This window comes from Erythrobacter sp. SD-21 (assembly GCF_000181515.1).
In the GTDB taxonomy this organism is placed as follows: domain Bacteria; phylum Pseudomonadota; class Alphaproteobacteria; order Sphingomonadales; family Sphingomonadaceae; genus Qipengyuania.
Genome location: NZ_ABCG01000001.1, coordinates 112,098 through 225,401 on the forward strand (window position 1 = coordinate 112,098; position 113,304 = coordinate 225,401).

At 62.6% G+C, this 113,304-nt stretch carries 114 protein-coding genes, 1 pseudogene and 1 riboswitch (2 of these 116 running past the window's edge); of the genes and pseudogenes, 70 read left to right on the forward strand and 45 right to left on the reverse strand.

The genetic code is table 11. The features are described from left to right. A protein-coding gene (gene folE, locus ED21_RS00570; RefSeq protein ID WP_006831849.1) for a GTP cyclohydrolase I FolE crosses the window boundary here: on the forward strand, positions 1 to 178 show its end. It extends 434 nt beyond the left edge of the window; only the last 178 of its 612 coding nucleotides appear in the window; the start codon falls outside the window, past its left edge; it ends in the stop codon at positions 176 to 178. 58 nt (positions 179 to 236) lie between these two features. Here folE and ED21_RS00575 read toward each other — a convergent pair whose 3' ends face one another. From ED21_RS00575 to ED21_RS00585, 3 genes are all read right to left on the reverse strand, one after another. Next, complete coding sequence (locus tag ED21_RS00575) at positions 237 to 1,373, reverse strand: PAS domain-containing sensor histidine kinase (RefSeq protein ID WP_034920877.1); 1,137 nt, start codon at positions 1,371 to 1,373, stop codon at positions 237 to 239. Continuing rightward, positions 1,366 to 2,130 carry an alpha/beta fold hydrolase gene (locus ED21_RS00580; RefSeq protein WP_006831851.1) on the reverse strand — a complete coding sequence of 255 codons (765 nt, stop codon included), beginning with the start codon at positions 2,128 to 2,130 and terminating at the stop codon, positions 1,366 to 1,368. Before ED21_RS00580 ends, ED21_RS00575 begins: the two co-directional genes overlap by 8 nt. Before the next feature lie 210 nt (positions 2,131 to 2,340). Next, positions 2,341 to 2,820: a peroxiredoxin gene (locus tag ED21_RS00585; RefSeq protein WP_006831852.1), complete on the reverse strand. Its 480-nt coding sequence runs from the start codon at positions 2,818 to 2,820 to the stop codon at positions 2,341 to 2,343. A gap of 179 nt (positions 2,821 to 2,999) precedes the next feature. Here ED21_RS00585 and ED21_RS00590 point away from each other — a divergent pair, with 179 nt between their 5' ends. The 11 genes from ED21_RS00590 to ED21_RS00640 all read left to right on the forward strand — a co-directional run bounded on the left by ED21_RS00590 (position 3,000) and on the right by ED21_RS00640 (position 17,855). Continuing rightward, on the forward strand, positions 3,000 to 3,455 hold the full coding sequence (locus ED21_RS00590) for a hypothetical protein (protein WP_006831853.1): 456 nt from the start codon (positions 3,000 to 3,002) through the stop codon (positions 3,453 to 3,455). Positions 3,456 to 3,554: 99 nt separating this feature from the next. Further along, a complete protein-coding gene (ahcY, locus tag ED21_RS00595) occupies positions 3,555 to 5,018 on the forward strand; it encodes an adenosylhomocysteinase (RefSeq protein ID WP_083800343.1) in 1,464 nt (487 codons plus the stop codon). A 91-nt stretch (positions 5,019 to 5,109) separates the two neighbouring features. After that, on the forward strand, positions 5,110 to 7,452 hold the full coding sequence (locus ED21_RS00600; RefSeq protein WP_006831855.1) for a PAS domain-containing sensor histidine kinase: 2,343 nt from the start codon (positions 5,110 to 5,112) through the stop codon (positions 7,450 to 7,452). Then, on the forward strand, positions 7,449 to 7,898 hold the full coding sequence (gene tsaE / locus ED21_RS00605; protein WP_006831856.1) for a tRNA (adenosine(37)-N6)-threonylcarbamoyltransferase complex ATPase subunit type 1 TsaE: 450 nt from the start codon (positions 7,449 to 7,451) through the stop codon (positions 7,896 to 7,898). The genes ED21_RS00600 and tsaE overlap by 4 nt, the downstream gene beginning before the upstream one ends. Continuing rightward, positions 7,895 to 8,884, forward strand: coding sequence for an aminoglycoside phosphotransferase family protein (locus ED21_RS00610; protein ID WP_006831857.1), 990 nt, complete (start codon positions 7,895 to 7,897; stop codon positions 8,882 to 8,884). The genes tsaE and ED21_RS00610 overlap by 4 nt, the downstream gene beginning before the upstream one ends. Beyond that, positions 8,881 to 9,603, forward strand: a complete 723-nt coding sequence (locus ED21_RS00615) for a nucleotidyltransferase family protein (RefSeq protein ID WP_006831858.1) — start codon at positions 8,881 to 8,883, stop codon at positions 9,601 to 9,603. The genes ED21_RS00610 and ED21_RS00615 overlap by 4 nt, the downstream gene beginning before the upstream one ends. Continuing rightward, positions 9,596 to 12,625 carry a double-strand break repair protein AddB gene (gene addB / locus ED21_RS00620; protein ID WP_006831859.1) on the forward strand — a complete coding sequence of 1,010 codons (3,030 nt, stop codon included), beginning with the start codon at positions 9,596 to 9,598 and terminating at the stop codon, positions 12,623 to 12,625. Before ED21_RS00615 ends, addB begins: the two co-directional genes overlap by 8 nt. Next, positions 12,622 to 16,101, forward strand: a complete 3,480-nt coding sequence (gene addA / locus ED21_RS00625) for a double-strand break repair helicase AddA (protein WP_006831860.1) — start codon at positions 12,622 to 12,624, stop codon at positions 16,099 to 16,101. The genes addB and addA overlap by 4 nt, the downstream gene beginning before the upstream one ends. 54 nt (positions 16,102 to 16,155) lie before the next feature. Then, positions 16,156 to 16,476 carry a thioredoxin gene (gene trxA / locus ED21_RS00630; RefSeq protein ID WP_006831861.1) on the forward strand — a complete coding sequence of 107 codons (321 nt, stop codon included), beginning with the start codon at positions 16,156 to 16,158 and terminating at the stop codon, positions 16,474 to 16,476. Between the two features lie 69 nt (positions 16,477 to 16,545). Next, positions 16,546 to 17,331 carry a LysR substrate-binding domain-containing protein gene (locus tag ED21_RS00635; RefSeq protein WP_006831862.1) on the forward strand — a complete coding sequence of 262 codons (786 nt, stop codon included), beginning with the start codon at positions 16,546 to 16,548 and terminating at the stop codon, positions 17,329 to 17,331. Continuing rightward, positions 17,331 to 17,855, forward strand: a complete 525-nt coding sequence (locus ED21_RS00640) for a GNAT family N-acetyltransferase (protein WP_034920889.1) — start codon at positions 17,331 to 17,333, stop codon at positions 17,853 to 17,855. The genes ED21_RS00635 and ED21_RS00640 overlap by 1 nt, the downstream gene beginning before the upstream one ends. On the opposite strand, the gene ED21_RS00645 is transcribed toward ED21_RS00640, so the two are convergent. From ED21_RS00645 to ED21_RS14960, 4 genes are all read right to left on the reverse strand, one after another. Then, the gene (locus ED21_RS00645; protein ID WP_083800344.1) at positions 17,852 to 18,577 is read right to left on the reverse strand and encodes an autoinducer binding domain-containing protein; all 726 of its coding nucleotides are present in this window, start codon (positions 18,575 to 18,577) and stop codon (positions 17,852 to 17,854) included. The two genes, ED21_RS00640 and ED21_RS00645, sit on opposite strands and share 4 nt — an antisense overlap. Before the next feature lie 36 nt (positions 18,578 to 18,613). Then, entirely contained in the window at positions 18,614 to 19,243 is a 630-nt protein-coding gene (locus ED21_RS00650; protein ID WP_233995682.1) for a GNAT family N-acetyltransferase, read from the reverse strand. A gap of 338 nt (positions 19,244 to 19,581) precedes the next feature. Next, positions 19,582 to 19,839, reverse strand: coding sequence for a hypothetical protein (locus ED21_RS00655; RefSeq protein WP_006831866.1), 258 nt, complete (start codon positions 19,837 to 19,839; stop codon positions 19,582 to 19,584). Positions 19,840 to 20,007: 168 nt separating this feature from the next. Next, entirely contained in the window at positions 20,008 to 20,649 is a 642-nt protein-coding gene (locus ED21_RS14960; protein ID WP_006831867.1) for a hypothetical protein, read from the reverse strand. A gap of 257 nt (positions 20,650 to 20,906) precedes the next feature. Between ED21_RS14960 and ED21_RS14965 the strand changes: the two genes are divergently transcribed. Beyond that, on the forward strand, positions 20,907 to 21,395 hold the full coding sequence (locus tag ED21_RS14965; protein WP_083800360.1) for a GNAT family N-acetyltransferase: 489 nt from the start codon (positions 20,907 to 20,909) through the stop codon (positions 21,393 to 21,395). A 166-nt stretch (positions 21,396 to 21,561) separates the two neighbouring features. On the opposite strand, the gene ED21_RS00670 is transcribed toward ED21_RS14965, so the two are convergent. Further along, positions 21,562 to 21,945, reverse strand: a complete 384-nt coding sequence (locus ED21_RS00670; protein WP_006831869.1) for a hypothetical protein — start codon at positions 21,943 to 21,945, stop codon at positions 21,562 to 21,564. 347 nt (positions 21,946 to 22,292) lie between these two features. Between ED21_RS00670 and ED21_RS14970 the strand changes: the two genes are divergently transcribed. From ED21_RS14970 to ED21_RS00865, 39 genes are all read left to right on the forward strand, one after another. After that, on the forward strand, positions 22,293 to 22,883 hold the full coding sequence (locus ED21_RS14970; RefSeq protein WP_083800345.1) for a PilZ domain-containing protein: 591 nt from the start codon (positions 22,293 to 22,295) through the stop codon (positions 22,881 to 22,883). 374 nt (positions 22,884 to 23,257) lie between these two features. Further along, positions 23,258 to 23,515, forward strand: a complete 258-nt coding sequence (locus ED21_RS00680) for a cold-shock protein (protein WP_006831871.1) — start codon at positions 23,258 to 23,260, stop codon at positions 23,513 to 23,515. A 97-nt stretch (positions 23,516 to 23,612) separates the two neighbouring features. After that, on the forward strand, positions 23,613 to 24,032 hold the full coding sequence (locus ED21_RS00685) for a hypothetical protein (protein ID WP_006831872.1): 420 nt from the start codon (positions 23,613 to 23,615) through the stop codon (positions 24,030 to 24,032). 341 nt (positions 24,033 to 24,373) lie between these two features. Next, complete coding sequence (rpsL, locus tag ED21_RS00690; RefSeq protein WP_006831873.1) at positions 24,374 to 24,745, forward strand: 30S ribosomal protein S12; 372 nt, start codon at positions 24,374 to 24,376, stop codon at positions 24,743 to 24,745. Positions 24,746 to 24,882: 137 nt separating this feature from the next. Beyond that, positions 24,883 to 25,353, forward strand: coding sequence for a 30S ribosomal protein S7 (gene rpsG, locus ED21_RS00695; RefSeq protein ID WP_006831874.1), 471 nt, complete (start codon positions 24,883 to 24,885; stop codon positions 25,351 to 25,353). A 107-nt stretch (positions 25,354 to 25,460) separates the two neighbouring features. Further along, positions 25,461 to 27,554: an elongation factor G gene (fusA, locus tag ED21_RS00700; RefSeq protein ID WP_006831875.1), complete on the forward strand. Its 2,094-nt coding sequence runs from the start codon at positions 25,461 to 25,463 to the stop codon at positions 27,552 to 27,554. A gap of 91 nt (positions 27,555 to 27,645) precedes the next feature. Beyond that, a complete protein-coding gene (tuf, locus tag ED21_RS00705) occupies positions 27,646 to 28,821 on the forward strand; it encodes an elongation factor Tu (RefSeq protein ID WP_006831876.1) in 1,176 nt (391 codons plus the stop codon). 337 nt (positions 28,822 to 29,158) lie between these two features. Further along, positions 29,159 to 29,470, forward strand: coding sequence for a 30S ribosomal protein S10 (rpsJ, locus tag ED21_RS00710; RefSeq protein ID WP_006831877.1), 312 nt, complete (start codon positions 29,159 to 29,161; stop codon positions 29,468 to 29,470). Positions 29,471 to 29,714: 244 nt separating this feature from the next. Then, positions 29,715 to 30,572, forward strand: a complete 858-nt coding sequence (gene rplC, locus ED21_RS00715; protein ID WP_006831878.1) for a 50S ribosomal protein L3 — start codon at positions 29,715 to 29,717, stop codon at positions 30,570 to 30,572. A gap of 2 nt (positions 30,573 to 30,574) precedes the next feature. Continuing rightward, entirely contained in the window at positions 30,575 to 31,198 is a 624-nt protein-coding gene (gene rplD, locus ED21_RS00720) for a 50S ribosomal protein L4 (RefSeq protein WP_006831879.1), read from the forward strand. Further along, entirely contained in the window at positions 31,191 to 31,511 is a 321-nt protein-coding gene (locus tag ED21_RS00725; protein WP_006831880.1) for a 50S ribosomal protein L23, read from the forward strand. The genes rplD and ED21_RS00725 overlap by 8 nt, the downstream gene beginning before the upstream one ends. Continuing rightward, entirely contained in the window at positions 31,511 to 32,347 is an 837-nt protein-coding gene (gene rplB, locus ED21_RS00730; protein ID WP_006831881.1) for a 50S ribosomal protein L2, read from the forward strand. Before ED21_RS00725 ends, rplB begins: the two co-directional genes overlap by 1 nt. 6 nt (positions 32,348 to 32,353) lie before the next feature. Beyond that, the gene (gene rpsS, locus ED21_RS00735; RefSeq protein WP_006831882.1) at positions 32,354 to 32,629 is read left to right on the forward strand and encodes a 30S ribosomal protein S19; all 276 of its coding nucleotides are present in this window, start codon (positions 32,354 to 32,356) and stop codon (positions 32,627 to 32,629) included. Next, on the forward strand, positions 32,629 to 33,006 hold the full coding sequence (gene rplV, locus ED21_RS00740) for a 50S ribosomal protein L22 (RefSeq protein ID WP_006831883.1): 378 nt from the start codon (positions 32,629 to 32,631) through the stop codon (positions 33,004 to 33,006). Before rpsS ends, rplV begins: the two co-directional genes overlap by 1 nt. Position 33,007: 1 nt before the next feature. Then, positions 33,008 to 33,703 carry a 30S ribosomal protein S3 gene (gene rpsC / locus ED21_RS00745; protein WP_006831884.1) on the forward strand — a complete coding sequence of 232 codons (696 nt, stop codon included), beginning with the start codon at positions 33,008 to 33,010 and terminating at the stop codon, positions 33,701 to 33,703. Positions 33,704 to 33,724: 21 nt separating this feature from the next. Beyond that, complete coding sequence (gene rplP / locus ED21_RS00750; RefSeq protein WP_006831885.1) at positions 33,725 to 34,159, forward strand: 50S ribosomal protein L16; 435 nt, start codon at positions 33,725 to 33,727, stop codon at positions 34,157 to 34,159. Beyond that, positions 34,159 to 34,368, forward strand: coding sequence for a 50S ribosomal protein L29 (gene rpmC / locus ED21_RS00755; protein WP_006831886.1), 210 nt, complete (start codon positions 34,159 to 34,161; stop codon positions 34,366 to 34,368). The genes rplP and rpmC overlap by 1 nt, the downstream gene beginning before the upstream one ends. A gap of 10 nt (positions 34,369 to 34,378) precedes the next feature. Then, a complete protein-coding gene (gene rpsQ / locus ED21_RS00760; RefSeq protein WP_006831887.1) occupies positions 34,379 to 34,669 on the forward strand; it encodes a 30S ribosomal protein S17 in 291 nt (96 codons plus the stop codon). Between the two features lie 68 nt (positions 34,670 to 34,737). Continuing rightward, positions 34,738 to 35,106 carry a 50S ribosomal protein L14 gene (gene rplN / locus ED21_RS00765; RefSeq protein WP_006831888.1) on the forward strand — a complete coding sequence of 123 codons (369 nt, stop codon included), beginning with the start codon at positions 34,738 to 34,740 and terminating at the stop codon, positions 35,104 to 35,106. Further along, positions 35,106 to 35,426: a 50S ribosomal protein L24 gene (gene rplX / locus ED21_RS00770; protein WP_006831889.1), complete on the forward strand. Its 321-nt coding sequence runs from the start codon at positions 35,106 to 35,108 to the stop codon at positions 35,424 to 35,426. The genes rplN and rplX overlap by 1 nt, the downstream gene beginning before the upstream one ends. Beyond that, positions 35,419 to 35,997 carry a 50S ribosomal protein L5 gene (gene rplE, locus ED21_RS00775; protein WP_034920903.1) on the forward strand — a complete coding sequence of 193 codons (579 nt, stop codon included), beginning with the start codon at positions 35,419 to 35,421 and terminating at the stop codon, positions 35,995 to 35,997. The genes rplX and rplE overlap by 8 nt, the downstream gene beginning before the upstream one ends. A 41-nt stretch (positions 35,998 to 36,038) precedes the next feature. Beyond that, positions 36,039 to 36,344 (forward strand): 30S ribosomal protein S14, encoded by a 306-nt coding sequence (gene rpsN, locus ED21_RS00780; protein ID WP_006831891.1) that lies wholly within the window; start codon positions 36,039 to 36,041, stop codon positions 36,342 to 36,344. 11 nt (positions 36,345 to 36,355) lie between these two features. After that, on the forward strand, positions 36,356 to 36,751 hold the full coding sequence (gene rpsH / locus ED21_RS00785; RefSeq protein WP_006831892.1) for a 30S ribosomal protein S8: 396 nt from the start codon (positions 36,356 to 36,358) through the stop codon (positions 36,749 to 36,751). Beyond that, on the forward strand, positions 36,751 to 37,284 hold the full coding sequence (gene rplF, locus ED21_RS00790) for a 50S ribosomal protein L6 (RefSeq protein WP_006831893.1): 534 nt from the start codon (positions 36,751 to 36,753) through the stop codon (positions 37,282 to 37,284). The genes rpsH and rplF overlap by 1 nt, the downstream gene beginning before the upstream one ends. A 1-nt stretch (position 37,285) precedes the next feature. Next, positions 37,286 to 37,630 (forward strand): 50S ribosomal protein L18, encoded by a 345-nt coding sequence (gene rplR, locus ED21_RS00795; RefSeq protein WP_006831894.1) that lies wholly within the window; start codon positions 37,286 to 37,288, stop codon positions 37,628 to 37,630. After that, on the forward strand, positions 37,630 to 38,436 hold the full coding sequence (gene rpsE / locus ED21_RS00800) for a 30S ribosomal protein S5 (RefSeq protein ID WP_006831895.1): 807 nt from the start codon (positions 37,630 to 37,632) through the stop codon (positions 38,434 to 38,436). Before rplR ends, rpsE begins: the two co-directional genes overlap by 1 nt. A gap of 5 nt (positions 38,437 to 38,441) precedes the next feature. Then, positions 38,442 to 38,630 carry a 50S ribosomal protein L30 gene (gene rpmD, locus ED21_RS00805; RefSeq protein ID WP_006831896.1) on the forward strand — a complete coding sequence of 63 codons (189 nt, stop codon included), beginning with the start codon at positions 38,442 to 38,444 and terminating at the stop codon, positions 38,628 to 38,630. A gap of 96 nt (positions 38,631 to 38,726) precedes the next feature. Then, a complete protein-coding gene (rplO, locus tag ED21_RS00810; protein ID WP_006831897.1) occupies positions 38,727 to 39,251 on the forward strand; it encodes a 50S ribosomal protein L15 in 525 nt (174 codons plus the stop codon). A gap of 104 nt (positions 39,252 to 39,355) precedes the next feature. Then, positions 39,356 to 40,720: a preprotein translocase subunit SecY gene (gene secY, locus ED21_RS00815; protein WP_006831898.1), complete on the forward strand. Its 1,365-nt coding sequence runs from the start codon at positions 39,356 to 39,358 to the stop codon at positions 40,718 to 40,720. Between the two features lie 33 nt (positions 40,721 to 40,753). Further along, entirely contained in the window at positions 40,754 to 41,398 is a 645-nt protein-coding gene (locus tag ED21_RS00820; RefSeq protein ID WP_006831899.1) for an adenylate kinase, read from the forward strand. A 57-nt stretch (positions 41,399 to 41,455) separates the two neighbouring features. Beyond that, positions 41,456 to 42,010: an SRPBCC family protein gene (locus tag ED21_RS00825; protein ID WP_034921116.1), complete on the forward strand. Its 555-nt coding sequence runs from the start codon at positions 41,456 to 41,458 to the stop codon at positions 42,008 to 42,010. Positions 42,011 to 42,198: 188 nt separating this feature from the next. After that, positions 42,199 to 43,515: an NADP-specific glutamate dehydrogenase gene (gene gdhA / locus ED21_RS00830; RefSeq protein ID WP_006831901.1), complete on the forward strand. Its 1,317-nt coding sequence runs from the start codon at positions 42,199 to 42,201 to the stop codon at positions 43,513 to 43,515. 288 nt (positions 43,516 to 43,803) lie between these two features. Beyond that, positions 43,804 to 44,172: a 30S ribosomal protein S13 gene (rpsM, locus tag ED21_RS00835; protein ID WP_006831903.1), complete on the forward strand. Its 369-nt coding sequence runs from the start codon at positions 43,804 to 43,806 to the stop codon at positions 44,170 to 44,172. Between the two features lie 56 nt (positions 44,173 to 44,228). After that, a complete protein-coding gene (rpsK, locus tag ED21_RS00840) occupies positions 44,229 to 44,618 on the forward strand; it encodes a 30S ribosomal protein S11 (RefSeq protein ID WP_006831904.1) in 390 nt (129 codons plus the stop codon). 107 nt (positions 44,619 to 44,725) lie between these two features. After that, the gene (locus ED21_RS00845; RefSeq protein WP_006831905.1) at positions 44,726 to 45,781 is read left to right on the forward strand and encodes a DNA-directed RNA polymerase subunit alpha; all 1,056 of its coding nucleotides are present in this window, start codon (positions 44,726 to 44,728) and stop codon (positions 45,779 to 45,781) included. 90 nt (positions 45,782 to 45,871) lie between these two features. After that, on the forward strand, positions 45,872 to 46,291 hold the full coding sequence (gene rplQ, locus ED21_RS00850; protein WP_006831906.1) for a 50S ribosomal protein L17: 420 nt from the start codon (positions 45,872 to 45,874) through the stop codon (positions 46,289 to 46,291). A 93-nt stretch (positions 46,292 to 46,384) separates the two neighbouring features. Further along, complete coding sequence (locus tag ED21_RS00855) at positions 46,385 to 47,764, forward strand: serine hydrolase (protein ID WP_006831907.1); 1,380 nt, start codon at positions 46,385 to 46,387, stop codon at positions 47,762 to 47,764. A 130-nt stretch (positions 47,765 to 47,894) separates the two neighbouring features. Then, positions 47,895 to 48,485, forward strand: a complete 591-nt coding sequence (locus tag ED21_RS00860; protein WP_006831908.1) for a hypothetical protein — start codon at positions 47,895 to 47,897, stop codon at positions 48,483 to 48,485. A 155-nt stretch (positions 48,486 to 48,640) separates the two neighbouring features. Continuing rightward, complete coding sequence (locus ED21_RS00865; RefSeq protein WP_006831909.1) at positions 48,641 to 49,429, forward strand: hypothetical protein; 789 nt, start codon at positions 48,641 to 48,643, stop codon at positions 49,427 to 49,429. On the opposite strand, the gene ED21_RS00870 is transcribed toward ED21_RS00865, so the two are convergent. The 12 genes from ED21_RS00870 to ED21_RS00925 all read right to left on the reverse strand — a co-directional run bounded on the left by ED21_RS00870 (position 49,426) and on the right by ED21_RS00925 (position 62,220). After that, positions 49,426 to 50,061, reverse strand: a complete 636-nt coding sequence (locus ED21_RS00870) for a trimeric intracellular cation channel family protein (RefSeq protein ID WP_006831910.1) — start codon at positions 50,059 to 50,061, stop codon at positions 49,426 to 49,428. The two genes, ED21_RS00865 and ED21_RS00870, sit on opposite strands and share 4 nt — an antisense overlap. After that, a complete protein-coding gene (locus tag ED21_RS00875) occupies positions 50,058 to 50,762 on the reverse strand; it encodes a PepSY domain-containing protein (protein ID WP_006831911.1) in 705 nt (234 codons plus the stop codon). Before ED21_RS00875 ends, ED21_RS00870 begins: the two co-directional genes overlap by 4 nt. 43 nt (positions 50,763 to 50,805) lie before the next feature. Next, the gene (locus ED21_RS00880) at positions 50,806 to 52,140 is read right to left on the reverse strand and encodes an amidase family protein (RefSeq protein WP_006831912.1); all 1,335 of its coding nucleotides are present in this window, start codon (positions 52,138 to 52,140) and stop codon (positions 50,806 to 50,808) included. 57 nt (positions 52,141 to 52,197) lie between these two features. Continuing rightward, on the reverse strand, positions 52,198 to 52,572 hold the full coding sequence (locus ED21_RS00885; RefSeq protein ID WP_006831913.1) for a DUF3471 domain-containing protein: 375 nt from the start codon (positions 52,570 to 52,572) through the stop codon (positions 52,198 to 52,200). A 139-nt stretch (positions 52,573 to 52,711) separates the two neighbouring features. Then, a complete protein-coding gene (gene lpdA / locus ED21_RS00890; protein ID WP_006831914.1) occupies positions 52,712 to 54,124 on the reverse strand; it encodes a dihydrolipoyl dehydrogenase in 1,413 nt (470 codons plus the stop codon). A gap of 10 nt (positions 54,125 to 54,134) precedes the next feature. Continuing rightward, entirely contained in the window at positions 54,135 to 55,370 is a 1,236-nt protein-coding gene (gene odhB, locus ED21_RS00895; protein WP_006831915.1) for a 2-oxoglutarate dehydrogenase complex dihydrolipoyllysine-residue succinyltransferase, read from the reverse strand. Between the two features lie 28 nt (positions 55,371 to 55,398). Further along, positions 55,399 to 58,233, reverse strand: a complete 2,835-nt coding sequence (locus ED21_RS00900) for a 2-oxoglutarate dehydrogenase E1 component (protein ID WP_006831916.1) — start codon at positions 58,231 to 58,233, stop codon at positions 55,399 to 55,401. A gap of 33 nt (positions 58,234 to 58,266) precedes the next feature. Beyond that, a complete protein-coding gene (sucD, locus tag ED21_RS00905) occupies positions 58,267 to 59,157 on the reverse strand; it encodes a succinate--CoA ligase subunit alpha (RefSeq protein WP_006831917.1) in 891 nt (296 codons plus the stop codon). Next, positions 59,154 to 60,068 carry a hypothetical protein gene (locus ED21_RS00910; RefSeq protein ID WP_156787194.1) on the reverse strand — a complete coding sequence of 305 codons (915 nt, stop codon included), beginning with the start codon at positions 60,066 to 60,068 and terminating at the stop codon, positions 59,154 to 59,156. Before ED21_RS00910 ends, sucD begins: the two co-directional genes overlap by 4 nt. Positions 60,069 to 60,178: 110 nt before the next feature. Further along, entirely contained in the window at positions 60,179 to 60,637 is a 459-nt protein-coding gene (locus tag ED21_RS00915; protein ID WP_156787196.1) for a hypothetical protein, read from the reverse strand. Next, the gene (gene mdh, locus ED21_RS00920) at positions 60,634 to 61,596 is read right to left on the reverse strand and encodes a malate dehydrogenase (protein WP_006831921.1); all 963 of its coding nucleotides are present in this window, start codon (positions 61,594 to 61,596) and stop codon (positions 60,634 to 60,636) included. Before mdh ends, ED21_RS00915 begins: the two co-directional genes overlap by 4 nt. Positions 61,597 to 61,893: 297 nt before the next feature. Further along, positions 61,894 to 62,220: a hypothetical protein gene (locus tag ED21_RS00925; RefSeq protein WP_006831922.1), complete on the reverse strand. Its 327-nt coding sequence runs from the start codon at positions 62,218 to 62,220 to the stop codon at positions 61,894 to 61,896. Positions 62,221 to 62,389: 169 nt separating this feature from the next. Next, positions 62,390 to 62,570, forward strand: a riboswitch (cobalamin riboswitch). Positions 62,571 to 62,660: 90 nt separating this feature from the next. Here ED21_RS00925 and ED21_RS00930 point away from each other — a divergent pair. From ED21_RS00930 to ED21_RS00950, 5 genes are read left to right on the forward strand one after another with little or no spacing between them, the layout of a single operon-like run. After that, positions 62,661 to 64,583 carry a TonB-dependent siderophore receptor gene (locus tag ED21_RS00930; RefSeq protein ID WP_198005790.1) on the forward strand — a complete coding sequence of 641 codons (1,923 nt, stop codon included), beginning with the start codon at positions 62,661 to 62,663 and terminating at the stop codon, positions 64,581 to 64,583. Next, positions 64,580 to 65,389 (forward strand): ABC transporter substrate-binding protein, encoded by an 810-nt coding sequence (locus ED21_RS00935; RefSeq protein WP_006831924.1) that lies wholly within the window; start codon positions 64,580 to 64,582, stop codon positions 65,387 to 65,389. The genes ED21_RS00930 and ED21_RS00935 overlap by 4 nt, the downstream gene beginning before the upstream one ends. Next, positions 65,386 to 66,339, forward strand: coding sequence for an iron ABC transporter permease (locus tag ED21_RS00940; RefSeq protein WP_006831925.1), 954 nt, complete (start codon positions 65,386 to 65,388; stop codon positions 66,337 to 66,339). Before ED21_RS00935 ends, ED21_RS00940 begins: the two co-directional genes overlap by 4 nt. After that, the gene (locus tag ED21_RS00945; protein WP_006831926.1) at positions 66,336 to 67,058 is read left to right on the forward strand and encodes an ABC transporter ATP-binding protein; all 723 of its coding nucleotides are present in this window, start codon (positions 66,336 to 66,338) and stop codon (positions 67,056 to 67,058) included. Before ED21_RS00940 ends, ED21_RS00945 begins: the two co-directional genes overlap by 4 nt. Positions 67,059 to 67,072: 14 nt before the next feature. Beyond that, entirely contained in the window at positions 67,073 to 67,363 is a 291-nt protein-coding gene (locus tag ED21_RS00950) for a hypothetical protein (RefSeq protein WP_006831927.1), read from the forward strand. Positions 67,364 to 67,422: 59 nt separating this feature from the next. Here ED21_RS00950 and ED21_RS00955 read toward each other — a convergent pair whose 3' ends face one another. The 8 genes and pseudogenes from ED21_RS00955 to ED21_RS00990 form a co-directional block, all read right to left on the reverse strand. Further along, positions 67,423 to 69,669 carry a M3 family metallopeptidase gene (locus ED21_RS00955; protein ID WP_083800347.1) on the reverse strand — a complete coding sequence of 749 codons (2,247 nt, stop codon included), beginning with the start codon at positions 69,667 to 69,669 and terminating at the stop codon, positions 67,423 to 67,425. Positions 69,670 to 69,814: 145 nt separating this feature from the next. After that, positions 69,815 to 70,468 (reverse strand): hypothetical protein, encoded by a 654-nt coding sequence (locus ED21_RS00960; protein WP_006831929.1) that lies wholly within the window; start codon positions 70,466 to 70,468, stop codon positions 69,815 to 69,817. Beyond that, positions 70,465 to 71,007: an RNA 2',3'-cyclic phosphodiesterase gene (gene thpR, locus ED21_RS00965; RefSeq protein WP_006831930.1), complete on the reverse strand. Its 543-nt coding sequence runs from the start codon at positions 71,005 to 71,007 to the stop codon at positions 70,465 to 70,467. Before thpR ends, ED21_RS00960 begins: the two co-directional genes overlap by 4 nt. A gap of 207 nt (positions 71,008 to 71,214) precedes the next feature. Then, on the reverse strand, positions 71,215 to 72,117 hold the full coding sequence (locus ED21_RS00970) for a lysozyme (RefSeq protein ID WP_198005791.1): 903 nt from the start codon (positions 72,115 to 72,117) through the stop codon (positions 71,215 to 71,217). A 221-nt stretch (positions 72,118 to 72,338) separates the two neighbouring features. Next, positions 72,339 to 73,427, reverse strand: coding sequence for a diguanylate cyclase (locus tag ED21_RS14975; protein WP_198005792.1), 1,089 nt, complete (start codon positions 73,425 to 73,427; stop codon positions 72,339 to 72,341). A gap of 201 nt (positions 73,428 to 73,628) precedes the next feature. Further along, complete coding sequence (locus tag ED21_RS00980) at positions 73,629 to 76,157, reverse strand: calcium-binding protein (RefSeq protein WP_369765481.1); 2,529 nt, start codon at positions 76,155 to 76,157, stop codon at positions 73,629 to 73,631. Further along, positions 76,155 to 77,366 (reverse strand): annotated as a pseudogene (locus ED21_RS00985) (sulfatase-like hydrolase/transferase); the annotation flags it as partial. The gene ED21_RS00980 and the pseudogene ED21_RS00985, both read right to left, overlap by 3 nt. A gap of 298 nt (positions 77,367 to 77,664) precedes the next feature. Beyond that, positions 77,665 to 81,027 carry a type I secretion target repeat protein gene (locus ED21_RS00990; protein ID WP_006831935.1) on the reverse strand — a complete coding sequence of 1,121 codons (3,363 nt, stop codon included), beginning with the start codon at positions 81,025 to 81,027 and terminating at the stop codon, positions 77,665 to 77,667. Positions 81,028 to 81,231: 204 nt separating this feature from the next. Here ED21_RS00990 and uvrA point away from each other — a divergent pair, with 204 nt between their 5' ends. Continuing rightward, on the forward strand, positions 81,232 to 84,159 hold the full coding sequence (uvrA, locus tag ED21_RS00995) for an excinuclease ABC subunit UvrA (protein ID WP_006831936.1): 2,928 nt from the start codon (positions 81,232 to 81,234) through the stop codon (positions 84,157 to 84,159). A gap of 28 nt (positions 84,160 to 84,187) precedes the next feature. Here the strand turns inward: uvrA and ED21_RS01000 are convergent, their stop codons facing one another. Beyond that, a complete protein-coding gene (locus tag ED21_RS01000) occupies positions 84,188 to 85,903 on the reverse strand; it encodes an AIPR family protein (protein WP_006831937.1) in 1,716 nt (571 codons plus the stop codon). A gap of 120 nt (positions 85,904 to 86,023) precedes the next feature. On the opposite strand from ED21_RS01000, the gene ED21_RS15895 reads away from it, so the two are divergent. Beyond that, positions 86,024 to 86,155, forward strand: coding sequence for a hypothetical protein (locus ED21_RS15895; protein WP_006831938.1), 132 nt, complete (start codon positions 86,024 to 86,026; stop codon positions 86,153 to 86,155). 454 nt (positions 86,156 to 86,609) lie between these two features. Beyond that, complete coding sequence (locus tag ED21_RS14570) at positions 86,610 to 87,524, forward strand: hypothetical protein (RefSeq protein ID WP_050784689.1); 915 nt, start codon at positions 86,610 to 86,612, stop codon at positions 87,522 to 87,524. Positions 87,525 to 87,556: 32 nt separating this feature from the next. Here the strand turns inward: ED21_RS14570 and ED21_RS01010 are convergent, their stop codons facing one another. The 3 genes from ED21_RS01010 to ED21_RS01020 all read right to left on the reverse strand — a co-directional run bounded on the left by ED21_RS01010 (position 87,557) and on the right by ED21_RS01020 (position 91,069). Beyond that, positions 87,557 to 88,069: a septal ring lytic transglycosylase RlpA family protein gene (locus ED21_RS01010; protein ID WP_006831941.1), complete on the reverse strand. Its 513-nt coding sequence runs from the start codon at positions 88,067 to 88,069 to the stop codon at positions 87,557 to 87,559. Positions 88,070 to 89,013: 944 nt separating this feature from the next. Continuing rightward, entirely contained in the window at positions 89,014 to 90,228 is a 1,215-nt protein-coding gene (locus ED21_RS01015) for an argininosuccinate synthase (RefSeq protein ID WP_006831942.1), read from the reverse strand. A 79-nt stretch (positions 90,229 to 90,307) separates the two neighbouring features. Beyond that, positions 90,308 to 91,069, reverse strand: coding sequence for a GGDEF domain-containing protein (locus tag ED21_RS01020; RefSeq protein ID WP_083800349.1), 762 nt, complete (start codon positions 91,067 to 91,069; stop codon positions 90,308 to 90,310). A 118-nt stretch (positions 91,070 to 91,187) separates the two neighbouring features. Between ED21_RS01020 and ED21_RS01025 the strand changes: the two genes are divergently transcribed. After that, a complete protein-coding gene (locus ED21_RS01025) occupies positions 91,188 to 92,507 on the forward strand; it encodes an acyltransferase (protein ID WP_006831944.1) in 1,320 nt (439 codons plus the stop codon). A gap of 72 nt (positions 92,508 to 92,579) precedes the next feature. Further along, positions 92,580 to 93,431 (forward strand): hypothetical protein, encoded by an 852-nt coding sequence (locus tag ED21_RS01030; RefSeq protein ID WP_006831945.1) that lies wholly within the window; start codon positions 92,580 to 92,582, stop codon positions 93,429 to 93,431. 212 nt (positions 93,432 to 93,643) lie between these two features. Here ED21_RS01030 and ED21_RS01035 read toward each other — a convergent pair whose 3' ends face one another. Then, positions 93,644 to 94,984 (reverse strand): cyclopropane-fatty-acyl-phospholipid synthase family protein, encoded by a 1,341-nt coding sequence (locus ED21_RS01035; protein WP_233995683.1) that lies wholly within the window; start codon positions 94,982 to 94,984, stop codon positions 93,644 to 93,646. Between the two features lie 29 nt (positions 94,985 to 95,013). On the opposite strand from ED21_RS01035, the gene ED21_RS01040 reads away from it, so the two are divergent. After that, positions 95,014 to 95,451 (forward strand): DUF1801 domain-containing protein, encoded by a 438-nt coding sequence (locus ED21_RS01040; protein ID WP_006831947.1) that lies wholly within the window; start codon positions 95,014 to 95,016, stop codon positions 95,449 to 95,451. A 3-nt stretch (positions 95,452 to 95,454) separates the two neighbouring features. Here ED21_RS01040 and ED21_RS01045 read toward each other — a convergent pair whose 3' ends face one another. From ED21_RS01045 to rlmN, 7 genes are all read right to left on the reverse strand, one after another. Then, the gene (locus ED21_RS01045; protein ID WP_006831948.1) at positions 95,455 to 96,195 is read right to left on the reverse strand and encodes a molybdopterin-binding protein; all 741 of its coding nucleotides are present in this window, start codon (positions 96,193 to 96,195) and stop codon (positions 95,455 to 95,457) included. Continuing rightward, on the reverse strand, positions 96,185 to 96,856 hold the full coding sequence (locus ED21_RS01050) for a cytochrome b/b6 domain-containing protein (RefSeq protein ID WP_006831949.1): 672 nt from the start codon (positions 96,854 to 96,856) through the stop codon (positions 96,185 to 96,187). The genes ED21_RS01045 and ED21_RS01050 overlap by 11 nt, the downstream gene beginning before the upstream one ends. Further along, positions 96,853 to 97,620 (reverse strand): SDR family oxidoreductase, encoded by a 768-nt coding sequence (locus ED21_RS01055; RefSeq protein ID WP_034921138.1) that lies wholly within the window; start codon positions 97,618 to 97,620, stop codon positions 96,853 to 96,855. Before ED21_RS01055 ends, ED21_RS01050 begins: the two co-directional genes overlap by 4 nt. A gap of 104 nt (positions 97,621 to 97,724) precedes the next feature. Beyond that, entirely contained in the window at positions 97,725 to 98,123 is a 399-nt protein-coding gene (locus ED21_RS01060) for a glycine zipper 2TM domain-containing protein (RefSeq protein ID WP_006831951.1), read from the reverse strand. A gap of 138 nt (positions 98,124 to 98,261) precedes the next feature. Continuing rightward, complete coding sequence (locus ED21_RS01065) at positions 98,262 to 98,906, reverse strand: MOSC domain-containing protein (RefSeq protein WP_034920913.1); 645 nt, start codon at positions 98,904 to 98,906, stop codon at positions 98,262 to 98,264. 166 nt (positions 98,907 to 99,072) lie between these two features. After that, complete coding sequence (locus tag ED21_RS01070; protein WP_006831953.1) at positions 99,073 to 99,672, reverse strand: bifunctional 2-polyprenyl-6-hydroxyphenol methylase/3-demethylubiquinol 3-O-methyltransferase UbiG; 600 nt, start codon at positions 99,670 to 99,672, stop codon at positions 99,073 to 99,075. Beyond that, the gene (gene rlmN, locus ED21_RS01075; protein WP_006831954.1) at positions 99,669 to 100,934 is read right to left on the reverse strand and encodes a 23S rRNA (adenine(2503)-C(2))-methyltransferase RlmN; all 1,266 of its coding nucleotides are present in this window, start codon (positions 100,932 to 100,934) and stop codon (positions 99,669 to 99,671) included. Before rlmN ends, ED21_RS01070 begins: the two co-directional genes overlap by 4 nt. Before the next feature lie 297 nt (positions 100,935 to 101,231). Here rlmN and ED21_RS01080 point away from each other — a divergent pair, with 297 nt between their 5' ends. After that, positions 101,232 to 101,894 carry an outer membrane protein gene (locus ED21_RS01080; RefSeq protein WP_034920915.1) on the forward strand — a complete coding sequence of 221 codons (663 nt, stop codon included), beginning with the start codon at positions 101,232 to 101,234 and terminating at the stop codon, positions 101,892 to 101,894. Between the two features lie 60 nt (positions 101,895 to 101,954). On the opposite strand, the gene ED21_RS01085 is transcribed toward ED21_RS01080, so the two are convergent. The 3 genes from ED21_RS01085 to ED21_RS01095 are packed head-to-tail and all read right to left on the reverse strand — an operon-like array spanning position 101,955 to position 104,888. Beyond that, entirely contained in the window at positions 101,955 to 102,443 is a 489-nt protein-coding gene (locus tag ED21_RS01085) for a hypothetical protein (protein WP_006831956.1), read from the reverse strand. Beyond that, the gene (gene greB, locus ED21_RS01090; protein WP_006831957.1) at positions 102,436 to 102,915 is read right to left on the reverse strand and encodes a transcription elongation factor GreB; all 480 of its coding nucleotides are present in this window, start codon (positions 102,913 to 102,915) and stop codon (positions 102,436 to 102,438) included. The genes ED21_RS01085 and greB overlap by 8 nt, the downstream gene beginning before the upstream one ends. Before the next feature lie 23 nt (positions 102,916 to 102,938). After that, positions 102,939 to 104,888 (reverse strand): lytic transglycosylase domain-containing protein, encoded by a 1,950-nt coding sequence (locus ED21_RS01095; protein ID WP_369765360.1) that lies wholly within the window; start codon positions 104,886 to 104,888, stop codon positions 102,939 to 102,941. A gap of 104 nt (positions 104,889 to 104,992) precedes the next feature. On the opposite strand from ED21_RS01095, the gene dapA reads away from it, so the two are divergent. Further along, positions 104,993 to 105,874, forward strand: coding sequence for a 4-hydroxy-tetrahydrodipicolinate synthase (dapA, locus tag ED21_RS01100; RefSeq protein WP_006831959.1), 882 nt, complete (start codon positions 104,993 to 104,995; stop codon positions 105,872 to 105,874). 20 nt (positions 105,875 to 105,894) lie between these two features. On the opposite strand, the gene ED21_RS01105 is transcribed toward dapA, so the two are convergent. Next, the gene (locus ED21_RS01105) at positions 105,895 to 107,196 is read right to left on the reverse strand and encodes a S9 family peptidase (protein ID WP_233995684.1); all 1,302 of its coding nucleotides are present in this window, start codon (positions 107,194 to 107,196) and stop codon (positions 105,895 to 105,897) included. Positions 107,197 to 107,327: 131 nt separating this feature from the next. Beyond that, positions 107,328 to 107,849 (reverse strand): hypothetical protein, encoded by a 522-nt coding sequence (locus tag ED21_RS15720; protein ID WP_233995685.1) that lies wholly within the window; start codon positions 107,847 to 107,849, stop codon positions 107,328 to 107,330. A 109-nt stretch (positions 107,850 to 107,958) separates the two neighbouring features. Between ED21_RS15720 and smpB the strand changes: the two genes are divergently transcribed. The 5 genes from smpB to ED21_RS01130 form a co-directional block, all read left to right on the forward strand. After that, on the forward strand, positions 107,959 to 108,441 hold the full coding sequence (smpB, locus tag ED21_RS01110; RefSeq protein ID WP_006831961.1) for an SsrA-binding protein SmpB: 483 nt from the start codon (positions 107,959 to 107,961) through the stop codon (positions 108,439 to 108,441). 181 nt (positions 108,442 to 108,622) lie between these two features. Further along, the gene (locus tag ED21_RS01115) at positions 108,623 to 109,156 is read left to right on the forward strand and encodes a DUF2062 domain-containing protein (protein WP_034921140.1); all 534 of its coding nucleotides are present in this window, start codon (positions 108,623 to 108,625) and stop codon (positions 109,154 to 109,156) included. Further along, on the forward strand, positions 109,153 to 111,636 hold the full coding sequence (locus ED21_RS01120; protein WP_006831963.1) for a response regulator: 2,484 nt from the start codon (positions 109,153 to 109,155) through the stop codon (positions 111,634 to 111,636). The genes ED21_RS01115 and ED21_RS01120 overlap by 4 nt, the downstream gene beginning before the upstream one ends. Before the next feature lie 148 nt (positions 111,637 to 111,784). Then, a complete protein-coding gene (gene recA / locus ED21_RS01125) occupies positions 111,785 to 112,846 on the forward strand; it encodes a recombinase RecA (protein WP_034920919.1) in 1,062 nt (353 codons plus the stop codon). 235 nt (positions 112,847 to 113,081) lie between these two features. Next, on the forward strand, positions 113,082 to 113,304 hold the beginning of the coding sequence (locus ED21_RS01130) for a glutathione S-transferase family protein (protein WP_006831965.1). 404 nt of this gene lie beyond the right edge of the window; 223 of the gene's 627 nt are visible here — the first part of the coding sequence; it begins with the start codon at positions 113,082 to 113,084; its stop codon lies beyond the right edge, outside the window.

Genomic DNA, 113,304 nt, shown 5'->3' on the forward strand with positions numbered 1-113,304 from the left:
CTGGGAAAACCTCCAGCCGCAGGGCGTCGCCGTGGTGATCGACGCCCAGCATGCCTGCATGACCGCCCGCGGCGTGCGCACACCGGGCGTCGGCATGGTCACCAGCCGCATGATGGGCACCTTCCTCGAAGACCAGCGCAGCCGCAAGGAAGTTCTGAGCTTGATGGGCTATGGCTGAATAGAGGCGATAAGCGCCGAAACGCGGTTATTCCGCTAGAGCGTAGCTTGCGATACTATCAGCTTGCGGCAGCGTCCATCGGCCCGTTAGTCAGCGGCATCCTAAAGGTGAACCGCGTCTCCCTATCCGTTGAACTGACGTCGATTGTACCGTCATGGGCTTTGGCGACCTCGGAAACGATAAAAAGTCCAAGGCCCAACCCGTTTCGGCTGGGCCGGGTTTCCGCACGGAAAAACGGCTGAAAAAGCCGGTCGAGAGCCTTCTGGGGAATCGCCTCCCCGGCATTTGAAACCGACAATACAAATTCCGAATTTTCTGTTCTGGCTTCAAATCGAACCGGTTGCTCTATGGACCCATGGGTCACCGCATTGGAAAGAAGATTTGAGGCGAGTTGCGCGATCCTGCGTCGATCGCAGGACACGGAACCTTCGATTTCGATGATTGCGTCGACAGGTTGTTCCGGCGAAATCGCACGGATTTCCGCAATGACTTGTTCCAATACCGGCAAAAGGTTTGCCTCAGGATCCCGCTCTAGCACCAACCCGCCTCCGAGAGTTCCGCGCGCCAAATCGAGCGTATCGTCGACCAGCGCGGACGCCCGCTCCACACTCATTTCTATTTCCGAAAGAACAAGCTCACCTCGTTCACTAAGCTCCTCACTACGCCGCAGCATTCTTCCACCGGCAGCTATCGCTGCCAGCGGATTACGAAGATCGTGTCCCAGCACGGCGATGAACTGCTCTCGAACCACAGCAGCCTCTTGTTGAGCCTTGCTTTCTGCCTCTGCTCTCAGCTGCGCTTCGAGCAGGCTGCGCTCATACGTACGCCGGTCGACCGCCTTGAACATGGTTAGTCTTGTGAAGTGATGCTTTCCATCACTGCCGCGCTTCTCGGCGGCATTCGCAATGGTTGGAATCTTGTCGCCCTTCGCGGTCACTAAATCCAAAGCGATTTCGTGCACATGCCCCTGCATTCGGAGCAAGGGGGCAATATGGGTTTCCAAAGCGATGCGACCGCCGAAACCCAAAATATCGTGAATGGATTGTCCATGTAGATCTTGTGTGTCCGACCCGATCCATTCGGCAAGCGTGCGATTTACTCTAACGATCGTGCCATCGGGCGACATGGAGAGGTAGCCGCAGGGAGCGGTCTCATAGAGATCTTCCAAATCTTCTGCTGGCAGATATTCAGACAAAGCTGCGGATCGCAGCGATTACTTCATCCGGTGCGCTGAGATGGGGGCAGTGACCAGTGGCTTCGAGCAAACGATACTCGCTGTTTGCCAGACCGGCATGGACATATTCGCCGACTTCGACCGGTGCGATGATGTCGTCGCTGCACTGAAGCACGAGAGTGCGGACGGAAACGGCCGCGAGGTCGTCGCGGTTGTCGGAGAGAAAGGTAACGCGCGCAAAATCTCGCGCAATTTCCGGGTCGGTCCGGCAAAAGCTGTTCTCCAGCCGCTTACCCAATTCCGGCCGATCCGGGTTACCCATGATTGGAGCCGCCATCGCAGCCGACCAACCGAGGTGATTATCGGCGAGAAATTCGAGCAGTTCATCGATTTGTGCCCTCGAAAAACCACCGCGATAGCCTTCCGCATCAATATAGCGGGGCGAAGGGCCGACCATTACGAGGTCCGAGAACATGCCGGGGGCCTTGGATGAGGCGAGAGCTCCGATCATCCCGCTTACCGAATGTCCGACGAATACGGCATCTCGCAGACCCAGAGCCTGCCCAATTTCCACAACGTCATCGGCGTAATTTGATAGGCTCGAATAGCGCTCAGCCGAGTAGGCCGTGAGATCGGACTGTCCGTGTCCGACATAGTCGAACAGGACGACGCGGAAATCCTGCTCGAAAGTACGAGCCACCAATTCCCACATCGTGTGATCACAGCCAAATCCATGCGCGAACATCATCGTCCGTTGGCCGGCGCCGGTCACCACCACATTGTTTCGCCGGAAAATCGATTTAGCAGAGGGCCCCATACGCTAAGCTTAGCCGAACGAGGCCCGCCAGGGAAGCGCGACATTCGATTTGGCGCTTGACTGCGTTCTGCCAGGATGACGTCCCCTAGTGCGACGAACGCCGACAAGAAACGCCCCGCCGTGCCTGTTGGCAGGGCGGGGCGCTTATTCATCCATCAGGACGTGTGCGGCCTACATCTGGCCGAGCATGTGTTCCGCGCTCGAGACCGAGAAATCGCCCGGGGCTTCGACGTTGAGCTGCTTTACCACGCCGTCTTCGACCAGCATCGAATAGCGCTGGCTTCGGTGGCCCATGCCGAAGCCGGTAAAATCGGCATCGAGGCCGGTTTCCTTGGCGAATTCGCCATTGCCGTCGGCCAGCATGGTGATGTCGTCGCTGCCCGCGCTCTGCTTCCACGCGCCCATGACGAAAGCGTCGTTGACCGAGGTCGCGACGATCTCGTCCACGCCCTTGGCTTTGAGTTCGTCGGCCTTGTCGACAAAGCCGGGCAGGTGCTTGGCGGAGCAGGTGGGAGTGAAGGCGCCGGGAACGGCGAAGAGCGCCACGGTCTTGCCGGCGAAATAATCGGATGACTGCACCTGCTCGGGGCCTTCGGCAGTCGCCTTGACCAGCTTCACGTCGGGCAGGCGGTCGCCTACAGCGATTGTCATATGTTAAAACTCCTGTGTCTTTCCGTCCACACCCAGCATCTAGTGAGATGGGCCGTGCATGCAAGGGCGGCGGATGGTTAACCGCGGTTTACTTTGCAGGTTTAAATTTTCGTAAATCCTTTGCACCCACACTCTCCTCAACAGGCACGGGACGCCTGTCAGACGGGAGTACATGGGACATGTTCAAGAAGACGATTGCAGCCGCCGCGACGGCCGCTGCCCTTATGATGACGCCGACCACCGCTGCTGCTGCGAGCCAGGACGAACAGGTCCGCAAGCTCGACATCATGCTGATGGTCACCTCGCTTCGCTGCCGCATGGGCTCGGACGATTTCCAGCCGCAGTACCGCAAGTTCTCGGCCAGCCACATTACGGCTCTGAACGCGGCCGCACGCCGCCTCGAGAGCGGTCTTGTCGCTCGACACGGGAAGAAGGGTGCCAAGCGCGCTCTCGACCGCATCAGCGTCGGCATGGCCAACCAGTATGGCCAGGGCCACCCCTGGCTCGGCTGCGCCGAACTGAAGGAAATCACCACCGACCTGGCGCAGACCAAGGATTCGGCGGTACTCGCCCAGGCAGCCGGCGAGCTGCTGGGAACGGCGCCGCGCAGCGGGGGGCGCTGGGCACGGCGTTAAGGCCTTTCGGGATCGTATGACCGGGAGGGCTTGGGGCTAGCTTGCCCTGTCGGTGACGAAAGGCTAGGGGCGGCGCCAGATTGGTGCCGCCCTTTACGCATGCGCGGTCCATTTTCTCGAACGTGTAATTCTATCAAAAACAAAGGACCAACCGTGGCCCAGTTCAACGACTACGTCATCAAGGACATTTCGCTTGCCGATTACGGCCGCGAGGAAATCCGTATCGCCGAAACGGAAATGCCGGGCCTGATGGCCACGCGCGAGGAATATGGCGACGCGCAGCCGCTCAAGGGCGCCCGCATTGTCGGCTCGCTGCACATGACGATCCAGACCGCGGTGCTGATCGAAACGCTGGTCGCACTGGGCGCCGAAGTGCGCTGGGCGACCTGCAACATCTACTCGACGCAGGATCATGCGGCTGCCGCGATTGCCGCGCAGGACATCCCCGTTTTCGCCGTGAAGGGCGAGAGCCTGGCCGATTACTGGGACTACGTCGGCAAGATCTTCGACTGGTCGAGCGAGGCCGATGAAGACCTCACCGCCAACCTGATCCTCGACGACGGCGGCGACGCCACTGCGTTCGCCCTGTGGGGTGCGCGTATCGAGGCGGGCGAGGAAATGCCCGCCCCGACCAACGCCGAAGAAATCGAGATGCAGCGCGCGCTGAAGGACTTCCTCAAGCGCAAGCCGGGCTACCTCACCCAGTCGGTGAAGGCGATCAAGGGTGTTTCGGAAGAAACCACCACGGGCGTCCACCGCCTCTACCATCTCGCCAAGGCCGGCAAGCTGCCGTTCCCCGCAATCAACGTGAACGACAGCGTCACCAAGTCGAAGTTCGACAACCTCTATGGCTGCCGCGAATCGCTGGTCGACGCCATCCGCCGCGCCACCGACGTCATGCTTTCGGGCAAGGTCGCCCTGGTCGCCGGCTTCGGCGATGTCGGCAAGGGCTCGGCCCAGTCGCTGCGCAACGGCGGCGCACGCGTTCTAGTGACCGAAATCGATCCGATCTGCGCCCTGCAGGCCGCAATGGACGGCTTCGAGGTCGTGACCATGGAAGAAGGCGTGAAGCGCGCCGACATCTTCGTCACCACCACCGGTAACGAAGACGTGATCACCGCCGAGCACATGAAGGCGATGAAGCCGATGGCGATCGTCTGCAACATCGGCCACTTCGACAGCGAGATCCAGATTTCGGCGCTCGACAATTACGAGTGGACCGAGCTGAAGCCCGGCACCGACCTGGTGAAATTCCCCGACGGCAAGGAAATCATCGTGCTGGCCAAGGGCCGCCTGGTGAACCTCGCCTGCGCCACCGGTCACCCCAGCTTCGTGATGAGCTGCTCTTTCACCAACCAGGTGCTAGCGCAGATCGAACTGTGGAAGAACACCGACAGCTACCAGAACGACGTCTACGTCCTGCCCAAGAAGCTCGACGAGAAGGTTGCCGCTCTTCACCTCGACAAGCTCGGCGTCCAGCTGACCAAGCTTTCGCAGAGTCAGGCCGACTACATCGGCGTGCCGGTCGAAGGCCCGTTCAAGCCGGAACACTACCGCTACTAGGCGAAGCTACCGGGCGCGCGCGAGGGATTTCCCCCGTGCGCGCCCAATCTACACGTTGCATCCTTCCCGCTAGCCGAATAGCTGGCAGGTAATGGAATTCTCGCCCGTACTCCTGGTCGTTCTCTGCGTGCTGTTCGCGCTGTGGACCGGCGGGGCCTTGTGGCTGATGTTCAAGGCTGCGCGCGATACGCAGAAAGCCAAGGCCCACCGCACGATCGCGCGCCGGCTATCGCGTATGGTGGAGGAAGGCCCCGCGATCCCGCTGCTCGTCCGCGTCGACGGGCGGATCGAGGCACCCGACCGCTTCGCTCGCTGGGTCGGGCTGGACAAGGTCCCCGAATATCTCACCGAACTTGCGGGGCGCGAAGGGCAGGGTCTGTCCGAAGAGCAGGTCGAGCGGCTCTCCGCCCATGTGCGGCGCACGCAGAAGAGCGCGAAGCCCTTCAAGATGGCGCTGCGTCCCCCCGGCTCGCGTAAGTCACTGGCGCTGCGCGGGGCGCTGGCCGATCCCGCGGTCTCGCCGAGCGGGGCCGCGCTGATCTGGGTTTTCGACTTCACCGAGACCGAGGACGAACTGGCCCGCCTCGGCGAGGAAGCCGCCCGTGCTCGTGACGATTTCGGCGCGCTGGTCGGCCTGATCGAGGCCGCTCCCATGCCGATGTGGTTCCGCGGCGCGGACATGCAGCTGCGCCTCGTCAACAAGGCTTATGTCGAGGCCGTCGGGGCCAACAGCGCCGACCAGGTCGTTGCCGAGCAGATCGAGCTGGTCGAGGCTGTGGGTGGACGCAGCGCCGCGCAGGTCGCACAACAGGCGGCCGACCGTCGCCAGCCCATCGAGCGCATCCTGACGGCTACGATCGACAACGCGCGGCGCACCGTGCGGGTCACCGACCTCCCGCTGGTGGGCGAAGGCATCGCGGGCTACGCCATCGACATCGAGGAAATGGAAGAGCAGGCGCGCGAATTCAGGGCTTTTCGCGAAGCGCAGCGTTCGATGCTCGACCAGCTATCCATCGGCGTGGCGCAGTTCGATGCGCAGCACCGGATGACCTTCGCCAACCAGCCGTTCCACCGCGTCTTCGCGCTGCCGCCGGGCGTGGTGAGCGAGCGCATCCGCTTCGACCAGATGCTGATGATCGCGCGCGAGAACGGCCGCATTCCGGAGGTCCGCGACTTCCCGACCTGGCGCAAGGAACTGGCCGAATGGTTCCTCAAGGACGAGCCCGAAGAGCACCAGTGGCCGCTTCCCGACAGCACGCACCTGCGCCTCGTCTCGCAGCCACTGCCCGATGGCGGGCTGGTGCTAATCGCGGAGGACCGCACTGAACAGCTGGCGCTCTCCGCCACGCGGGATACGCTGCTGCGCACCCGGACCGCCACTTTCGACAGCCTGTTCGAAGCGCTCGCGGTGTTCGCCCCCGACGGGCACCTGGAACTGTGGAACCGTGGCTTCCCGATTGCCTGGGGCCTCGAAAGCGAAGTGCTCGACGGACACCCGCAGGCCGAACAATTGCTCGAGGCGATCGGCAAGCAGCTGGCCGAACCCAAGGAAATCTCGCAGATCGGGCAGACGATCCGCGCCGCGACGCTCGACCGCAAGCCGCGCGACGGGCGCATCCAGCTCGCCGACGGGCGCACGCTGACCTACGCCGGCGTGCCGCTGCCCGACGGCAACGGCCTCCTGACCGTGCTCGACGTGACCGCCTCGCAAAAGGCGGAAGAGGCCTTGCGCGAACGCAACCGCGCGCTGGAGGAAGCCGATGCGGTGATGACCCGTTTCCTCGCCAACATGTCCTACGAATTCCGTACCCCGCTGACCTCGATCGGCGGATTCGCCGAATTGCTCTCCCAGGGCATTGCGGGCGAGCTGACCCCGCAGGCGCGGGAATATATCCAGGCGATCAGCCTCTCGGTCGGCAAGCTGACCGAGCAGGTCGAGAACGTGCTCGACCTGTCGCAGTCGGAGGCCGGGCTCATGCCGCTGCGCAAGGCCAAGGTCGAGCTGCTTCCCTTCATCGAACAGATCGTGCGCAAGCGCGAGGAGGCGATCCTCGGCGCAGGCCTGACGCTCGACCTCAAGGGCAATGCGAACAAGGTCGTCGAGGCCGATCCGCAGCAATTGCAGCGCGCGCTGGGGCAATTGATCGACAACGCGATCGCCCACACGCCGCGCGGCGGGCGCATCCTCATCGATATCGCCACGCGCCGCGGATTGAACCGCATAGCAATCTCCGACAACGGTGAAGGCATGAGCCAGCACGAACTCGCCCGCGCGCTCGAGGGCATCCGCATGAGCGAGGACGGTAAGGGTATCGAACGGCGGCAGGGCCTTGGCATCCCGCTCGCCCGCCAGCTGGTAGAGGCGCATGGCGGCACGCTCGAATTTCAGACCCGCAAGAACGCCGGCACCACGGCAACGGTGACGCTGCCGTGACGGAAAGCCTTCCCGACCTTGCCGCAATGGAAGCCTTCGGACAGCGGATCGCTGCGCGCCTCCAGCCGGGCGACGTGGTGGCGCTTTCCGGCGGGCTGGGCGCGGGCAAAACCACTCTCGCGCGGGCAATCATCGCCGCAATGGGCCACACGGGCGAGGTCCCGTCGCCGACCTTCACTATCATCGAAACCTACGACCATCTACGTCTGCCGCTGGTCCATGCCGACTTCTACCGGCTTGAAGACCCGTCCGAAACGCAGGAAATAGGCCTCGACGATTATCGCGAGGGCGCCGCGCTGATCGCCGAATGGCCCGATCATGCGGGCGGGTTCGAGCATGAGCCGACCTGCCTTGCAATTTCGCTCGAAACGCCAGGGGAAAATGGGGGCACAGGTCGAGAGGCCATTGTGAAGGGAGGCAAGGCTTGGCAAAGCCGCATGCCATGAGCGACGCGATCTTCGAAGACATCCAGAGCTTCCTCGGTGCCACCCGCTGGGAGGGCGCCGAAATCGCACCACTGGTGGGCGACGCCAGCTTCCGCCGCTATTTCCGCATCCGCCGCGGCGGGCAAAGCGCGATGCTGATGCACGCGCCGCCCCCTCACGAGGACCCGAAGCCGTTCCTCCACGTCGCCCAATGGCTCAACTCCAACGGCATGCGCGGCCCGGAAATCTATCGCGAGGACGCGGGGCAGGGCTGGGTGCTGACCGAAGATTTCGGCGACACGCGGATGAAGGAATGGATCGACGATCATCCGGGCGACGAACACGATATCTACGCCAAGGCGATCGACACGCTGGTACAGTTGCACAAGCTATCGCCGGGGCCGTTCGAACCCTATGACATGGCCGTCTACCAGCGCGAAGCCGCGCTTTTTACCGAATGGTACTGCCCCGCCGCGGGCCTGAAGGTCGATGAAGCGGGTTGGACCGCCGCGTGGGACGAGGCGCTTTCCCCGATGCTGGAGCGGCAAGACCCCGGCGTCACCGTGCTGCGCGATTACCACGCCGAGAACATCATGCTGCTCGAAAAGGGTAAGCTGGCGGGCGAACAGGGTCTGATCGATTTCCAGGATGCGCTGGTCGGCCACCCGGCCTACGATCTCGTCAGCCTGTTGCAGGACGCACGTCGCGACGTATCGGAACAACTCGAACACGACATGCTCTGCCGCTATCGCGCCGCCGCCGATCCGGGCGAGCATTTCGAAGCCGATTACGCCCGCCTCGGCGCGCAGCGCAACACCAAGATCGTCGGCATCTTCGCCCGTCTCTACAAGCGCGATGGCAAGCCGCGCTATCTCGGCATGATTCCGCGCGTCTGGAAGGCAATGGAGCGCGACCTTGCGCATGAGGCCATGGCGCCCGTCGCCGCGTGGTTCGAGTCAAACATCCCGCAGGAACTGCGCGACAGCCACGGTGGGGAGATCGCGTGAGCGCGCTCGTTTCCGACACCGCCATGCTGATGGCGGCGGGCCTGGGCAAGCGCATGCGCCCGCTCACCGCAACCATGCCCAAGCCCATGGTCCGCGTCGCCGGCAAGCCGTTGATCGATCGAGCGCTCGACCGGCTGGAAGACGCTGGCGTGGAGAAGGCGGTGGTCAACGTCCACTACCTCGCGGAATCGATCGAAGCGCATATCGGGCCGCGGCAGGCCCCTGCCATTACCTTCTCCGACGAGCGCGAGGAATTGCTCGAAACCGGCGGCGGCATGGCCAAGGCGCATGGGGCCGGATTGCTGCCCGATCCCTTCTTCGCCTGTAACGCCGACAGCATCTGGCTCGACGGGCCGCGCAACGCTTTCGGCGATCTGTCCGACGCCTGGGACCCGGAGCGGATGGACGCGCTGCTGCTGGTCGTGACGCACGCGCGCGCCCGCAATTTCGACGGGACGGGCGATTTCTACATGGACGGCGCAGGCCGCCTCAGCCGAAAGCGGCCCGACCGCATCGCGCCCTTCATTTACACCGGCATCCAGCTGGTTTCGCACCGCCTCCTGCGCGAGGCACCCGAAGGCAAATTCTCGACCAACATTCTGTGGGATCGCGCGATCGAGGAAGACCGCCTGTTCGGCGTCGCCTTCACCGGCATGTGGTACGAAGTCGGCACGCCGCAGCATATCCGTCCCACCGAGGAGGCGTTGACGGGTGGCTGACGCGAAGGGCGGGCCGAACGTCTACTCCATTGCCGCGCATCGCGGATTTGCCGATGCCCTCGTGGCCGGACTCGTGCCGCGTTACGCCGATGACGAGCTTGGTCTCGCCCGCCTGACCCTGCTGCTGCCGAGCGCGCGTGCGCGCCGCACCGTGTCCGAGGCCTTCATCCGCCACGCGGGCGAAAGCGGACGTGCAGGCCTCCTGATGCCGCGCATGGCCGTTGTGGGCGATCTCGATCTCGACGAAGCGCTGGGGCCGCTGCTCGATCCCTTGGGGGCAAGCGACATTCCGCCCGCCATCGATCCCCAGCGCCGGATGTTCGCGCTGGCCCGCCTGATCGCCGAGGAAATGGGCGAGGAGGCTCCAAAAGGCGCGACCCTGCTGCGCCTCGCCCGCGAAACCGGCGCGACCATGGACCGCCTGCTGGTGGAGGATGTCGGGCCGGAAAAACTGGTCGACGAGAAGGTGGTCGACATCTTCCCCGACCTGTCGAAACATTGGCAGGAATCGATCCGCCTCTTCGCCAATGTGCAGGCCAAATGGCTCGCGTGGCTGAACGCGCAAGGCATGCTGGACGCTGCCGCGCGCCGCAACCGCCTGTTCGACAAGGCCCGGCACGCGTGGAAGGCCCAGCCGCCCGCGACCCCGATTGTCGCCGCCGGTGTGACCAGTGCCGCACCGGCGCTGGCGAAGCTGTTGCGGGTTGTCAGCGAGCTTCCGCAAGGCGCTGTGCTCCTGCCAGATTTCGACCTGACCATGGACGAGGGCGTGTGGGACGAGCTTGGCCGCGCCGGCGCCGCGCCCACGCCCGGGGACACGGTCTTCGCGCGCGAGGACGCGGTCACTCATCCGCAATACCATCTGAAGCTGCTGCTGAACCGGATGGGCGTGGCGCGCGAGGAAGTGCAGCCGTGGCACCGCAAGGGCATGACCGCCGCGCCGCCAGAACGGAGCCACGCGATCTCGGCACTGTTCCTGCCGCCCGAAGCGAGCAAGGTCTGGGTCGATCTCCCGTCCGAGAAACGCCGCCTTTCGGGTGTGCGAATCATGGAGGCTGCCAATCCCGAAGAAGAGGCTCAGGCCATCGCCCTGATGGTGCGCGAGGCGCTGGAGCAGCCGGATCGGCGCGTGGCCGTCGTCACGCCTGACAGGCCGCTGGCTCGCCGCGTGGTGCATCATCTGGCACGCTGGAACATCGTGGCCGACGATTCCGCCGGTCGCCCGCTGTCGCACACGGCGGCGGGTCGGGCCTTCCTGCTCGCCGCCGAAGTGATGGCGGAAGGGGCGAGGGCGGTTCCGCTGATGGCGCTGCTCGGCCACCCTTTGGTCGACGGCGGGATGGAGCGCGGCGCATGGCTGCGGCGGCTGCGGCGGCTGGAGCGTGCCTTGCGCGGTCCGCGCCTCGCGTCCGGTCTCGAACCCGCACAGGCGGAAGTGGCGCGGCTGGCGGAAAAACGCCCCGAGATAGCCGAGTGGTGGGCGCTTGCCGAAGCGCAGCTTGCCCCACTGGTGGAGCGCGACCGCGACACTCCGGAAAGCCTGGCCGATCTCATCGACACGCTTGCCGCCAGTGCCGAGGCGCTGTGCGGCGAGAAGCTGTGGGCGCAGGAGGACGGGCGCACGCTGGCCGCATTTGTCGAGGAATTCCGCCTCCACGCGCGCGAAGCCGGCTTCGAGACCGCCCCGCGCGATGTGGCCAAGGTGCTTTCCGACGCGATGGAGGAGCGCGCCGTGCGCCCACCCTATGGCGGCCATGCGCGGGTGCAGGTTCTGGGCCTGCTCGAAGCGCGCCTGAACCGCGCCGATTTGGTCATCTGCGCAGGCCTCAACGAGGGTAGCTGGCCTGCGCGCGGCAGTATCGACGCGCTGCTCGCCCCGCCGGTACTGCGCGCGCTCGGCGTGCCGGGCGGCGATTTTCGTATCGGCCTTTCGGCGCACGACCTTGCCGGGGCCATGGGTGCGCCCGAAGTGGTGCTGAGCCGGTCAGGGCGCGACGAGGGCGGGCCGGCTATTCCCAGCCGTTTCCTGCTTCGCGTGCAGGCGCTTCTCGGCGAGCTGCTGCCGCGGCACGAGGAGCGGGCGGCCATCGAACTCGCCCGCGCGATGACTCGCGCCGAACCGGCCCCCGAATATTCGCGCCCCATGCCGAAACCTTCACCGCAACAGCGCGATGTCGACATTTCGGCCACCGCGCTCGACCGGCTGCTGGGCGATCCCTACCAGTTCTTCGCGCAGAAGATCATGGGCCTTTCGGACCTCGACGCGCTCGATGCCGACCCCAATCCGCTGTGGCAGGGCAATATCGCGCACACCATCCTCGAACGCTGGCATATTGCGCGTCGGACCGATCCGGATGTGCGGATTGCCCCGATCATGGAAGAGGTGCTGGAGGAGGAAAACGCCGATCCGCTGGTTCGCGGCCTGTGGCAGCCGCGCCTCTTGAAAGGCCTCGAATGGATCGAGGAGACATTGGGCAGCTACACCGAACGGGAAGTGCTGGCGGTCGAGGCGAAGGGCTCCATGCATGTCGAAGATGTCTTCGTCCATGGCCGCGCCGACCGGATCGATCGGCTGGAGGACGGCACGCTCGCCATCATCGATTACAAGACCGGCAAACCGCCTACCGCCGCCCAGGTGGAGCAGGGCTATGCGCTTCAGCTGGGCATTCTCGGACTGATTGCCCAGGACGGTGGATTCGAGGGGCTGACAGGCGATCCGGGCGGCTACGAATACTGGTCGCTGGGCCGCGCGAAAGACGATAATCCGCATGGCTTCGGCTATGTCGAGGTGCCGCTGAAAGTCGGCAACAAGCGCAGCGGTGTGGAGCTGGAGGAATTCCTCCCGCTGACACGCAAGAAGCTGGGCGAAGCCATCGGCAAATACATCAAGGGCACCGACCCCTTCACCGCGCGCGAGAACCCGGATTACCCGGCCTATGACACCTACGACCAGCTGATGCGGCTCGAGGAATGGCTGCCGCGCCAAGCTGACGATTTGTCGGACGGGGAGGACCGGGCATGAGCGGCAAGGTCTACCCCCTGAAGGACGCACAGGGTCTCAGCGTTAATCCGGAGGAGAGCGTGTGGCTGTCAGCCAGCGCGGGCACGGGCAAGACGCAGGTGCTCTCCGCGCGTGTGCTACGTTTGCTGCTGCAACCGGGGGCCGATCCGTCGCAGATCCTGTGCCTCACCTTCACCAAGGCGGGCGCAGCGGAAATGGCGGTGCGCGTCAACGCGGTGCTCGCCCGCTGGGTGCGGATGGATGCCGCGCAGCTGGCCAAGGAATTGGGCTATCTCGGCGCGTCCATCGATCCCGAGACCCAGTCGCGTGCCCGTTCGCTCTTCGCCCGCGTGCTCGACTGCCCCGGCGGCGGCCTCAGGATCGATACAATCCACGCCTTCGCGCAATATCTTCTCGGCGCCTTCCCGAGCGAGGCGGGTGTGCTCCCCGGCAGCCAGCCGATGGAGGACCGCGACCGCGACCTCCTGAGCCGCGATGTCCTCTCCGACCTACTCTCCGAAGGCGACCCGCACATCCGCGAAGCCGTGGCCGAGATGAGCCGCCGCAAGGGCCCCGATGCCGTGCTCGGGTGGCTGATGCGCTGCGCCCGGCACAAGGACTTGTGGGACCAGCCCGGCTGGCAGCACGGCTTGGACCAGCCAGTGCGCCGCCTGCTCGGCATTCCGGTCGATGCGGACGAGCATTGGGTGGCCGAGGCTTGTTCGGACCGGCATTTCCCGGTCGATACCTTGCGCGCCATGCTGCCAGCGTTCGATGGGTGGAACACCAAGAGTGCAGAGACGAGCAGGGGCTTCATCCAGCACTGGTTGGCGATCGAGCCGGAAGCCCGGCTCGCCGAGATCGACGGATTCCGTCAACGCAACTGCATCCTCAAGAAAGATGGCGACCCGACCTCGATGAAGGGTGCCGAGAAGAACGACCCCTCATTCGGCGATAAGCAGCAAGTGATTGCCGACGCAGTACGGGAAGTGGCGGAACGCGCGGCCCTGCTCGGCCTCGCTGCCTTCGTCGCGCCGCAACTCGAAGCGGGCCGCGCTTTTGCCAAACGCTGGGAAGAGGCCAAGGCGCGCGAGGGGTTGGTCGATTTCGACGATCTCATCCACCGCGCCGCTCGGCTGCTGTCTTCCAGCCAGATGGCCGACTGGATCCGCTACAAGCTCGACCGCAGCTTCGACCACATCCTCGTCGACGAGGCGCAGGATACGAATAAGGCGCAATGGGCCATCGTGAAGGCGCTGACCGACGATTATTTTGACGGCCTGGGCGCGCGCGGCGACGCGGTGCGCACGATCTTCACCGTGGGCGATTACAAGCAGGCGATCTTCGGCTTCCAAGGCACCAGTCCGGAAAACTTCCGCGAGGCGCGCGATTATTTCCGTGACAAGATGGACCGCGCCGCCGTAGCGGCCGAGGAAGCGCGCGCCAACGCCAACACGGGCCGCCTCCAAGAATTCGACCTCGAACGCAGCTATCGTACCAACCAGACCGTACTCAGCTTCGTCGACGACGCAATCCGCGCCATCGGTCCCGAAGGACTCGGCCTCGACAAGAGCGATGGCGAACACCGCGGCAGCGACACGCCAGGCATGGTCACGCTGTGGAAGGAAATCCGCATTGCCGAAGGCGGCGACGATGCGGATGAGGAAAAGGGCTGGCTCGCCCGCCACGACCGCAAGCTGGCCGACAACATCGCGCGGCAGGTCGCCGATTGGTTCGATACCAAGGGCGAGGGCTTCACGCTGGTGAAGGGCGAGACGCGGCGTGCTCAGGCCGGCGATGTCATGGTGCTGGTGCAGAAGCGCCGCGAGCTGGCCTCGCTGATCGTCGCGCGGCTCTACGCGCACGGCGTCCCCGTGGCCGGGGTCGACCGCCTGCGTCTCGGCAATCCACTGGCGGTGAAGGATTTGATGGCGGCGATCCGCTTCGCCGCGCAGCCGCTCGACGATCTGACATTGGCCAACCTCCTCGTCTCGCCGCTGATCGGCTGGAGCCAGGAGGATTTGCTGGTCTTCGGCTATCGCACCAAGGGCGTGCGCCTGTGGGAGCACTTGCGCAGCTCGGACGAGCCCCGCGTGGCGCAGACCGTCCATACCTTGCGCGAGATCCTGCGCCGCGCCGATTTCGACAGCCCGCAGCAATTGCTGCACTGGATCCTCGTCGGGCCGATGGACGGACGCCGCGCACTTGTCGCCCGGCTGGGGCGCGAGGCTAACGACCCGATCGACGAACTGCTCAACGCCGCCAACGCTTTTGCCGCCAGCCATGTAGCCAGCCTGCAAGGGTTCATCCGCTGGTTCGACGCGGGCGATGGCGAGTTGAAGCGCGAAGCGGGCGAGGGCGGGGACCAGGTCCGCGTGATGACCGTCCACGGCTCCAAGGGTCTGCAGGCGCCCATCGTGATCCTTGCTGACAGCGCGATCCGCCCAGATGCCTCGGGCGAATTGACGCTCGAGGAACAGGTTCTGGGCGCCGAAGAAACCAACACCGTTCCGCTACCCGCCCTGACAAGCGACGAGAAGGTCGGCCCGGTGCGCGCGGTGGAGGAGGTGGACGCCGCCCGCTCGATGCAGGAACACTGGCGGCTGCTCTATGTCGCCATGACCCGCGCGGAAGAGGCGCTGTTCATCGGCGGCTCGCTCGGTCCGCGCGACGCGAAGAACGGTCCGCACGAGGACAGCTGGTATGCACGGCTCGCGGCGCTGTTCGATACCGACACGGCGCTGGACGATCCGATCTGGGGTGCGCGCTGGGAGGTCGGGGAACGCGCTCCGTCCGTGCCGCCTGTCGAGACAACCGTCCCCGAACCAGTGTGCGAGTTGCCCCTATGGGCGAAGCAACCCGTCGGTCCCGAACCGCGCCCGCCGCGTCCGCTGGCTCCCTCGGGGCTGGGCGAGGCCGAGGGAAGCGATCCGCCGCTGCCGCCCGAGGTCGCTGCCGGTGCGGCAAGGCGCGGCGTGCTGATCCACGCGCTTCTCGAACGCCTGCCCGAAGTGCCACGCGATCACCGCGCAGACCGGGCGCGCAGCTGGCTGGCGCAGCAGGCGCCCGACCTGGACAATACCGAGCGCGAGGAAATGCTCGCCCGCGCGCTCGCCGTGCTGGAGGAACCGGGCTTTGCCGATATTTTCGGCGCGCAGGCACTTGCCGAAATCCCGCTTGCCGCCACGGTGGAGGGGCAGGTCGTGATGGGCACCGCCGACCGGCTGCTGGTGACGCCAGAGAAAATCACCGTGGTCGATTTCAAGACCGCGCGTCGTCCGCCCGCTTCGCAAGGCGCCATTCCGGACAGCACCCTGCGCCAGATGGCCGCCTATGTCGCGGCGTTGGAGGCGATCTACCCGGGCCGCACGGTGGAGGCCGCCGTGCTCTATACCCAGACGCCGCAGCTCATCGCCTTGCCCGGCGAGCGCCTCGCTGCCTACAAGGCCGCGTTTGCGGATCGGCAGGAAAGCTTTGGCCTGCCACCCGTTGAGTAATCGAACCCCGCGCCCATATGGGCGGGCAAGACATCAGATATCAGGAGTATTCCCATGGCCACCATCAACGTCACCGACGACGGTTTCCAGAAAGACGTTCTCGACAGCGACAAGCCCGTGCTCGTCGATTTCTGGGCCGATTGGTGCGGGCCGTGCAAGATGATCGCCCCGGCACTGGAAGAGCTGTCGGACGAGCTGGGCGACAAGGTCACCATCGCCAAGATGGACATCATGGAAAACACCGGCGTGCCCGGCGCGATGGGCGTGCAGTCGATCCCCTATCTCGTCCTGTTCAAGAACGGCGAGCCGGCGGCCCACATGCGCGGTGCCGCGCCAAAGGGCCAGCTCAAGCAGTGGCTCGAAGGCGAACTCTAAAACGCCCTTCCGGACCCTTTCGCGCCGCATTCTTGTTTTGCGGCGCAACATTGCTAAACGCGTGAGACCATGAAGCGCACGCACCTGCCTCTCAATGCCTTACGCGTCTATGACGCGGCGGCCCGTCACCTGAGCTTTACCCGCGCTGCGGACGAGCTGGCGGTGACACCGGCCGCCGTTGGCCAGCAGATCCGTGCGCTGGAAGACCATCTCGGCACCGTCCTGTTCCGCCGCACCAGCAAGGGGCTGGAGCTGACGCAGGAAGGCTCGGCCGGTCTCCACGCTTTACGCGAAGGGTTCCTGAAGTTCGAGGAAAGTGTTTCCGCAATGCAGGCGGGGCAGGCTTCGGACAGCTATACCATCGCCTGCCCGCGCGAATTCTACGCGCAATGGCTGGCGCCGCGGTTGGCAGAGTTCACCAAGGAAACGCCGGACGTCAAGTTCACCTTCGTCGCCGATGAGAACGCCGATTTTACCGAGGCGAACCTCGATTGCGCGATCCGGCTGGTCGATGGGCCGGGCGATCTGCAAGGCGTCGAACTTGCCGCTGCGCGCCGGGTGACCGTGGCTGCACCCGGCGCTCCCGACCGGTGGATCGACTGGGGCCTGCCTCTGCAGGACGGGGTTCAGGCGCATGTCACCGTGAGCAACGCCGGTCAGGCACTCTCGGGCGCCATGGCGGGACTGGGCAAGGCGATCCTGCCCGAATTGCTCGCCAAGGAAGCGGTCGAGGCAGGCCGTCTGGAAGTGCTCGATGGCCCCGAGACGGGGACGCGCGCTTACTGGCTGGTCGCCCCGACGCCGCAATGGCGGACGAAGAAAGTGAAAGCGCTGGTTGCGTTCTTGGCGGGGTAATGACCCCCGTTCCTACTCTCAAGACAGAACGCTTTACTCTGCGACCCTTGCGGCGCGATGATACGGCCGCGCTGTTTCCCACCCTCGCGGACGAGGGGCAGAGCCTCTACCTTTCGCGCCCTGCTTTCGAGAGCGAGGAGGAACTGGCCGGCTGGCTATTCGATCCCGACTGGAACGGGCGTACCTGGATTGCCGAGGATGCCGAGGGCCGGGTCGCGGGACGCTTCGTCGCCGTGCCGGGTCTCGACAAGGGCGTGGCCGAGATCGGTTATGTCGTTTGCATGGACCGTCAACGTGAAGGCGTGGCGCATAAATGCACCGCGGCGCTGGTCCGTCACTTGATCGAAGGCGAGGGGCTACGCAAGCTTACCGCCGAGGTGGACATCGAAAACGTGCCATCGGTCCGCTTACTCGAACGGCTCGGTTTCACGCGCGAGGCGTTGTTCCGGCAGCACGAGATATCGCAAAAGGGGCTGTGCGATGTGGCGGTCTATGGCCTGCTCGCCACCGACCCGCTGCCCTAGACCGTAATCAGTTTCAGCTTGAGCGCCTTGACCGTTGCGCCCACCCGGTCGCTCACGCCGAGCTTGGCGTAGAGGCGCTTCACATAGGTCCCGACCGTATCGGCCGAAATCTCCAGCAACTGCGCGATGACCGGCTTCGACTTGCCGTGTGCGATTAGGCGCAGGACCTCCAGTTCGCGTTGCGAGAGGCTGATTTCGCCCTCTTCGATCGTGACAAGCTGGCAGACGCGGTCATGCGCCGTACGGGCGACCATGGTGAGGGCGACGATCTGCTCTTCGGTCGGAGTGACCTCGGCCGGGAAGCCGAAGGCGGCGTAAGCGTCGCGATTGTCGGGGCCGTAAAGGGGAACGCCGAAGCCATTGGCGATACCGTATTCGCGCAGCGCGGCGATAAACCGTTCGACCTCCGGCGTGTGTTCGGCCCGGTCCAGGGCCTCTTCCCACGAGATCGTGTGCCCTGCGCGCATGACCTCGTCGGGGATCGGGTCGCACTGGCGGAAGTCGGCGCTATCGTAGAGGTCGAGCCAGTCCATCGAGAAGCCGCGCGCCACCACCTGCGTCTCCCGCGAGACCTGCGAGCCGAAGACCGGGGTGAAGTGGTAACTGAACTTGTCCGCCCCGAAACGGTCCACCGACCGGCGGACATTTTGCCAGAGGGTGGTGACGCAAGGGCTGCAGGCTATCTCTACAAAGAGGGTATCCATCAAACCAAATGATACCATGCGGGCCCGCAACAAGCCAGAGCAGCGGGCCCGATGTCACACAGCCCCGAACGCTTCGAATACGTGCGCGATGCCGGGCGGATCGTCGGCCTCGCGCAGGCGCTCCAGCGCTTCGTCCACCGTAAGCTCGTATGTCACCACCGTTCCGTCGGAGCCGGTGCGCTGGCCGCCGAGCAGCCGCGCGAAGGCGATGGCGCTGCGGTTTTCGGCCAGCGTGTTCATGGCGAACCGCGCGATCCCCTCGGACTGCGCTTCCAGCAGCAGGGTCGCGGTGAGGATCTTGCCGAGGCCGAGCCCGTGCCAGTCGTCCAAGATCGCGACCGAGAATTCGGCCAGCTCGCGGTCCTCCTCCTCGCGGAAGGCGTGAACCGCACCGATCGCGGGGTGTTCGTTCCGAGACATGTCGATCGCGCCCCAGGCGAGATGCTTGTCCCCATCGGCGTCGAGCAGTCGGTCGATCACCCAGTCGGGCGGGGTCGTCGCGCCGGAGAAGAAGCGCATGTAGCGCGAGTGTGGGCTCATCCGCGCGATGCCTTCGCGAATGCGCTGCTCGTCCCCGCGGTCCACGCGGCGCAGGCAGACAGGCGTGCCGTTTTCCAAGCGGGTTTCGATAACGCCGGGCGCATCGGCGGGGGAAGGGGCAGGACGGATCGCAAACCTCCTCATTTCGTGAGGCTGCATAGCATAGCGCAGCCTTCGCCGCGCGGACAGCGTTGCGGACCAAAAAAAACCCCGCCAGTGAAGGCGGGGTTTGTGAGTTGAGAACCGGATGTTGGACAGTCCGGCCCTTCGGGTCGCAAGGGCCAGCATAGGGAGACATTGGGTCATCGCGATGACATAAGTTATGCGCGCGAAATTTTTTCGCAGGCGGCGCGGCTAGGACCACACTTCTTTCCGGCGCTGCGTCCGGCCCTGACCGAGGCCCACACAGCAAAAGGCGGCGCCCGTCGCTAAACGGACACCGCCTCTGTCATGGTCAGGCCGCGAGGGCCGGACCGTGTGGCTTACATGCCTTCGTCGACCTGATCTTCGGCCGCGTCGCCACCTTCGCCCAGGGCGTCGGCCTGCGCGTCGAGAGCTTCTTCGGTCGCTTCATCGCCCTGTGCTTCGGCGAGGTCGGCCTGCTCTTCAAGCAGGTCTTCCTGCGATTCAGCCTGCTGCTCGACCAGGTCTTCCTGGGCTTCCTGCTCGCTTTCCGCGCAAGCGGCGAGCGAAAGAGCGGCGGCCGAAACGGCGACGAGTGCTGCAGTGTTGAACTTCATGGTATTTTCCCCTTCTTGGTGGATCTTGAACGCGGCAAACCCGCGCTTTCGGAGGATCTACACCTCGCAGCCCCATTTGTGCCACAATTTTTTCGATTTCGCCTTTTTTTCGCCAAAAATGCGACGAACCGTTGCGGCTAGCCCTCGGTGTCCGGACCCGGAAGGGCTTCATCCTCGCCGTAATCCTCGGGGTCGTAGCCATAGAGTTCGAGCGCCCGCGCGCGCCGCCGGGCCTCCCGGTCGAGCACGGGGTCGGCGGGGGCAGGGGGCTTCGCGCGCTCCTCGGCCAGCACTTCGGCGCGGATGCTCTCGTAGAGCGGATGGCCCGTTTCGACGCGCTGGACGCCGTATCGGGCGGCGAGGCGATGCTAGAGGAGGAAATTTGAGGAGGTTGTTGTCGGGCTTGTCCCACACGCCCAGCAGTTTGCCGGCCGAGACGATCGGCGTCGGCGTGCCCTTCAGCGCGCGTTCGAGCGCGCAATCCTCCAGCCGCTGCACCCCGCCGTCGACCGCCGCGTCCCAGGCGGCCGCAAACCCTTCCGCCCCGGGCCGCGCCCGCAGCTTGTAGAGCGCCTCCATGCTTTTGCCGATGGACCGCGCGGCCTGCACGACGATGCCGGTAGCCGCGAGCGTGCTGACGAAGCGGCGCTGGAGGTCTGGCGTAATCGAATTGCGGCGCGGCGCCGCGTGGAGATAGGGCGCAAAGGCGAGGAGCGGATCGCCCTCCTCGAGCAAAGGCGCGACATGCGCGGTGGCAGAGGTGGCCTGGCGGGGAGTTGCGCGGGTGGGGGTGGGGTGGTCTGCACTCATGGCCCACCCCAAAATGCACATTCCCGCGAAGTAGGGAAACGGTTTCTAGCGGGCGCTTATGCCAGCGAATTGGAGCGAAGCGGACGTGGGCGATAAGGGGCGCGGAAGCGCTAGGACCTGTGGTCGAGAGACCAATACCGGACGCTACAAAGGGGACGGACAGCTAACGACCCGATTGCCGACGTTTAATTTTCTATGCGATGCTCGGCCTGTCAGATGGCTAGAGAGGATATCACGTAGTGGACGATGGGATAAAGGTGAGCCGTCTCGGTCCCGAACATGCTCTCCTATACAGGGAACTTCGTCATTCAGATCTTCGGTCACATCCCGAATATTTTGGCGCGTCTCTAGACGAAGAAGCCAGCCTTTCCGAAAGCGCTGTGGCCGACCGCCTTTCCCACGGGGTAGTATTCGGTGCCTGGCTAAATGGGCAACTGGTCGGTTGCGCCGGCTTGGCTTCTCGGGAGAAAGTGAAGCTTCGGCACAAGGCAATTTTATGGGGAATGTTTGTGAGGCCCGATGCGCGTGGAGTCGGCCTTGGCAAGCTCCTGCTCGACGCAGTGATCGGACATGCGCGACCCATGTATGAAGAAGTTTTGTTGACGGTTGTCGAGGGAAACGAAACTGCTGCGAGCCTATATGCCGCCGCTGGCTTCGAGGAGTATGGCCGGGAACTTGGCGCCATCAAGATCGGCGACAGTTATTTCGGCGAGATTCTGATGCGGCTGCCCTTGGCGCATCGCTGATTGCCGGAGGTGATACTGAAAAGAGACTCAGTCAGAAAGCTATGGCCGATTTCCACCCCAATATCGGACAATCAGCCGCATGGTCCATCACACCAGAAGCAGACCGGCCGCTAAGCTCGCAATTCAGACAAAAGCGGAAATTCTGCTAACGACCCAATAGCCGCCGTTAAGGCGAAGCCTCCGTTTCTTTTTCGACGGGCCGCAACTCGACAATCAGGATAGATGCGACCCAGAAACAGATTGTAATGAAAATGTGTGGAGGAGGGCGGATGCCCTCGAACACGGTCTCTCCTATCCCGTGAATAAGAAGCAGATACAGACTGCCCACCAGCGCCAGTAAGGTGGCTACGGCCGAGAACCGACGCCGGGCCACGGGTGCGAGATATAGATACAAAACAATGGTGCAGACGACCGCAATTATTAGCGCGTAGTCGCGAAGCGGCAAGTTCGTCGTCATGCCAAGATTGGCCCCTATGAGGGCGCCAAAGAACAGGGAAACGCCGTTTAGGGCGGCCCGCTTTTCGGCAATTGTCTGTACGTCAAAACCCATTAGTCGCCGCCAGTGCATAGCAACTCCTTTGGGCAGCGAAGGTGCAGCAATACTGCCGAACAAGTCAACGACCGCGTCCCCCACTCAACAATCAGAATTTCGCTGCCCTTGATCTTGCAAACCTGACCGTCCGCTTCCCACCCCGATCAGACATTCAGTCGGATTGTTCATGGCACCAATAGCGGACTGGCAGCTAAACTCGCGGCTTAGAAGAAAGCGGCCATTTCGCCAACGACCCGTGTGTGAATGATTAGCCATTCTGTCTCGTAGCGAGACTAAGCATTTTTTCGTAGAGCCAGCGAAGAATTATTATAGCCACAATCTGCGACAACGCTCGCTACCGCACCATGGACAAACTCGATATTTCTCCCGAATTGCCCCGAGCATCAAGGCGTTCACACGGACGCACGCGGATGTTTATAACCGCGAGCCTTTCGTCAGCGGCCACAACCGGCAGCGTGCGTGTGCGCGATCTCTCGGTAGCCGGAGCATTACTGGAATCAGATGATTTGCCTGCGGTTGGAATGCGGGTGAAACTACGCAGAGGCGATTTGAGCGCCACGGGCAAAATAGTTCGCTTAGACGGAAAGTTGGCGGGAGTTCAGTTTGAACGCCTAATCAACCCAATTGATTGGCTGCCCAATAAAGCGCAGTCGCAACTGATGGTCGACACCGCCTTTCAGACGATAAAACCGCTTTTCGAGGGGGGGCCGCCCAAAGAAAGCACGCGAGTTAATGCGCGTGCCGAGGCAAGAGCTTTGCCTTCCAGCCAGACGTCTCGTGACGAACTCGAAGGGATAGCCGACATGCTCGATGCACTTGCGGATCAGATGAGCGAAGATCCTGCCATCATCGCGAGTTATCTGGACAAGCTGCAAGTGCTGGATGTTGCGTCGCAAAAGCTGCGTAAGGTGGGACGCAGCCTGCCGATTCTGTAAGGCGCGAAGCAGGCTTGCCCTTTCCTCATCCCGGCCAGCCCACTTGATTAATGTTAGTGCACACGGTCCAACGGCCAGCGCGCGACTATCCGCATCGACCGATGATGTCCGTCTTCCACCCCACTCATGACATTTACGGGCCGAATGGGATAGCGCCGAAAGCAAACGTTTGATCGGGTCTCTCTCGTTTGACCCATCACCCACGCACCCCCCCCTTGTAACCCACCGTCCTACCCTCATATAACACTTAGCTACCAGTCGCGATCGACGGTCCCGAGGGCCAGTTGCCCTCCTTTCTTTCCATTTCGCCTTCTAGCCCGCGTGCACAAGCGGTCGCTATTGAGCGCCTGCGCGAAATCGAAGGATGTATTCCCATGACACATTTTGGCACGATCAAGCGCTATGACAGCAGCACCGGCAACGGTTCGATCGCCCCTGAAAAGGGTGGCAACGTGCTCGACTTCGGCAAGGCCGATTTGCAGCAGGAAGCTTCCGAACCCGAGTCAGGCCAGCGTTTCAGCTATGAAACGAAGCAGGCCGACGGCGGCAAGCAGCGCGCCGTGAACCTGCAGCAGCAGGAACAGGGCCATTCCGAAAAGCAGGGCAGCCAGGCCAAGCAACAGCAGGGCTGATAACGCCTGAACCCTTCCGGGTGCGTCCTTAGCCGGATGCGCCCGGGATTTTGCCTGCACGCGTTTCCTTCCACCCGATTTGCGACTGGATTTCCCCATGGACCTCAATGAACTGCTTCACGCCCACCAGGTTGCCGTCATGCAGGCCAGCGCCCGCGGTGACGATGCCGACAAGGAGGGTCACTTTGCCAAGGTGGCGGAATATGCCGAACAAGTGCGCCGCCTGCGCGTGATGCGCGAAAACGGGGAGAAGCCAGCCGCCGTTGATGGCCCGCCGACCATCATCTATGGCACCTATGCCGGTGATGCAGGCAAGCCTTCCGCGGCCACACCGGAGGCATCGTGGGAAGACGAGGGCGGGGCAGTGATACCCTCTGCCGACGAGCCGCATGCCGAGCGGCAGGCCGGGGCGGACCGCGAATATAACGTCGGGGGCAAGACCTTCGGCGATTTGAACGATGCCGTGACAGAGCATTTGCGCCAGATGTCGGGCGGGGCAGACACGCCCGCGACTTGACCCATCCCCCCTCGCACACTATGTGCGCGGCCATCCGGTGAGGGAATCGCCTCGCGCGTATCCGACGCCGGCCAGATAGAGCTGAACATTGCCGGTCATGTCCCGGGGGCCTGTCGCTATCGCGACGAGGCTCTTTTCTATTGCAGCAGGATAACCTGTTCGGGGCAGCCGTCAAAGTAACCCGGTGGCCGTGTGGGCCGATGGGTGGAGCGTTTCAGGCTCGTGCGAACAGACCGCCCCGGTGCTTGCCAGCGCCGCGTGCGCCCTGAGAACACGAACCCGATACACCACCGATCATCCCGCTAGTCGCCGCCATCACACGGTGAAGAGAAAGAACTCACATGCCGACTATTAACCAGCTGGTCCGCAAGGGCCGCGTTCCGCAGAAGGCCAAGAGCAAGGTCCCTGCGATGGAGCAGAACCCGCAGAAGCGCGGCGTTTGCACCCGCGTCTACACGACGACCCCGAAGAAGCCGAACTCGGCTCTGCGCAAGGTTGCCAAGGTCCGCCTGACCAACCAGCGCGAAGTCATCTCCTACATCCCGGGCGAAGGCCACAACCTGCAGGAGCACAGCGTCGTGCTCATCCGCGGCGGCCGTGTTCGCGACCTTCCCGGCGTTCGCTACCACGTCCTTCGCGGCGTGCTCGATACGCAGGGCGTGAAGGACCGCAAGCAGTCGCGCTCGAAGTACGGCGCCAAGCGTCCGAAGTAAGGTCTTAGCGCGGTAGCGGCCCGCACCCCCACCCGGTTACCCCTACGAGGGTAGAATTTGGGTGGCCGGGTGGGGGAGCGGGCTGGTGCCGCAAGGCAGCACGGATGTGCTGCCGCTCTCCGAAGGAGTTAGCAAACATGTCACGTCGTCGTCGTCCCGAGAAGCGGGAAATCCTGCCTGATCCGAAATTCAACGATCAGGTCCTCTCGAAATTCATGAACAACCTGATGTATGATGGCCGCAAGGCCGTTGCCGAAGGTATCGTCTACACCGCGCTCGACACGGTCGAAGCCAAGGCCAAGGCGAACCCGGTCGAGGTGTTCCACAGCGCGCTCGAGAACATCAAGCCGCAGGTCGAAGTTCGCAGCCGCCGTGTCGGTGGTGCGACTTACCAGGTGCCGGTTGAAGTGCGTCCCGAGCGTGCCCAGGCACTCGCCATCCGCTGGCTGATCGGCGCGGCGCGCGGCCGTCCTGAAACGACCATGGCTGCCCGTCTCTCGGGCGAGTTGATGGATGCGTCGAACAACCGCGGCAACGCCGTCAAGAAGCGCGAAGATACGCACCGCATGGCGGACGCGAACCGCGCCTTCTCGCATTACCGCTGGTAAGGCTCGGGTGGTGGCCGGTTTCGCCTTGCGGCGGAACGGTCACCACGCGGTCACATTGACAAACAAAGGGGTGGCGGATCGTCACTCCACCTCACGAGGAATTCCACATGGCACGCGAATATCCGCTCGAGCGGTACCGCAACATCGGCATCATGGCCCACATCGATGCCGGCAAGACCACCACGACCGAACGTATCCTCTACTACACCGGCAAGTCCTACAAGATCGGCGAAGTCCACGACGGCGCCGCCACCATGGACTGGATGGAGCAGGAGCAGGAACGCGGCATCACCATTACCTCCGCTGCGACGACCACCTTCTGGTCGGCCGAAGACGGTGAAGGTCCCAAGCACCGCATCAACATCATCGACACCCCCGGCCACGTCGACTTCACCATCGAAGTCGAACGCAGCTTGCGCGTCCTCGACGGTGCGGTTGCCGTTTTCGACGGCGTCGCCGGCGTTGAGCCGCAGTCCGAAACCGTTTGGCGCCAGGCCGACAAGTACGGTGTCCCTCGGATGTGCTTCGTCAACAAGCTCGACCGTACCGGCGCAGACTTCTATTACTGCGTCCAGTCGATCATCGACCGTCTCGGCGCAAACCCGCTGGTCCTCTATCTCCCGATCGGCGCAGAAAGCGACCTTGAAGGCGTGGTCGATCTCGTCAACAATCGCGGCATCGTCTGGGAAAATGACGGCCTGGGCGCGACGTTCAACTACGTCGACATCCCAGCCGACCTCGCCGACAAGGCTGCCGAATACCGTGAGAAGCTGATCGAGACCGCCGTCGAACAGGACGACGATGTCATGGAAGCCTACCTCGAAGGTAACGAGCCCGACGCGGCGACGCTCAAGCGTCTGATCCGCAAGGGCACCATGGCGCGCGACTTCGTTCCCGTGCTGTGCGGTTCGGCGTTCAAGAACAAGGGCGTCCAGCCCCTGCTCGACGCGGTCGTCGACTACATGCCGTCGCCGCTCGACGTTCCGGCCATCAAGGGCGTCCTGCCCGACAGCGACAAGGAAGACACCCGTCCGTCGTCGGACGAAGCTCCCTTCGCTGCACTGGCCTTCAAGATCATGAATGACCCGTTCGTCGGCTCGCTCACCTTCACCCGCATCTACTCGGGTCACCTCACCAAGGGTTCGGTCCTGAACTCGGTGAAGGACAAGAAGGAAAAGATCGGTCGCATGCTGCTGATGCACTCGAATAACCGCGAGGACATCGATGAGGCGTTCGCTGGCGACATCGTCGCTATCGCAGGCCTCAAGGAAACCACCACCGGCGACACCCTGTGTGCGTCGAGCGCACCGATCATTCTCGAGCGCATGGAATTCCCCGAGCCGGTGATCGAGCTGTCGGTCGAACCGAAGACCAAAGCCGACCAGGAAAAGATGGGCGTGGCCCTCAACCGCCTGGCCGCCGAGGATCCGAGCTTCCGCGTCACCACCGACCACGAGTCGGGTCAGACGATCATCAAGGGCATGGGCGAGCTTCACCTCGACATCCTCGTCGATCGCATGAAGCGCGAGTTCAAGGTCGAAGCAAACGTCGGCGCACCGCAGGTCGCGTATCGCGAATACCTCGGCAAGCCGGTGGACGTCGATTACACCCACAAGAAGCAGTCGGGTGGTTCGGGTCAGTTCGGCCGCGTCAAGGTCAAGGTCAGCCCGGGTGAGCGCGGCCAGGGCTTCGTGTTCGAAGACAGCATCAAGGGCGGTAACATTCCGAAGGAATACATCCCCGCGATTGAAAAGGGCTTCCGTGAGCAGGCCGAAAGCGGCCATCTCGTCGGCTTCCCGATCATCGACTTCACGGTCGAGCTTTACGACGGTGCGTACCATGACGTCGACTCGAGCGCGATCGCGTTCGAAATCGCCGGTCGCGGTGCAATGCGCGAAGTTGCCGAGCGTTCGGGCATCAAGCTGCTCGAGCCGATCATGAAGGTCGAGGTCGTGACGCCTGAGGATTACCTCGGCGACGTCATCGGCGACCTCAACTCGCGTCGTGGCCAGATCCAGGGCACCGATAGCCGCGGTAACGCACAGGCTGTCGAAGCCAACGTGCCGCTCGCGAACATGTTCGGTTACGTGAACGAGCTGCGCTCGTTCACCCAGGGCCGCGCTCAGTACTCGATGCAGTTCAGCCACTACGACGAAGTTCCGGCGAACGTGGCTCAGGAAGTCAAGGAGAAGCTTGCGTAAGCGAGGCTTCCAGTCTAGGGGCGGCGCCTGATTCCGCGGGCGCCGTTTCCAACCCGCAGAAATTCACTTTCAGATTAGAGGTTATTGGAAAATGGCGAAGGAAAAATTCGAGCGTAACAAGCCGCACGTCAACGTTGGCACCATCGGCCACGTCGACCACGGCAAGACCACGCTGACCGCAGCAATCACCAAGGTTCTCGGCTCGGCCGTCGATTTCGCAAACATCGACAAGGCTCCCGAAGAGCGTGAGCGCGGCATCACCATCTCGACCGCGCACGTCGAATACGAAACCGACGCGCGTCACTACGCACACGTCGACTGCCCGGGTCACGCCGACTACGTGAAGAACATGATCACCGGTGCAGCCCAGATGGACGGCGCCATCCTGGTCGTGAACGCAGCTGACGGCCCGATGCCGCAGACCCGCGAGCACATCCTGCTTGCCCGCCAGGTCGGCGTTCCGGCTCTGGTCGTGTACATGAACAAGGTCGACCAGGTCGACGACGAGGAGATCCTCGAGCTCGTCGAACTCGAAGTTCGTGAACTCCTCAGCTCGTACGACTTCGACGGCGACAACATCGCCATCGTCAAGGGTTCGGCTCTGGCCGCTCTCGAAGGTCGTGATCCGGAAATCGGCGAAAACTCGATCAAGGAACTGATGGACGCCGTTGACGCGAACATCCCGACCCCCGACCGTCCGGTCGACAAGGACTTCCTGATGCCGATCGAAGACGTGTTCTCGATCTCGGGTCGCGGTACGGTTGTCACCGGCCGCGTCGAAACCGGCGTTGTGAACGTTGGCGACGAAGTCGAAATCGTCGGCATCAAGGACACCACCAAGACGACCGTCACCGGCGTCGAAATGTTCCGCAAGCTGCTTGACCGCGGTGAAGCTGGCGACAACATCGGTGCCCTGATCCGCGGCGTTGGCCGTGAAGAAGTCGAGCGTGGCCAGGTTCTCGCGAAGCCGGGTTCGGTTACGCCGCACACCGAGTTCAGCGCAGAAGTCTACGTCCTTTCGAAGGACGAAGGTGGCCGTCACACGCCGTTCTTCGCGAACTACCGTCCGCAGTTCTACTTCCGCACCACCGACGTCACCGGCGAAGTGATCCTTCCCGAAGGCACCGAAATGGTGATGCCGGGCGACAACGTGACGATCGACGTCAAGCTGATCGCTCCGATCGCCATGGACCAGGGCCTGCGCTTCGCAATTCGCGAAGGCGGCGGTACGGTCGGCTCGGGCGTCGTTGGCTCGATCAAGAAGTAAGCTTCGCTCGTCGAAGTCAGCTTCTGCCGAAGTAGCGGGGCCCGCCTTCCTTCAAGGGGAGGGCGGGCCCTTCGCTTTTTGTGTGAGCGATGGAAACGGCAGAAATGCACGCTTCGCCGCACGCGATGGACGGCAGTTCGTTCTGTTGGAAATCGGGGGTTGTCAGATCGGGGTCTCCCCCGTATATGCGCGCCCACAGACAGGGATTCGTCCCTATCGATAGAATTCACGGAAGGTCGCCCGCAACCGGGAAACCGGGCTCACAGTGGGGCTGACCTTTCTTTTTGTTTGCGGGCCACCCGCTGGTCCGCTTGGCTCTTTCGCATCGGTGTAGGTAATGGAAGCACAGAATATCCGCATTCGCCTCAAGGCGTTCGATCATCGCGTTCTCGACCAGGCAACTGGCGAAATCGCAGACACCGCGCGTCGCACGGGTGCCCTTATTCGTGGTCCCATTCCCATGCCGACGCGTATCGAGAAGTTCACCGTGAACCGCGGCCCGCACATCGACAAGAAGTCGCGCGAGCAGTTCGAGGTGCGCACCTACAAGCGTCTGCTCGACATCGTGCAGCCCAACGCCCAGACCGTCGACGCGCTGATGAAGCTCGACCTCGCTGCTGGCGTGAACGTCGAAATCAAGCTCGCCTAAGCAAGCTCGATTGGTCTTCCTGCCGGACTTGAAAAGGCAGGGAAGTTTCAGGGGCGCTCGATAGCCCCGCCGGTTCGCAAGAGCAGGCAAGACATCGGGATACCGCCGGATTTCATCCGGGACTGCGTCCCCCGTCTGCTTCCCTCGGGAAGCAATCAGCCCGGACGGGGGCACGCATCGCACAATCGGGCTGGCACGCACCCTGGGGATGAGCTCCTTGGTGCCTCTGTTGAGGAGTTTGACGATGCGCACAGGCGTTATCGCAAAGAAAGTCGGGATGACCCGCCTCTTCCAGGAGGACGGACGGCACGTACCCGTGACCGTTCTTTCGCTGGAAGATTGCCAGGTCACCGCACATCGCACCGAAGACCGTGACGGCTACTACGGCGTCCAGGTCGGTTCGGGCGAAGCGAAGCAGAAGAACGTGAACAAGCCGCAGCGCGAAGCTTTTGCCAAGGCAGAAGTCGCGCTGAAGATGAAGGTCGGTGAATTCCGCGTGGACAGCGAGGAAGCCCTGCTTCCGGTCGGCGCCCGCATATCGGCCGAACACTTCGTCGCAGGCCAGAAGGTCGACATCACGGGTCACACCCAGGGTAAGGGCTTTGCCGGCGCCATGAAGCGTTGGGGCTTCGGTGGTCTGCGCGCCACCCACGGTGTCTCGATCTCGCACCGCTCGCACGGTTCGACGGGTAACCGTCAGGACCCGGGCCGCGTATTCAAGGGCAAGAAGATGGCCGGTCACATGGGTGACCGCCAGCGTACGCAGCAGAACCTCGAGATCGTGCGCACCGACGCCGATCGCGGCCTCCTCTTCGTTAAGGGCTCGGTCCCGGGCGCGAAGAATGGCTGGCTGATGGTTCGCGACGCTGTGAAGGTTCGCATGCCCGACGATCTGCCGTTCCCTGGCGTGATGCGTCGCAACGAAGACGAGTTCAAATCGGAAGAAGCCGATGCGGGCCTGATCGAAAGCGCAGCAGAACACGAAGTCGGCACGGAAGTTTCCGCTGAACAGCAGGAAAAGCTGATGCAGCAGCAGGAATCGGGTGCAGACGCCGAAACCACGACCGACGGCGATGCCGGCGGTGAGAGCAAGGAGTCCTGATCGTGAAGGTCAAGGTCCAGAAAATCGACGGCAAGGCGTCGGGCGACATCGAGCTGAACGATGACGTGTTCGGGGTCGAGCCGCGTGCCGACATCCTGCACCGCGTTGTCACCTGGCAGCTCGAGAACCGGCGCGGCACCGCACGTCCCACGCGTGAGCGTTCGGACGTTGCCCGCACTGGCAAGAAGTTCGGTCGTCAAAAGGGTGGTGGTACCGCCCGTCACGGCGACCGCGGCGCTCCGATCTTCATTGGCGGCGGCAAGGCTCACGGCGCGCGCAAGCGTGACTTCGAGCAGTCGCTCAACAAGAAGATCCGCGCGCTCGGCCTGAAGATGGCTCTTTCGAGCAAGGCTAAGGACGGCCTCGTCGTCGTCGACAGCCTTGAGCTCAAGGACGCCAAGACCAAGGCGCTTAAGGGTCACTTCGACAAGAATGGCTGGAGCGGCAAGGTCCTCATCATCGACGGCGAAAGCGTCAACGACGGCTTCAAGAAGGCTGCCGGCAACCTGCCGGGCGTCAACGTGCTGCCGGCCATGGGCGCCAACGTCTACGACATCCTGAAGCACGACACGCTTGTCCTCACCAAGGACGCGGTCGAGAAGCTGGAGGGCCGTTTCAATGGCTAAGAAGCAGGCAATCGACGCGCGTCACTACGACGTGATCCTTGCTCCGCACATCACCGAGAAGTCGACGCTTGCGTCGGAAAACAACGCGGTGGTGTTCAAGGTCGCAGGCGATGCGACCAAGCCGCAGATCAAGGAAGCCGTGGAAGCGATCTATGCCGATCAGAAGGCAAAGGTCGTCGCGGTCAACACGATCAACGTGAAGGGCAAGACCAAGCGCTGGAAGGGCAAGCCCTACAAGCGCAACGACGTGAAGAAGGCGATCGTCACTCTCGCTGAGGGTGCCATGATCGACATCACGGAAGGTGTGAGCTGATGGCACTCAAGAACTACAAACCGACGAGCCCCGCACGCCGCGGCCTCATCCTCGTCGACAAGTCGGGACTGTACAAAGGCAAGCCCGTCAAGTCGCTGACGGAAGGCAAGCGCAAGACCGGTGGCCGGAACAACAAGGGCCATGTCACCTCGCGTGGCATCGGTGGCGGTCACAAGCAGAAGTACCGCTTCATCGACTTCAAGCGTCGCAAGTGGGACGTTGAAGGCACCGTGGAACGGATCGAATACGATCCCAACCGCACCGCTTTCATCGCACTCGTGAAGTACGAAGACGGCGAGCAGGCCTACATCCTCGCTCCGCAGCGTCTCGCTGTCGGCGACAAGGTGATCGCGGCTGAAAAGACCGACACCAAGCCCGGCAACGCCATGCTGCTCGGCCAGATGCCGGTCGGCACCATTTGCCACAACGTCGAAATGAAGCCCGGCAAGGGCGGTCAGATCGCACGTTCGGCCGGTGCCTACGTCCAGCTGGTCGGTCGTGACCGCGGCATGGTCATCGTCAGGCTCAATTCAGGCGAGCAGCGCTATCTGCGTGCCGACTGCATGGGCACCGTCGGCGCCGTGTCGAACCCGGACAACCAGAACCAGAACCTGGGCAAGGCCGGTCGTCGTCGCTGGATGGGCATCAAGCCGCTGACCCGCGGTGTCGCCAAGAACCCGGTCGACCACCCGCATGGCGGTGGTGAAGGCCGGACCTCGGGCGGCCGCCACCCGGTCACTCCGTGGGGCAAGCCGACCAAGGGCGCCCGTACTCGCAAGAACAAGCAGACGGACAAGATGATCATCCGTTCGCGCCACGCGAAGAAGAAGAGGTAATCCGACATGGCTCGTTCCGTCTGGAAAGGTCCGTTCGTCGAACTCAGCCTTCTTAAGAAGGCAGAAGAGGCGCAGGAAGCAAGCAACGCCAAGCCGATCAAGACCTGGTCGCGCCGCAGCACCATCCTGCCCCAGTTCGTCGGTCTCACGTTCAACGTGTACAACGGCCACAAGTTCATCCCCGTATCCGTTTCGGAAGAAATGGTCGGCCACAAGCTCGGTGAATTCGCGCCCACGCGCACCTTCCCGGGTCACGCTGCCGACAAGAAGGGCAAGCGCTGATGAGCAAGCAGAAAGCACCCCGTCGCGTCGCCGACAACGAGGCTCTGGCCGTAGGCACCACCATCCGTGGTTCCGCGCAGAAGCTGAACCTCGTTGCCGAGCTCATCCGCGGCAAGAAGGCCGAAGAGGCCCTCAACATCCTGGCCTTCTCGAAGAAGTCGATGGCCAAGGATGCCACGAAGGTTCTCGCCTCGGCGATCGCCAACGCGGAAAACAACCACAACCTCGATGTCGACTCGCTGGTCGTCGCTGAGGCTTCGGTGGGCAAGTCGATCACGATGAAGCGCTTCCACACCCGTGGTCGCGGCAAGTCGACGCGCATCCTGAAGCCGTTCAGCCGCCTTCGGATCGTCGTCCGCGAGCAGGAAGAGGCGTAAGATGGGCCATAAGAGCAATCCGATCGGTCTGCGCCTGCAGATCAACCGCACCTGGGACAGCCGCTGGTACGCCGAAGGGCGCGACTACGCCAAGCTGCTGGCCGAGGACATCGAGATCCGCAAGTACATCCTCGAGAAGGCTGCTCAGGCCGCTATCTCGAAGGTTGTGATCGAGCGTCCGGCGAAGCTTTGCCGTATCTCGATCTACGCTGCGCGTCCCGGTGTCATCATCGGCAAGAAGGGCGCGGACATCGAGAAGCTGCGCGCCAAGCTGTCGCAGATGACCGAAAGCGAAGTGAAGCTGAACATCGTCGAAATCCGCAAGCCGGAAGTCGATGCCAAGCTCGTCGCCCAGGGCATCGCCGACCAGCTGATCCGCCGTGTGGCTTTCCGCCGTGCGATGAAGCGCGCCATGCAGTCGGCCATGCGCCTTGGTGCCGAAGGCATCAAGATCATGTGTGGCGGCCGTCTCGGCGGTGCGGAAATCGCTCGCGTCGAACAGTATCGCGAAGGCCGCGTGCCGCTGCACACGCTGCGCGCCAACATCGATTACGCTGAAGCCGAAGCGCTGACCGCTTACGGCATCATCGGCATCAAGGTGTGGGTCTTCAAGGGTGAGATCCTCGGCCACGACCCGACCGCGCAGGACCGTCTCATGATGGAATCGCAGACGTCCGGCGTCCGTCCGGCTCGCTGATTGCAGGTATAGGAAAGAACCATGCTGCAACCGAAGAAAACCAAGTACCGCAAGGCGTTCAAGGGCAAGATCCATGGCAAAGCCAAGGGCGGCACGACGCTCAACTTCGGCTCTTACGGGCTGAAGGCTCTCGAGCCCGAGCGTATCACTGCGCGCCAGATCGAAGCGGCTCGCCGCGCGATCACGCGTCACATCAAGCGCCAGGGCCGTCTCTGGATCCGCGTCTTCCCGGACGTGCCGGTTTCGAAGAAGCCTGCCGAAGTCCGTCAGGGTAAGGGCAAGGGTTCGGTCGAATACTGGGCCGCTCGCGTGAAGCCGGGCCGCATCCTGTTCGAACTCGACGGCGTTGCCGGCCCGCTGGCCGCCGAAGCGTTCAGCCGCGCAGCCATGAAGCTGCCGGTCAAGACCAAGGTCGTGGCCCGCCTGGGCGACACCTCGCACCTCGGAGGCGAATAATGAGCAAGATCGAAGATCTGCGCCAGAAGAGCGACGACCAGCTGGACGAAGAGCTGACCACCCTGAAGCGCGAGGCATTCAACCTGCGCTTCCAGGCGGCGACCAACCAGCTCGAAGCACCGGCGCGCATCCGTGAAGTCCGTCGCACGATCGCCAAGATCAAGACGCTTCAGACCGAGCGTACCCGCGCGGCCGAAGCCAAGGCTTAAGGAGTAGACCATGCCCAAGCGTATTCTGATCGGGACCGTCACCTCCGACAAGACCGACAAGACCGTGACCGTACTGGTCGAGCGTAAGGTGAAGCACCCCCTCTACGGGAAGATCATCCGTCGCTCGAAGAAGTACCACGCCCACGACGAGCAAAACGAGTACCAGCTCGGCGACGTCGTGCGCATCGAAGAGACCAAGCCGATCTCGAAGACCAAGACCTGGATGGTCAAGGACCGGGTGACGGCAGGCGGAACCCAGGCTGTCGAGGCCGACCTCGAAGTCGAAGCCGCAGGCAACTGACGTATTAGGAACTGCCGGGCGCCTGGAAACAGGGCCGTCCCGGCAAGCCAAGAGAAGGAACCGGATCAATGATCCAGATGCAATCCAATCTCGACGTCGCGGACAACAGCGGCGCCAAGCGCGTCCAGTGCATCAAGGTACTGGGCGGCTCGAAGCGCCGTACCGCGTCCGTCGGTGACGTGATCGTGGTTTCCGTCAAGGAAGCCCAGCCGCGCACGAAGGTGAAGAAGGGCGATGTCCATCGCGCTGTCATCGTGCGCACGAAGAAGGACGTACGCCGCCCCGATGGCAGCGTGATCCGCTTCGACAGCAACGCCGCAGTTCTCGTCAACAAGAACGAAGAACCCATCGGCACCCGTATCTTCGGACCGGTGGTTCGCGAACTTCGCGGCCGCGGCTTCATGAAGATCATCTCGCTTGCTCCGGAGGTGCTGTAATGGCTTCTGCAAAGATCAAGAAAGGTGACACCGTCGTCGTCCTGTCCGGCAAGGACAAGGGCAAGACCGGTACCGTGTCGAAGGTCAGCCCGAAGGACGGCAAGATTGTCGTCGAGGGCGTGAACATCGCCGCGCGTCACCGCAAGCCGACCCAGCAGAACCCGCAGGGCGGTATCGATCGCTTCGAAGCGCCGATGCCGATCAGCAAGGTTGCTGTGGCCGATCCCAAGGATGGCAAGCCCACCCGCGTCCGTTTCGAAGATAAGGACGGCAAGAAGGTGCGCGTTGCCGTGAAGAGTGGGGAGACCATCGATGGCTGATTACACCCCCCGTATGAAGCAGCGCTACGACGACGAGATCGTCAAGGCGATGACCGAGAAGTTCGGTTACAAGAACCGTCTCGAAGTTCCGAAGCTGGAAAAGATTACGCTCAACATGGGCGTTGGCGAAGCCAGCCAGGACAAGAAGAAGGTCCAGACCGCTGCGGAAGAAATGGCCAAGATTGCCGGTCAGAAGCCGGTCATCACCAAGGCCAAGAAGTCGATCGCGCAGTTCAAGCTGCGTGAAGGCATGCCCATCGGTGCGAAGGTGACCCTTCGTCGCGAGCGCATGTACGAATTTCTCGACCGCCTCGTGACCATTGCAATGCCTCGCATCCGCGACTTCCGTGGCCTCAACGCCAAGTCGTTCGACGGTCGTGGCAACTACGCAATGGGCCTCAAAGAGCAGATCATCTTCCCCGAAATCTCCTACGACCAGATCGAGAAGGTTCGGGGCATGGATATCATCGTGACCACCACGGCGAAGACCGACGAAGAAGCCCGCGAGCTTCTCAAGCTGTTCGGTTTCCCGTTCCCGTCCGAAAAGACGGAAGAGAAGGAGGCGGCGTGAGCCGCTTCCGGATCGCAGGATAAGGAAGGAACTTAAGTCCAATGGCGAAACTGAGTTCGATCAACAAGAACGAGCGTCGCAAGAAGCTCGTGAAGCAGTATGCGGACAAGTACGCAAAGCTGAAGGCTATCGCTGATGACGAGAGCCTCGATGACGGCGAACGCCTGATGGCGCGCCTGAAGATGGCTGAGCTGCCCCGCAACGCGAACCCGACCCGCGTGCGCAACCGCTGCGCCACCACCGGCCGCCCGCGCGGCTATTACCGCAAGTTCGGCCTCAACCGCATCGAACTGCGCGACCTCGGCAACAAGGGCCTGATTCCGGGCCTGACCAAGTCGAGCTGGTGAGGTACTGACAGATGGCTATGACCGATCCCCTGGGTGATATGCTCACCCGCATCCGCAACGGCCAGCAGGCGAAGAAGGACAGTGTCCTTTCGCCCGCTTCCAAGCTGCGTGCGAACGTCCTCGAAGTTCTTCAGCGCGAAGGCTACATCCGTGGCTACAGCGACGATGCTTCGGGCAAGCACCCGCAGCTGCGGATTGAACTGAAGTATTTCGAAGGCGAACCGGCTATCAAGCACGTCGCCCGTGTCTCCAAGCCTGGCCGCCGCGTCTACGCGGGTTCGAAAGAACTCCCCGTCGTGCGCAATGGCCTCGGCATCACCATCGTCTCGACGCCGAAGGGCGTGCTTTCCGACGCGGAAGCCCGTGCTGACAACGTCGGCGGCGAAGTGCTGGCGGAGGTGTTCTGATGAGCCGCATTGGCAAGAAGCCGGTAGCGATCCCTAGCGGGGTCACTGCCAATATCGACGGCGACACGCTTTCGGTTAAGGGTCCCAAGGGCACCCTGACCATGGGCCTGTCGGAGCTGGTCGAATACAAGCTCGAGAACGACGAAATCTCCGTCACACCGGCCAACGACACGCGCGCCGCTCGCAACCACTGGGGTATGCAGCGCACGCTCGTTTCGAACCTGGTCGAAGGTGTGACCGAAGGTTTCACCAAGGTTCTCGAAATCAACGGTGTCGGCTACCGTGCACAGGCGCAGGGCAAGAAGCTTAAGCTTCAGCTCGGCTACTCGCACGATGTCGATCTCGACGTTCCCGAAGGTATCGAGGTGAAGACCCCGGACCAGACGACCGTCGAAATCAGCGGCACCGACAAGCAGGCCGTGGGCCAGTTCGCGGCGAATGTCCGCAAGTGGCGCAAGCCCGAACCCTACAAGGGCAAGGGTATCAAGTATCGCGGCGAGTATATCTTCCGCAAGGAAGGGAAGAAGAAGTAAGATGGCAAAGCTTTCTCTTTTCGAACGTCGCCGTCGCCGTGTCCGCACCGCTCTTAAAAGCCGTGCCGGTGGCAAGCCCCGCCTGTCTGTGCACCGCACCGGCAAGCACATCTACGCACAGGTCATCGACGATGCCGCCGGCAAGACCGTCGCTTCGGCTTCGACGCTGGGCGTGAAGGGCTCGGGCGCGAATGTCGATGCTGCCAAGCAGGTTGGTACCGACATCGCCGCTGCCGCCAAGAAGGCCGGCGTGACCACCGTCGTGTTCGACCGCGGTGGCTTCCTGTTCCATGGCCGCGTCAAGGCGCTGGCCGACGCCGCCCGTGAAGGCGGGCTGGAGTTCTGATGATGGCTGACGAAAACAAGACCGAAAACGCAGAAGCGCAGACCGAAGAAAAGGTTGCGACTGCGGAAACCGAGCACGCTGTGACCAAGGAAGAGCCGGCGATCGCCGACACTCCGAGCGAAGCGGCGGCGAACCAGGACCCCGCACAGGGCGCTGAAGGCCAGCCGCGCGAGCGTGGTGGCCGTGGTGGCCGCGGTGGCAACCGTGATGGCGGTGGCCGTGGCCGTGGTGGTCGCGACAACCGTCGTAACAACCGCCGCGAGGAAGAAGACGACGGCATCATCGAGAAGCTCGTCCACATCAACCGCGTCAGCAAGACGGTGAAGGGCGGTAAGCGCTTCGGATTCGCTGCTCTCGTGGTCGTGGGTGACGGCTCGGGCCGTGTCGGCTTTGGCAAGGGCAAGGCCCGCGAAGTGCCGGAAGCCATCCAGAAGGCTTCGGCTGCTGCGCGCAAGAAGATGATCCGTGTCCCGCTGAAGGAGGGTCGTACCCTCCATCACGACGGTAACGGTCGCTTCGGCGCCGGCAAGGTCACCGTGCGGACGGCGCCTCCGGGTACCGGTATCATCGCCGGTGGTCCGATGCGTGCCGTGTTCGAGAGCCTCGGCGTTGCCGACGTGGTGACCAAGTCGGTCGGCACCTCGAACCCCTACAACATGATCCGCGCCACCTTCGACGCGCTGACCGACCAGACTTCGCCGAAGTCGGTTGCCCAGCGTCGTGGCAAGAAGGTTGCCGACTTGCTCGGCCGCGGTGGTGCTTCCGAGGCCGAGGCTGAAGCCGACGCCGCGGCAGTCGTGGAGTAATTCCAATGGCCAAAGCGAAAACCATCAAGATCAAGCAGATCGGGTCGCCGATCCGCCGTCCCGAAGGCCAGAAGAAGATCCTCATCGGTCTTGGCCTGAACAAGATGCACAAGGTCGTCGAACGTCAGGATACCCCTGAAGTGCGCGGCGCCGTGGCCAAGGTGCCGCATCTGGTGACGATCGTCGAAGACTAAGGTCGGATACGATTACAATTTGACGGGGGCGGCCTGCTGCTTTAGCGGGCCGCTTCCATTTTACAGCGCGAACAAAAGCGAAAGCGAGTGCACATTATGAAACTTACAGATCTTCGCGACAATCCCGGCGCCCGCAAGGAGCGCATCCGTGTCGGACGTGGCATCGGCTCGGGCAAGGGCAAGACCGGCGGCCGTGGCCAGAAGGGCCAGAAGAGCCGTTCGGGTGTCGCCATCAAGGGCTTCGAAGGCGGCCAGATGCCGCTTCACATGCGCCTGCCGAAGCGCGGCTTCAACAATCCGTTCGGCAAGGACTACGCCGAAGTGAACCTGGGCATGATCCAGAAGTTCATCGACGAGAAGAAGCTCGACGCCAAGAAGGACATCGACCACGCAGCGCTGAAGGCCGCCGGCCTCGCACGCGGCGGCAAGGACGGCGTCCGCCTGCTCGGCAAGGGCGAACTGAAAGCCAAGGCCAAGTTCATCGTCGCCGGTGCCTCGAAGGGCGCCATCGAGGCGGTCGAGAAGGCTGGCGGTTCGGTGGAAGTGATCGCCAAGGGCGAGAGCGAGGCCGAGAAAAAGGCCAAGCGCACCGAAGCGAACAAGGCCAAGAAGGCCAAGTAATACCGAAAATGTGGGGAGCGGGGTTCGACATTCGTCGCTCCGCTCCCTATCTGTCCGGTCAACGCCGGGACGGGCCGGCGACAAGCTAGGATCGAAGACGACCAATGGCATCAAGCGCCGATAATTTCGCGAGCAACATCAGCCTCGCCAACTTCTCCAAGGCCACCGAGCTGAAGAACCGCATCTGGTTCACCATCGGTGCGCTCGTCGTCTTCCGCTTCCTGAGCTTCGTGCCACTGCCAGGTATCAACGCGCGTGCGCTGACCCAGCTTGCCGACCAGACGCGCGGCGGCATCATCGACATGTTCAACATGTTTACTGGCGGCAGCCTGGAGCGCATGAGTCTCATCGCGCTCGGCGTCATGCCTTATATTACCGCGTCGATCGTAGTGCAGATGGCTTCGGCCCTGCATCCCACGCTTGCGGCGCTGAAGAAGGAAGGCACGGTCGGGCGCCAGAAGCTCAACCAGTACACGCGGTACGGTACGGTCTTCCTGTGCACCATCCAGGGCTGGTTCCTCGCCGCGGGCCTCGAGAGCTACGGCGCTTCGACGGGCATCGCCGCCGTGGTCGACCCGGGCTACATGTTCCGTGTGGGTGCGGTGATCAGCCTCGTGGGCGGCACCATGTTCCTGCTCTGGTTGGGTGAGCAGATCACCAGCCGCGGCATCGGCAACGGCGTCTCGCTCATCATCATGGCCGGTATCGTCGCTCAGTTCCCGACCTTCGTGACCAATATGGCATCGGGCTACAGCGAAGGCTCGATCGGCACCGGCATCCTGCTCGGCTTCATCGCCATGGTGGTCGGCCTGATCCTGCTGATCAGCTGGGTCGAACGTGCGCAGCGCCGCCTGCTGGTCCAGTATCCCAAGCGCGCCACGCAGCGCGGAATGATGCAGGCCGACCGTTCGCACCTGCCGCTCAAGCTCAACACGGCCGGCGTGATCCCGCCGATCTTCGCCAGCTCGCTGCTCCTGCTGCCGCTGACGATCACGCAGTTCGCCGGCAACTCGCTCGATCCGGAAAGCAATGTCGGCGGCACGTTCAGCACTGTCCTGCAGTACCTGCAGCATGGCCAGCCGCTCTACATGACGCTCTACGCCATCGGCATCATCTTTTTCTGCTTCTTCTACACCGCCGTGGTCTTCAACCCCGAGGAGACGGCCGAGAACCTGAAGAAGAACGGCGGCTTCATCCCCGGGATCCGTCCGGGCAAGCGGACCGAGGAATATCTCGATTACGTCCTGACCCGGATCACCGTGATCGGCGCGATCTACCTGACCTTCGTCTGCGTGGTGCCCGAATACATGATCGCCCAAACCGGCGTTCCGCTGTTCCTTGGCGGCACCAGCCTGCTGATCGTGGTCAACGTCACTGTGGACACCATTAGCCAGATCCAGTCGCACCTGCTGGCGCACCAGTATGGCGATCTTATCAAGAAGGCGAAGCTCAAGGGCCGCCTGCGCTAACCAGCCAACCCGATCGGAAGGGGACCGCTCTCGATGGATATCATTCTTCTCGGCCCTCCGGGCGCAGGCAAGGGCACGCAAGCGCATCGTCTTGTCGAGCATCACGGCATGATGCAGCTGTCGACCGGCGACATGCTGCGCGAAACGCGCAAGGCCGATACCGAGCTGGGCCGCACGGTTTCCGACATCATGGATTCGGGCGGTCTCGTGTCGGACGACATCGTCTCGGCCATGATCGGCGCCAAACTGGCCGACATGGGCCCCGACGTGGGTGCCATCTTCGACGGCTATCCGCGTACCGAGCATCAGGCTGCGCAGCTCGACGAAATCCTCGCCAAGCACGGCCGCAGCCTTGACCACGTCATCGAGCTCGAAGTGAACGAGGATGCGCTGGTCGAGCGTATTACTGGCCGTTACACCTGCGCCAATTGCGGCGCGGGCTATCACGATACCTTCAAGCAGCCGAAGATCGAAGGTGTGTGCGACGAATGTGGCTCGACTGAATTCAAGCGCCGCCCCGACGATAACGAGGAAACCGTGCGCCACCGCATGTCGGTCTATCGCAACGAGACGGCTCCGATCCTGCCCGGTTACGAGAAGCGCGGCATCGTGAAGCGCGTCGACGGCATGGGCGCAATCGACGAAGTCACGCACGCGATCGACGCAATCCTCTCCTGAGGCTTCCCAAACAAGGCAGCCGCTCATAGAACCGCCCTCGTCATGAGGGAGAAGGTGATGAGCAAACTCGCAAGTCTAGCCGGCGCAGCAGCGCTCAGCCTTTCCGCGCCTGCCGCTGCGGAAGTTGTGGCGAAGAGCGAGCAGGGTTTCGTCACCAAGGAAAGCACCGACATCGCCGCCAGCCCGCGCCAGGTGTGGCTGGCGCTAATCAAGCCGGGCGAGTGGTGGAATGACAGCCACACCTGGTCGGCCGATGCCTCCAATATGACACTCGTGCCCAGCGCTGGGGGCTGTTTCTGCGAAACGATCCCGGGCGAGGGCGATATCCCGCTCGACGGCAGCGCGCAGCACGCGGTCGTCGTGCAGGCGGTGCCCGACAAGGCCCTGCGCCTGCGCGGCGGCCTCGGCCCCTTGCAGGCCGTTCCCGCCACCGGCGTCCTCACCATCTCGCTCGAGGAGATCGATGGCGGCACGCGCGTGACCTGGGAATATAATGTCGGCGGACCGATGGGCTTCGAGATCGACATGATCTCCAAGGCCGTCGACGGCGTGATAACCCAGCAGCTTGCGGGCCTGCGCGACCATCTCGGGGCGCTTTCCGAGGGCGACTGAGCCGCCATCCGCGCGGAACCTCGCCCCCTCGCATAGATTGATCGGTCAGAGGCTGCACGTATGCAGTCGGGTCATCGCTGGCTGGCTATAAACCGGCCCGAATGCAGGACACCCCCGCATATCCGGGGAGAGATGGGAGGTGCGCCTTGGCATCCGTTTACGACAGGCACGTCGATCTTCCGACCTTCATGGAAGGCGTGAAGAAGCGCAATCCGGGGCAGGACGAGTTCATTCAGGCCGTCCACGAGGTGGCACAGGACATCTTCGAGTTCATCGAGGACAAGGAGGAATACCACGAGGCGCAGATCCTGCGGCGTATCGCCGAGCCTGATCGCGTGGTGTCCTTCCGCGTGTGCTGGGAAGACGACAACCACAACATCCGCGTCCAGCGCGGGTGGCGGGTTCAGAACAACAACGCGATCGGCCCTTACAAGGGCGGCATCCGCTTCCACCCCAGCGTTAATGAGAGCGTCCTCAAGTTCCTCGCCTTCGAGCAGACCTTCAAGAACTCGCTCACCGGCCTGCCAATGGGCGGCGGGAAGGGCGGCGCGAACTTCAACCCCAAGGGCAAAAGCGATAGCGAAGTCATGCGCTTCTGCCAGTCCTTCATGACCGAACTGTATCGCCACATCGGACCCGATACCGACGTGCCTGCGGGCGATATCGGCGTCGGCGCGCGCGAGATCGGCTATATGTTCGGCCAGTACAAGCGGATCACCAATCGCTGGGAAGGCGTGCTCACGGGCAAGGGCACCGAATACGGCGGATCGAAAATGCGGCCCGAGGCGACCGGTTATGGTGCGGTCTATTTCCTGCGCAACATGTTGGAAAAGGACGGGCAGGATATCGAGGGCAAGCAGGCGGTCATTTCCGGCTCCGGCAATGTCGCGACACATGCTGCCGAGAAGCTCTGCCAGCTAGGCGCCAAGGTCCTCACCCTCTCCGATAGTGACGGCTTCATCCACGATCCCGACGGCATCGACCAGGAGAAGATCGACTGGGTCAAGCGCCTCAAGAACGAGAGGCGCGGACGCATCAGCGAATACGCCGACCACTTCACCAACGCGACCTTCCACGAAGGCAAGAAGCCCTGGAATGTCGAGTGCGACATCGCCCTGCCGTGCGCGACGCAGAACGAGCTGTGCGAGGATGATGCGAAGGCGCTGGTCGAGAACGGCTGCATGGCCGTGTCCGAAGGGGCGAACATGCCGACGACGCTCGAAGGGGTGAAGGTCTTCCACGAGGCGAAGATCCTCTACGGTCCCGGCAAGGCCGCAAACGCCGGCGGGGTCGCCGTGTCCGGTCTGGAAATGAGCCAGAACGCCGAGCGGATCAGCTGGAACCACGACAAGCTGGGTGAAATGCTCACCGAACTCATGCAGGACATTCACGACAAATGCGTCGAGCATGGTGAGCAGGACGGATACATCGACTATGTCCGCGGAGCCAATATCGCCGGCTTCAAGAAAGTCGCCGACGCGATGCTCGCCTTCGGGGTGGTTTAACCGGATTTTGACGGACGCCGCGCCATTGTCTATGACACCCTTGATAACTCGGGCGGGGCGACCATATGGGCTGCCTTCGCATGTTTGCGTACGCGAGACGGTTGACCCTCGCGGCGAATCCTACTAAGCGCGCGTTTCATTCGACACTTGCGGCGAGTCCGGCAGGCGGTTGCCTATGTGCGCGCCATCCGGGCTTTTTGCGCTACCGGCGTCCACGGGTGTCAGTGAAAACAAAGCGTTGAGATGGGGTCCCGCTTCGAAAGGACCCTGTGGAGCATGGAGATTTAAGTGGCTCGTATTGCCGGGGTAAACATCCCCACCAACAAGCGCGTTATCATCGCGCTCACCTATATTCACGGTATCGGTCGCACCAAGGCCGTCGAGATCGCCGACAAGCTCGGCATCGATCACGCCACGCGCGTCCAGGACCTCACCGACGAGGAACTGCTTCGCGTTCGTGAGACCATCGATGAAGAGCATACGGTCGAAGGTGACCTTCGTCGCGAAACCGCGATGAACATCAAGCGCCTGATGGACCTGCGTTCTTATCGCGGCCTTCGTCACCGTGCCGGCCTGCCCGTTCGTGGCCAGCGCACCCACACCAACGCCCGTACCCGCAAGGGTAAGGCCAAGCCGATCGCCGGCAAGAAGAAGTAAGCTTCGGGTCTCCCGACAGCTTTTCCCTTCTTGAGAATATGTAAGGAATATACACCATGGCACGCGAACCAGGCCGCGTACGGCGCCGCGATAAGAAGAACATTTCTTCGGGCGTCGCGCACATCAACGCCAGCTTCAACAACACGATGATCACCATCACCGACGCGCAGGGCAACGCTATCAGCTGGTCCAGCGCCGGCATGATGGGCTTCAAGGGCAGCCGCAAGTCGACTCCCTATGCCGCACAGGTTGCCGCCGACGACGCAGGCCGTAAGGCCGCCGAACACGGCGTGCGCACCCTCGAAGTCGAAGTGAAGGGCCCGGGCTCGGGTCGTGAGAGCGCGCTGCGCGGTCTCGCGGCTGTGGGCTTCACCATCACCTCGATCCGCGACGTGACGCCGATCCCGCACAACGGGGTCCGTCCTTCCAAGCGTCGTCGCGTCTGATCCGTACCTGCCTGGTGGCTCGGATACGCTGAGCCACCGACACATTCACGGACCGGACGCTCGATAGAGAGCTCCGGTCCTGCCCGCATCCACACCAGGGGAAATCCATGTCCGTCAACATCAAGAACTGGCAGGAACTCAAGAAACCCAACACCCTCGACATCAAGGACGGTGGCGACAAGGGCCGCAAGGCAACCTTCGTGGCCGAACCGCTCGAGCGCGGCTTCGGTCTCACGCTCGGCAACGCGCTGCGCCGCGTTCTGCTGTCCTCGCTGCAGGGTGCAGCCATCACCTCGATCAAGATCGAGAACGTGCTGCATGAATTCTCCTCGCTCGCCGGCGTGCGCGAGGACGTCACCGACATCGTTCTGAACGTGAAGCAGATCGCGCTCAAGATGGAAGGCGAAGGCCTCAAGCGCCTTCAGCTCTCGGCCACCGGCCCGGGCGAAGTGAAAGCAGGCGACATCGCTGTCACCGGCGACATCGAGGTCATGAACAAGGACCTCGTCATCTGCCACCTCGACGAAGGTGCCACGCTGAACATGGAACTGACCGCGGACAGCGGCAAGGGCTACCGCCCCGCCGTGATGAACCGTCCGGTCGACGCGCCGATCGGCCTCATTCCGGTCGACAGCCTGTACTCGCCGGTTCGCCAGGTGAGCTACAAGGTCGAGAACGCCCGTGTCGGCCAAGAACTGGACTACGACAAGCTCAGCCTGACGATCGAAACCGACGGCACCGTCACCCCTGAAGACGCCGTGGCCTATGCCGCGCGCATCCTCCAGGACCAGCTGACGCTGTTCGTCCACTTCGAGGACGGCATCCCGCAGCCCAGCTCGGCCATGATCGGCCAGGCTGCAGAGCCGCAGGAAAGTGACACCAACCAGCTCAACCGTTACCTCCTCAAGAAGGTCGACGAGCTGGAACTGTCGGTCCGTTCGGCAAACTGCCTCAAGAACGACAACATCATTTACATCGGCGACCTGGTCCAGAAGACCGAGGCCGAGATGCTCCGCACGCCGAACTTCGGCCGCAAGTCGCTCAACGAGATCAAGGAAGTCCTGAGCTCGATGGGTCTGCGCCTCGGCATGGACATCCCTGGCTGGCCGCCGGAAAACATCGAGGAAATGGCCAAGAAGCTCGAACAGGAGCTGCTGGGCTAATCCAGATACACGGGAGTGGGCCGGACCCGTCAATCCGGCCCGTATCGGGCTACCTAGAACGGGCCCCCTACGAACGACAAAGGAAGTACAATGCGTCATAAAATTGCAGGCCGTAAGCTTCAGCGCAAGACTGGCCACCGAAAGGCCCTGTTCCGCAACATGAGCGCCGCGCTCATCAAGCACGAGCAGATCCTCACCACGCAGGCGAAGGCCAAGGAACTGCGTCCTTATATCGAAAAGCTGATCACGCTCGCAAAGCGTGGCGGTCTTTCGAACCGCCGTCTTGCCATGAGCAAGCTGCAGGACGAAACGCAGCTGAAGAAGCTGTTCGACGTTCTGGCCGAACGTTATTCGGACCGTGACGGCGGTTACACCCGCGTCATCAAGGCCGGCTATCGCGGCAGCGACGCCGCAGCCATGGCCGTGATCGAATTCGTCGACCGCGATGTCGACGCCAAGGGCCAGGACAGCGGCCCGGTGATGACCGAGGAAGAGATGGAGGACGCGTAAGCGCTTCGCTCGACAAGAGACACGAAGAGGCCGGGGGAGAAATCCTCCGGCCTTTTTCTATGCGCGCGCGGGAAGCTGTGCCACAAGGCGCGCATGATCAGACATGCCTTCGCAGCCACCGCGCTGCTCGCCGCCACACCAATTGCTGCCCAGTTGACCACCCAAGACGAGCTCGACTCTCGTTACGACCGCGCCCTCGCGGCCGGCTACAAGGCGCTGTTCTTGTGCAGTGCGATCGCGAATGCGGAAGCCGCTGGATCCAGCCGTGGTTCCGATAGCGTCCATAAATGGGAATTGACGGCTATCTATCCCAATCTGGACCCGATCATTCGCGATCTGCCTTTCAATATCGTCCGCGATATGGGGGGACCGCTGCAACTGGTGTCGGTAGAATGGGATGAAGATATGCCCTCCCGCACCGCCTATTACACGCCCGGGGTAGGGTGTTCGGTCATGCCGATTGGGCATTCGAAACCGCCTTCGACGCGCCCGCAGGACTCGGCAATCGCCGATCTGGCCAGCGCTGCCCAAAATCCGTTCGGCACTAGGCCGTCACGCGCGGGAATGGCTGTTGCGGAAACCGCATTCGACGGGGCTCGGTACGGGCCTGGCACGCGCACGACGGCTGTGGTGGTCGTGAAGGATTCCGATATTGTCGCTGAGCGATATGCCGAGGACTTCGGCCCGAATACGCCGCAGCGCACGTGGTCGGTCGCCAAGAGCCTAGCCGCAACAATCGTTGGTGCTGCGGTAGAACGGCGCGACGCCGACACATTAATGAGAGTTCCGGCGAGCGGCCTCACCGAGGGATTCGACCCACGCAATTCGATCACGGTTGACCATGTACTGCGCATGGCCTCGGGGCGGTATTCGGACACGCCGGGAAATCGCACCGATCCGCTGTACTGGGGCGGTACGACGGTCGATGAAAGAGCCATGACATGGCCTACGATTTACAAGCCCGGCACGGTCTACCGTTATGCCAACAACGATACGCTTGCCGCGGTTCAGGCTATCGAGAGGACGTTCGATCGCAACCCACCCGCCGCAATATTCGCCCGGATCGGTATGGCCAATACGGTCGCCGAAACCGATTGGCAGGGCAATTACATCCTCTCGAGCCAAGTCTGGTCGACCGCGCGCGATCTGGCAAAGCTCGGTCAGCTTTACATCGATGATGGTGTTCTCCCGAATGGGGAACGACTGCTTCCCGGCGACTGGCGCGCTTACGTGTCGGCACCCACGGGGCCACAGCCCGACGGTCCGTACGGCTACGGCGCAGGGTTCTGGCTGTTCAATAGTTCGGAGGGCGTGCCGGTTGATACTTTTGCGGCGATGGGCAACCGCGGCCAGTATGTCGTGATTGTGCCAAGCATGAATGTCGTGATCGTGCGTCGGGGCGAAGATCCTGCGGGAAATCGCTTCGATATTGCCACTTTCACGCGCGACGTACTTGAATCGCTTCGGAAATAGATGTTCAGAAAAATCGATGCATACCTGAACATTCACTGCAATCGGGATTCAGCCTCACCTCACAGCGAATCGCCTAGAACCTTAATCAACCGAGGCAATCCCGCCCCGGTAGAGATGAGGAGAACCTCACATGACCAACTATTTTCAGAAGTTTGCGAAGGGTGGGATCGCAACGGCTGCCGTCGGTGCAATGGCGCTCGCCGGTGCAACGCCTGCCCAGGCCCGTGACCGCGACGACGGCATTTCCGTCGGTGAGGTGATTGCCGGTGCCGTAATCATCGGCGGCATCGCCGCCATCGCCAATTCCGCGAGCCGCGACCGCGACTATTACCGCGACGGACGCTATTATCGTGACGGTCGCAATTACCGCGACGGACGCGATTATCGCTACAACCAGTACCGCAACCGCGGCAATCCGCGCGCAGCCGTCGAGCGCTGTGTGGCGGCGGCCAAGCAGGACGCCCGCCGCTTCGGTGGCTACCGCTACGCCCAAGTTATCGAGATCCGCGACGTGGACGACACGCGTTACGGCTGGAGGGTAAAGGGTCGCATGGTTGTCGATGGCAACTATCGCGGCGGACGCTACGATCGTCGGGGTTATCGCGACCGCAACAATCGCTACCAGCGCTGGAACGACCGCGATAGCGGCAAGTTCACCTGCAATATCGAGCGTGGGCGCGTGAGCCATGTCGACTTCAGCGGCATTCGGGGTCTCCGCTAAGACCTTTTGTAGAAAGACCACATACGGCCCGGGCGCAGGCGTCCGGGCCGTTTTTTGTGGCCGGTTCAGCCCCGCTAAAGCCTTTCGCGCGCATGAACCGGCAATCGTAAGACGAATCGCGCCAGGTGGGGGTGCGTAAGAACAGGGACCGGCCCATGCCGCACTTCAAGAACCTTCCCGCCATGCCTGCTGCGCTGGCAGCGCTTTCGCTCACCATCGTACCTGCCCAGGCCGCCGAGATGCCTGTTGTGCGCCAGGCTCCCGCCCATTCGGATGCCGTGCCCGTGCTCGATGTCAAGGCTTCGCAGACCGCGGAACATCGCCGCTATCACCGCTATCGCTATCGCCGCGGACCCGGTCTGGGCGATGTGCTGGCCGGCGTCCTGATCGTGGGTGCGATCGCCCATGTGGCCAAGGCGGCGACGCGGAACGACCGCCGCGAGCGCGATTATCGCCGCGACGCCAACTGGGATGACGGCCGCGGTATCGATCGCGCGGTCGAGATGTGTGTGGATGCCGTCGATCGCGAACGCCGCGTGGAGACAGTCGACCGGGTCGATCGTACCGCGCGCGGGTGGATCGTCGAGGGCACGATCACGCGCGGCGATCCCTTCACCTGCCGGATCAACGAAAACGGCCGGGTCGAGGATGTTGACTTCGGATCACGCGGCGCTCGCTTTGACGACGACCGCGACTATGACGAGGGCAATGAAGACGTTGGATACGACCGCGACGAGCGCCGTTACGAAGACGATCAGGGCCAGGACGACGACGCCCAGTGGGGCGATGATCGCTATGCCAGCGAGTGGAGCCGTATCGACCGTGAAGCCGTCGAACCGCAGGGCGCGCAGCCGGCCTATCCCGGTGGCCCCATCGAGGGCGACGACGGGGAAGTCGATGGCGATCTCGACATCGGAACCGGTTACCCCGGTGCGGGCGTCTAGGGCTTGTCGCCCCCGCGCTCCGCATAGGAGGGCAGGGCAAGGTTGAACAGGATTGCGGCGAGGCGCAGGGCGAAACCGGCCAGCGCCGCCGCAATCCACGTCCACCAATTGGTGATCCCCAGCATGTTCCCGGCCACGGTGATGAAGGCTGAGAGCGCGGCTGCGGTCACATAAAGTTCGGGGCGCATCAGGATCGATGGTCGGCCTGCCAGCACGTCGCGAATGATGCCGCCAGCGGTCCCCGTGATGACGCCCATCAGCACGGCAGGGATGGGCGGTACGCCGTATTGCAGCGCCTTGGCTGTGCCGAGAACGGCGTAGGCGGCAAGTCCCACACCGTCGGCAATCGAGAGGAATTTGCCCTCCAGCCAGCGCGTCGGTGTAAACCATGTGAACAGCGCCACGCCCAGACAGATCGCCGCCACCCAAGGGTCGGCAATCCAGAACACGGGCGCGCCGATCAGCAGGTCGCGGATCGTGCCGCCGCCCACGCCGGTGATCAGCGCGAAGAAGGACAGCGTCACCAGCGTCTGCTTTTCCTTGGCCGCCACCAGCGCGCCGGTGAGCGCGAATATCGCCACGCCGGCAAGGTCCAGCCAGTCGAGGACGGGGGTGAGTATTTCCTCGTTCAAGCGGCCACCTCCGGGCGCGCCCTGCGGCGGCGGAACATTAGGACGCAGCCGAGCAGCGAGCCCAGCACTCCCAGCAGGGCAAAGAGAATGAGGATTGGGTGACTGGTGTCCTCACGCGTTTCCAGATCCATGATGTGGAGGCCCCAGACGAAGTCGAAGGTCCGCCACCAGCGTGTGCGCACCGCCTCGATCGCGCCGGTTTCCGTGCCGACATAGACGTGGGTACCGTCTTCCAGCACGACCTGCCAGACCGGCATCGGGCGGCGGAAATCGAAGGGCACGGCGTCGGCCTCATGGCGTGCGGTGCTGACCACCTTGTCGCCGCCGTGGATGCGTTCGCCCACGATCAGCCGCGCTTCCACTTCGGACAGTGGCGCCATCTTTGCGCCATTCGTGCGGAAGCGTTCGCTCGTCCCGTCCATATAGGTGATGCGCGTCACGGTGTCGCCGCGCTCGACCTGCGTGGTGACCGAGCGGACCGGCTCGGTGCTTTCGGATGGTAGCGCGACGGAGATGTTGGTATCGGGCGGCAGGGCGCGTTCGGTGACGTCCTTGCGCAAGTGGTTGCCGCGCACTTCTTCAATCGGCTTAATGACCATGACGAGGCCGGTGACCGTCCACATGAGGATGGGTACGCCCACCAGCCAGCCGAGCCAGATGTGCCATTTCGCAAAGCGCTGCATGATGCGCTGGTGGGCCAAGCCAATTCCCCTTCGTCAGATTGCGAGCCTTGGCGGGGTGGGCTCAGGAGTGCAAGACCCGGCCGATCTCTTCCGCAGCTTCGATGGCCGCAAGGTCCGCCCAGCGCGGGGCCATGACTTGCATGCCGCACGGAAGCCCGCCGCTTTCGCCGATGGGAAGGACGGTGGCGGGGAGGTTGGGGAAGGTCGCAAGGCCAGCCCAGCACAGGCCCGAAGCCCCCGGAACATCAGAACCATCGACCTCTATGGTTCCGTCGAACACGCGGGTCTTGCTGTTCGGCACGGCGAGCACGGGCGCGGGCGGAGCAAGAACGAGGTCATATGTTTCGAACAGGCGATGCCAGGCTATCTGGTTGCGCGCCTGCGTGTCGAGCAGGTCGAACCAGTCGGTCGCGCTCGCGCGCTTGCCGTCCTTGTTTGGCGCGCCGCGCGCCATGGCGATGTTGAGCATGCGCATGTAATTGCCGTGCTGATGCTCGAGATCGGGGACGAGGTCGCTCGTGCGGTCGACGGTCACTCCGGCCTTTTCCAGCGCGCTGGCGGCCGCTTCCATCGGGCCGCGCACGCCGGTGTCGGTAGGGCAGGATGGATGATCGATGAGCATCAGGACGCGGCAATCGCGCAAGGGTCGGGTGCGCTCGGACAGCGGCATGGAGGCGGTGAGGCGCAAGAGCACCGCAAGATCGGCAGCGTTGCGCGCCAGCGGGCCGGCAATGGAAAGCGCCCCGTCATGCGCGCCGCGTCCCGCCATCAGCGGATGGTCGTGTCCTTCCTTGCTGATCAGGCCCCAGCTCGACTTGTGGCCCCAGACGCCGCAGAAATGCGCAGGGACACGCACGGAGCCGCCGATGTCGGTACCGAATTCGCACGGCACCAGGCCGCTTGCGACGGCCGCCGCCGAACCGCCCGAGGATCCGCCCGGCGAACGCTCGTGATCGTGGGGATTGTGCGTGCGGCCATAGACCGGGTTGGCAGATTGCCAGTCGGCAAGATCGGGCGGAACGTTGGTCTTGCCCAAGAAGACGGCGCCCGCCTGCTTAAGCAGCGTGACCACGCGCGAATCCGCCTTGGCGATGGCGTCCCGGTGTGCCTCGTGCCCCCAGCTTGTGGGCAGGCCTTCGATGTCGAAGCTTTCCTTGATTGTCATCGGCACACCGAACAGCGGCTGGCTGCGTGAGCCGCCGCTGCCGGCCATCACCTTGGCCGTATCGCGCGCACGGTCGAAATCGCACACGACGACCGCGTTGATATGCGCATCGAGCCGCTCGATCCGCGCGATCGCGTGGTCGACGGCCTCGAGCGGCGACATGTCGCCGCGTGCGATCATGGCGGCGGTCTCGATCGCGCCGGGCTCTTCGGTCAGTTTCGGATAGGCCAAGGTACGCTCTCCCTCGCGACGCAGATTAGGCGCATCACGAAGGAAGGCAATGGAAGGCTATTGCCGCACACCCTCGATTTGGTTGCCGCTCTGGAAAAGCGTGACCGTCGTCACATCGCCCGCAGCGTCGCGATTGAATACGAGCCGCGCGTCGACGACCTTGGGGAAGAACTCGTCTTTGCCCTTGGCGAAAACCGGAAAGGCTTCCTGCCCGGTGGCCTGTGTCATGAACTGGCCATCCTCGACGAAGAAGCGCAGCGCGAATTGCGGACTCACGACGTAGGTGCCAGCGTAATCGGCCAGGCTCTCCGGATCGACGCCCACCTCGACGCGCTTGCTCGCCAGTTCGACCTCGCCGCCCTTTGCCATCGTCATGAGCGAGCGGCCCAGCTTGTTGGCGCTCCCGCCGTTGACGTTGGCCAGGACGACCACAGTGATGTCGCTCGCGGGGTCATGGCCAAGCCAGGTGTTGCAAATCCGGAAGGAAACGGCCCGCGGCTCACGAGGAGCAGCGAGCCGCTTAAAGTGCCCCGCCGCCATCGGAGGCGGTCGGGTTTCCGAAATAACGGGCTTAAATGTGGATCGGCTTGCCCTGGACGGCCATGGCCGCTTCCTTGATCGCTTCCGAATGCGTCGGGTGGGCGTGGCAGGTGTAGGCGATGTCTTCCGACGTCGCGCCGAATTCCATCGCCTGTGCGGCCTGCGCGATCATGGTGCCGGCAACGCTTGCAATCGCCCAGACGCCGAGAACGCGGTCGGTATCCGCTTCGGCGATGACCTTCACGAAGCCGTCGGGCTCGTGATTGGTCTTGGCGCGGCTGTTGGCCATCATCGGGAACTTGCCGACCTTCACCTTGGCCTTGTCACCGCCCATCTTCTCGATGGCTTCTTCGGTGGTGAGGCCGACACCGGCGAATTCGGGGAGGGTGTAGACCACGCCCGGGATGATGTCGTGGTTCACGATACCAGTCTGGCCCGCGATGTTCTCGGCACAGGCGATGCCTTCGTCTTCCGCCTTGTGCGCGAGCATCGGGCCGGGGACGACGTCGCCGATAGCCCAGACGCCGTCGACGGCGGTGCGGAAATCGTGATCGGTTTCGATCTGGCCGCGCTTGTTGGTTTCGAGGCCGATGTTTTCGAGGCCTAGACCTTCGGTGTTCGGCTTGCGGCCGATCGACACCAGCACGCAATCGGCTTCGAGCGTTTCTTCGTCGCCGCCGGCGGAGGGTTCGAGCGTCAGCGTGGCTTTCTTGCCCTTGACCGTCACGCCGGTGACCTTGGTCTTGAGCTTCAGCTCCATGCCCTGCTTCTTGAAAATCTTGGCGGCTTCCTTGCGGACATCGTCGTCCATGCCGGGCAGCAGCTTGTCGAGATATTCAACCACGATGACTTCCGCGCCGAGGCGGTTCCAGACCGACCCCAGTTCGAGGCCGATCACGCCGCCGCCGATGACGACCATCTTCTTCGGCACCGAGGCCAGCTCGAGAGCACCGGTCGAATCGACCACGACCTGCTTATCGTTGTCGACCTCGACACCCGGCAGCGGGGTGACCGAGGAGCCGGTGGCGATGATCACGTTCTTCGCGGTGACGGTCTCGTCGCCGACCTTGACGGTATGCGCGTCCTGGAAGGTGGCGTGGCCCTTCTTCCAGTCGACCTTGTTCTTCTTGAACAGGAATTCGATGCCGCTGGTCAGGCCCTTGACCGCATCGCGGCGCTGGGCGTGCATCTTGTCGAGATTTAGCTTGGGAGCGACTTCGATGCCCATGTCGGCCATCGTGCCGTTCGCGGCAGCGTCGAAGAACTCCGACGCATGCAGCATCGCCTTGGAGGGAATGCAGCCGACGTTGAGGCAGGTCCCGCCCAGCGTCTCGCGGCTTTCGGCGCAGGCGGTCTTCAGACCCAGCTGCGCAGCGCGGATCGCGGCGACATAGCCACCCGGGCCAGCGCCGATGACAAGGACGTCGTAGTCGTATTGAGCCATGTGTCTTTCCTCAGAGGTCGATCAGCATCCGGGTGGGATCTTCGATCGCTTCCTTGATGATCTTGAGTGCGGTGACCGCCTCGCGGCCGTCGATCAGGCGGTGGTCGTAGGACAGCGCGATATACATCATCGGGCGGATGACGATTTCACCGTCGACGACGACCGGGCGATCCTCGATGCGGTGGAGGCCGAGGACGGCGCTCTGCGGCGGGTTGATGATCGGAGTCGACATGAGAGATCCGAACACACCGCCGTTGGAGATGGTGAAGGTGCCGCCCTTCATGTCTTCCATCGTCAGCGTGCCTTCCTTGGCGCGCTTGCCGAAGTCCGCGATGTCCTTCTCGATGCGGGCAAAGCCCTTGTCCTGCGCGTCACGAATGACGGGGACCACAAGGCCGTTGGGCGCCGAAACGGCGACCGAGATATCGACGTAATCGTGGTAAACGATCTCGTCGCCCTCAATATAGGCGTTGACCGCAGGCACGTCCTTCAGCGCAAGGCAGGCGGCCTTGGCGAAGAAACCCATGAAGCCGAGACGGATGTCGTGCTTCTTGGCGAACATGTCCTTGTACTTCGCGCGCGCTTCCATGACGGCGGACATGTCGACATCGTTGAAAGTGGTGAGCAGCGCCGCGTTGTCCTGCGCGCCTTTCAAACGCTTGGCGATGGTCTGGCGCATTCGCGTCATCTTGACGCGTTCCTCGCGGCGATCGCCGGTTGCGGCAGGCGCGGGCGAAGGAGCCGAAGCAGCCGGGGCCGGGGCAGGGCTGTCACCCTTGGCCTTGGCAGCGGCGATGACGTCTTCCTTGGTAAGGCGACCGTCCTTGCCGGTGCCCTTGATGGTCGAGGGGTCGACACCGTGTTCGAGCACTGCGCGGCGCACGGCAGGCGAAAGCGTCTGCGATGCGTCACTGCCCGTGGCCTCCTTGGCCTGCGCGGGAGCAGCCTTCTCGACACCTGCGTCAGGAGCCGCTGCCTTGGGCTCGCTCGACGGAGAAGCGCCAGCGCCGCCTTCCTCGACTATGGCGAGGACAGCGCCGACTTCCACCGTGTCACCCACGGCGACCTTGAATTCCTTGATCACGCCGGCGACGGGCGAGGGAGCCTCGACCGCGACCTTGTCGGTTTCAAGGCTGACGATGGGCTCGTCCACCGCGACGCTGTCGCCGACATTCTTCAGCAGTTCGCCGATGGAGGCTTCGGTGACGCTCTCGCCGAGCGTGGGGACTTTGACTTCGGTGGCCATGGTCGTTGGTTTCCTTTTCAGGCCTCAATCAATTGCAATTGCTGGTGGCAGCGGAGTTGTCTCCGCCATTCAGGCCCAGCGCGATGTTGACGAGCGCTTCCTGCTGGACCTGGTGACGGCTGGCAAAGCCAGTGGCAGGCGACGCGGCGACTTCGCGGCCCGCATAGCAGGGACGCATGCCATCCTTGCCTGCCTTGGTCGCCGATTCCTCAATCAGGCGATCGACGAAGAACCAGGCGCCGTTGTTCTTGGGCTCTTCCTGGCACCAGACGATGGTCTCGAGATTGGACATGCGCTCCAGACGCACGGCCAGCGGTTCGCCCGGGAAGGGGTAGAACTGCTCGATACGCACAATGGAGACGTCTTCCAGCCCGGCTTCGTCGCGGCGTTGCATTAGATCGTAGGCGACCTTGCCGCTGCACAGCACGAGGCGCTTGACCTTCTTGTCGTCGATTTTCTTCAGGTCCGACTTGATGCGCATGAAGTGATGGTCGCCCATAAACTCTTCCGCCTTCGACTTCGCCAGCGGATGGCGAAGGAGCGACTTCGGAGTCATGATGACCATCGGCTTGCGGAACGGGCGCAGCATCTGGCGGCGCAGGACATGGAAGTAGTTGGCCGGGGTGGTGATATTCATCACCTGGATGTTGTCGTTGGCGCACAATTGCAGGAAGCGTTCGAGACGCGCCGAGCTGTGTTCCGGACCCTGACCTTCGTAACCATGCGGCAGCAGGAGGACGAGGCCGTTGGCGCGCAGCCACTTTACCTCGCCGGCAGCGATGAACTGGTCGATCATGATTTGCGCACCGTTGGCGAAATCGCCGAACTGCGCTTCCCACATGACGAGGCTCTTCGGGTCCGCCATGGCGAAACCGTATTCGAAGCCGAGCACGCCGTATTCGGACAGTGGGCTATCATAGACCTCGAACTTGCCGTGCGGCAGCGTGCAGAGCGGGATGTACTTGCTCTCGTCCTTCTGGTCGATCCAGACGGCGTGGCGCTGGCTGAACGTGCCGCGGCCCGAATCCTGGCCCGACAGGCGCACGCCGAAGCCTTCTGTCACAAGGCTGCCGAAGGCGAGCGCTTCGCCGGTCGCCCAGTCGAACCCTTCGCCGCTATCGAACATCTGGCGCTTGGCATCGAGCACGCGTCCCAGCGTCTTGTGGATGGTAACGTCTTCCGGGACGGTGGTGAGCGTGCGGCCAAGGCTGTCGAAAAGCTTCTTGTCCAGCGCGGTTTCCACGTTTCGGCGCGCGGTTTCCGGGTCGGCCGGCTTGTTCATGCCGGCCCAGCGGCCACCGAACCAGTCGGCCTCGTTGGGCTTATAATCCTTGGCGGCGGCGAATTCTTCTTCGAGGTGTTCGTTGAACTCGTTGCACAGAGAGTCGGCATAGCCCTGGTCGATGACGCCTTCGTCGATCAGGCGCTGGGTGTAGAGTTCGCTCACCTTGGGGTGCTTGCGAATTTCGTCATACATCAGCGGCTGGGTGAATTTCGGCTCGTCGCCTTCGTTATGGCCGAAGCGGCGATAGCACCACATGTCGATCACGATGTCGCGGCCGAACTTCTGGCGATATTCGATCGCCAGCTTGCAGGCGAAGGTCACGGCTTCGGGATCGTCGCCGTTGACATGCAGGATCGGCGCCTGAACGCCTTTCGCCACATCGCTCGGGTATGGGCTGGAACGCGCGAATTGGGGCGAGGTTGTAAAGCCGATCTGGTTGTTGATGACGAAGTGCAGGCAGCCGCCGGTGTTATAGCCGCGCACGCCAGAGAAACCGAGGCACTCCCACACGATACCTTGTCCTGCGAAGGCCGCGTCGCCGTGGAGGAGGACTGGAAGGACCTGCTCGTGCTGCTTCAAGTCATCGCGGATGGCCTGCTGCGCACGGGTCTTGCCGAGCACGACGGGGTTTACCGCTTCGAGGTGCGAAGGGTTGGGCACGAGGCTCATGTGCACGTCGATACCGTCGAAGGTACGGTCGGTGCTGGTGCCGAGGTGGTACTTCACATCGCCCGAACCGCCGACATCGTCGGGGTTGGCGCTGCCACCCGAGAACTCGTGGAAGATGACCTTGTAGGGCTTGCCCATCACGTTGGCGAGCACGTTCAACCGGCCGCGGTGGGCCATGCCGTAGATGATCTCGCGCACGCCGAGCTGGCCGCCATATTTGATCACGGCTTCGAGCGCCGGAATCATGGACTCGCCGCCATCGAGGCCGAAGCGCTTGGTGCCGACGTATTTCTTGCCGAGGAACTTCTCGTATTGCTCGCCGCGGATCACGGCGGCGAGGATGGCGCGCTTGCCTTCCTCGGTGAACTGGATCGTATCCTCGGGCGTCTCGAACTGGTCCTGAAGGAAGCGGCGTTCCTCCGTATCCGAGATATGCATGTATTCGAGGCCGACCTTGCCGCAATAGGTCTCGCGCAGGACGCGGTAGAGTTCGCCCACGGTGACCCATTCGAAGCCGAACACGCCGCCGACATAGACCTCGCGGGCCTCCTGTCCGGCAAAGCCGTGCCATTCCAGCGTCAGGTCCTCGGGAACATCCCGATGCGACAGGCCCAGCGGGTCGAGATCGGCAGCCAGATGCCCGCGCACACGATAAAGGCGTACGAGCAGCATCGCGCGGATACTGTCGTCGGCGGCCTGCTCAATGGCCTTGGGGTCGGCAGGCTTGCCGGCCTTTTCGGCGGCCTGCTTGACCGCGAGGCGCATCTGCGTGGGGTCGAGCGCGGCGGTAAGGTCCGCTTCGCTGTCGACCACTTGCTGCAGCCAGTTCGGATTGCCCCAGCTGGGGCCGGCCTGCGGCCCCTCCTGGTCGCCCATTTCAGGCAGGAAGTTCTGGCTCTCGTTACCCATTTTCAGTCCTCATGGAGAGGGAGCGTTCGGCGGTTACGCCAGTTCCTTCAGCATCGCGTCGAGCGTCGTGCCGAGCTCGGAAGGCGACGGGCTGACGCGGATGCCCGCATCTTCCATCGCCGCGATCTTGTCGTCCGCGCCGCCTTGGCCGCCCGAAACGATTGCACCTGCGTGGCCCATGCGGCGGCCCGGAGGCGCCGTGCGGCCCGCGATGAAGCCGACCATCGGCTTGCTGCGGCCCTTGGCGGCTTCCTGCTTGATGAATTCGGCCGCTTCTTCTTCCGCGCTGCCGCCGATTTCGCCGATCATGATGATCGACTTGGTGTCGTCGTCGTCGAGGAAGAGGTCGAGCACGTCGATGAAATTGGTGCCGTTAACGGGGTCGCCGCCAATGCCGACGGCAGTGGTCTGGCCGAGGCCGACCATGGTGGTCTGGTGGACGGCTTCATAGGTCAGCGTGCCCGAGCGCGAGACCACGCCGACGCTACCCTTCTTGAAGATGGATCCGGGCATAATGCCGATCTTGCATTCTTCCGGCGTCAGCACGCCAGGGCAGTTCGGGCCGATCAGGCGCGACTTCGAGCCGGCGAGAGCAGCTTTCACCTTCACCATGTCGAGCACCGGAATGCCTTCGGTGATGGCGACGATGAGTTCCATCTCGGCATCGATCGCCTCGAGGATGGCGTCGGCTGCGAACGGCGGCGGCACGTAGATGCACGAAGCGGTCGCGCCGGTTTCAGCCTTGGCTTCGGCTACGGTGTTGAACTGCGGCAAGCCGATGTGGTCCGTGCCGCCTTTGCCGGGCGTGACACCAGCAACCATTTTGGTGCCGTAGTCGAGCGCCTGCTGCGTGTGGAAGGTGCCGGTGTTGCCGGTCATCCCTTGCGTGATGACCTTGGTATTCTTGTCGACGAGGATGCTCATTCGGATTCTCCCACGTAGGAAACAGGTATGTGGAAAGCGATCGGGCCGGTGGCTCCGTCGCGCTCGTAGGTCACGAGGCGCAGGGAGCGTCCGTCGTGGGTCCAGATCAGATCATCGCCCTTGGCGCTGGGCGTGCCGTACAGGCCGGTGAGGGCGGAGCGCAGGTTCTCGGCCGTGGCCTCGTCCTCGATGCGGCCCGAAACACGGCAGACACTGGTCACGCCGCGATCCTTCCCCGAACTCACCAGCGCAGCCGTTTCGCCGGAGCGGAAGAGCTTCGTCTCGCGTTCTTCCGGCACGGCGGCGGTGGCGGCTGCGTCTTGCGCCCATCCGTCTTCGGCCAGCGCCCGGTCACCGAAGCCCTCGGCGCCGATGGCGGGAATGCAGGCGCGTACGGCGCTAAGGATGTCGTCGGTACCGACAAGGGGGAGGGCGGTCAGCACGAAACGCGCGCTCGGCGCGCTGCGTTCGCCGGTCGGCTCAACCCGCATGGCCAGCCCGTCGAGGTCCCATGTGTAGGCAAAACCGTCCTGTCCGGTCGGCATGCCTAGCGTCTGCGACACCTGCTGCAGCAGTGGTACGTAATTCGACGTGCTCTCGAGACGCGCCTGAATTGCGCATTCGCGGCTGCGCAATTCGTCGCGGGTGGCCACGACATAGGCGCGGTTGTTGCGGCTTTCGTAGATGCCGCGCACCTTGCGCGTGCGCCGCCGTTCACCGCGGACCTCGGCCGTGTACCAACCCTGCTCCTCGAGCGCGTCGGTATCGATCCAGGTCGGTGTGGTGATCGAACGACAGGCGGCAATCGCGCCCAGCACGTCGTCGGCGCTGGCCGGCTTCATCTGCGCGGCCGCAGGAGTTGCCGCTGCAGCGGCAACAAGGGCCAGGGAACTGTAGATAGCGAAACGCACGTAACTTACCTCAGCTTGTCTGCCGCGTCTGGAAGGTGCCGGTATTGCCGGTCATCCCTTGGGTGATGACCTTGGTGTTCTTGTCTACGAGGATGGACATTGAAAAGCTCCTAGAATGCCGCGCCGATGAGCCGCACTTTTGGTTGGTCAGATTGGTTGTCGGTATAAAACTGAATCCCGCGAAATCCAGTCGTAGTCGAGACCATCCAGACGTCGCTGCCGGACTGCTTTAATGCTTTCGTTTTCAGCATTTCGTTCAGCTTCTTCGCGAGCGTTGTCTGGTCGCCGGTTTCAGCCAGAACCGCATGGACAACGCAGGTGCGAGCGATGCCGTCCTTATCCGCTGGAAATTCGACGGTGACGGGGGCCGACACGTGACGATAGCCGCCTTCGCTTGGCACCCAGGCGTCGTTCTCGAAACGGGACTTATCCGCTCCATCCTTGCCCGCAGAGAGCATGCACATCGCCGCTGAGTTGGCGACATCCTCAACCGTGGCAGTCTCCGCGGTCACAAGATCGCCAGCCGCAATCAACGCTGCCGGGGCTAGGATGGTGGGAAGAAGCATCACGCCAGCGAGCTATCCAGACCCTTACACGCCTCGAGCAGTTCCTCGACCGCGTCGGTCGAGACCTTGAGGTTGCTCTTTTCCTCGTCCGAGAGTTCGATCTCGATCACTTCCTCGGTGCCGCCTGCGCCGATCATGGTGGGCACGCCGACATAGAGGCCGTCGAGGCCGTATTTGCCTTCGACATAGCTGGCGCAGGGCAGGATGCGCTTCTGGTCGCCGAGATAGGCTTCGGCCATCGCGATGGCGCTGGTGGCCGGGGCGTAATAGGCCGAACCGTTGCCGAGCAGGCCGACGATTTCGCCGCCGCCCTTGCGGGTGCGGTCGACGATTTCATCGATGCGGCCCTGGTCGACACCCTTGATCTTGGCGAAGTCGTTGACCGGGATGCCGTTGATCGTGGTGTAGCTGGTGACGGGGACCATGGTGTCGCCGTGGCCGCCGAGGACGAAAGCGTTCACGTCCTTCACCGACACGTCGAATTCCCAGGCGAGGAAGGTCGCGAAGCGCGCGCTGTCGAGCACGCCGGCCATGCCGACGACCTTGTTGTGCGGCAGGCCGCTGAATTCGCGCAGCGCCCAGACCATCGCGTCGAGCGGATTGGTGATGCAGATCACGAACGCGTCGGGGCAGTTGTTCTTGATGCCTTCGCCGACGGCCTTCATTACCTTGAGGTTGATGCCGAGAAGGTCATCGCGGCTCATGCCGGGCTTGCGGGGCACGCCGGCGGTGACGATGACCACGTCGGCGCCGGCGATATCCGCATAATCGTTCGAGCCGGTAATCTTGGCGTCGAAGCCTTCGATCGGGCCGCACTGCGAAAGGTCGAGCGCCTTGCCCTGCGGCATGCCTTCGGCAATGTCGAACAGGACGATGTCGCCCATTTCCTTCTTCGCGGCGAGGTGAGCGAGGGTGCCACCGATCATGCCGGAGCCGATGAGCGCGATCTTCTTGCGTGCCATAAGGGAAAAGCGTCCTTCCGAGCGTCGCGGGACAAGTTTTGTCTGGACCGCTGTGGCGCACGGATGTCCCGCGTGGGTACGCGCGCCCGGTGTTTCGGGTCGCGGCCTAGGCCCCGTCGGATAGGAATGCAAGGCGAATTGGAAGTTGGCGCGGAACTATCTTTGCAAATAGTTCGCAATAGCAATAGGGTGCCGTAACTGTCCTGCTAACGGTAAGACGAGCAAGCGCCAGCAAGGGTCCCGAAAGCGCGGGGCGGGCGGCATTTTATGGGACTGAGGTGGGCCACGGCCCGAGGGTCAGCCAATGAGACGCTGGTCAACACTCTGGTGGCTGGCCTCGATCCGGCGGGCGGCGGCCCCGTCGAGCGATCGACAGATTTCCAGCCAGTAACCGTAATCCTCGGGTTGGTTTGCGGCCGCCGCCGTCTCCGCGTTGCGGATGGCCATCGGGACGGCGCGCAGGCCGTATTCGGCAAAATGGCGCAAGGCGGCCTTGGTCGTATCGCTCATGAACCCCTCCAGTTCCTCATGGTCGTTGGCGGCCATGGTCACGGCTCCGCGCTTCAGGACGCGGGCGATCGGCGAACGCGCGGCACAGCGCGCAGGCGCAAAACGTACGGACATCGGCTCAAGGACTCCCCATTTCGTGAGACCGCCACCTCGGCCTCCGGCTCTGTGTCCAATGATGTAGCTGACCCTCGCTAAACATCGGTTCCGGATCATGCTTGCAATTGTATTAAATTGCCGCTGCCGCTTTGCGAAAGCTGCGCGCTTGCCTCGCCCGATGCAGGGGCGTAAGGGGCTCGCTATTGGTACGGGTCAAGGGAACGCCGGTGTAATGCCGCGGCTGCCCCCGCAACTGTAACCGGCGAGGCACGCCCCGATGTGCCACTGTCCCGCGAGAGGGATGGGAAGGCGGGGTGAGGCCGCATGATCCGGGAGCCAGGAGACCTGCCCGCACCAGTCGTTCAGCCGCGGGCGGGGTGTACCGATGGCAAGCGGGGATGGGGCAATCCCGCCTCCTCCCGTCATGGACGGCGTGTACGGACATGATTGGAGGTAAAGTGACCAAATACCTGTTTTTGCTAAGCGCTTCGGCGCTGTGCGCTCCCGCTTATGCGCAGGATTCGAGCGAAGATGTGCTGGCCGAAATCATCGCCGCGCAGGATGATCCTTCGCCTGACACGACTGAGCTGGAAGATGGTTGGTGCTGCTATATCTCGGGCGAAAGGGTCGAGACGCCGTCGATCACCGTAACCGCAAACGGCCTCGGCACCGACATTCGCAACACCGGTCAGGCCGTAACGCTCATCGACACCAAGGAAATCGACGCGGTTCAGGGCGCCGATCCCGTGCGCGTCCTGCGCCGCACTCCGGGCCTCTCCTTCACCCGAAACGGCGGCGTGGGCGGATTTACCGGGGTGAGCCTTCGCGGTTCGGCGTCCGAGCAGGTCCTGGTGCTGGTCGACGGTGTCCGTGTGGCGGATCCGGCCGCGCCCGGTGGCGGGTTCGACTTCGGCAACCTGCTTCTTTCCAGCGTCGGCAAGTTCGACATATTGCGCGGTTCGAACAGCACGATCTGGGGCTCCGACGCCCTCGGCGGGGTCATCGATGTGACCACCCGCACCGCGACGGGGCTGGAAGGCCGGATCGAATACGGGTCACGCGACTCGCTCAGCGCCAGCGCGACCGGCGGCCTGAGTGGCGATAGCTATTTCGTCGGCCTCACCGGCTCCTATCTGCACACGGACGGCTTCTCGTCCGTCGTGGATGGCGGCGAGCTCGACGGGCTGGAGCAATACGCTCTCGGCGGCACGGCGTTTTTCGGCGTCACGCATAATATCGAACTCTTCGCCCATGCGAACTGGAGCGAGGCGGATCTCGACCTCGATGGCTTTGCGCCGCCCACCTTCGCCTTTGCCGATACGCTCGATACGCAGGAAACCCAGCGCTACTGGGGCGATGTGGGTCTGGCCTATTACGGCAACGATTTGACCCTGCGCGCCGCCTACAGTCTCGACGATACCGAGCGCTACAATTTCGACGGCGACGGGAATGTGACGTTCGGGGGCGACGGACATTCCGGACGCCTGCAATTGCGCGGTGAATATCGCGTGTTCGGTCCGCTGACGCTGGCCTTCGGGGCGGAGCACGAGTGGAGCGACTATGTCACTCTCTTCGACGCGCCCGGCTCGATCGAGACCACCGGCGGCTACGCCCAGATCGGCCTCGCCTTCGGGCGGCTGGCCGCGCATGTCGGTGGGCGGATCGACGATCACGAGCTGTTCGGCACCAAGGCGACCTATGGCGCGGACCTGTCCTATGGGCTTGGCGACGACTGGCGTGTGCGGGCGAGCCTTGGCGAGGGCTTCAAGGCGCCGACCCTGTACCAGCTGCGCAGCTTCTACGGCAATCCGGAGCTCCGCCCCGAGGCGAGCACCAGCGTCGATCTCGGCATCGAGAAGGGCCAGCGTGGGCAGGGCGTCCATGCGGCGCTGACCGGCTTCCTGCGGACGACCGACGACTTGATCGGTTTCGGCTTCGGACCCGAGCGGCCCTTCGGCGGCTACGAAAACGTGTCGCGGGCGCGTGCTGCGGGCTTCGAGCTGGAAGGCGGTTTCGACGTGACGCCGTTCCTGCGGGTGTCCGGCGTGTTTTCGCATGTCGATACCGAGGACCGCGACAGCGGTCTCGAACTGGCGCGTCGTCCGGAATATTTCGGCACTCTGTTCGCCGACTGGGAGACGCCTTTCGGGCTGAAGCTTGGCGGCGATGTGCGGTTCGTTTCGGAAAGCTTCAACGACAACGCGAATATGACGCCGCTCGACGGCTATGAAGTCTTCGATCTGCGCGCCTCCTATCCGCTGGGCGAGCGGTTCGAGCTGTTCGGCCGCGTGGAGAACGTGTTCGATGCGGATTATACGGTCGTGCAGAACTACACCACGCCCGGACGGGGGGCCTTTGTAGGGCTGAGGGCGCGGATGTGATCCGTCTCCTGCCCCTGCTGGCGCTTGCGCTCGCAGGGTGCGGGGAGGGGGCGCGCGGACCGGTCGAGGCGGCAGGCCCGACCATCGTCAGCCTCAATCCCTGTACCGATGCGATCCTGGCCGAGGTAGCAGCGCCCGGCCAGCTGCTGGCGATCTCGCATTACAGCAAGGACCCGTCCTCCAGTTCGATGACACCGCAGGATGCCGCGCGTTATCGGGCCACCGGCGGGACGGTGGAGGAGGTGCTGGCGCTCGATCCCGATGTGGTCGTGGCAAGCACTTTCCTCGCGCCCGCAACACGCGCGGCTCTGGAAGACCTCGGCCTGCGGGTCGTGACCTTCGGGGGCACTGCTACGGTCGAGGACAGCCTTGCGCAGGTGCGCGAACTTGCCACGCTTGCCGGAGATCCGGCGGCGGGCGAGCGGCTGGTGGAGGAGATCGAGGCGGCTTTGCTTGAGGCCGAGGGGCAGGGCGAACCGGTCGAGGCGGCGCTGTGGCAACCGGGCGGGATCGTGCCGGGAGAGGCTTCGTTGGTGAGCGACCTGCTGCGCCGCACCGGCTTTTCGAGTTATGCCACCGCGCGCGGCATGGCGCAGGCCGATTATCTCTCGCTCGAACAGGTCGTGGCCGATCCGCCGCAAGTGCTGTTCGTGGCGGGCAGCGAGACCGGCCAGCGTCACCCGGTTCTGGCTGGGGTCGAGGGCATGCGGCAGGAACGCTTCGACACGCGGCTGCTCTATTGCGGCGGGCCGACGATCCTGCGCGCCGTGCGCTTCCTGCAGTTGGGGAGGGAGCGCGCGTCGTGAACCGCGCCACGCTGACCTTTGCGCTGCTCCTCCTTTTGGCGCTCCCGCTATCGCTGCTGGCGGGGCGCGTGTGGATCGATCCGGCGAGTACCCCCAACGCGGCGCTGATCCTTAGCGAGCTGCGATTGCCGCGCGCCGTACTGGCGCTGGTGGTGGGCGGCGGCCTTGGTGCAGCGGGCGCGGCGATGCAGGGATACTTGCGCAACCCGCTGGCCGATCCCGGCCTCTTCGGCATCGCACCGGGTGCGGCGCTTGGAGCGGTCGTGGCGCTGTGGTTCGGCTATGCGGCGAGCGCGTGGCTGCTGCCGCTTTTCGCCTTGGTCGGCGCAGGCGGCGCGATGGCGCTGCTGGCTGCCATCGCCGGCCGCACGGGAGGTATCGCGCTGTTCACGCTGGCCGGTCTGATGGTCGCGAGCCTTGCAGGCGCGCTGACCGCGCTGGCGATCAGCATGGCGCCCAACGCCTTTGCGATGAGCGAGATCGTCCTGTGGCTGAATGGCGCGCTGACCGACCGCAGCTGGCGCGAAGTCTGGCTGGCGGCCCCGCTGGTCGCGCTGGGCGTGGCGATGCTCTGGCGTACCGGGCGCTCGCTCGACGCGCTGACGCTTGGTGAGCCGGTCGCGCGGTCGCTCGGCATCGACACTTCGCGACTGCTCTGGCTGCTCATCCTCGGCATCGGCCTCACTGTGGGGGCGAGCGTGGCGGTGGCGGGTATCATCGGCTTCGTCGGTCTGATCGTTCCGCACCTCGTCCGCCCGCTGACCGATCGCAGGCCCTCGCAGTTGATCGTGCCGAGCGCGCTGGCGGGTGCTCTGCTCGTGCTGGTGGCGGACAGCCTCGTGCGAGTTCTTCCGCTGGTGACCGAACTACGGCTCGGAATTGCGTTGAGCTTGCTCGGCGCGCCCTTCTTCCTGTGGCTGTTGATCCGGATGCGGAGCGGGCTGGCATGACGCTCGCAGCGAAAAACGTTTCGCTCGGCGAGCGGCTAAGAGACATTTCCTGCGCGCTGCGACCGGGAGAGATCACCACGATCTGCGGCCCGAACGGCGCAGGCAAGTCCTCGCTCCTGCAAGCGCTGGCGAGCCTCCTTCCTTTGGACGGCGGAGAGGTCACCCTCGACGGCGAGGCGCTCGCTGGCCACGCGCAGCGCGCCAAACGTATTGGCTATCTCCCGCAAGCTCCCGAGATCGCGTGGGACGTTACCGTCCGAAGCCTCGTCGAACTTGGCCGCATCCCGCACCGCGATGTGGCCCGCGGGCCGGTCGAGGCCGCGATCGCAGCGCTGGACCTCACCGCCTTCGAGCAACGCCGCGCGCAGACGCTTTCGGGCGGCGAACAGGCACGGGTCCTGCTCGCGCGCGTCTTGGCAGGCGAGCCGGAATGGATACTCGCGGATGAGCCCCTGGCCGCGCTGGATCTCTCGCACCAGCACGCCCTCATCGGCCATCTGCGCGCATCGGCAGGCGAGGGGAGGGGCGTCCTCGTTGTGTTTCACGATCTGGCCATGGCGCGCAATCATGCCGACCGCGTACTGGTGCTCAATCAGGGGCGGCTCGTGGCCGATGCGGTGCCGTCGGAGGCGCTATCCGTCGAGCGCATTCGCGAGGTCTGGGGCGTGGAAACGCAGTGGCTCGGCGAGGAGGGAAAGCGGGCACTCGCCAGCGTTTGAGGCGTTGGGTCCTTATGGATCGCACAACACTTCAGAACGACTGGTTCGACCTCACCCGCGAGCGAATGCCGCAAGCGGCGCAGGCGCGCGGATGGCCGGTGCAGTTCGACCATTGTTTCCAGCGCATCCTGCTCGACAATGCGGTGGGCGCAAAGTGGACCGAGGAAATTCCTGCACCCGCCTATCGAAACGCGCCGGACGAGATCTTGCAGCGCGCCGTTGCGCTTGGTCGCGCGGCCATGGAAGGCACGGAAGACCTTGCCGAGCTCAACCGCAATTCGCTCGGTTTCCGCGGCAAACTTTAGCACACGAAAAAAGGGGCGAACCGCGCGGTTCGCCCCTCCATTTCGGATAACCCGACAGCTTACTCCGTGGCGTCGCCCGGAAGTAGTCCGTCCGAAACTTCGCTGTCCGCCGCTTCGTCGCCGGCGACAAGGCCGCGGGCTTCGAGCATCGGGGTTACGTCGGGTGCGCGACCGGCGAAGTTTTCGAACATCTTGAAGTAGTCCATCGTGCCGCCGCGGCTGAGCACGGTGGCGCGATAGTGGTCGCCATTGGCGCGCGTCAGGCCGCCGTTGTCGAGGAACCACTTGCGGCTGTCGCGGTCGAGCATTTCGGTCCACAGATAGCTGTAATAGCCTGCCGAATACCCGGCCGGGCCGCTGAAGATGTGGTTGAAATAGGTGCTGCGATAGCGCGGCGGGACGAGATCGATCTCGAGACCCAGCTCTTCGAGCGACTTGCGTTCAAAGGCGGTGACCTTCTCCGGCGTGTCGAGCGCGGCGGCCTCATCCTTAGACAGTGCGGCCCATTTCATGTCCAGCAGGGCCGCTTCGACCACTTCGCCAAAATCATAGCCCTGGTTGAACTTTGAAGCTGCCTCGATCCGGTCGACCATCGCCTGCGGGATGGTTTCCCCAGTCTGGTAGTGCTTGGCGTAATTGCGCAGCACTTCGGGATAGGTCGCCCACATCTCGTGGACCTGGCTCGGATATTCGACGAAATCGCGAGCGGTCGACGTGCCCGAGAGGCTTTCGTAACGCTGGTCGGCGAAGAAGCCGTGCAGCGCGTGGCCGAACTCGTGGAAGGTCGTATTGACCCAGTCGAAGCTCACCAGCTGCGGTTCGCCCGCGGGTGCCTTCGGGATGTTGAGCACGTTGTAGATCACCGGCTTGGTGCCCCACAGGTGGCTCTGGTCGACGAAGTTACTCATCCACGCACCGCCGCGCTTGGAGGGGCGCTGGAACGGGTCGAAGTAGAACAGGCCCAGTTCGCTGCCGTCGCGATCGAAGACAGTGTAGGTCCACACGTCGGGGTGATAGACCGGCAGGTCCGTGCGGCGTTCGAAGGTCAGGCCATAGAGCTTTTCGGCCATGTAGAAGACGCCATCCTCCAGCACCTTGTCGAGCTGGAAGTACTCCATCATCGCGTCTTCATCGAGGTTATACTGCTCGGCCTTGATGCGGTTGGCATAGCGATACCAGTCCCACGGTTTTACCTCGTAATCGCCGCCATCGGCAGCGATCGCGGCGTTGAGCATGGCGGCTTCGCGCCGCTGGGTCGCGGCAAGGGCCGGCACCATCTGCTCCATGAATCCGAGTGCGGTTTTGGGGTTCTCCGCCATGCGATCCCACATGGTGTAGGTCGCCCAGTCGGGCTTGCCGAACAGGGCCGCCTTCTCCGCGCGCAATTCGGCGATGCGCGCGATCAGCAGGCGCGTATCGATATCGGTCGTGCCGTCAGCGCGGTGATAGCTGGCCATGAACAGCTTCTCGCGGGCGGCGCGATTAGTCATGCTCGGCAGGAGGGGCTGCTGGGTCGTGTTCTGCAGCGCAATGGCATACTTGCCATCGTCACCCAGTTCGTTGGCGAATTCGGCGGCCGAGGCGATATCGGCGTCCGATAGACCGGCAAGGTCGCTGCGACTGTCGAAGATCACCGGCTGCTCAGCCATGGCGTCCTTGGCCTGCTGGCTGAATTCGGTGGTAAGCGTGGACAGTTCGGTGTTGATCGCCTTCACGCGTTCGCGCTCCGCCTCGGTAAGGAGTGCACCTGCCTGAACCATGCGGTCATAGGTCTTTTCAAGCAGCGTCGCGTCTTCGGGTGTCATCGTCATCGCGGCGCGATTGTCGTAGACGGCCTTCACACGGGCGAAGAGTTCCGGGTCCAACGTAATGCTGTCGCCATGTGCGGTCAGCTTCGGGCTGATCTCGGTGTTGATCTCGTCGAGACGGTCTGTGGTGTTCGTGCCGGTCAGAGCGAAGAACACGCGGCTTACGCGACCGAGCATACGGCCCGATTTCTCGAGCGCCACGATGGTGTTCTCGAAGGTCGGTGCGTCGGGATTGGCCTTGATGGCTTCCACTTCGGCCTTCTGGATCGCCATGCCCTGCTCGAAGGCCGGAATGTAATCGTCTTCCGAGACGGCAGCGAAATCGGGTGCGAGGAAGGGAAGGTTGCTGTCCGATGCGAAATAACCGGTACCCTCGGGGACCGACACGGCGGCATCTACTGCGGCGTCTGCAATGGGATTCATCTCTCCCCCCGGGGCGGTTGTGCAAGCTGAAAGAAGGGCGGCTGCGGCGGTGGTGGCCAGGATTTGGGCCTTCATGGTCTCTCCATTTACTAGCAAGGTCTGCAAACTAACGCGCGAAGGCGAAGGATGGTTGCAGTTGCGACAATTTGCGTGAAGCGGACTGGCGACTTCGACGCAAGGAACGCGCGGCGAACCGTCGAATAGGGTCTACGAACGGCAATCAGCCGCCTTTGAGCGCCTCACCCTGTCCGCGTTCGGCCTGGTTTCGCGCCGCCATGGCGGCTTCGTCTAACGCCTGGCTATTGACAGTCATCACTCGCGGACGGCCGCCGTCGTCAACCACCAGCCACAGCGAACCCAGTTCGAAGAAAGCGCCCTGGTCCTTCTCGACTGTCATTTGCGAAAGGTCCAGCCGTTGCAGCAGGTCCAGCATCCGTTCGTTGAAAATGTCGTCGAACAGCATGTCGATCTGCTCCCGGCTCAGCTCGTGGCGTTCGCCCTCCTCGTCGATGTAGAGAAGGGGAATGCCCACTTGTTCGAGGATACGCGCGCGGTCGCCACTCTCGGCCGCTTCGCGCAGCGCCGATATTGCCGTCTCGAACTGGCTGGGCGTGGTACCCGTCGCGCAGGAAATCGCGCCGCCCTTTACCGCGTCATGCGCGCGGTCGAACTCGATATCGGGGTTGTCCTGTTCGGACCAGGCCATCAGCAGGCAGTTCTCGCCCGGATCGGGCTTGGCGTTCGCCTGGACACTGCGGAGCAATTGCTCGTTCGGCGGATCGCTCCCGACGGCCTCCTCGGTTACCGGCGAACAGGCAGTCGTCGCTGCCGCCAGCAGGAGGATCGCCGTAATTCTGAGGGGATCGGTGGTCATGGAACTTTCGCTGGGTAAGTGACGACAGGTTCGTAAAGCGAGCCGCTTTGGCGCAGATGACTTTCATATAATATGTAGTGATCGACCTGCCATGGGCCAAGGGCGAGGTCCGTGTTGCGTGTGAGGAACGGGACAAGGGGGCCGGACGAGGTATTGAGGCGTGCGAGCGTTATGTGTGGGGTAAACTTCCGCGTCTCCGCCGGGAGGCCGCAACTCTGGCAAAGCCGCTCTATTCGGCGATGCAAACGGATCAGCGGTTCGCTTGGCCGGAGCGCGGCCCAAATGGCACTGGGTGTGCCTTTTCTCGCGAAAAAGCCGCAACCTGCGATGGATAACTCGAAGGGTTCGAAGCTAATTTTCGCTGCGGCCTCGGCAAGATCGTCGGCTAGGTGGGCACCGGCCTCGCCGACGTAGCGCAGCGTCAGGTGAAGCTGGTCGTCATCCTGCCAGCGAGCGTTGTCGATCCCGCTCATACTGTCGAGCAGGGCTTCCCGAATGGTGGGAGGCGGACGAAGGCCGAAGAAGAGGCGGTGGCTCATCTAACTGCGATTGTGGATCCACAAGCGATTGTTCGGAACCAGGGTAGGGACGGGGCTAAGTCCAAAGGGTCTCCACCTCCATTCTTGGCGCTCGCAACGAAGTTTTTTCAACCTATCGGTGAGAAGGGCGGAGCACGCGAGCCTCGCTCGTGCTTCGAATAGAAGTGTGGGAAGCGTACCTGCTTGTGCCGCCAGTCTTTGTTCTATCTAGCTAGCTGTCACAGCTGTCGAGCCAAGTTCGCGTGGATCTTCGTAGGAAGCCTCCAGGAATATCTTGGCGCGACGTTCCGAACGAAACTCGAGCCCCCGCGCAACCTTGCCGGCAGCATGCGTATAATTGAGCTCTCCTGCGATGGCTTCATAATCGCCATCGGCGATCGCTTGGTTCAGCCGCGGGCTTTCCCTTTCCGAGACGTTACCAAGACCGACATTGTATACGAGGTCAAGAAGCGCGTCGAACTCATGCTGATAGAGCGGCAAGTCGCCGACCAAAATTCGAACTCCGCGTTCGGCAACCTCGAGATCCTGTTCGAGAAACTCGAGAACCTGTTCGTCGCTGATGCGATCGCCAACGCGCAAATTGTCTGCGGGACGAATGAGATGCCCGACGCCAACGGTGGGATAACCGGCAACGTCTCGATAGACGGTATAGCGCACGCCCTCTTCTTCGATGAGCGCTTGCTTGAATTCGTCGCTTGCGTTGAGCAGAGCGGCGGGTTTTCGGCTATCTTCCAGATCGGATACCGTGAGCGATACCGCAGGTTGCGGGGTAATTTGGCTTTTGCTGGCCGGCGGACCAGTGAAGGCCGCCAAACTCATGGCGCCTGCCCCCATCAGTAAAGACGCACGCTTGCGAGTAGAAAGGCGGGGTTTGACCTCATACACCTTCGATGCCGCTTGGCGCGCACGTTTAAGGTCCCTGCGATGGCGGCGATGGCGACGGATGCGGGACAAAAAGGACTTTACGCCTTTTTGCTCACCTGCATGGGGAGTGGATGTCCAGTTTTCGTCGTCAAGCGGCCGATCCAGTTCCGACATAAGGGCTTTGAGTCGTGCACTCTGAACCGAATGGATATCAGACGGTTTCGTCAGGTTCCGGTCGATCGACACCTTTCGCGCTGGGATTTGTGTCTCTGACATAAATGGGGTGGGCCTCGTAAAACTTTGTTTCAAATCCGGAAATGAGCTTTGAAGATCCGGCTGACCGCTTCGTCCTCTTCACTGAAACGGAAGCAGGACGGGGTCGATGTACTTGTTAAACGGACAAAGTACGCGAAAAGGTCCACGCTTCACCGACGCTAAGAAACGGATGGGGGATGGTGTGGTGGCGATCAGGCGGCGGACCGAACCCGGTTGCGGCCCTCATTCTTGGCCTTGTAGCAGGCCGCATCGGCACGGTGTAGCACGTCGTCCAGTTTCTCGCCCGGATGCCAGCTTGCCAGTCCGATCGAGGCAGAGGTTTCGAAGCTGCCCGTGTGCGATTCATCCAGTGCAATCCTGGCAATGTCGCGGCGCAGTTCTTCAGCAATGGATCGCGCCTTCTCGAAATCCTCGCTGTCCAGAATGGCGACAAATTCTTCGCCACCCAAGCGGAAAGCAAGATCACTTGTACCATCCATCCTTTCCAGACAGTTGCGGATGGCAGAGGCCGTAGCGACCAGCACGCGATCGCCTGCCGCGTGGCCGAACCGATCATTGATGCTCTTGAACCGGTCAAGGTCGATCATGAGCACTTGTCGCAGTTGTCCCTCCTGACCGTCATCGCGCTCTTCGAAGAGCTTGCGGCGGTTGTAGAGACCGGTCAGTGGATCGCGCACGCCGAGGTATTCAGCGTGTGCAAGTGCGTCGGAAAGATCTTCGGAGAGCTGGCGGTTTTCAACCAGTACCGCAGCGGCAGTCACGATATGCTCGCCCGTGTTGTAGGCGTACATTCGAATGCCGATCGCGGTAAGGGCTGCCACTGCTATTACCCAGGGATTTGCGAAAGTAGGCTGAAACGCTACTTGTCCGCAAATAGTCAGGAAGAAACTGGCCAGCATTGCATCTCGTGGGCCGCGCATTGCGGCTAGGGTCACGGGAACTAGCGTCAACGTGACCAGTACGACACAGTTTACCAGCAATACTGCCGCAAAGGGCGTACCTGAGGGTGCTGGTAGTAGCAGCAATGCCAAAGACAAGCCGGTAAGTGCCATTCCCAGCACCATCAACCGGTGTGGGCCCTTTGTTGGGCGGCTCTTTCGCACTGCGTTGGCCAGGTTGCGGGCTGCCCGGCGAGTGAAGAGAAAGGAGACGAACCGCAGGGCCAGAAGGGCATAGAACGGCTCTGGGAAACTATAGAATCCGAACCCAACCGCCAACAGAACGAGGGCGAGAATGCTCGACGTAAGCGAACGCCGCTCGCGTTCGAGCATGGCGATCATCGTCTCCTGCTGCACCTCATGCGGGTCGACAGTCACAGGCCCGCTCGATGCGCGGGTTGCAGGATGCGGAGTATGTGCCACGAATGCCGGTCGGTTTCCTCTCGCGGTTCATGGTAACGCAGAAAAGTTAACGAATTGCCTCGTGACGTTAATCTCTTGGGAAAGGTGTTAGCGCATGGCTACATCCTGTCCCGTGGGCAATTACAGGATGAAGTCACCGGCGGTGAGGTCCTCGGTCCCGTCGACCGCGATGAGGAAGTCGGCCGCACCGTCGCCGTCGACATCGCCGGCTACGTAGAGCCTTCCGCCATTGGCGTACCAGCGCAATTCTCCCGCGATTCCGGAAAAGGCGGAGCGTCCGACAAAAGTGAAGCTATCGTTCTCGCCGCCGCTAATGGCATCAATCTGCGATAGGTCGATCCGGTCGCCCTCGGGACGGGAGAAATCCATAATCGTGTCGGCAAGACTGGCAAAGGCGCTGCTATGCCCGGTGTCGCCGAACAGGAACCGGTCGGCACCAGACCCGCCAGTCATGATGTCTTTGCCCCAGCTACCTGTCAGCGCGTCGTTGCCTGCGCCTCCGAAAAGTAGATCGTTGTCACCGCCACCGTCGAGACGATCGTTGCCATCGAGGCCGTAGAGCACGTCATCGTGGAGGCCGCCCTCGATAATATCGTCGCCCGCATCGCCGTAGAGCTGGTCGTTGCCGTTCCCGCCCTTGAGGAAATCGCTGCCCAAGCCGCCGAACAGGGTATCCTTACCCTGTCCGCCTAGAAGAAAGTCAGCGCCTTCTCCACCGCGGAGGACGTCGTTACCCAGTCCGCCTTCCAACAGATCGTTGCCGTCTTCTCCCCACAACCCATCGTTCCCGTCGAGACCCTTCAGAACGTCATCTCCGGAAAGCCCATTTAGTATGTTGGATGAAGAGTCGCCGACCAGCATGTCGCCGAACTGCGAACCGGTAACATTTTCGATCGATGAAAGAAGGTCGAACCCCGCACCAAGAGTATCTTGGCTTGAAAGAACCCAAAGCTTGACCTGTACACCGGCTCCAGCGTCTCTATAGCTTACCGTATCAAAGCCCCAGCCGCCATTGATCTCGTCATCTCCAAGCCCGCCCTCGAGTAGATCGTTGCCGTAGCCGCCGCCGAGAACGTCGTTGCCGTCGCCGCCATAGACGACGTCGTCCGATGCTTCGCCGAATAGTAAATCGGAACCTTCGCCGCCTCGCAATTCGTCCGATCCGCCACCTCCGTGGAGCATGTTGTCCGCAACGCTACCGTACAACACGTCGTCGAAAGCCGAGCCGATGACCTGTTCGATAGAACGCAGGGTGTCCTTTCCTTCGCTTTGCGAATGCACGATCCGCCAACGCAGGGTGATCGCACTGCTCGCACCGGAATAATCCACCGTGTCGAAGCCGTATCCACCATCCAGCAGGTCGTCGCCAGTACCGCCGAACAGAATGTCGTTGTCACCGCCGCCGTCGAGGCTGTCGTTCCCGTCAAGGCCATAGAGCACGTCATCGTGGAGGCCGCCCTCGATAATATCGTCGCCCGCTTCGCCGTAGAGTTGATCGTTCCCGTTCCCGCCTTTGAGGAAATCGCTGCTCGTGCCGCCAAAGAGGTAATCGATACCTTCTCCACCGAGGAGGAGATCGGCACCTTCTCCACCGCGAAGAACGTCGCTGCCACCCCCCCCTTCCAGCTGATCGTTTCCGTGTCCTCCCCACAAGACGTCGTTCCCGTCGAGGCCCTTGATTAGGTCGTCTCCGGAAAGCCCCTCGATAATATTGAACGTAAAGTCGCCGACCAGCACGTCGCCGAACTGCGAACCGGATATATTTTCGATCGATGAGAGGGTGTCGAATCCCGCGCCGAGAGTATCCTGACTCGATAAAACCCAGAGCTTGACTTGTACGCCGGCTCCGGCGTCCGTGTAGCTTGCCGTGTCGAAACCCCAGCCTCCCCGGATTTCGTCATCGCCACGCCCGCCCTCGAGAAAGTCGTCGCCATAGCCACCGCCAAGGACGTCGTTGCCGTCGCCGCCACAGACGATGTCGTCCGATGCCTCGCCAAATAGGACATCGGAACCTTTGCCACCTCGCAATTCGTCCGATCCGGCGCCTCCGTGGAAGGTGTCGTCGGCACCGCTACCATGCATCAAGTCGTCGAAATCCGAGCCGATGACTCGTTCAATTGAGCGCAGCGAATCCTTTCCTTCGCTTTCCGAATACACGATGCGCCAACGCAGACTTATTGCGCTGGTCGAAGCGGAATAATCCACCGTGTCGAAGCCATACCCGCCATGCAGAAAGTCATCGCCAGAACCACCTGCCATGAAATCGTCGCCACCGCGGCCATAGATTTCATCGTCCCCTGCACCGCCCCACATGTAACGGCCACCGAAAATGACGTTGTCGGAACTATTTCCGGTGATGCGCGCCTCGGTGTTCATACCGATGATGCGCTCGATATTGTCGGGCAGGGTAAAATTAAGCGCGCTGGTCCGGATAGTGTCGTACCCACCACCTTCGAGCTCGACGACATCGGGGAAGAACCCCCAGCCACCGTAGACGAGATTGTAGAGATCGTCTCCGCCACCGCCGTAAATCGTGTGTTCCTGGTAAGGGACGAACGATTCCGAAGCATCGGTTCCGAACAGTTCGCCCGCGCCGGTTCCAATGATCCAACCGTCCCGCGCGGCTTCGGTGAAGAGCAGAGCGTTCATCTGCACGAGGACATCGGCATAGGCCGGGTCGGCGGCGAGATTGTCGATATTGTGGAGGTCCCCGGCGGCGTAGAGTTCGACATCGCCGCTGGCATAGCGCGTATAGCGCCAGTCATTATTACGGATGGAGACGTTGCCGTCCACGGATGTGATTGCCACTCCATCGTCCAGCAAGGCCGGGTTCTCGATGAAGGGGACCAGGCTCCGGCCGTCGAGGCCTTGCGGTATTGCGAGCCCGGTCAAGTCGAGCAAAGTCGGCATCAGGTCGACGAGTTCCACGACTTGATCGACCAATTGTCCGTCGTCCGCCGTGCCGGGCTGGGCAATGACGAATGGCGCGCGGGCCGCGTCTTCCCACAGGGTGAATTTACCCCACTGATTCTTGTCACCGAGGTGGTAGCCGTGATCAGTCCACAACACGACTGTCGTGCTCTCGATGAGGCCGCTTTCGTCGAGTTGATCGAGCAGTTGCCTTAACAGATGGTCTGCGTAACTGATTGCCGCGAGATAGGCCTGCATCGCTTCCGGCCCAGCGTCGGACGGGTCGATATTCCATCGCTACGGATTGGCCAAAGCGAGCGCGGATGCCGGTAGATCGGCCAGATCGTCCATTGGGAAATCGGTCATTACAATCGATTCTAGCGGATAGAGGTCGTAGAACTCCTGAGGGACGACCCAATTCAGGTGGGGCTTGTTGATGCCCACGAACATCGCGAAGGGATCGTCCGACGAATAGGATTGCAACAGTTCAATCGCCTGCGCGACATTGACCTCATCGCCGTTTTCAGAGCGATCATCCGGCTCCATAACGCCGATCTCGCGTCCGCCCACATCTTCGCGTTCTTCGAAGATATAGTCGGCAAAACGCGAACCATAGTCGTCCGGCACGCGCGGAGTATGCATGACCTTGCCGATCATGCTGGTGTGATACCCCGCGTTCATGAACTGAGACATCAGCAGGTCATCAGCCTGAACCGCGTTCCAGTATTCAACCGCGTTGTTATGGACGCCAGTGTGGGCGGGAGAGAGACCGGTCATGGCCGAGGTGCGCGAGGGGTTGCAGAGCGCGACCTGCGAGAAACCGTTCTCGAAAGTGGTGCCCATGGCCATCAGCCGGTCGATATTCGGCGTGTGAACCGTGCCGCCGTAATACTGCTGGAAGAAGGCGAACGCCGCCAGATCGTCAATCGAAACAACTAAAACAGACACGAATTCTTGCCCCTGAGCCGCGCGCGCACCGCTTCCCCAGCGGCTTGCGTCGCGAACAAATCAATTCAATACTTCGATGTGAAACCCGCTTTCCGGTTGAGAAACCGTGCCGATGTGACAGCGTGAACGGGGCACAGCGACCCGATGCGGGCGATAACGTTGCAAAGGGCAACGGGCTACAGCAAATGATCGCTTCATCCGGAAAAGCGAGCGATTGTTGCCATTTAGGCGCAATATAAAGAGCAGGGGCCTCCCGCCTGCGCCCGCTTCGGAGCGCGGAGCTGGGCGGCCATCAGTTTTACAGGACGAAAGCGGCCGTCGTGAGATCGGTCACGCCCTCGAGCGCGATGAAGAGGTCGCCAACTCCGTCGCCATCGGTATCGCCGACCACGTACACGCCGGTGTCGCCGGCGTAGAAACGCAGCTCGCCCGCTGTCCCGCTGAAGGCCGCATCGCCGATGAAGGCGAATGCGTCGTCACCGCCGCCCGCGACCGCGTCGATCTGCGACAGGTCGATCCGGTCGCCGTCCTCGCTCGAGAAGTCGAGGATCGTGTCGGCGTTGGTCGCGAATCTGCCGGTGTGGCCGGACTTGAACAGAAAGGTGTCCGCCTCCGTGCCGCCGGTCATCGTGTCCACGCCCCAGCTTCCGGTGAGAATGTCGTTTCCATCCCCGCCGCGCAGGATGTCGTTGCCGTTGTTGCCGTCGAGACGATCGTTGCCGGATCCGCCATGGAGCGTGTCGGTGCCGACGTTGCCCTGCATGAAATCGTCACCATCGTCGCCGAGAAGGATATCGTTGCCCTGCTGGCCAAAGAGATAGTCGGTCTGGTTGCCGCCTTCGATGATATCATTGCCGGTCCCGCCGAACATCCGGTCGGTTCCGTTGTTGCCCTTCATGTAATCGTCGCCGCCGTCGCCGAACATGAGGTCGAAGCCGGTCCAGCCGATCATCACATCGCTGCCCGAACCGCCGCGCAGCACGTCGTCGCCGATATACCCTTCGAGTTGGTCGTCGCCATCGCCGCCTTTGAGGGCATCGTTCCCCATGCCGCCTTTCAGCAGGTCGTCTCCGCCGCGGCCGTCGATTACGTTGGAGAAAACCGTCCCGGCGACCGTGTCGGCGAAATCGGAGCCGTCGAAATTTTCGATGGAGTTAAGCTGGTCGTTGCCAGCTCCTTGGGTGTCCTGCCACACACCTGTCACGTAAAGATTGACCCGCACGCCGCTCGTCGCGGTGACGTATCGGACCGTGTCGATTCCTGCGCCGCCATGCAGAATATCGTTGCCTTCGCCGCCCTCGAGCCGGTCGTTGCCGTCGCCGCCGTAAAGCTGATCGTTCCCGACAACGCCATACATCCGATCGTCCCCGGCACCGCCGTTGAGATAGTCCGGGCCCCCGTCAATTTCGTTGTTGCCGTCAATCAGGTCGGCATTGGGATGACGATCATCCCCGACAAGCACGTCGTTCCCAGCACCTCCGTGAAGACTATCACCTCCTTCCAATCCCTCCAGCAAGTCCGCGTTGGCGGAGCCGTACAATGTGTTTTCGAAGGCACCGCCGCGAATGTTCGCGCCAAGCCCTTCCATGAAGCTGATGTCGGTTAGCTCAAAGTCTCCCTGCACCCACATCTTGAAGGCACCGGCTTCGGTCCGCCCCGTCAGAATATCATTCGCAAGCTCGATGTCCCAAATTGCGACAGCCGATAGGTCAAGCGTGTCGACCCCTCCCGTGAAATCCCGGATCGAGGGCCATTCGAGGTATTCCTGGTTATTCGCAAACGCTGACAGGAGGATGAACGTATCAGCGCCATCCTCGCCCCAGATACTGGTCCCTGCATGTCCGATGTAGATAAGATCATCGCCACTCCCGGCCCTCAATTGATGGGATGACGTGAAATAATCGGAATTGGACGTCCCGGGATCCTCGAAATCCCAGCCGGCAAGATATACGGTGTCATTTCCATCGCGAGCGTATATCAAGCTCGATTCAAGGGAGAGATCATCGTAGATGATGTCATCACCCGCGGTCGAAAGTAACCGCAAATACTCGACCCCCGTCCTGGTAATACGCAGATCGCTCAAATCGGACATGTGAAGGCTGAGCCCAGAAACGCCCATATTCTCGAAATTGATGGTCAGGCGATCGAAACCTGACCCGCCATCGATGTGGGCCGAACTCACATCATCGTAAAACCACACCGAAAAGAAATCGTCTCCCTCGCCACCGTACAGCGATCCGTTGCCCTCATCGAGCCAGAATTGATCCGCCCCGGCGCCGCCATAAGCGAGGTTGATACCTAGGCCGGTTTGTAAATAATCGTCACCGCCTCCGCCATAAAGTGTATCATCGCCGGCGTTTCCGAGAAGTGTATCCCGATCCTCGTTCCCGAAAAGCAGGTCGTCGCCATTTCCGCCCTGTATAGTATCGGCGCCAAGTCCGCCGGAAATCCAATCGTCGCCCTCTTGTCCGTAAAGCGCATCGTTGCCTAGCTCTCCGAAAATTTGGTCATTTCCGGTTTCGCCGGAGCCGCGCTCTCCGTATAACTGGTCGTTTCCTGCGCCGCCGCGCATGACGTCGTTCCCGTCCCCTCCGTCCGCGTAATCATCGCCATCGCCAGCATAAAGAACATCCGCGCCAGCACCGCCATACAGGGAGTCTGCGTTGCTGTTTCCATAAAGTATGTCGCGACCAGTTCCGCCGAAGATACGATCTGCTCCCGTGCCACCAAGGATCAGGTCTTCGCCATTGCCCCCGTCGATATAGTCATCACCGGCGTCACCAAAGATCCGGTCGTCACCCGACGTTAAATTGCTTGTTTCTCCGAATAACTCGTCAGCGCCTTCGCCGCCGCGTATTTCATCGTCGCCTGCGCCACCGGAAACCGTGTCATCCCCGTTTCCTCCATACAATGCGTCGGCCCCGTCCCGTCCATAAATGACATCGTCGCCGTCCGCCCCGTAGATGATGTTGTCGGCACCCACGCCTCGAAGCGTATCAGCTCCAGCAAGCCCCACCTGCGTCAGGATGTGCGCCTGGTCGTTCCAATACCAGGACGAAACCGAATTCCCGTCGGCGCTGGCGTCTCCGTACATGTACTGGATCGCCTGAATATCGAAAGCTTCCAACGTGCCATTGAACCCGATCGCACCATTCGAGGACAGGATGGAAAATTCCGCCGTGTCGACCGATGCGTCGAAGACATTGGTGCCTTCCCATCCGTGCTCGAGCCCTAGGGCGTGCGCAATTTCGTGGAGTAGGAGGTAATAATTCTCCTCGCCGATCTCGTCGTCGATGTAGACATCGGAAGCGTCGGCCCAATCGCCGGTCGTCGGATAATTGGCAAAACCCGCCGCCTGCCCGCCTGCGACAGAGAACAACGCGAGGTCGAAGATCATGAAGTTCATGTCGCCCATGCCATCGGGCACCTCGAAGGCAACGAGGCCGCTTGCCTCGGTGAACTCCGCAATCGCCTGGCGAGCGAGCTCCTGATAGGCCTGAGAGAATTGCTGGAAAGAGGCAATCTGTTCGGGGGTCAGGCTCTCAAGGATATAATCCGGGATTTCCGAGGGAAAAGAATAGGTGAAAAAAGCACCGATACCCGGCGCACGGCTCATGGATGCGCCGCTCAGAAGCGCAGTAAAATCGGTGACGACCGGCATTGAAAAACCCCCACATTATCCTTGTGCGCCATAGCACACCTGGAACTTGCTATCGCTCTTCATTGATTGTGACCCCACCCAATTGGGTGGGGCGTTGAATTTTCCGCGTTCGACACCAGATTTCGGCACACTTCGCCGCTGCGTCTGTTGGACGGGTAGGCACTCGCTTGACACCACAGAACATTTGCGGAACACGCTTCCTCCATGGCACTTACCAAGATCTCCGTCCGCGGCGCGCGCGAGCATAATCTCAAGGGCGTCGATATCGACCTGCCGCGCGACAGTCTTATCGTCATCACGGGCCTGTCGGGCTCGGGGAAATCGAGCCTCGCGTTCGATACGATCTATGCCGAGGGGCAGCGGCGTTATGTCGAGAGCCTGTCGGCCTATGCGCGCCAATTCCTCGAGATGATGCAGAAGCCCGATGTCGAGCATATCGACGGGCTGTCTCCCGCCATTTCGATCGAACAGAAGACCACCAGCCGCAATCCGCGCTCGACCGTGGCGACGGTGACCGAGATCTACGATTACATGCGCCTTTTGTGGGCGAGGGTGGGTGTGCCGTACTCGCCCGCGACCGGCCTGCCGATCGAGGCGCAGACGGTCTCAAACATGGTCGACCGGGTGATGGCGCTGCCCGAAGGCACGCGCCTCTATCTCCTCGCGCCGGTGGTGCGCGGGCGCAAGGGCGAATACCGCAAGGAACTGGCCGAGTGGCAGAAGGCGGGCTTCACCCGCGTGCGCATCGATGGCGAGATGTACCCGATCGAGGAAGCGCCCGCGCTCGACAAGAAGTTCAAGCACGACATTGAAGTGGTGGTGGATCGGCTTGCGGTGAAGGAAGGGCTGGAAACGCGCCTCGCCGACAGTTTCGAGACCGCGCTGAAGCTGGCTGAGGGACTGGCGTATGTCGACCTCGCCGACGGCGTGGTGCCGGGCCGCGAGGGCGCGGGCGAGGCTGGCGGCGCGATGAAGGGGGCGGGCATCCCCGCGAACCGCATCGTGTTCAGCGAAAAGTTCTCCTGTCCGGTCTCAGGTTTCACCATCGAGGAAGTCGAGCCGCGCCTGTTTTCCTTCAACGCGCCGCAGGGGGCCTGCCCGACCTGTGACGGGATCGGCGAAAAGCAGCTGTTCGACCCGCAGCTCGTCGTGCCCAACGAAGCGCTCAGCCTCAAAAAGGGCGCCGTTGTCCCCTGGGCCAAGAGCAATCCGCCGAGCCCCTATTACATGCAGGTGCTCGCCAGCCTCGCAAAGGAATACGAGTTCGATCTTACCACCCCGTGGGAGGAATTCGACAAGGAAATCCGCGACATCATCCTTTATGGCACCAAGGGCCGCGCCATCCCGCTCACCTTCAAGGACGGGCGCAAGCAGTACACGGTGAAGAAGCCGTTCGAGGGCGTGATCGGCAATCTCAACCGCCGCATGCTCCAGACCGAGAGCACCTGGATGCGCGAAGAGCTGGCCAAGTTCCAGACCGCGCAGCCGTGCGAGACCTGCGATGGCAAGCGTCTCAACGAAAAGGCGCTGGCGGTGAGGATCGACGGTACGGATATCGCCACTCCCACCAAGATGAGCGTGGCCGATGCCAAGGCCTATTTCCTCGGCCTGCCCGATGCGCTGAACGACACGCAGCGGCAGATCGCGACTGCCATCCTCAAGGAAATCAACGAACGGCTGGGCTTCCTCGACAATGTCGGGCTCGACTACCTCAACCTCGACCGAACCAGCGGCACGCTGTCGGGCGGGGAAAGCCAGCGTATTCGCCTCGCCAGCCAGATCGGTTCGGGCCTCTCGGGCGTGCTCTACGTGCTCGACGAGCCCAGCATCGGCCTCCACCAGCGCGACAACGACCGGCTGCTCGAAACCCTCAAGCGCCTCCGCGATCTCGGCAACACCGTAATCGTGGTCGAGCATGACGAGGACGCGATCCGCACCGCTGACCACGTGGTCGACCTTGGCCCCGGCGCGGGCGTGCATGGCGGCGAAGTGGTGGCGCAGGGCACGCTGAAGCAGGTGCTCAAGTCGAAGAAGTCGCTCACCGCAGACTACCTCACCGGGCGGCGCGAGATCGCCGTCCCGCAGATCCGCCGCAAGGGCAATGGCCACAAGCTAACCGTCCACGGCGCGCGGGCGAACAACCTCAACAACGTCACCGCCTCCATTCCGCTCGGCACCTTTACCTGCATCACCGGCGTCTCGGGCTCGGGCAAGTCGTCCTTCACCATCGACACGCTCTACGCCTCCGCCGCGCGCACATTGAACGGTGCGCGCATCGTGGCGGGCGCGCACGACAAGGTCACCGGCCTCGACTATTGCGACAAGGTGATCGAGATCGACCAGTCGCCCATCGGCCGCACCCCGCGCTCCAACCCGGCGACCTACACCGGCGCCTTCACCCAGATCCGCGACTGGTTCGCCGGCCTCCCCGAAGCGAAAGCTCGCGGCTACAAGCCCGGCCGCTTCAGCTTCAACGTCAAGGGCGGCCGCTGCGAGGCGTGCCAGGGCGACGGGTTGATCAAGATCGAGATGCACTTCCTGCCCGACGTCTACGTCACCTGCGAGGAATGCGGCGGCAAGCGTTACAACCGCGAAACGCTGGAGGTGAAGTTCAAGGGCCACTCCATCGCCGACGTGCTCGACATGACGATCGAGGATGCGGAAGGCTTCTTCAAGGCCGTCCCCCCGATCCGCGACAAGATGCACATGCTGAACGAGGTGGGGCTGGGCTACGTCAAGGTCGGCCAGCAGGCGACCACGCTGTCAGGCGGCGAGGCGCAGCGGGTGAAGCTGGCCAAGGAACTGTCCAAGCGCAGCACCGGCCAGACGCTCTACATCCTCGACGAACCCACCACGGGCCTCCATTTCGAGGATGTGAGGAAGCTCCTCGAAGTGCTGCAAAGGCTGGTGGACCAGGGCAATTCGGTCGTCGTCATCGAGCACAATCTCGACGTCATCAAGGTCGCCGACCACATCCTCGACCTCGGGCCGGGCGGCGGCGTGCGAGGCGGGGAGGTCGTGGCGCAGGGTACGCCGGAGGAGGTTGCGGAGGTGAGCGGGAGTTATACGGGGCAGTATCTCAAGCCGATGTTGGCCAAGAGCGCCGAGCGGCAGCGGGAGGCTGCGGAGTAGCTAATCGGCTTGGGTCGGATGGATGTACTCATTTTAACATCGCTTTGAGTGCGTTCTTAACAAGATCGGTACTGTCTTGGTCACGAGTTTCATCTCGCTCAATACTCTTTCCGCCTGCCATCAACGCTGTCTCAACCGTGGTCGCGGCTAGAGAAAATGTTTCCGACGCTTTGTCGATATCTTCCATGTCATCTAAGATGACGTCGCAGAACTGTTTGATCTTTCGCGAGTTCAAAAATGGAATGGCCGTTGTGTGTGTCGAGATTGCCCGCGCCGCCATTAGGATGTGCCAGCGAGCAGCCTTATATCCCGTCGAAAGGAGGTTGTTGCGAAAGAGGAATTCGAGCCGATAAGCCATGTAGGATGAGGTATAATAGGGTTCATACAGATGGCTCTTGTCGAAGAGTGTATCCTCATGGATCTTCCGCAGAGTCGCGTAATATCTACTAGCCCTATGGGGATCCTCAAGAAAGACCGCTGAAAACGCTTTAATTTGTTGCGGTACAGAAACGATACGTGTTTTTTCTACGCCGCTCTCAGAAGCGTACTGCTTCGAGCGCCTTTCATAATATAATTTTCTGTCGCCTTCGTAGGTCTCGTAGTGATCCTCAAGAACCTTCTGGAAGTCAGAAAGACTCCGAATTTGCTCGTCGCTAACCTCGGTCTGGCTATTTGTAGCTTCGATCACATTCTTCGTGACATTATCGTCAGATGTCGAAACAATTCGTATTGGAATTGTCACGCTATCATCAATTTGGTCGGCATTTAGGAAGATGACATGACTTGTTTGGCAGCCGTTCACCACTTGGTAATCGGTCAAGGTGAATTTCGTGCCGACACGATTAAGGTCTTTGGCAACAATAGTTACGCCGTTATTCTTAATTGGAAAGGACTGTTTTTCTTCTGACTTAAGAGTGGCGTCAATTTTTTGGTTTACCTTGTTTCCCCCTTGATAATCACGAACATTATCATAGAATATGGATCTTCGAATATTGCCGTGTTCGTCAGTTATAATCTTGAGATATTCGGTTCCTGAGATGATCCCTAGGAAGGACTGATCGACCCCACGAATTTCTGGCAGAGGCAATACATCAGGGATATTTACCTCAACTCGTAAGCTATGCTTTGCTTGACGGTAATTCTGCTGCAGGTCTCTAGCGCCAAGCATATTGACAGAAACCCGTTCCACCAAATTCGTGCTTATTAGGTCGGAGACAAAACTTTCCTCGCGAGCCACAGCGTTGGGTTGGGAATCCCAATTGCCCGTTGTGCAATAATAACAGAACACGTCAGGGTTGCCGCGCTTGAAGTAGGCAGCAGAGTCGTAAATTTCCGTTTTTATCTCGCGTGCGCGTTTGATTTCATCATTAGCCGGAAGTCTCGGATTCTCTTTGAAGAAATCCTTTATTCCAAAGAAAAAGTTGTCGATTTTAGCCGCTTCGAACGTTGCGCTAGTTGTGGATTGTACGAAGAAAAATTGGACATCTAGATATTTGTTGTTGGCGATTATGTCGCCAATTTGCGACTTGTCGGTCACCAAGTTGCCATTAGCGACAATAGCAATTGCATCGAGAGCGCAATCCTCGCCGCCTCGTGTTGTGATGGTCTCTAGGTCCAGTGTGTCTTCTAAGACAGCAGATAGCGCACAATAACTGGCGTAGGCTTCAAATTTTGCGCTCTGGTCGCCTTTGATGTCGTTCAATGACGCAAACTCTGAGACATTTGCTTGGGTGACTTTATCCATCACCAACCTATTGAGAAAACGAGCGTCTATGGCAAGAGCGCGTTGCTCAACTTGTTGTGTTATCCTACTTTTAGACTTCTGTGTAATTAACCCGGTTCACTCAAACCCATGAGGTGAACCATGAACGCTCTCGTCACCATCGAAGCCGCCCCTACCGCCGGTCCTCATGGGGAGGGACACACGATCTTCGGCCCCAAGTCGCAGGCCGAGTTTCTCCAGAACCTCCAGCTGTTCGGCCCAAGGAACGCCTAGGGTCCGGCTTTCCTGCCGGGCGGCGGGGGTCTGAAAGGCTGCGTCCCCCGTGTAACTCCTGTCCTACAACAATTGATAACGCAGCTTCGTCCTCCACCTGTTAGGAGGTGCGCATCGCTGGCCCGTGTTCTGGCTCGCCGGCGACCGTGAGAAGCCGCCGGCATTGCTCCCGCCCATCGTACAGGGGTTGCGTTATGCCCGATTGGCTCTTCATCCTCCTATCCGTCCTGAGCGCCCTCGTGGTGGCCTTCTTGCTGAGCGAGGTGGTCACGCGCCTGCGTCGCCGCCGCTGATCGCCCGCGTTTCCCGTTTGCGCGCTGGCGCTGCGCGCCTTCTCCGCCTGCGACTCCGATTCCGCGCTTGCCGTCCCCCGGTCGCGGACGGTTTCGGCCCTGTCCTACATGCATGGCTCGGTATAATTGGTTCGGTTCACTCAAGCCCGTGAGGTGAGCCAATGAACGCAATAGTTACTATCGAACCCGCCCCCACCGCCGGTCCTCACGCGGAAGGGCACACCGTGTTCTCGCCCCGGCGACAGGCCGAATTCCTCCAGAACCTCCAGCTGTTCGGCAATGTCCGGCTCGCCTGCCGGGCGGCGCGGATTTCCGCGCAGACGGCCTATCGCCAGCGGCGGACCTCTCCGGCGCTGGCGCAGGCGTGGGATGCGGCGCTGCTCGCGGCGCGTGCGCATGCCGAGGCGACGCTGGCCGATCGCGCGCTCAACGGGGTGGAGGAGGCGGTGTTCTATCACGGGGAGGAGGTTGCGCGGCGCAGGCGCTATGACAGCCGCCTGCTGCTGGCGCACCTGGCGCGGCTCGACCGGCTGGAGGAGCGCGAGGAGGTGGCGGCGACGCTGCCGGTGCTCGACGATGTGATCGATGCGCTTAGGGGCGGGGAGGCTAGTGTGGGGGCTGCACTTCGACAGGCTCAGTGCGAACGGGGGGTTGCTCCAGGCGCCGATTCCGTTCGGGCCGAGCCGGTGTCGCGGGGCGACAGCTGCGCTTTCGAAGCCCAGCCGCAAGGTTTCCCCCAGGACCGTGTTCCATCCGTTCCACCCTGTAGGGAATGCGGAGGGCAATGCGACGATCCGGAGGCCACACTCACGCAGGCCGATTGCCAGTGGTTCGGCAACCGGCTCGAGCGCTTCTACGACGCGCGGCCCAAGGACGCGCCCTGCTATGCCGAACTGGCCGGGTACGAGGACGAGCACGAGGCGGACGATGTCGAAATGGCGCAGATGGCCGCCTTCGAGGCGGGCGTGGCGGACTGGTGGCTCGTTGTCGCGGAAGGCGGCGAGGGGGAGGAGGGCGGCAACGCCGGCGGCGGCGAGAATGCCGGATCGCACTTCCGCAAAGCGAAGGATTGGTGACGCGTGAGGGCGTGACGCCCTAGTCGAGCGCCCTAGTCGAGCAGGTCGAGTTCGACCGTGCCGTGACCGCGGGCGATGAGGCCGATTTCCGTGGCAGCGGCACGGCTGAGGTCGATCGTGCGGCCGCGGGTAAACGGCCCGCGATCGTTGATGCGCACCGTCACGCTCTTGCCCGTCGAGGGATTGGTGACGCGGACGAGGCTGCCGAAGGGCAGGGTCCGGTGGGCTGCGGTGTAGCCGTGCATGTCGAACCGCTCACCATTGGCGGTGCGGCGGCCGTGGAACCGCTTGCCGTAATAGGACGCGACGCCGCTGCCCAGCGAAGTCGCCGGAGCTACGGCCTCGACCGGCGGGTCGAAGGTGTCGAGATCGACCGCTTCGGGGCCGGGCTCGGGCGCGTCCGGCAATTCGCGATAGGGGGCGAAATACTCGGTCAGCGTGGGCTGGATGATGGCGGTGGATTCGTTCTCTTCGGAATGGCCGGCAGTGCCGGGCAGCGCCAGGGCCGCAAGGAAGAGCATGCTGCGAAACGCGCGATTGGCCATGAAATGGGACCTCCCGTTCGGTTCGCAACGATATAGGGGAGGCCTGGCGAAGAGTCGTTAACCGTGGTGGAAACTGCCCCGTTTCGGCCACGTTTCGCCGTGGTTTGCATGCTCGCAAGGCGCGAATGGGCGCCTCCGCAGCATGTTGGGGGGCCTCCAGTCATGCACCATCAGAACAGGAATCGACGGATGCGTGCAGCGGGAAAATCGGGCGGCCAAAAGCAAATGGGGCCGGCATTGCTGCCGACCCCACTGTCACCGATGCGTGGCCGAGTTCCTTCAACACAAGGTTCAAGGGACGCAGACTTGGCATCCGATGTTTTCCCTTCTGGCCATCCGAAGACGGTCATCCGGTTCTGTCACCGGCGCTCGCACCGGCATCCGGAGCTACCCTCCGCTCGGCCCGGTTCTGCCGCGTCACGAACCGAAGTTCGCTCGCTTGCATGGCCCAGCCGCGCTTCAACGGGCGGTTCCGCAGCCTGGCCTTCCGTTGGTGGCGGGAGGCTCAAACGGTCACATCGCCTTCCGGTCCGAAGACCTTTATACGACGCCACCTTCGCCCATCCTGCCGGGTTGGCCTGGCTCACATCGAGAAACCTTCGCACTTCCGTCATCGACCCGCCTTGCGTCCGGCAAAAGCCTTCGGCACGAGGGTCTCGAAAAGCACGCGGACAGATCCCGCTGCGTCTTCCCGGTTACGGAATTTCCTAAGTCTTTTAGGTCGTTAGACCGTCGAGACCGGAAGCTTTCCTCGCCGTTCCGATGACTTGAAGCTGCGCCTGATCGGGTGATTCTTCAAGCTGTCAAACCGCGACTTATCCACTTTCCCCGGTTTTCGCGGTGGAGGAGGGTGGATAACTCAACGCTCCGTCGCAAATTCCGGAGCGTGCGCGACCGCAGACACGTAATTTTACGCTTCCGAGACGATTTCTCGCGAAATTCTCCTACCGGTCGCGTTTGGCCAGCAGGCGCAGGCGCAGGGCGTTGAGCTTGATAAAGCCCTCGGCGTCCTTCTGGTCGTAGGCGCCCGCGTCATCCTCGAAGGTGACGTGCGCTTCGGAGTAGAGCGAGGCGTCGGACTTGCGGCCCACGACCATGGCGTTGCCTTTGTAGAGTTTCAGCCGAACAGTACCGCTGACCTTCTCCTGGCTGAGGTCCACCGCCGCCTGCAGCATCTCGCGCTCGGGGCTGAACCAGAGACCGTTGTACACCAGCTCGGCATAGCGCGGCATGAGTTCGTCCTTGAGGTGCGCCGCGCCGCGATCGAGCGTGATCTGCTCGATACCGCGATGGGCACGGGCGTAGATCTCGCCGCCGGGCGTTTCGTACATCCCGCGACTCTTCATGCCGACGAAGCGGTTCTCCACGAGGTCGAGGCGGCCGATGCCGTGTGTGCGGCCGAGATCGTTAAGCGCGGTCAGCAGTTCCGCCGGGCTCTTCGTCTCGCCGTTCAGCGACACGCCGTCGCCCTTCTCGAAGCCGATCTCGATATATTCGGGCGTATCGGGCGCGTCCTCGGGGTGGTCGGTGCGCGAATAGACGTAGTCGGGCGTTTCCTGCCACGGATCCTCGAGCACCTTGCCCTCGGACGAGGTGTGGAGGAGGTTCGCATCGGTCGAGAAGGGGCTCTCGCCGCGCTTGTCCTTGGGCACGGCAATCTGGTGGGCCTCGGCCCAGGCGATCAGCGCGGTTCGCGAAGTCAGGTCCCATTCGCGCCACGGGGCGATCACCGTGATGTCCGGATCGAGCGCATAGGCCGACAGCTCGAAACGCACCTGGTCGTTGCCCTTGCCGGTCGCGCCGTGGGCGATGGCGTCGGCGCCGGTCTCATGCGCGATCTCGACGAGGCGCTTGGAGATCAGCGGACGCGCGATGCTGGTGCCAAGCAGGTAATCGCCCTCGTACCGCGCATTGGCGCGCATCATCGGGAAGACGAAATCGCGCACGAATTCCTCGCGCAGATCCTCGATGAAGATGTGCTCGTCCGGAATGCCCATGGCGCGGGCCTTTTCGCGCGCCGGCTCGATCTCCTCGCCCTGTCCAAGATCGGCGGTGAAGGTCACCACTTCCAGCCCGCGCCCCACTTCGAGCCACTTGGCGATGACGGAAGTGTCGAGGCCGCCGGAATAGGCGAGGACGACACGCTTGATATCGGACATGGGAAGCACCTTTCGACTGTGGCCGCGCCGCTAGCAGCCGCGCAGGCGCGCTGGCAATCAAGAAGCGCTGTGCGCGCCCTCAGGCAGCCTTCTCGCCGCGCTCGCCTGACTTCGGCGGAGTATAGAACGACACGCGGTTCCGGCCTTCCGACTTGGCCGCGTAAAGCGCGCTGTCCGCCCCCCTCAAGGGGTACGCGCTTTCCCGTTCACGCAGGCAATCTATGCCGATGCTGATAGTAAGCGGAAAGCGATTACCTTCGGGCGAATGGAAATCCTGCGCCTCAACCGTTTTGCGCAAGCGTTCCGCTACCTCATGCCCGCGCGCCAGCGATGTGTCGGGTATCAGCACACCGAACTCTTCTCCGCCCAGGCGAGCCACCAGCCCATCGGATGCGATTTCCCGCGCGAACAATCGGGCCAAAGCCCTCAAGGCTTCGTCGCCGGTATGATGACCGTGGTGATCGTTGACCTGCTTGAAGCGGTCGACATCCGCCAGCAGGACGGTACCCCCGCCGCCGCTTTCCAGTCGCCGCCCGATCTCGTCGAAGAATTCGCGACGATTGGGAAGGTCGGTGAGCGCGTCGTGCGAGGCTTCGTAGGCCAGTTGCCTGTTCAGCCGAGCGAGTACTTCCGCCTGCGAGGCCACGACCAACGCCACCGGGACGGCGCAGACCAGCGGAATGGCTACGGCCAGCGAAAGCGCCAGCACGACATGCTCCCCGTCGCTGGGCCTGAACGCCATCACGATGAGCGTGCAAAACAGCGAGCCAGCCGTGAGAATGCCTGCGATAATCGCCGTCGATCGGATCACTCGCCGGTTGATGAGTAAATCTCGCACCATGATCCGGCGATAGGTCCCAGATGTTGAGAACCGATTAACCCGGAATCGCTAGTCGCTTTGCGACCGCGCCGCCATTTGGCATAGGCGAGGGCTGGACAGGGATTGAGGGGCGCTGGTTATGGGGTTGTGGAGCAAGGCGAAGGGGCTGGCGGAGCAGGCGCCGCCCGAGCGTAACCGCTATGTCGATTTCCTGCGCGCGCTGTCGATCCTCGCGGTGGTGGTCGGCCACTGGCTGGTCGCCGCACCTTATATCGGTAGCGATGGCGAGGTGTTCGGCGGGCATTTGCTCGGCATCCTGCCGTGGACGCAATGGCTCACCTGGGGCTTCCAGGTCATGCCGATCTTCTTTCTCGTCGGCGGTTATTCGAACGGGGTGAGCTGGGCCTCGACCCGCGCCAAGCAGGGCCATTATTCCGACTGGTTCGCCAGCCGCATCCAGCGCCTGATCAACCCGGTCTTCCCAGTGCTGCTGGTGTGGGCGGGTTTCGCCTTTGTCGCCACGCAAGTGGGCATGGCGCGCGAGACGGTGCGCATGGCAGTATTCCTTGCGCTGATCCCGGTGTGGTTCCTCGCGGTCTATCTGCTGGTGACCGCGCTCGCGCCGTTGACGTGGAAGCTGTGGGAGAAGCTCGGCTGGGGCAGCGCGGCGCTGCTGGTGGCAGGCGCGGTACTCGTTGACTGGCTGACGCTGTCGCAGGGCGTGCCTTATGTGAATTTCCTCAATTTCCTCTTCGTGTGGCTGGGCATCCACCAGCTCGGCTATGCCTGGCAGCAGGGGAGACTGCCGCAGGGCAGGGCGCTGGCGCTGTTCCTCGTGGGCCTCGCCGCACTGGTGGGCCTCACCATCTATGGCCCCTATCCCATTGCCATGATCGGCGTGCCGGGGGCCGAGATCACCAATTCCATGCCGCCGACGCTCGCGCTGCTGGCGCTGGGCGTGACGCAGACGGGGCTGGTGCTGGCGCTAGAACCGTGGGGCAGGAAGCTGCTCGACAATCTCACCCTATGGACCGCGACGGTGCTGATGAACGGCATGATCATGACCGTCTATCTCTGGCATTTGACGAGCTACGTGCTCGTGATGGTTGCCGCATGGCTCGCCGGAGGGATCGGCCTTCGCGTAATGCCCGGCACAAGCGAATGGTGGCTCGCGCGCCCTGTCTGGTTCGCGCTCTACATTGCCGCGCTACTCCCACTGATCGCCATCTTCGCCCGCTACGAGCGTGGCAGCGGAGCCGCCAAGCGCGAGACCCCGGTCCCGCACCTTCGCCTCGTGATCGGCATGATCGCGATTTGCGTGGGCCTGGCCATGACCGCCGCGATCAGCATCGCCAGCCCCGAGGGCGTGACCGGCGTGCGCCTATGGGTCGTGGCGCTGCCCTTCGTGGGAGCCGCGCTGGTGGGGTTCGGGCCGGTCTATCGGTGGGTGCGGGGATAACCAATAGCCACTTATTGCGCATCCCGAGGAGTATACGGTATTTCAGATGCTTGCTTGTTCTGAAAGGCACACATGCAGAAGATTGATGCCGGGTATCTTTATGAATTGGGAGCCATCATCCGTCCGATGAGGGGCTTGGGGTTCGCAAAGGTCTCCGACGTCTGGCATTGTCAATCTATTCTCTTGGCAGCCCATGAAGCTATCCAACAGTTTATCACTGGGAGTATTTATCGGGAGGCGCTTCGCACTTCGCCTCACTACGGACGCCTGCTACTCATGGAAATTGAGAGAGTCCTGGAAGAGCTTCGAAAGCCTGATTACGCAAATTCCGACAAAACGATCCCCTTTGGCATCTTCCATCCCATGTCTCAGGCGTTTGACAAGTTCGAGCCCGTCATGGTGGCAGAACTTCAGGCGGCTTCGATCTTTTTTGTGCCACCGAAAGGCGGGTTTGATACTGAGATTCTGATCGAAGATGGAATGCGGCTATTTCCAGACTCCGTAAGGTTTAAAGCCCCAGAGACGGAAAATGACCTCAGTCAGGCCGCGAAGTGCCTGGCATTCAATCTTCCGACAGCTGCAGGATTCCATCTTCACAGGGCAAATGAAGCGGTCCTTCGACGATATTTTGATAAGGTTGCTGGCGTTGAGAAAAGGCCAAAGGTCCTTAGCATGGGATCGTTGCTTGGTGCCTTGAAAAAGCTCGAAGTGGGTGACAAACGAATTATCACCGCGCTTGATAACATAAAGGAATTTCACCGAAATCCACTAATGCATCCCGAGCACACTCTAGAAGATTCGGACGAAGCAATAAGCCTGTACTGCGCTGTCCGAGCGGCGATGGGGTACATGCTGGAGGAGTTAGAAGTAGATTTCGTTGCCGCAATGGAGGCCGGTGATCACCCCAACCTCGGGCCGCAATAACTGCTTCCCGCTTTCCTACTCGGTCCACAGCGCGGTAATCTTTTCCTGCGATGCTGGAATTTTCTCCTCTAAGACAGAAGCTGGAACGTCGTAAACTTGAGCAGTTTGCGCCCGCATTCACGCATGTGGCAGATTTCCCCCAGGACCGTGTTCCACCCGTTCCACCCTGTCGGGCTTCGCGGGCGCAAACTCTACTTGCATCCTACAGCGCGCTACTCCGCTGCTTCCCTCTGCGCGAAACGCCATTCGGGCACCTTGTCCGCGTCGGCGGCGCGCAGGCGGGCGCTCTCTTCCATGATCCACTCGCGGGTCATGGGGATGGCGCTTCGGTCCTTCACGTAGATCAGCTGCCAGTTGACCATGTCGCCGTGGCGGAAGCTCTGTTCGGCGCCGGCGAGGTAGTAGAGCCACATGCGGTAGAAGGTCTCGTCGTACATATCGACGATTTCGGCGCGGTGCTGGACCGTGCGGTTGTACCATTCCTCCAGCGTGTGGCTGTAGTGGAAGCGCATCGCCTCCACGTCCATCACCTGCCAGCCGTATTGCTCGGACTGGCTGACCAGTTCGGACAGCGCCGGGATGTAGCCGCCGGGGAAGATGTAGGTGCGCGTCCAGGCGTCGGTAAAGCCGGGAGGACCGGCGCGCCCGCAGCAGTGGCTCATCATCACGCCGTCGGGTTTGAGCAGGCGGGCGGTGTGCTCGTAGAACTGCGGGTAGTGCGGCGTGCCCACGTGTTCGAGCAGGCCGACCGAGCTGATGCGGTCGAACTGGCCGGTTACGTCGCGGTAGTCGGTGAGGCTGAACTTGACCCGGTCCGCCACGCCCGCTTCCTCCGCGCGCTCCTTGCAGAAGGCGATCTGGTCGGGGGCGAGGGCGACGCCGTGGACCTCCACGTCGTAATGCCGCGCAAGGTAGAGCGCGAAGCCGCCCCAGCCGCAGCCGATGTCGAGGATGCGCTGGCCGGGCTGGATGTACATCTTGGCGGCAAGGTGCGCCTTCTTGTCGAGCTGCGCCTTTTCGAGCGAGGTCGTAGCCGGGTCCTCGCGGTAATAGGCCATGGTGTACTGGCGGTCCTCGTCGAGGAAACGCTCGTAGAGCTCGCGGGTGAGGTTGTAGGTATGCTCGGCGTTCTTGCGGGCCTTGCCGCGCAGGTTGATGCTGTCGGCCTTGGCGATCAGGCGCTGGGCGGCGGTGCGCAGCTTGCCCTTGGACTTCAGCGCCTTGTCGCCGGGCTTGCCCGCCTGCTCGGTAACGAAAAGGATGAGGTCGCGGATATCATGTGGTTCCTCGACCTTGAGCCAGCCCCACATGAACGCCTCGCCCGCGCCCATCTGCGGATAGCGGGCGATGTGGTTGGCGGCCTTCTTGTTCGTCAGGCAGATGTGGATCGGCGGCTCGCCCGCATCGCCGGTGCCGTAGTCATAGGTCTTCCCGTCGTAATCGGTGACCTGCATCCGGCCATGTTTGATGGCGGCCTTCAGGAACTTGTCGAGCAACCACATACGCTTGTTCTCTCCCCACAGTATGGCGGCGAGCATGGCACGGGATGCCAAACTGTCAATCGCGTGCTAAATTTGCCCACATGGCAGAGGCGAAGACACAGATCACCGCAGTCGATCCGGCCGATTTCCTCGCCGCTGTCGAGCCGGAACGGAAGCGCGAGGAAGCTGGCGTGCTCGACGAGCTGTTCCGCAAGATTACGGGCGAGGAGCCGAAGATGTGGGGGCCGAGCATCATCGGCTATGGTCAGTATCGCACCACCTACGACAGCGGGCGCGAGGTTCACTGGCTGCGGAGCGGGTTCAGCCCACGCAAGGCCAAGCATTCGCTCTACCTGATGGGCGGCTATTGCGATGCGGAGGCAGGCGAGCGGCGCGATGCGCTGCTGGCAAAGCTGGGGAAGTACAAGACCGGCAAGAGCTGCCTCTACATCAACAAGCTCGCCGATGTGGACATGGATGTGCTGGAGGACCTGCTGCGTAACGACTGGGCGGCGATGGCGCGCAAATATCCGGAATAGCGGTCAGATACCGGCATACCACTGGTAGCCGGAGCGATCCTCCCAATAGCCGCCTTTGCCGTCGCCAATATCGTCGAGGCTGGCGACCGCCTCGATCGCGGTGAGGTATTTGGCGTGCTTGTAACCCAACTGCCGCTCGATCCGCATCCGCAGCGGTGCGCCGTTCTTGACCGGTAGCGGCTCGCCGTTGAGGCGATGCGCGACGATGGTCTGCGAGTGGTAGGCGTCGATGAGGTCGACGCTTTCGTAATAGTCCTGCCCGTTGAGATTGTCTGCGCAGCGGAAGACAATGTACTTGGCTTCCGGCTTGAGCTTCGCGGCATCGAGGATCAGCGAAAGCTGCGGCCCGGTCCATTCGCCGATCGCGCTCCATCCCTCGACGCAATCGTGGCGCGTCACCTGCGTGCGCTGGGGCAGTTTGCGGATGTTGTCGAGGCTGAGGCTCATCGGGTTTTCGACCAGCCCCCGCACCTCCAGCCGCCAGTTGGCGAAACCTTCGGCGGCCTGCGCGGGATAGTCGCCGTTTTGCGGATCGATCGAGCCGTTGCCGCGGAAATAGGGCGAGATGGCACTCTTGGGATATTCGGGCGCCAGAGCCTCGCGGTCTGTCAGGAAGCGATGCGCGCCTTGATGCCATTTCTCGGCCGCCCCCAGGAGGTGCGATCCGGCATCGCTTTCGGCGATCTTGTTGCAGCCAGCCACGAAGCCGGCGCCGATCACGGCGAGGAACCCTCTACGCTTCATTGTGCCTGCCCCCGGTGATCATGTCGCGAATCTGTCCGATGGGGCCGGCCAGCAGGACCAGCAACACATGGACGATGAAGAAGCCGAACAGCGCGAACGCGAAGATGAAATGCAGACTGCGCGCCGATTGCCGCCCGCCTAGAAGGTCCACGAGCCAGCCGAAGGTTGGCTCCATCCCCGGGCTGATCGCGATGCCGGTGAGGATCATCATCGGCAGAAATACGCCCAGCACGAGGCCGTAGGCGAGCTTCTGCAGGAAGTTGAACTTGCCGCCTTCGTGGTCGAAGTTGAGCTTCAGGTGCTGGACGACGTCGTGCCAGATCGCGCCCGGCTTCCATTCGGCGCGGGTGGTGACCAGATCGCGCTTGAAATGGCGGTTCACCAGCATGGCTACCCACATGAACAGTAGCAGGAGCGCGAAGGGCCACGCCATCAGTATGTGCCAGTCGCGCGCGACGGCGAGGCTGTAATAGCCGGGTATCGTCATCCAGTCAGGAAAGCGCGGCACGGCGAGCCAGGCCTGCTCGGGCGCGAAGCCCCAGTCGCCCCAGTAGAGGCGTCGATGCGCGTTGGAGATGGTCAGCCCCGACATGAACAGCACCACCACGCAGACGAGGTTCAGCCAGTGCCAGATCCTCGTGCTGAGCGCGTGCCGTTTCATGCCGCGTGCTCGCGTGCGAGGTAGATCACGTCGCGGTCCTGCTGCAGCAAATGCTGGCCGCTGTCGACATAGACCGTCTGGCCGCTGGCGAGAACGCCGCTGGCGAGGAACAGCGCCGCATCGGCCACTTCTTCCACCGAGGTTCGTCGGGTGAGCAGGTTCATGCGGTGCGAGATTTCGGCCTCTTCCTCGCTTTGGTCATGGCTGGCGAGGATAGCGCCGGGCGCAAGTCCGTAAATCCGGTCCTCGGTACGGCAGGCACCCATCGATAGCATCGTAATGGTTGCGTCGAGCGCGTGCTTGCTCATGGTGTAGCTGAAGAAGTCGGGGTTGGGATTGGCGAGCTTCTGGTCGGTCACCTGAATCACGCGACGACCACCATCGGCTGTGGCGTGGCCGAGATAGGCTTGAGCGAGCAGGGCAGGGGCGCGGGCGTTCACTTGCATCGCCCGCTGGTTCGTCTCGGGGTCAAGCTCGGTTACAGCGTCGGGCTGGAATACCGAGGCGCAGTTGACGAGGCAGCGCCAGTCGACGAGATCGTTCGCCAGCCTTGCCGCAAGGGTGCGGACCGCCTCGAGATCGCACAGGTCCACCTGGCAAGTCTCTGCACTCCGCAATTCGGCCGCGAGCGCATCGGCCGCTTCGCCGGACGAGTTGTAATGAATAACGACGTGCCATCCAGCTTTGCAGAAAGCCCGGCTGATCGCTGCGCCGAGGCGCTTGGCGCCGCCCGTTACCAGAACCGAGGGTTTCGTCTCGCTCATCGCCAGGGGCATAGGGCCTTGGAAGCGAATAGGAAAGCGGCGCCGCCACCTTGGGAGTGACGACGCCGTGAAGTAACGACCCTTATGTTCTCTTTTGGCTTATCTTATCGGCAGCTGAGGCTTCCCCGGTCGATCTCGCGACCGATGACGGCGCCGACGGCTCCGCCGAGGATTGCGCCGAGCGCCTTGTCGCCGCGGCCAGCCATCTCGTGGCCTGCCAGAGCGCCGACGCCGGCGCCGATCACGAGGCCGGTCGTGCCGTTGTCGCGCTTGCAATAGTAACGGCCATCTCGGCCGCGCCACATGTAGCTGTCGCGGGTGATGCGACGAGGGGAGACATAATAGCCGCGATCGTCGTACTTGCGTGCGTGATGGGCGCGATCCTTCGCGCGCTTGCCGTGCGCCGGGGCCCAGGAGGGCGGATCGGCGGCGACGGGTGCGGCGGTGCCGAGGCCGGTAAGGGCCATGGTCGAGGCGGCGAAGGCGAGAGCGAATTTTCTCATTGTACGTCCCTTGTGATCCCTGGAGAAACTTCTGAGCCTCCATCTAGCGCAGCAGAAAGACAACCGCGGCTGAACGAACGCGCTTAACTCCAAATTAGGGATGAGCTGTGCCGAGAAGGCGGGCGAGCCGTGCGGGTCTCACCACAATTTCGCCTCCAGCTTGCTGCGCCACTGCGAACCGAGAGCGGGGATCGCAAGGAGGTCGCGAATCTCTTCCTCACTCGCGGGCACGGCGGGATCGAAGAGCAGGGCGAAACTTGCATCGACGCTCCAATGCTCCTGCGTGCGCTCGACAAGCGCAAGGTCTTCGCCCGCGCGCGCCTCGCCCTCCTCGATCACGCGGAAGTACCAGCCGCAGCGGTGGTTGGCGATGATCCGCTTGACCATGTCCTTGCGCTGGAAGTGGCGCTCCAGCGTGGAGCAGGGTTGCCGCCCCATGGTGAGTTCCAGCAGCGCGCTGCCGAGCTGGAAGCGGTCGCCGATGAAGACCTCCTTCTCGGTCAGGCCCTGTGCATGCAGGTTCTCCCCAAACGCTCCGGGTGCGGCGAGACGCTCTACCTCGGGGATCTGCTCGCGCCAGTAGGGGTAGTGTTCGGCGGCGTAGAGATGGACCGCCATATGCGCGCCGCCATGGTGCTTGCGATCGACCTGCGTATCGCCTTCGAGGCCGAGCGTGCCGATCCTCACAGCACCCTCGCACGCTTGCTTGTCGATCGAGCTGATCTTGCCGTCGGGCAACCGCGCGGGCTGGCCAGTGCACAGGGCGAGGACGGTGGCCTTCATGCGCAATGCGCCTTTCCAACAGGATGGAACGGATGGAACACAGTCCTGGAGCAAAAACACACAGGGGACGTGGCCGCGGTAAGAATGGCGCTTTTCGTGGGGTAAACGAGGGTCATGGATACCTTCCAGCACAGCAAAGATAAGTAGGAAAGGCTCCGCGCCGATTTCAGCCTGCCGGCCTTTGCAGGGTGAGGGCGTACCAGTCGCGCTGCACCCCATCGGCGCCTTGGCCGCGATAGCGTTCGGTGGCCTCGATCCGGAAGCCGGCCTCGCGATAGATGCGCTCCAGCCAATCCTCGTCGGGCAGGTTGGTCAGCCGGCCAAGCGGATCGCGCCCCTCGCCTGTGCCGAGCTTGTAGTTGGCGAAATGCCAGCTGCCGGGTATCAGCGCGCGCAGGATGGCGGCGAGGATGCCGGGCAAATCCGCCCGCGCGACATGGAGCAGGCAGGCGTGGGCCCAGACCCCGTCGTAAGTCTCTTGCGCGTCCAGCTCGTCGAAACGCAAGACACGCGCTCGGACATCGAAACGCTCGTTGGCTTTGCGCACCATGGCAGGCGTGCCATCGGTGGCGTCGAGATCGAAACCACGTTCGATAATCCGTGCGGAATCGCGTCCGCCGCCGCAACCCAGTTCGAGCAGCCGCGCGCCCGATTGCAACCGGTCGAGAAAACGGTCGAGATGGCGGCTCGGGGCCTGCCCGAAGCTCAGCGTGTAGCGCGGCGCGTTCGCCTCGTAGTAGGCGATCGTCGCCGGATCGGCGCTCACGCGGAGGCGGCTTCGGCAGCCTCGGCCGCCTCTCGGTCGCGCTGGGCGCGGCTTTTCTTCTCCGCTGCCGTCTTAAGCTGGCCACAGGCCGCATCGATGTCGCGGCCGCGCGGCGTGCGTACGGGCGCGGAGATGCCGCCCTCGAAGACGATGTCGGAGAAGCGCTTCACCCGCTCGGGGGTTGAGGTGTCGTAAGCCGCGCCCGGCCAGGGGTTGAACGGGATGAGGTTCACCTTGGCGGGCAATTTGTAGTGCTTGAGCAGGCGGACAAGCTCACGCGCGTGCTCGTCGGTGTCGTTCTTGTCCTTGAGCATCACATATTCGAAGGTGATGCGGCGGGCGTTGCTGGCACCGGGATAGGCAGCGCAGGCTTCGAGCAGTTCCTCGATGCCGTATTTCTTGTTGAGCGGCACGATCTCGTCGCGGATTTCCTTGGTTACCGCGTGGAGCGAGACGGCAAGGTTCACGCCGATTTCCTCGCCGCACCGTTCCATCGCCGGAACGACGCCGCTGGTGGAGAGCGTGATGCGGCGCTTGGAGAGGGCGAGGCCGTCGCCGTCCATGACGAGCTTCAGCGCACCCTTCACATTGTCGAAATTGTAGAGCGGCTCGCCCATGCCCATCATCACGATGTTGGTGAGGAGGCGGCCGTCGCTGGTGTAGTGGCCCTCGTCTTCGGCATCGTCGAGATCCGCCCCATAATCGAAATTCATGTTGCCCTTGGGCCATTCACCCAACGCGTCGCGCGCGAGCATGACCTGCCCGACGATCTCGCCCGGGGTCAGGTTGCGGACCAGCTTCATCGTGCCGGTGTGGCAGAAGCGGCAATTAAGCGTGCAGCCGACCTGGCTCGATACGCAGAGAGTTCCGCGGTCGGCATCGGGGATGAAGACCATCTCGAACTCGTGCCCGTCGGCGGTCTTCAGGAGCCACTTGCGCGTGCCGTCGGTCGAATGCTGCGCCTCGACCACTTCGGGGCGACCGATTACGAAACGCTCGGCCAGCCAGGGGCGCATGGTCTTGGCGATATCGGTCATCGCTTCAAAATCTGTCACGCCCCGGTGGTAAAGCCAGTGGAACACCTGCTTGGCGCGCAGCTTTGCCTGCTTGGGTTGCAGCCCGGCCGTTTCGAACAGCTCGCGAATGCGTTCCTTGGGGAGGCCTATCAGGTCAACGCGACCATCTTCGCGCGGCGTGATATCACGCGCAACGGGAACCGGGTCGATCTGCCCGGGAATGCTCATCAGTGTCGTATCTGCCATGGGAGCCGCGCATATAGTCGCGATGCGCGCGGAATGAAAGTGTCTGCGCGGGCGCGCAACAATCCGTCGTGCGCTTTTGCGTTCCTTACGCTCGTCGAAAAGTGCCCACCGTTCATCGCTCAATTTGCACATGCACAATTCGTCGCTCGAAAACGGCTCCTCGTCGCAGGATATGTGTCTCAAAAACCACGTTTTCTTGTTGTGCCATGTTCATGAAACTGTTTCCGGTCCTGCTCCGTTTTCGAAGTCCACGCGGTCGCAAATGCCGACTGCGGACAACAAAAACGGAGTTAGAACATGAAAACCACTGCAGCCCTTCTCGTCGCCGGCACTATGCTTGCCACTGCTGCCCCTGCCATGGCGCAGGACAGCGACAATTTCGACGGCTTCCGCATCGAAGCTCTTGCTGGCTATGACGTCAGCAAGGCCGGCAGCACCTCGGACAACGACACCAACGCTAATGACGACCAGTCGATCGACGGTCTCGCCTATGGCGTCGGCGCGGGTTACGATTTCGATGCCGGCGGCGTCGTCCTCGGCCTCGAAGCCGAATATGTCGGCTCGACCGCGGAAACCGAATACGACATGGGCGATTTCGAAGACATCGGTGTCGGCAATGTCGAAACCGGACGCGATCTTTACCTCGGCGCGCGTGTCGGTGTGAAGGCCAATGACGACCTGCTCGTCTACGCCAAGGGCGGCTACACCAACGCCACCTACAACTTCCGTAACAACGACGGCACGAACGAATATGAGGTCGACCTCGATACCGACGGTTTCCGTGTCGGCGGCGGTCTCGAGTACGCGCTGAGCGGCAACACTTTCGCCAAGGTCGAATACCGCTATTCGAACTACAGCGATGCCGAACTCGACTTCGAAGGCGATGCGCCTGACGTGGCGGTTCCGGACATCGACCTCGACCGTCACCAGGTCATGGCTGGCTTCGGCATGCGCTTCTAAGCACACACGCCGCTGAAAAATCGGGCCGGGAGCGTAAAGGCGCTTCCGGCCCTTTTCGTATCAGCGCCGGGCGCAGGCGAGGGTGGCGGCGTCGATGGCGCTGGCGGCGCCGGCGAGGGCGTAGGTGTTGGAAAACCGCCGTCCGCGGTTGTCGGTGGCGAAAATCGTCATGCTGTCGGCCGAACGGATGGCGGCAAGGATCGCGGCATCGGTCGCCGGATCGCGTGCCCAGGCGTCGGCTTTGCCGCCCACCATGAGGTAGTTCCTTCGGGCGATGCGCAAGGTTACGCGCGCGCCTTCGCGAAGTTGGCGCGACATGCGGAAGTGGACCTGTCCGCGGATGCGACGGGCCGGCCAGGAGGCGACGGTCATATACGGCTGGAAGTCGCGCTCGAGGCGGCTCGGCGCGGCTTCGGCGATGGCGTAGCAGCGCGGGATCGAGGGATCGCGGAAGGCTCCCCAGGCGGAAAAGACGCCGAGGCTGTCCTTGGCGGCCAGTGGGGCGGCGAGGGCCGTGAGCGCGAGCAGGGGGAGGGCGAGGTTACGCATAGTCGATGCTCACGATCTCCCACTCGCGCTCTCCGCCCGGGAGGCGCACAGTGCGCAAATCGCCCACGCCCGCACCCTTGAGCGCACGGGCGAGCGGACTCGACCAACCGATCCTGCCAGCGCTGGCGTCCTGTTCGTCGTCCCCAACCAGCGTAACGGTCTTCTCGTTGTCGTCTTCGTCCGCCAGCGTGACTGTCGCGCCGAAGAAGGCGCGACTCTTGTCCGGCTGGTCGGAGGGCACGATGACCCGCGCAGCCTTCATCCGCCTGGCAAGGTGGCCGAGTTCACGGTCGATCTCGCGCATGCGCTTGCGGCCGTAGAGATAGTCGCCGTTCTCGCTGCGGTCGCCGTTTCCGGCGGCCCAGCTCACGATCTCGACGATTTCCGGCCGTTCCTTGCCGAGCAAATGGTCGTAGCGCGCCTTCATGGCGGCATAGCCCGCCGGCGTGATGGGATTGGTCTTGCCCTCCATGGTGCGGAGGGCCCTAGCCGATCCTATCGCGGAAGGTAATGGCGGATATCGCGCTGGTAGGCGGCCGATTTGTCGGGGTGCATATTGGCGTAGGTCACCGCGTTGCCGATCACGCGCATGACGTAATAGCGCGTCTCGAAGTTCGATGGAATCTGCTCGATCCAGGTCACCCAGTCGACTGCGCCAGTGCGCGGATCGCCGTTGAGGCGCAGCCACTCGTTCACCCGGCCCGGCCCGGCGTTATACGCCGCGATGGCCAGCGGATAGGCGCCGTTATAGCGGTCCATCAGCCGCGCGAAATGCGCATCGCCGAGGCGGATGTTGTAGGCCGGATCGCCGGTCAGGCTGGCCGACATATACTGCACGCCGATCTTGCCCGCTTCCTCGCGCGCCGTCCCCGGCATCAGCTGCATCATGCCGCGCGCGCCGGCATGGCTGACGCGGGTGCGGTCGAATTCGCTTTCCTGGCGGGCGATGGCGTGGACCATGGTCCAGTTCGCGCCCGGGTGCGTGCGGACGGTCGGGAAGCCGAGGCGTTCGAAGCCAGCCACGCCTTCCTCGCCAGCGACCATGCCAGCGACGACGGCCATCTCGTTGAGACCGGTTTCACGGGCAAGTTCGGCGACCAATGCCATTTCGCTCGGCGTTTCGGCTTCGGCGGCGATGGCTTCGAAGAAAGCGCGCTCGGTGCGCCAGTCGCGGCGGTTCTTCGCCATGTCGCGCAGCGCCAGCGTCAGCGGTTCTTCGGAGAACGCTTTGCGCGTTTCGGCATCGACGCCTGCGGTGAGCATGGGCGCGAAGGTCGGCGCGGGCTTGCCCAGTTCGCTCAAGGCGAGCTGGCCGTAATACCAGTCGGGATAGGCGGCGGCCATGTTCCAGTACCGTTCGGCCTCCGCCCGATCGCCTCCGCGCGCGGCGGCGCGTCCGGCCCAGTAAAAGCCCTTGGAGCGGGTCAGCGGGGTCTTGGCGGCGGTGCCATAGCGATAGAACAACGGCGCCGCGCGAGAGCCGTCACCCAGCGACCACAGGGCCTTGGTCCCGCCAAGCCACATGAGGTCGGTGTACTTGTCGCGCAGAGTGAAGCTGCCGTCCGAGATATCGGTGCCCGGCGCGAAGAGATCGTCCACCTTCGACGCAATGGCGACCGCGCTGCGGACATCGGCACCTTGTGCGACGCGCAAAGCCTCACTCACGAAATCGGTGCCGTCGAAGGCAGGCCCTGCGAACTCGGCGCGGGTCGCCAGCAAGTTGATGGCGGCGGGAAGCTGGCCGTTGCCGCGGTAATGGCGCGCTAGATTGTAGACATAGCCGCTGTCGTTCAGCGCGCCATCGGGAACGGGTAGACCCGCTTCGCTCGGCGTGCTGCCCTGCAGCAGCGCCAAACGCGCCTGCGCCATCGAGCGATAGGCGGGCGAGACGCGCACGATCTGGCGCGTCGCGGCTTCCAGATTGCCCTGCCACAGCAGCGCATCCATGCGCGCATCCTGATCGCCGGGGGTCAGGTTTTGGGCGAACAGACCGGCCATATAGGCTTCGGCCGGACCGCTCATGGTCCCGCCGCGCCACGCTTCGCGCGCCACATCGTTCGCCTCGGGGCGGCTCATGGCGGCCAGCGCCAGCGCATAGCGCGCCTTGGCCGCATTGGTGATCGGGGGATGCGCGTCGAAGAACTGGACCAGCGCCTGCGGAGTCACCGCATCGCGGTCGAGCGCGTTCTCAGCGCGGCGCTGCAACAGCTCCTGCTTGGGGAAGCCGGGATAATCCGTGATGAAGCCTGCGTATTGCGCGAAGGACAGGTTGTCGGCCTTGGTGAGGTACTCCCACCGATCGACCGCCTGGCCGGCGCGGCTCGGCAGCTGGGCTACCATAGTGTTGCCCCGATCCGGCCAGCTGGTCGGCGTCTGCGCGGCGAGGGGGAAGGCCAGCGAAGCGCCAGCCATAAGTGCGAGTGAGAAATAAGTTTTTCGGCCCATGCTGGACATACTGCCCGGCCCCTCCTTATCAGGCGGTGAATGAAATGTGTCGGCGGGTGCCTAAATCGCCCGCTTTTCATACCTCTAACGCAGGACTCCCGTAAATGTTCTCAGGCTCGATACCGGCTCTGGCGACTCCTTTTCGCGATGGATCGTTCGACGAGGCCGCTTTTCGCAAACTCGTCGACTGGCAGATCGAAAACGGTAGCAAGGGGCTTGTGCCCTGCGGCACGACTGGCGAGGCCTCGACTATCTCCAATGCGGAGCATCACCGGGTCATCGAGGTCTGCATCGAACAGGCCGCAGGTCGGGTGCCGGTGATTGCCGGCTGCGGCAGCAACGATACGCGCAACGCGCTGCTTCATATGCAGTTCGCCAAGAAGGCGGGCGCGGCGGCGGGCCTGTGCGTTGCGCCATATTACAACCGGCCCAGCCAGACCGGCCTGATCGCCCATTTCAGCCATCTCGCCGAGAACAGCGATTTGCCGATCGTTCTCTATAACGTGCCCAGCCGCACGGTGACCGATATCGAGGACGAGACGGTGTGCGAACTGGTCAACAAATACCCCGACCGCATTATCGCTATCAAGGATGCGAGCGGCGACCTGTCGCGCGTGGCCGACCACCGTATGGGCATCGGCCGCGATTTCTGCCAGCTATCGGGCAATGACGAGTTGTGGCTGCCGCACTCGGCAGCGGGCGGCTCGGGCTGCATCTCGGTGACGGCCAATGTCGCGCCGAAGCTGTGCGCCGAGTTCCACGAGGCCATTGCAGCCGCCGACCTCATCAAGGCGCGCGAGATCAACGACCGCCTGTTCCCGCTGCATTATGCGATGTTCTCCGACGCGAGCCCCGCGCCGGTCAAATACGCGCTCAGCCGCGTGCACGACTGGTTTTCGGAAGACGTCCGCCTGCCGCTGTGCAACGCCAGCGAGGCCTCCCGCAAGCAGGTGGACGAGGCGCTGGAGCACGCCGGGCTGATCTGAGCCTGCCCGGCGCGATCCGGTCAGTTCGCCGGGTTGTGCTTTTCGACAAAACCCACAGCAGCTTCGAGCATTTCCAAGCGGGTCTTCGACAGCGACAGCCAGTGGTCCTCGCCATCGAGCGTGACCAGTTCGTAGGGCTTGCCCGCATCCTTCAGCGCATCGGCCATCTTGTGGCTATGCGAGTAGGGCACGACAGTGTCGTCCTTGCCGTGGATGAGCATTACGGGCGCGTCTGCCTGTGCGGCGAAGCGGCGCGGGGACACCGCGTCCCAGCCGTCCCTGGGGCCGAGCTGGTCGAGGAGTGCGCGCTTTGTGATGCGCTGCCTGCCCGAGGCGCGGTAGTCTTCGCTAAACATGGCAGTGATATCGCTCACCGGAGCCACTGCGACTGCGCACTTGTAGAGGCCCTGCTGCAACGTCACACCCGCAAGCGCGGCATAGCCCCCATAGCTGGCCCCGACGATGCAAGCACGGCTCGGGTCGATAATACCCTGTTCCGCCAGCGCAGCCATGCCGTCCGAAAGGTCGGTCTGCATTTTGCGACCCCATTCACCATAGCCGGCCAGCTTGAACGCCTGACTGCGATTGGTCGATCCACGAAAATTTGGCTGGAAAACAGCATAACCGCGTGCCGCGAAAGCCTGCGCCCACCAATCGAACCCCTCTGTGTCGTGGGCATGCGGGCCACCGTGCGGCAAAATGATGAGCGGCAAGCCTGTACCTTCCCTGCCCGGCGGCAGAGTCAGAATGCCGTCCATTTCGAGGCCGTCGGCAGCCGTGTATGCGAAAATTGAAGTCTCGCCCACCAGGTCCGGGGTGAGCGCCTCGCGCTCATAGGCGATAGCCTTCGCTTCGCCAGTCGAGAGATCGACCACGAACCACGATCCACTATCCTTATTGCCGCTGGTTCGCACGAGCACTTTCCTGAAGTCCGGGGTCCAGTCCATCATCCGCATGGCGTAATCGGCAAAGGCTGCGCGAATGCTGGAGACTGTCTTGCCGTAGGCGGGATTGTGGAAGACAGGGCCCTTTATTTCGTCGAGGTAGCCAGTGAGGTAACCGGTCGTTTCGTCCCAATAGAGGCGTTCGACATTAATCTCGTCAAGAAACAGTCGTGGCTTGCCCCCTGCAAGCGGGATCTCATACCAGTGCGCGATGTTGTCCTCGTCGCGCCCCGAATAGATGACGGTCGTGCCGTCGTAGCCGAGGCCAACGAGACCGACCCGACCATTGTGCTCCCTACCTTGCACGATGATGTCACCCGAGCCCGATTTGAGCTCCCAATCGCCATCGGTGTAACTCACATCAAGGGTTGCGGCCACTTTGCCGTCGGGCCCGACCACCCAGTCACGATATTCGTTCTCACGCGCCGAAGTGGCAACTTTGCGGGCACGATTGGTACGCGTCTCGACTTGGTAGAGGTGAGGGCGACCGTGCTTCCAAACGTATGACTTCAGTTTCGAATTTCCGCTCCTGGCCTCAAGTTCCACAGCGCCGAAGAAAGCGATGTACTCGTCATTGATGAAGCGCACACCGTAATTGCCGCGGACCGAATCGGCGAGATCGCGGCTGTTGCCGAAAACCGTCTCGACCTCGCCTCGAGGCGGTTGTGTATGATGTGAGCGACGGAAAATTCTGCCTTGTCGGTCGTGAAGCCCCGTAAATCTTCCGTCTGGCTTGTAATAAGGAGCAGCTGATCGTCACCGATCCAGTCGAAATCGCGCACCTTTGCATCGCCGACACCGGTTCGCCGGATGAGTTTTAGGTCGGGTCCAATGATCAGGAGTTGGCGCGAACTCTTTACAGTCATGAGGATGGCAATATTGGTGCCGCTTGGCGAAATCGCCGCGTCCTCGACATCTGGCAGGGCGCCGTATGCCGAAAGCGGCACTGGCTCCTTGGCAGCCAGCGACTGGCCTGAAAATGTCATAGACACGACAGCGAGTGCTGCCAGATAGAGACGGCAAAGTTTCATACGACCCCCAAATAGATGCCAGCCTTTTGCATAAGGCAGCTTACCGAAGCAAGAACGAAGGGCGTAGGGGCTTGGCCTTTACCCGAACAGCGACTAGACGCCCGCCCATATGGCACGTCCCAAACCCGCCACTTTCGACAAGCAGAAGACCGTCGCCGACAACCGGCGGGTGCGGTTTGATTACCACGTCGAGGAAACCTTCGAGGCGGGCCTCGCGCTGCAGGGCACGGAAGTGAAGGCCCTTCGCGCGGGCGAGGCGAGTATCAAGGAAAGCTACGCCGAGGTGCGCGACGGGCAGGTTTGGCTGATCAACGCTAATATTCCCGAATATTCGCACGGCAACCGCCTCAACCACGAACCGCGCCGGCCGCGCAAGCTGCTGCTCCATTCGCGCGAGATCGAGAAGCTGTTCGGCGCGGTCGAGCGCAAGGGCATGACGCTGGTCCCGCTGTCGATCTATTTCAACTCGACGGGGCGCGCCAAGGTCGAGCTGGCGCTGGCCAAGGGCAAGCAAGCGCACGACAAGCGCCAGACGATCAAGGATCGCGACTGGAAGCGCGACAAAGCCCGGTTGATGCGGGAAAAAGGCTGAACCGAGCGTGCTACCCCTTTCGTAACGCCTGTGTGCTAACCACATTCACTGCCATGCCCGTTTCGTTGCCCGGATATTATTCTGCGCCCTTGCACCCGTCACTGACCGGGCGCATGGCAGGAGCGTGGCAGTGAGCGGGTTCAAGTCGAAGACTTTCCTTGCGGATTTTTTCCGCAAGCACATGCCCACGCGCGAAGAAATGGCGCGGAACCGGTTTCTCAAGCCGATCGCCCACCGCTTCCTTTCACCGGAACTCTGGCGCTTTACCCGCCGCAGCGTTCCGCGCGGCGTGGCGCTGGGGCTGTTCGCGGCCTTCATCGTGCCTATCGGCCAGATCTTCCTCGCCGCCTTCCTTGCGCTGCCGGCGAGGGCGAATGTGCCGCTGTCGGCGCTGGTGACCTTTGTGACTAATCCCTTCACCCTGCCGTTCTGGCTCTATTTCGCGAACCAGACCGGCCGGTTCGTCCTCAACATCGATGCGGCAATGGGAGCAAATGCGGGGCATCTGGCGCAGGATGGCGGCGCGCTCGCCCGCTGGCTCGAAGTGGGCGGGGTGACGGCGTTCGGTTTCCTGGTGCTCGCTGTGGTGAGCGCAGGGGTCGGCTATGTCGCCTCGAGCTTTATCTGGCGCTTCATCATCTCGCGTCGTCGCAGTAAGCGTCTTGCCAGGATGGAAGCGCGGCTCGACGAGCGCCTGGGGAAACCCGGCGAATGAGCTTCGGTTCGGAGACGGATGCAGAGGGGCTGCCGCCGGTACCGCTCATGCTCGGCATCCTGCTGGCGGTCGCGGTTTCGGTCGGTCTTGTCTGGCTGGCCGCCGGCACATCGCTTGCCGCGGCAGCCTATGGCGGCGCGCTGATCGCCATCATCCTGGCCTTGCTGCTGGCCCCCCGGTTCCGCCAGTCCGATGCGGACGAGAATTTCCAGCAGCCCGACTGGAGCGTGACGGCGGCCGCCATCCAGAACCGGCGGCGCGGGGTCGCGGTGGTCGACCGCGCCAACCGCCTGACCTGTGCTAACGATACGTACGAAAAATGGTTCGGGGCCGACCGCGCGCCACATGAATTGCCCTTTGCGGATGAAGCGCGGCAGAAAATCGCCGACGCCGCGCGTACCGCGTGGCGCGAAGGCAGCGCCGAGTGTTCCGAGCTGGAGCTCGACCACGGTGAGCAGAATTTCCGCCTGAACATCGAACGGGTAGGGCGGGGCGAAGACTATCTCGTCTGGCGCTTCGGCGAGCTTGTCCGCCAGCGCAGCTACGACGGGCTGGGCGAACGGATCGGCGGGCCGCTGGGCCATGTGCTGTCGCGCTCCGGGATCGAACTGGCGGTGGTCGCTCCCGACGGTATCGTGCAGGTGGCAACGCCCGGCCTTGCCGAGCGCGCTCTGGGCGAGAAGGACATCCCGCTCGCCGGCCAGGAATTCGTCCAACTGCTCCGCTCCGACGATCGCGACCGCATCTTCTTCGCGCGCGAAGGCCAGCAGGGCTCGCCGCAAACGCTCGTGCATGTACCTCTCGACATGCCCAATGCAAGGAGCGATCAGGCCTCGGACCCCGCGCCTTCGCTGATGCTGCTGGTGGACAGCACGGTCGGGATCGGCGGGGCCTGGCAGGGCAGCGGCAAGGCGGCGATCCCCCAGCTCGAGGCGCTGCTGTCCGCGCTTCCGCTGGGGCTCGCGCTGACCGACCGCGACGGGCGCTTCCTCTTTGCCAACAAAGCCTTCCTGCGCGCGGTCGAGCGCGAGGATCATGGCCTCCCGCAATTCCCCTCCGACCTGGTGGTGCGCGAGGACAAGGCGGCCATGGCCGACACCGTGCGCCGCTTTGCCAAGGGCGCGACCTCCAGCGGCGACATGGCCGTGCGCCTCGCGAACGACAAGGAAGAGCCGGTCTCGATCGGCCTTGCCGGTGTGCGCGGGCTGGGCGATGCCGCCGTGCTCCTGTCGATCAGCGATTCCACCGAGGAAAAGCGCCTGCGCCGCCAGGTCGCGCAGGCCACCAAGATGCAGGCCGTCGGCCAGCTTGCCGGCGGTGTGGCGCACGACTTCAACAATGTCCTGACCGCGATCATCGGCTATTGCGACCTCATGCTGCTGCGCCACACGCCGGGCGACAGCGATTACGACGACATCCAGCAGATCAAGGCGAACTCCAACCGCGCCGCTTCGCTGACCCGGCAATTGCTCGCCTTCTCGCGCCAGCAGACGCTGCGCCCCGTCGTGCTGCAAATGCCCGACGTAGTGAGCGAGGTGAGCCAGCTCCTGAAGCGCCTGATGGGCGACAAGATCGAGTTCTCCGTCCGCCATGACCGCGAATTGGGTCCAGTCCGCGCCGACCCGCAGCAGCTCGAACAGGTCATCATCAACCTGGCCGTCAACGCGCGCGATGCGATGCAGAGCCATGCTGCGCGGCTTGGGAAGCAAGACTGGAAGGGGCGCCTAACGCTTGCCACCCGCCGCGTTTCGGCGCGCGACGTGCGCAAGATGGGCATCGATATCATGCCAGCCGACGACTACACCGTCCTCATCGTGCAGGATACGGGCGGCGGCATACCGGGCGAGCACCTCAACAAGATCTTCGAACCCTTCTTCACCACCAAGGAGCAGGGGAAGGGCACCGGCCTCGGCCTCTCCACGGTTTATGGTATCGTGAAGCAGTCGAACGGCTTCATCTTTGCCGACAACGTCACCGACGCCAGCGGCGAGGCGGCGGGCGCGCGCTTCACAATGTACCTGCCGGTGCATAAGGGCGAAATGCCCGAGAACCAGCGCGGCGAGGACCGCGAAGACACCAAGGCCAGCGAATGGGCCGGCGGCGGCACGCTGCTGCTGGTGGAGGACGAGGACATGGTCCGCGCCGTGGCCGAACGCGCGCTCACCCGCGCAGGCTATGCGGTCACCACCGCGCGCGACGGCGAGGAGGGTCTTGCCCAGATCGCGAATGGCGAGACCGAGTTCCATCTCATCGTATCGGACGTCGTCATGCCGGCGATGGACGGCCCTGCGATGGCGCGCGCGATCCGCAAGGTGAAACCGAAGGTGCCCATCCTCTTCATGTCGGGCTATGCCGAAGAACAGCTGCGCAACGACATCGATATCGACAACATGTACTTCATTCCCAAGCCCTTCAGCGTCCAGCAGATCAACGCGAAGGTGTCGGAAGTTTTGCAGGCGCACACCAAGGTGGATGCCTGACGGATACCAAGAGGCCCGGAGTTCTGCACTCTTCGGACCTGTTGGAAAAAATTTCGTTCCACTCTTGTTCTATGAGAACAAATTGGGTACACCTCTTCGCAGTTGATGAGTTGGAAACGGCTCTGGAAATGCGAAAGGGGAATATGTCATGGCGGCCAGTCTGAAGCTTGTAGGGGATAAGAAAGTGGACGCAGACCGCCAGAAGGCATTGGACGCCGCGCTTGCGCAGATCGATCGCGCATTCGGCAAGGGCTCGGCGATGAAGCTGGGCCAAAAGGAAGCGATGAATGTGGAGGCGATCTCCACCGGTTCGCTCGGCCTCGACATCGCATTGGGCATCGGCGGCTTGCCCAAGGGCCGCGTCATCGAAGTCTACGGTCCGGAAAGTTCGGGCAAGACCACGCTGGCGCTGCACGCCATCGCCGAGGCGCAGAAAGCGGGCGGCACGGCGGCCTTCGTCGATGCGGAACACGCGCTCGATCCGGTCTATGCCAAGAAGCTGGGCGTCGATGTGGACGAACTGATCGTCTCGCAGCCCGACACCGGCGAACAGGCGCTCGAGATCACCGATACGCTGGTGCGTTCGAACGCCATCGACATCCTAGTGGTCGACTCGGTCGCCGCGCTGGTTCCCCGAGCCGAAATCGAAGGCGAGATGGGCGACAGCCATGTGGGCCTCCAGGCGCGCCTCATGTCCCAGTCGCTGCGCAAGCTTACCGGTTCGATCAACCGTTCCAAGTGCATGGTGATCTTCATCAACCAGCTGCGTATGAAGATCGGCGTGATGTACGGTAATCCCGAAACCACCACCGGCGGCAACGCGCTCAAGTTCTACGCTTCGGTTCGTCTCGACATCCGTCGCACCGGCCAGATCAAGGACCGCGACGAGGTGATCGGCAACTCGACCCGCGTAAAGGTCGTCAAGAACAAGGTCGCCCCGCCGTTCAAGCAGGTCGAATTCGACATCATGTATGGCGAAGGGATCTCCAAGATCGGCGAGATCCTCGATCTGGGCGTGAAAGCCGGCGTGGTCGAAAAGTCGGGCAGCTGGTTCAGCTACGACAGCGTCCGCATCGGCCAGGGCCGCGAGAACGCCAAGACCTTCCTGAAGGAAAACCCCGAAATGTGCGCCAAGTTGGAAGCTGCGATCCGCGGCAAAACCGACGAGGTCGCCGAAGAGATGATGGCTGGTCCGGACGCGGAAGACTGATCACATCGCTTCAAGCGGGAGCGTAAGGCAGCACTATTCCCCCGCTACCTTGCCATGGCCGGACTGTCCCCCGGCTCTCCCGGAAACACGGAAAGCCGGTGCGCGCGCCCTCTCCTATTGCCGCCGCACCGGCTTTTCGCGTGTCTGGGTGTCGTCCCGTTCGGGCTGCGACGATTGGGGGTGGCGCTCCCTTGTCGGCCTGCCTAGGCAGGGGCGGCAACTCAGGAGAGCGTTCATGACCATCACCGTCCACCACCTCAACAACAGCCGTTCGCAGCGCATCCTGTGGCTGCTCGAGGAACTGGGCGCGGATTACGAGATCGTCTCCTACCTGCGCGATGCCGAGACCAACCTCGCGCCGCCCGAACTCAAGAACGCCCACCCGCTGGGCAAGTCGCCCGTGATCGAGGACGATGGCCGCCTCATCAGCGAAAGCGGCGCGATCATTGAATATCTTT

Coding starts and splice junctions, on each gene's coding strand:
- ED21_RS00655 (WP_006831866.1), bottom strand. CDS start 19,839: ATGAAGTTCAACACTGCAGCACTCGTCGCCGTTTCGGCCGCCGCTCTT.
- rpmD (WP_006831896.1), top strand. CDS start 38,442: ATGGCCAAAGCGAAAACCATCAAGATCAAGCAGATCGGGTCGCCGATC.
- rplX (WP_006831889.1), top strand. CDS start 35,106: ATGGCTTCTGCAAAGATCAAGAAAGGTGACACCGTCGTCGTCCTGTCC.
- ED21_RS01095 (WP_369765360.1), bottom strand. CDS start 104,888: ATGGGCCGAAAAACTTATTTCTCACTCGCACTTATGGCTGGCGCTTCG.
- rpsJ (WP_006831877.1), top strand. CDS start 29,159: ATGGAAGCACAGAATATCCGCATTCGCCTCAAGGCGTTCGATCATCGC.
- mdh (WP_006831921.1), bottom strand. CDS start 61,596: ATGGCACGCAAGAAGATCGCGCTCATCGGCTCCGGCATGATCGGTGGC.
- rpsK (WP_006831904.1), top strand. CDS start 44,229: ATGGCACGCGAACCAGGCCGCGTACGGCGCCGCGATAAGAAGAACATT.
- ED21_RS00600 (WP_006831855.1), top strand. CDS start 5,110: ATGGAATTCTCGCCCGTACTCCTGGTCGTTCTCTGCGTGCTGTTCGCG.
- dapA (WP_006831959.1), top strand. CDS start 104,993: ATGTTCTCAGGCTCGATACCGGCTCTGGCGACTCCTTTTCGCGATGGA.
- thpR (WP_006831930.1), bottom strand. CDS start 71,007: ATGAGCCACCGCCTCTTCTTCGGCCTTCGTCCGCCTCCCACCATTCGG.
- trxA (WP_006831861.1), top strand. CDS start 16,156: ATGGCCACCATCAACGTCACCGACGACGGTTTCCAGAAAGACGTTCTC.
- sucD (WP_006831917.1), bottom strand. CDS start 59,157: ATGAGCATCCTCGTCGACAAGAATACCAAGGTCATCACGCAAGGGATG.
- ED21_RS00865 (WP_006831909.1), top strand. CDS start 48,641: ATGCCGCACTTCAAGAACCTTCCCGCCATGCCTGCTGCGCTGGCAGCG.
- rpsG (WP_006831874.1), top strand. CDS start 24,883: ATGTCACGTCGTCGTCGTCCCGAGAAGCGGGAAATCCTGCCTGATCCG.
- ED21_RS15720 (WP_233995685.1), bottom strand. CDS start 107,849: ATGAAACTTTGCCGTCTCTATCTGGCAGCACTCGCTGTCGTGTCTATG.
- ED21_RS01015 (WP_006831942.1), bottom strand. CDS start 90,228: ATGTCCGATATCAAGCGTGTCGTCCTCGCCTATTCCGGCGGCCTCGAC.
- ED21_RS14960 (WP_006831867.1), bottom strand. CDS start 20,649: ATGAGTGCAGACCACCCCACCCCCACCCGCGCAACTCCCCGCCAGGCC.
- ED21_RS01055 (WP_034921138.1), bottom strand. CDS start 97,620: ATGAGCGAGACGAAACCCTCGGTTCTGGTAACGGGCGGCGCCAAGCGC.
- ED21_RS00725 (WP_006831880.1), top strand. CDS start 31,191: ATGGCTAAGAAGCAGGCAATCGACGCGCGTCACTACGACGTGATCCTT.
- ED21_RS00635 (WP_006831862.1), top strand. CDS start 16,546: ATGAAGCGCACGCACCTGCCTCTCAATGCCTTACGCGTCTATGACGCG.
- ED21_RS14970 (WP_083800345.1), top strand. CDS start 22,293: ATGGACAAACTCGATATTTCTCCCGAATTGCCCCGAGCATCAAGGCGT.
- rpsS (WP_006831882.1), top strand. CDS start 32,354: ATGGCTCGTTCCGTCTGGAAAGGTCCGTTCGTCGAACTCAGCCTTCTT.
- ED21_RS01115 (WP_034921140.1), top strand. CDS start 108,623: ATGCCCACGCGCGAAGAAATGGCGCGGAACCGGTTTCTCAAGCCGATC.
- fusA (WP_006831875.1), top strand. CDS start 25,461: ATGGCACGCGAATATCCGCTCGAGCGGTACCGCAACATCGGCATCATG.
- ED21_RS01060 (WP_006831951.1), bottom strand. CDS start 98,123: ATGAGAAAATTCGCTCTCGCCTTCGCCGCCTCGACCATGGCCCTTACC.
- ED21_RS01010 (WP_006831941.1), bottom strand. CDS start 88,069: ATGGCCAATCGCGCGTTTCGCAGCATGCTCTTCCTTGCGGCCCTGGCG.
- ED21_RS00590 (WP_006831853.1), top strand. CDS start 3,000: ATGTTCAAGAAGACGATTGCAGCCGCCGCGACGGCCGCTGCCCTTATG.
- lpdA (WP_006831914.1), bottom strand. CDS start 54,124: ATGGCTCAATACGACTACGACGTCCTTGTCATCGGCGCTGGCCCGGGT.
- ED21_RS00585 (WP_006831852.1), bottom strand. CDS start 2,820: ATGACAATCGCTGTAGGCGACCGCCTGCCCGACGTGAAGCTGGTCAAG.
- ED21_RS00680 (WP_006831871.1), top strand. CDS start 23,258: ATGACACATTTTGGCACGATCAAGCGCTATGACAGCAGCACCGGCAAC.
- rpsL (WP_006831873.1), top strand. CDS start 24,374: ATGCCGACTATTAACCAGCTGGTCCGCAAGGGCCGCGTTCCGCAGAAG.
- ED21_RS00825 (WP_034921116.1), top strand. CDS start 41,456: ATGAGCAAACTCGCAAGTCTAGCCGGCGCAGCAGCGCTCAGCCTTTCC.
- ED21_RS00960 (WP_006831929.1), bottom strand. CDS start 70,468: ATGACCACCGATCCCCTCAGAATTACGGCGATCCTCCTGCTGGCGGCA.
- ED21_RS00670 (WP_006831869.1), bottom strand. CDS start 21,945: ATGGGTTTTGACGTACAGACAATTGCCGAAAAGCGGGCCGCCCTAAAC.
- rplN (WP_006831888.1), top strand. CDS start 34,738: ATGATCCAGATGCAATCCAATCTCGACGTCGCGGACAACAGCGGCGCC.
- ED21_RS00640 (WP_034920889.1), top strand. CDS start 17,331: ATGACCCCCGTTCCTACTCTCAAGACAGAACGCTTTACTCTGCGACCC.
- rplV (WP_006831883.1), top strand. CDS start 32,629: ATGAGCAAGCAGAAAGCACCCCGTCGCGTCGCCGACAACGAGGCTCTG.
- ED21_RS00645 (WP_083800344.1), bottom strand. CDS start 18,577: ATGGTATCATTTGGTTTGATGGATACCCTCTTTGTAGAGATAGCCTGC.
- rpsN (WP_006831891.1), top strand. CDS start 36,039: ATGGCGAAACTGAGTTCGATCAACAAGAACGAGCGTCGCAAGAAGCTC.
- smpB (WP_006831961.1), top strand. CDS start 107,959: ATGGCACGTCCCAAACCCGCCACTTTCGACAAGCAGAAGACCGTCGCC.
- ED21_RS14975 (WP_198005792.1), bottom strand. CDS start 73,427: ATGATCGCCATGCTCGAACGCGAGCGGCGTTCGCTTACGTCGAGCATT.
- ED21_RS00990 (WP_006831935.1), bottom strand. CDS start 81,027: ATGCCGGTCGTCACCGATTTTACTGCGCTTCTGAGCGGCGCATCCATG.
- ED21_RS01040 (WP_006831947.1), top strand. CDS start 95,014: ATGGCAGAGGCGAAGACACAGATCACCGCAGTCGATCCGGCCGATTTC.
- greB (WP_006831957.1), bottom strand. CDS start 102,915: ATGGAGGGCAAGACCAATCCCATCACGCCGGCGGGCTATGCCGCCATG.
- rplP (WP_006831885.1), top strand. CDS start 33,725: ATGCTGCAACCGAAGAAAACCAAGTACCGCAAGGCGTTCAAGGGCAAG.
- rpsC (WP_006831884.1), top strand. CDS start 33,008: ATGGGCCATAAGAGCAATCCGATCGGTCTGCGCCTGCAGATCAACCGC.
- rpsQ (WP_006831887.1), top strand. CDS start 34,379: ATGCCCAAGCGTATTCTGATCGGGACCGTCACCTCCGACAAGACCGAC.
- gdhA (WP_006831901.1), top strand. CDS start 42,199: ATGGAAGGCGTGAAGAAGCGCAATCCGGGGCAGGACGAGTTCATTCAG.
- ED21_RS01020 (WP_083800349.1), bottom strand. CDS start 91,069: ATGGTGCGAGATTTACTCATCAACCGGCGAGTGATCCGATCGACGGCG.
- ED21_RS00855 (WP_006831907.1), top strand. CDS start 46,385: ATGATCAGACATGCCTTCGCAGCCACCGCGCTGCTCGCCGCCACACCA.
- ED21_RS00900 (WP_006831916.1), bottom strand. CDS start 58,233: ATGGGTAACGAGAGCCAGAACTTCCTGCCTGAAATGGGCGACCAGGAG.
- ED21_RS00945 (WP_006831926.1), top strand. CDS start 66,336: ATGACGCTCGCAGCGAAAAACGTTTCGCTCGGCGAGCGGCTAAGAGAC.
- odhB (WP_006831915.1), bottom strand. CDS start 55,370: ATGGCCACCGAAGTCAAAGTCCCCACGCTCGGCGAGAGCGTCACCGAA.
- ED21_RS00980 (WP_369765481.1), bottom strand. CDS start 76,157: ATGAACGCTCTGCTCTTCACCGAAGCCGCGCGGGACGGTTGGATCATT.
- ED21_RS00955 (WP_083800347.1), bottom strand. CDS start 69,669: ATGAAGGCCCAAATCCTGGCCACCACCGCCGCAGCCGCCCTTCTTTCA.
- addA (WP_006831860.1), top strand. CDS start 12,622: ATGAGCGGCAAGGTCTACCCCCTGAAGGACGCACAGGGTCTCAGCGTT.
- ED21_RS00820 (WP_006831899.1), top strand. CDS start 40,754: ATGGATATCATTCTTCTCGGCCCTCCGGGCGCAGGCAAGGGCACGCAA.
- rplF (WP_006831893.1), top strand. CDS start 36,751: ATGAGCCGCATTGGCAAGAAGCCGGTAGCGATCCCTAGCGGGGTCACT.
- ED21_RS00650 (WP_233995682.1), bottom strand. CDS start 19,243: ATGAGGAGGTTTGCGATCCGTCCTGCCCCTTCCCCCGCCGATGCGCCC.
- ED21_RS01080 (WP_034920915.1), top strand. CDS start 101,232: ATGAAAACCACTGCAGCCCTTCTCGTCGCCGGCACTATGCTTGCCACT.
- rplE (WP_034920903.1), top strand. CDS start 35,419: ATGGCTGATTACACCCCCCGTATGAAGCAGCGCTACGACGACGAGATC.
- rplC (WP_006831878.1), top strand. CDS start 29,715: ATGCGCACAGGCGTTATCGCAAAGAAAGTCGGGATGACCCGCCTCTTC.
- rplB (WP_006831881.1), top strand. CDS start 31,511: ATGGCACTCAAGAACTACAAACCGACGAGCCCCGCACGCCGCGGCCTC.
- rlmN (WP_006831954.1), bottom strand. CDS start 100,934: ATGGCAGATACGACACTGATGAGCATTCCCGGGCAGATCGACCCGGTT.
- ED21_RS01065 (WP_034920913.1), bottom strand. CDS start 98,906: ATGAAGGCCACCGTCCTCGCCCTGTGCACTGGCCAGCCCGCGCGGTTG.
- ED21_RS15895 (WP_006831938.1), top strand. CDS start 86,024: ATGAACGCTCTCGTCACCATCGAAGCCGCCCCTACCGCCGGTCCTCAT.
- tuf (WP_006831876.1), top strand. CDS start 27,646: ATGGCGAAGGAAAAATTCGAGCGTAACAAGCCGCACGTCAACGTTGGC.
- ED21_RS01050 (WP_006831949.1), bottom strand. CDS start 96,856: ATGAAACGGCACGCGCTCAGCACGAGGATCTGGCACTGGCTGAACCTC.
- ED21_RS00610 (WP_006831857.1), top strand. CDS start 7,895: ATGAGCGACGCGATCTTCGAAGACATCCAGAGCTTCCTCGGTGCCACC.
- ED21_RS01045 (WP_006831948.1), bottom strand. CDS start 96,195: ATGAAGCGTAGAGGGTTCCTCGCCGTGATCGGCGCCGGCTTCGTGGCT.
- rpmC (WP_006831886.1), top strand. CDS start 34,159: ATGAGCAAGATCGAAGATCTGCGCCAGAAGAGCGACGACCAGCTGGAC.
- ahcY (WP_083800343.1), top strand. CDS start 3,555: ATGCGCGGTCCATTTTCTCGAACGTGTAATTCTATCAAAAACAAAGGA.
- secY (WP_006831898.1), top strand. CDS start 39,356: ATGGCATCAAGCGCCGATAATTTCGCGAGCAACATCAGCCTCGCCAAC.
- uvrA (WP_006831936.1), top strand. CDS start 81,232: ATGGCACTTACCAAGATCTCCGTCCGCGGCGCGCGCGAGCATAATCTC.
- ED21_RS14570 (WP_050784689.1), top strand. CDS start 86,610: ATGAACGCAATAGTTACTATCGAACCCGCCCCCACCGCCGGTCCTCAC.
- ED21_RS01000 (WP_006831937.1), bottom strand. CDS start 85,903: ATGGATAAAGTCACCCAAGCAAATGTCTCAGAGTTTGCGTCATTGAAC.
- ED21_RS00925 (WP_006831922.1), bottom strand. CDS start 62,220: ATGTCCGTACGTTTTGCGCCTGCGCGCTGTGCCGCGCGTTCGCCGATC.
- ED21_RS00845 (WP_006831905.1), top strand. CDS start 44,726: ATGTCCGTCAACATCAAGAACTGGCAGGAACTCAAGAAACCCAACACC.
- rplQ (WP_006831906.1), top strand. CDS start 45,872: ATGCGTCATAAAATTGCAGGCCGTAAGCTTCAGCGCAAGACTGGCCAC.
- ED21_RS01025 (WP_006831944.1), top strand. CDS start 91,188: ATGGGGTTGTGGAGCAAGGCGAAGGGGCTGGCGGAGCAGGCGCCGCCC.
- rplR (WP_006831894.1), top strand. CDS start 37,286: ATGGCAAAGCTTTCTCTTTTCGAACGTCGCCGTCGCCGTGTCCGCACC.
- rpsE (WP_006831895.1), top strand. CDS start 37,630: ATGATGGCTGACGAAAACAAGACCGAAAACGCAGAAGCGCAGACCGAA.
- rpsH (WP_006831892.1), top strand. CDS start 36,356: ATGGCTATGACCGATCCCCTGGGTGATATGCTCACCCGCATCCGCAAC.
- ED21_RS00685 (WP_006831872.1), top strand. CDS start 23,613: ATGGACCTCAATGAACTGCTTCACGCCCACCAGGTTGCCGTCATGCAG.
- ED21_RS01085 (WP_006831956.1), bottom strand. CDS start 102,443: ATGCGTAACCTCGCCCTCCCCCTGCTCGCGCTCACGGCCCTCGCCGCC.
- recA (WP_034920919.1), top strand. CDS start 111,785: ATGGCGGCCAGTCTGAAGCTTGTAGGGGATAAGAAAGTGGACGCAGAC.
- ED21_RS01120 (WP_006831963.1), top strand. CDS start 109,153: ATGAGCTTCGGTTCGGAGACGGATGCAGAGGGGCTGCCGCCGGTACCG.
- ED21_RS01030 (WP_006831945.1), top strand. CDS start 92,580: ATGCAGAAGATTGATGCCGGGTATCTTTATGAATTGGGAGCCATCATC.
- rplO (WP_006831897.1), top strand. CDS start 38,727: ATGAAACTTACAGATCTTCGCGACAATCCCGGCGCCCGCAAGGAGCGC.
- ED21_RS00950 (WP_006831927.1), top strand. CDS start 67,073: ATGGATCGCACAACACTTCAGAACGACTGGTTCGACCTCACCCGCGAG.
- ED21_RS00860 (WP_006831908.1), top strand. CDS start 47,895: ATGACCAACTATTTTCAGAAGTTTGCGAAGGGTGGGATCGCAACGGCT.